General features: G+C 34.3%; 71 protein-coding genes and 1 CRISPR repeat array. Of the genes, 68 read left to right on the plus strand and 3 right to left on the minus strand.

Features of this window, described 5'->3' with window-relative positions:
• Positions 1-170 precede the first annotated feature (170 nt).
• The 27 genes from UGRO018_RS04335 (at position 171) to UGRO018_RS04465 (ending at position 29,083) form a co-directional block, all read left to right on the plus strand.
• Positions 171-1,022 (plus strand): tyrosine-type recombinase/integrase, encoded by an 852-nt coding sequence (locus UGRO018_RS04335; RefSeq protein ID WP_257303697.1) that lies wholly within the window; start codon positions 171-173, stop codon positions 1,020-1,022.
• Positions 1,023-1,103: 81 nt separating this feature from the next.
• Entirely contained in the window at positions 1,104-1,658 is a 555-nt protein-coding gene (locus tag UGRO018_RS04340) for an LPXTG cell wall anchor domain-containing protein (RefSeq protein ID WP_416325232.1), read from the plus strand.
• A 21-nt stretch (positions 1,659-1,679) separates the two neighbouring features.
• Complete coding sequence (locus UGRO018_RS04345) at positions 1,680-2,405, plus strand: hypothetical protein (RefSeq protein WP_416325233.1); 726 nt, start codon at positions 1,680-1,682, stop codon at positions 2,403-2,405.
• 13 nt (positions 2,406-2,418) lie between these two features.
• A complete protein-coding gene (locus UGRO018_RS04350; RefSeq protein WP_416325234.1) occupies positions 2,419-5,388 on the plus strand; it encodes a hypothetical protein in 2,970 nt (989 codons plus the stop codon).
• A gap of 88 nt (positions 5,389-5,476) precedes the next feature.
• Positions 5,477-6,022: a hypothetical protein gene (locus UGRO018_RS04355; protein WP_416325235.1), complete on the plus strand. Its 546-nt coding sequence runs from the start codon at positions 5,477-5,479 to the stop codon at positions 6,020-6,022.
• A 333-nt stretch (positions 6,023-6,355) separates the two neighbouring features.
• The gene (locus UGRO018_RS04360; protein WP_416325236.1) at positions 6,356-7,171 is read left to right on the plus strand and encodes a hypothetical protein; all 816 of its coding nucleotides are present in this window, start codon (positions 6,356-6,358) and stop codon (positions 7,169-7,171) included.
• Between the two features lie 48 nt (positions 7,172-7,219).
• Entirely contained in the window at positions 7,220-8,104 is an 885-nt protein-coding gene (locus UGRO018_RS04365; RefSeq protein ID WP_416325237.1) for an EAL domain-containing protein, read from the plus strand.
• A 4-nt stretch (positions 8,105-8,108) separates the two neighbouring features.
• Positions 8,109-8,360 (plus strand): hypothetical protein, encoded by a 252-nt coding sequence (locus UGRO018_RS04370; RefSeq protein ID WP_416325238.1) that lies wholly within the window; start codon positions 8,109-8,111, stop codon positions 8,358-8,360.
• 192 nt (positions 8,361-8,552) lie between these two features.
• Positions 8,553-9,209, plus strand: coding sequence for a helicase associated domain-containing protein (locus UGRO018_RS04375; protein ID WP_416325239.1), 657 nt, complete (start codon positions 8,553-8,555; stop codon positions 9,207-9,209).
• 28 nt (positions 9,210-9,237) lie between these two features.
• Positions 9,238-9,645 (plus strand): hypothetical protein, encoded by a 408-nt coding sequence (locus tag UGRO018_RS04380; protein WP_416325240.1) that lies wholly within the window; start codon positions 9,238-9,240, stop codon positions 9,643-9,645.
• Positions 9,646-9,763: 118 nt separating this feature from the next.
• Positions 9,764-10,195 carry a hypothetical protein gene (locus UGRO018_RS04385; RefSeq protein ID WP_416325241.1) on the plus strand — a complete coding sequence of 144 codons (432 nt, stop codon included), beginning with the start codon at positions 9,764-9,766 and terminating at the stop codon, positions 10,193-10,195.
• A 149-nt stretch (positions 10,196-10,344) separates the two neighbouring features.
• Positions 10,345-10,698, plus strand: a complete 354-nt coding sequence (locus UGRO018_RS04390; RefSeq protein ID WP_416325242.1) for a hypothetical protein — start codon at positions 10,345-10,347, stop codon at positions 10,696-10,698.
• Complete coding sequence (locus UGRO018_RS04395; protein ID WP_416325243.1) at positions 10,688-11,119, plus strand: RNA polymerase sigma factor; 432 nt, start codon at positions 10,688-10,690, stop codon at positions 11,117-11,119. Before UGRO018_RS04390 ends, UGRO018_RS04395 begins: the two co-directional genes overlap by 11 nt.
• A 200-nt stretch (positions 11,120-11,319) precedes the next feature.
• Positions 11,320-12,582 carry an EAL domain-containing protein gene (locus UGRO018_RS04400; protein WP_416325297.1) on the plus strand — a complete coding sequence of 421 codons (1,263 nt, stop codon included), beginning with the start codon at positions 11,320-11,322 and terminating at the stop codon, positions 12,580-12,582.
• A gap of 281 nt (positions 12,583-12,863) precedes the next feature.
• Positions 12,864-14,429 carry a tetratricopeptide repeat-containing diguanylate cyclase gene (locus UGRO018_RS04405; RefSeq protein ID WP_416325244.1) on the plus strand — a complete coding sequence of 522 codons (1,566 nt, stop codon included), beginning with the start codon at positions 12,864-12,866 and terminating at the stop codon, positions 14,427-14,429.
• Between the two features lie 322 nt (positions 14,430-14,751).
• On the plus strand, positions 14,752-16,692 hold the full coding sequence (locus UGRO018_RS04410) for an HD-GYP domain-containing protein (protein WP_416325245.1): 1,941 nt from the start codon (positions 14,752-14,754) through the stop codon (positions 16,690-16,692).
• 660 nt (positions 16,693-17,352) lie between these two features.
• Complete coding sequence (locus UGRO018_RS04415; protein WP_416325298.1) at positions 17,353-17,523, plus strand: sigma factor-like helix-turn-helix DNA-binding protein; 171 nt, start codon at positions 17,353-17,355, stop codon at positions 17,521-17,523.
• Between the two features lie 46 nt (positions 17,524-17,569).
• On the plus strand, positions 17,570-17,896 hold the full coding sequence (locus tag UGRO018_RS04420) for a recombinase family protein (protein ID WP_416325246.1): 327 nt from the start codon (positions 17,570-17,572) through the stop codon (positions 17,894-17,896).
• A 93-nt stretch (positions 17,897-17,989) separates the two neighbouring features.
• On the plus strand, positions 17,990-18,478 hold the full coding sequence (locus UGRO018_RS04425; protein WP_416325247.1) for a sigma-70 RNA polymerase sigma factor region 4 domain-containing protein: 489 nt from the start codon (positions 17,990-17,992) through the stop codon (positions 18,476-18,478).
• A 431-nt stretch (positions 18,479-18,909) separates the two neighbouring features.
• On the plus strand, positions 18,910-19,617 hold the full coding sequence (locus UGRO018_RS04430) for a hypothetical protein (RefSeq protein WP_416325248.1): 708 nt from the start codon (positions 18,910-18,912) through the stop codon (positions 19,615-19,617).
• Between the two features lie 127 nt (positions 19,618-19,744).
• Entirely contained in the window at positions 19,745-19,996 is a 252-nt protein-coding gene (locus UGRO018_RS04435; RefSeq protein ID WP_416325249.1) for a DNA-binding protein, read from the plus strand.
• Positions 19,997-20,001: 5 nt separating this feature from the next.
• Entirely contained in the window at positions 20,002-21,159 is a 1,158-nt protein-coding gene (locus tag UGRO018_RS04440; protein WP_416325250.1) for a tyrosine-type recombinase/integrase, read from the plus strand.
• A gap of 3 nt (positions 21,160-21,162) precedes the next feature.
• Positions 21,163-22,341, plus strand: coding sequence for a tyrosine-type recombinase/integrase (locus UGRO018_RS04445; RefSeq protein WP_416325251.1), 1,179 nt, complete (start codon positions 21,163-21,165; stop codon positions 22,339-22,341).
• Positions 22,342-22,489: 148 nt separating this feature from the next.
• Positions 22,490-23,062, plus strand: a complete 573-nt coding sequence (locus UGRO018_RS04450; RefSeq protein ID WP_416325299.1) for a restriction endonuclease subunit S — start codon at positions 22,490-22,492, stop codon at positions 23,060-23,062.
• A gap of 1 nt (position 23,063) precedes the next feature.
• Positions 23,064-26,129 (plus strand): type I restriction endonuclease subunit R, encoded by a 3,066-nt coding sequence (locus UGRO018_RS04455; RefSeq protein ID WP_416325252.1) that lies wholly within the window; start codon positions 23,064-23,066, stop codon positions 26,127-26,129.
• Between the two features lie 33 nt (positions 26,130-26,162).
• Positions 26,163-27,437 (plus strand): restriction endonuclease subunit S, encoded by a 1,275-nt coding sequence (locus UGRO018_RS04460; protein ID WP_416325253.1) that lies wholly within the window; start codon positions 26,163-26,165, stop codon positions 27,435-27,437.
• 14 nt (positions 27,438-27,451) lie between these two features.
• Complete coding sequence (locus tag UGRO018_RS04465) at positions 27,452-29,083, plus strand: type I restriction-modification system subunit M (protein ID WP_416325254.1); 1,632 nt, start codon at positions 27,452-27,454, stop codon at positions 29,081-29,083.
• A 777-nt stretch (positions 29,084-29,860) separates the two neighbouring features.
• Here UGRO018_RS04465 and UGRO018_RS04470 read toward each other — a convergent pair.
• The gene (locus UGRO018_RS04470) at positions 29,861-30,058 is read right to left on the minus strand and encodes a YlcI/YnfO family protein (RefSeq protein WP_416325255.1); all 198 of its coding nucleotides are present in this window, start codon (positions 30,056-30,058) and stop codon (positions 29,861-29,863) included.
• 284 nt (positions 30,059-30,342) lie between these two features.
• On the opposite strand from UGRO018_RS04470, the gene UGRO018_RS04475 reads away from it, so the two are divergent.
• From UGRO018_RS04475 to glgA, 33 genes are all read left to right on the plus strand, one after another.
• The gene (locus UGRO018_RS04475; protein WP_416325256.1) at positions 30,343-31,872 is read left to right on the plus strand and encodes an RNA-binding domain-containing protein; all 1,530 of its coding nucleotides are present in this window, start codon (positions 30,343-30,345) and stop codon (positions 31,870-31,872) included.
• Between the two features lie 1,350 nt (positions 31,873-33,222).
• On the plus strand, positions 33,223-35,589 hold the full coding sequence (cas3, locus tag UGRO018_RS04480) for a CRISPR-associated helicase Cas3' (RefSeq protein ID WP_416325257.1): 2,367 nt from the start codon (positions 33,223-33,225) through the stop codon (positions 35,587-35,589).
• A 14-nt stretch (positions 35,590-35,603) separates the two neighbouring features.
• The gene (cas5c, locus tag UGRO018_RS04485) at positions 35,604-36,335 is read left to right on the plus strand and encodes a type I-C CRISPR-associated protein Cas5c (protein WP_416325258.1); all 732 of its coding nucleotides are present in this window, start codon (positions 35,604-35,606) and stop codon (positions 36,333-36,335) included.
• The gene (cas8c, locus tag UGRO018_RS04490) at positions 36,319-38,178 is read left to right on the plus strand and encodes a type I-C CRISPR-associated protein Cas8c/Csd1 (RefSeq protein WP_416325259.1); all 1,860 of its coding nucleotides are present in this window, start codon (positions 36,319-36,321) and stop codon (positions 38,176-38,178) included. The genes cas5c and cas8c overlap by 17 nt, the downstream gene beginning before the upstream one ends.
• Positions 38,171-39,034, plus strand: coding sequence for a type I-C CRISPR-associated protein Cas7/Csd2 (gene cas7c / locus UGRO018_RS04495; RefSeq protein WP_416325260.1), 864 nt, complete (start codon positions 38,171-38,173; stop codon positions 39,032-39,034). The genes cas8c and cas7c overlap by 8 nt, the downstream gene beginning before the upstream one ends.
• 16 nt (positions 39,035-39,050) lie before the next feature.
• Positions 39,051-39,683 (plus strand): CRISPR-associated protein Cas4, encoded by a 633-nt coding sequence (gene cas4, locus UGRO018_RS04500; RefSeq protein WP_416325261.1) that lies wholly within the window; start codon positions 39,051-39,053, stop codon positions 39,681-39,683.
• A gap of 4 nt (positions 39,684-39,687) precedes the next feature.
• Positions 39,688-40,719, plus strand: coding sequence for a type I-C CRISPR-associated endonuclease Cas1c (gene cas1c, locus UGRO018_RS04505; protein WP_416325262.1), 1,032 nt, complete (start codon positions 39,688-39,690; stop codon positions 40,717-40,719).
• A 12-nt stretch (positions 40,720-40,731) separates the two neighbouring features.
• Entirely contained in the window at positions 40,732-41,022 is a 291-nt protein-coding gene (gene cas2 / locus UGRO018_RS04510; RefSeq protein ID WP_416325263.1) for a CRISPR-associated endonuclease Cas2, read from the plus strand.
• Positions 41,023-41,180: 158 nt separating this feature from the next.
• Positions 41,181-41,802: a CRISPR direct-repeat array (repeat unit 31 nt; unit sequence GTCTTGTCCGTAAGGACAAGTGGATCTAAAT).
• A 134-nt stretch (positions 41,803-41,936) separates the two neighbouring features.
• The gene (gene rpsF, locus UGRO018_RS04515) at positions 41,937-42,230 is read left to right on the plus strand and encodes a 30S ribosomal protein S6 (protein WP_416325264.1); all 294 of its coding nucleotides are present in this window, start codon (positions 41,937-41,939) and stop codon (positions 42,228-42,230) included.
• A 23-nt stretch (positions 42,231-42,253) separates the two neighbouring features.
• On the plus strand, positions 42,254-42,730 hold the full coding sequence (gene ssb / locus UGRO018_RS04520) for a single-stranded DNA-binding protein (protein WP_416325265.1): 477 nt from the start codon (positions 42,254-42,256) through the stop codon (positions 42,728-42,730).
• Between the two features lie 20 nt (positions 42,731-42,750).
• A complete protein-coding gene (gene rpsR, locus UGRO018_RS04525; RefSeq protein WP_117454280.1) occupies positions 42,751-42,981 on the plus strand; it encodes a 30S ribosomal protein S18 in 231 nt (76 codons plus the stop codon).
• Positions 42,982-43,041: 60 nt separating this feature from the next.
• The gene (locus UGRO018_RS04530; protein ID WP_416325266.1) at positions 43,042-43,965 is read left to right on the plus strand and encodes a DUF2232 domain-containing protein; all 924 of its coding nucleotides are present in this window, start codon (positions 43,042-43,044) and stop codon (positions 43,963-43,965) included.
• Complete coding sequence (locus UGRO018_RS04535; protein WP_416325267.1) at positions 43,943-45,934, plus strand: GGDEF domain-containing protein; 1,992 nt, start codon at positions 43,943-43,945, stop codon at positions 45,932-45,934. The genes UGRO018_RS04530 and UGRO018_RS04535 overlap by 23 nt, the downstream gene beginning before the upstream one ends.
• Positions 45,912-46,358: a 50S ribosomal protein L9 gene (gene rplI / locus UGRO018_RS04540; protein WP_416325268.1), complete on the plus strand. Its 447-nt coding sequence runs from the start codon at positions 45,912-45,914 to the stop codon at positions 46,356-46,358. The genes UGRO018_RS04535 and rplI overlap by 23 nt, the downstream gene beginning before the upstream one ends.
• An 8-nt stretch (positions 46,359-46,366) precedes the next feature.
• The gene (gene dnaB, locus UGRO018_RS04545) at positions 46,367-47,707 is read left to right on the plus strand and encodes a replicative DNA helicase (protein ID WP_416325269.1); all 1,341 of its coding nucleotides are present in this window, start codon (positions 46,367-46,369) and stop codon (positions 47,705-47,707) included.
• A 14-nt stretch (positions 47,708-47,721) separates the two neighbouring features.
• Positions 47,722-48,477, plus strand: coding sequence for an MBL fold metallo-hydrolase (locus UGRO018_RS04550; RefSeq protein ID WP_416325270.1), 756 nt, complete (start codon positions 47,722-47,724; stop codon positions 48,475-48,477).
• Positions 48,474-49,562, plus strand: a complete 1,089-nt coding sequence (locus tag UGRO018_RS04555) for a S1C family serine protease (RefSeq protein ID WP_416325271.1) — start codon at positions 48,474-48,476, stop codon at positions 49,560-49,562. Before UGRO018_RS04550 ends, UGRO018_RS04555 begins: the two co-directional genes overlap by 4 nt.
• Before the next feature lie 246 nt (positions 49,563-49,808).
• Positions 49,809-51,716: an acyl-CoA dehydrogenase family protein gene (locus tag UGRO018_RS17935; RefSeq protein WP_463667551.1), complete on the plus strand. Its 1,908-nt coding sequence runs from the start codon at positions 49,809-49,811 to the stop codon at positions 51,714-51,716.
• 12 nt (positions 51,717-51,728) lie between these two features.
• Complete coding sequence (locus tag UGRO018_RS04570) at positions 51,729-52,931, plus strand: FprA family A-type flavoprotein (protein ID WP_416325272.1); 1,203 nt, start codon at positions 51,729-51,731, stop codon at positions 52,929-52,931.
• 548 nt (positions 52,932-53,479) lie between these two features.
• Positions 53,480-61,348: a hypothetical protein gene (locus tag UGRO018_RS04575; RefSeq protein ID WP_416325273.1), complete on the plus strand. Its 7,869-nt coding sequence runs from the start codon at positions 53,480-53,482 to the stop codon at positions 61,346-61,348.
• Between the two features lie 139 nt (positions 61,349-61,487).
• Positions 61,488-62,411, plus strand: a complete 924-nt coding sequence (locus UGRO018_RS04580; protein ID WP_416325274.1) for a hypothetical protein — start codon at positions 61,488-61,490, stop codon at positions 62,409-62,411.
• Between the two features lie 202 nt (positions 62,412-62,613).
• Positions 62,614-64,035: a hypothetical protein gene (locus UGRO018_RS04585; RefSeq protein WP_416325275.1), complete on the plus strand. Its 1,422-nt coding sequence runs from the start codon at positions 62,614-62,616 to the stop codon at positions 64,033-64,035.
• Positions 64,036-64,097: 62 nt separating this feature from the next.
• Positions 64,098-64,607 (plus strand): HD domain-containing protein, encoded by a 510-nt coding sequence (locus UGRO018_RS04590; protein WP_416325276.1) that lies wholly within the window; start codon positions 64,098-64,100, stop codon positions 64,605-64,607.
• A gap of 76 nt (positions 64,608-64,683) precedes the next feature.
• The gene (gene rlmH, locus UGRO018_RS04595; protein WP_416325277.1) at positions 64,684-65,160 is read left to right on the plus strand and encodes a 23S rRNA (pseudouridine(1915)-N(3))-methyltransferase RlmH; all 477 of its coding nucleotides are present in this window, start codon (positions 64,684-64,686) and stop codon (positions 65,158-65,160) included.
• A 12-nt stretch (positions 65,161-65,172) separates the two neighbouring features.
• A complete protein-coding gene (locus UGRO018_RS04600; protein ID WP_416325278.1) occupies positions 65,173-66,162 on the plus strand; it encodes a DUF4003 family protein in 990 nt (329 codons plus the stop codon).
• Between the two features lie 123 nt (positions 66,163-66,285).
• Entirely contained in the window at positions 66,286-66,654 is a 369-nt protein-coding gene (locus UGRO018_RS04605; RefSeq protein WP_416325279.1) for an ArsR/SmtB family transcription factor, read from the plus strand.
• Between the two features lie 17 nt (positions 66,655-66,671).
• Positions 66,672-67,361, plus strand: coding sequence for a nitroreductase family protein (locus UGRO018_RS04610; RefSeq protein WP_416325280.1), 690 nt, complete (start codon positions 66,672-66,674; stop codon positions 67,359-67,361).
• A gap of 492 nt (positions 67,362-67,853) precedes the next feature.
• The gene (locus UGRO018_RS04615) at positions 67,854-68,849 is read left to right on the plus strand and encodes an ABC transporter substrate-binding protein (protein ID WP_416325281.1); all 996 of its coding nucleotides are present in this window, start codon (positions 67,854-67,856) and stop codon (positions 68,847-68,849) included.
• A 23-nt stretch (positions 68,850-68,872) separates the two neighbouring features.
• Positions 68,873-69,739 carry an ABC transporter permease gene (locus tag UGRO018_RS04620; protein ID WP_416325282.1) on the plus strand — a complete coding sequence of 289 codons (867 nt, stop codon included), beginning with the start codon at positions 68,873-68,875 and terminating at the stop codon, positions 69,737-69,739.
• Positions 69,732-70,487 carry an ABC transporter ATP-binding protein gene (locus UGRO018_RS04625; protein WP_416325283.1) on the plus strand — a complete coding sequence of 252 codons (756 nt, stop codon included), beginning with the start codon at positions 69,732-69,734 and terminating at the stop codon, positions 70,485-70,487. Before UGRO018_RS04620 ends, UGRO018_RS04625 begins: the two co-directional genes overlap by 8 nt.
• Before the next feature lie 282 nt (positions 70,488-70,769).
• Positions 70,770-71,906, plus strand: a complete 1,137-nt coding sequence (locus UGRO018_RS04630; RefSeq protein ID WP_416325284.1) for a glucose-1-phosphate adenylyltransferase — start codon at positions 70,770-70,772, stop codon at positions 71,904-71,906.
• A gap of 2 nt (positions 71,907-71,908) precedes the next feature.
• Positions 71,909-73,018, plus strand: coding sequence for a glucose-1-phosphate adenylyltransferase subunit GlgD (glgD, locus tag UGRO018_RS04635; protein WP_416325285.1), 1,110 nt, complete (start codon positions 71,909-71,911; stop codon positions 73,016-73,018).
• Entirely contained in the window at positions 73,018-74,457 is a 1,440-nt protein-coding gene (gene glgA / locus UGRO018_RS04640) for a glycogen synthase GlgA (RefSeq protein WP_416325286.1), read from the plus strand. Before glgD ends, glgA begins: the two co-directional genes overlap by 1 nt.
• Before the next feature lie 421 nt (positions 74,458-74,878).
• On the opposite strand, the gene UGRO018_RS04645 is transcribed toward glgA, so the two are convergent.
• Positions 74,879-75,163, minus strand: coding sequence for a hypothetical protein (locus UGRO018_RS04645; protein WP_416325287.1), 285 nt, complete (start codon positions 75,161-75,163; stop codon positions 74,879-74,881).
• Between the two features lie 68 nt (positions 75,164-75,231).
• Entirely contained in the window at positions 75,232-75,885 is a 654-nt protein-coding gene (locus UGRO018_RS04650) for a TetR/AcrR family transcriptional regulator (RefSeq protein WP_416325288.1), read from the minus strand.
• A gap of 129 nt (positions 75,886-76,014) precedes the next feature.
• Here UGRO018_RS04650 and UGRO018_RS04655 point away from each other — a divergent pair, with 129 nt between their 5' ends.
• From UGRO018_RS04655 to UGRO018_RS04690, 8 genes are all read left to right on the plus strand, one after another.
• Entirely contained in the window at positions 76,015-77,004 is a 990-nt protein-coding gene (locus UGRO018_RS04655) for a DUF952 domain-containing protein (RefSeq protein ID WP_416325289.1), read from the plus strand.
• Between the two features lie 107 nt (positions 77,005-77,111).
• Complete coding sequence (locus UGRO018_RS04660) at positions 77,112-78,509, plus strand: MATE family efflux transporter (protein WP_416325290.1); 1,398 nt, start codon at positions 77,112-77,114, stop codon at positions 78,507-78,509.
• A 157-nt stretch (positions 78,510-78,666) separates the two neighbouring features.
• The gene (locus tag UGRO018_RS04665) at positions 78,667-80,178 is read left to right on the plus strand and encodes an IMP dehydrogenase (RefSeq protein ID WP_416325291.1); all 1,512 of its coding nucleotides are present in this window, start codon (positions 78,667-78,669) and stop codon (positions 80,176-80,178) included.
• A gap of 203 nt (positions 80,179-80,381) precedes the next feature.
• Positions 80,382-81,113 carry a LytR/AlgR family response regulator transcription factor gene (locus UGRO018_RS04670; protein ID WP_416325292.1) on the plus strand — a complete coding sequence of 244 codons (732 nt, stop codon included), beginning with the start codon at positions 80,382-80,384 and terminating at the stop codon, positions 81,111-81,113.
• Complete coding sequence (locus UGRO018_RS04675) at positions 81,110-82,486, plus strand: sensor histidine kinase (protein WP_416325293.1); 1,377 nt, start codon at positions 81,110-81,112, stop codon at positions 82,484-82,486. The genes UGRO018_RS04670 and UGRO018_RS04675 overlap by 4 nt, the downstream gene beginning before the upstream one ends.
• Before the next feature lie 4 nt (positions 82,487-82,490).
• Positions 82,491-83,018 carry a tRNA (uracil-5-)-methyltransferase gene (locus UGRO018_RS04680; RefSeq protein WP_416325294.1) on the plus strand — a complete coding sequence of 176 codons (528 nt, stop codon included), beginning with the start codon at positions 82,491-82,493 and terminating at the stop codon, positions 83,016-83,018.
• Between the two features lie 3 nt (positions 83,019-83,021).
• Positions 83,022-89,048 (plus strand): hypothetical protein, encoded by a 6,027-nt coding sequence (locus UGRO018_RS04685; protein WP_416325295.1) that lies wholly within the window; start codon positions 83,022-83,024, stop codon positions 89,046-89,048.
• A 13-nt stretch (positions 89,049-89,061) separates the two neighbouring features.
• Positions 89,062-89,337, plus strand: a 276-nt coding sequence (locus tag UGRO018_RS04690; protein WP_416325296.1) for a hypothetical protein, incomplete at its 3' end; no start/stop codon positions are given.

Genomic DNA, 89,337 nt, shown 5'->3' on the forward strand with positions numbered 1-89,337 from the left:
TACTGAATGTCTCTTTATTTTGCATTTATATCATCTGTAGTCAGGAGGTCAAATGTGTTATAATATACTATAAATAAGTTTGTACTCTTTTATGAGGCAATTGCCATAAATTACCTGTATAAAAATGTATTGAATATGATATTCTTATTTAATGATATGGAGGTTATATAATGAATAGTAGATTATTGTCAGAAAAATTGGTTGCTAGTTTTAAAAATTATTTAAATCAGGAAGAAAAAAGCATGGCAACTATAAATAAATATATATGTGATGTGAAAAAATTTTATCTATATGCAGGCTATCAAGAAATATCAAAAAGTCTTGTAATATCATACAAAAAGGAACTACAGAAAAAGTATAAGACTAGCAGCGTCAATAGTATGCTTGTAGCTTTGAATCGCTTTTTTGAATTTTTAGATTGGCCAGATTTAAAAGTAAAAGAGCTGCGAATTCAGAAACGTGTATTTTCAAAAGAAGAAGAGGAACTGACTCAAGAAGAATATGAAAGACTGTTGGAAGCAGCAAAGTCAAAAAACAACGAAAAACTTGTTAGATTAATGCAGACGATCTGCTCAACAGGAATTAGAGTAAGTGAACACAAATATGTGACAGTTGAATCATTAAAATTAGGATATCTAAGTATATCAAATAAGGGAAAAACAAGAGAGATCTATTTTCCAAATGAATTAAAAAAACTTTTAGTTTCTTATTGCAAACGTAATGGAATTAAAACAGGCAGTATATTCATAACAAAAAATGGAAATCCTCTAGATAGAAGTAATATATGGAAAATGATGAAGACATTATGCATTGATGCAAAAGTAGATAGTAAAAAAGTTTATCCACATAATTTACGTCATTTATTTGCGATAACTTATTATTCTTTGGAAAAGGATATCGTACATCTTGCAGATATTCTTGGACATTCAAGTATAGAAACAACAAGGTCATACATAAAAACTAATAGTAAGGAATGCCAAAAGATATTCAATCAAATGAATCTAGTAAAACTAAATATGTAAAAAGCAGATACAACATAATTGCAATTATGTTGTCAATTTCTCTGCCTTTTTAGAAAATTTTTATGAAAGGAGCAAATACGGATGAAAATACGAAGAGCATGTAGAATGTTGAACATAATGCTGGGGATATTTATCTTTTTATCATGTCTTGGATTTAGTTTTATAAATTCTTGCTACGCTAAGGAAAGTGAGGAGAGTGATCTAGGGACAACCGTTACGTATGTGAAAACGGAAAATGAAAAGAATCTTCTTTATGTATCCATTATAGGAAAAGGAAGCATAAATGATGGTAATGCTGTTTTGAGAAAGCAAATCAATAAATATGAACTAGAGTATGGTGCAATAAAAACATTTCGTATTTTGCCTGATAAAGGAAATGTATTGCAAAAAGTAACTTTAGATGGAACGGATATTACAGATAAAGTAGTAGATAAAATGTTAAGAATAAAAGTACAAGATTATGATCAACATCTTAAAGTATATTTTATTAATGATAACGATAACAGTAATGATAACTCCAAGAGTGTACAGACCGGAGATAAAACAAAACTTGGTCTTGGATTTTTAGGCCTAGGTGCTTCTATTCTTATATTATATATATTAAAAAAGAAAAAGGATGATAAAGATACTCAATAAAGCAGAAAGGAGAATGGAAGTATGAAAAAAGAAAATAATAATGGATTAAGAAAATTAATATCTGTTAAAGAAATAAAGGAAATGTATCCAGAAAATAATTATAAAGTAATAGGTGAATATATACGAAAAAAGCCATTAAAAGAGAATGAAGGCTTTAATGTGGAATTAAGTAATGGATCTATTCTTACTGTGAAGAATACAGGAGAGTATAAGCGTTCGAGATATAAAGTGAAAGCTTATATCAATGTTGCTGCTGATGAATATATAGCAGTCTTAGAACGAAGCTGGAAAGTTCCTATTCTAACGATGATAATGCTGATAGTCATTACATTAGCTGGCTATGCTATGTGGAAAATGGGACAAGGCCCAGATATTGACCCCTCAATCAAAGATTATGTTTCTGATTTGAAGCGTCCTGAAAATCTTGATGAAACACAAATTCTAGTGCCTGGTTTAACTACATTAGTTATGGAGGCTGATACAGATACTCTTTCTAATACAACATTATTTAATCCGAAGGATAATCCATGTTATTTCCGCTTTACGATTGTTGATGATAGTGATGTTGAATTATATAAGAGCAGGTTAGTACCACCGGGGAAGGGCATATCTAATGCTAAACTTAATAAAGTCATTAAAGAAGGCACATATGATGTTACTATCAAAATCAACACTTATGATTTAAATAATTATGAGGCTGAATTTAATGGAGCAGAGATCGATAGTAAGCTAAAAGCATTGAAGTAAGGAGGTGAGAATGATGGCTAGATACATTTACAAAAGAAAGAATTTTATAGTATATACCTTGATAATATCATTACTCGTTGGAATCTTAATGATGCTGCCATATGGTAATTTAAGAGCTGAAGATAATAAAAATCATTTAATTCCATTATATGAGATAGTATATTCAGATGATAAATCAAAGGCAAATATTCAATTCGATATGATGAGTGTAGACACAGAAAAATATGAAATAATAAGATTAAGTAGTTCGAATGAGGAATTGATTCTATATGATGTGAATGAAGGCATAGAAAATAATAACTATGAAGTCGAACATAACGGTATATATGACTTTAAAATATCTTATTTAGAGAAAAGTGCTCCCAGTGATGAGGCATCTACAATAGATACTCCTGTTGATTCAGTTAAATCTGAACCAATGGTATTAGAAGAAGGTGTTGAAGTTAATGAAGATGAGAATATAAAAAGTGCTTCTAATAATGATGCTGTGTCTAATGAGCAAAATGAAATAAATTCTGAAACACTTGAACAAGAAATATCTTTTCAGGTAGAAGTATCTGATATTAACATTTCAAATAGCCTTGAAGATAGTACTGAATCTGAAAGCTCAATAGATAATGATTCAATAAAAGAAGGAAAAATTGCTCCTAAAGAAACACAGATATTTGCTGATCTAAACTCTTCTATAAATTTAGCAGATGCATTCTATATTTATGGTAAAGAAAGCTATAACGGAACTGATAGCATAAAAGTAACAGGTAATTCAGCTACTCTAACAACTAGTGCTATTAAGGGAAATATACCAATGCAGACATCTTGCTTGACATCTAAAAAAGCAATCTCATTTAATAAGAGCTTTTCACTTGAAGTAGATTATTCTCAGCCAACTGCACCAGACGGGGTATCAATCTCATTTCATAATGTAGAGAGATATGATGGAAGTACACAATTTGGTGGGTTCCTTGGAGTGTATGGTGCACCGGGGTCAACTTCATGGGGCACTGGGTTAAGTAAGGGATTAGTTTTAGAACTGGATGGATATGGTAATACTGAAAATTTACCATTAGCTGATAAGGGTTACGGTAATTATTATAGTGGGGCGCATATGGCAGTAAATAAAGTTTTGAATGGTTCAGCATCGGAGTTATCAAGCGGAGTAACAACATTCAAAACATCTGACTTATTTGATGGAAATGCTGGAACCTTAAATGTTAATTGGAATATTGATACATTAACGATATCGATTTCATATAAAGGAAAATCATCTAAATATCAATTTACAGATATAGAGGAATTAAAAAACATATTAGGTTCAGATAATTTACATGTTTATTATAGTATCTGCGCTGCAATAAACTATGGGGATGCATCTGCAGGTATCGGTAATACAACCCTTTCCTATAGATCATTTAATTATACGAACATAGATCCTGAACTATTAGATACTTCGTATTCCATCATAACTGATGGAAATGAGACTGCATTAGGAAAACCTAATGATACAGGTATATATGCAAAAAGCGGTGATACAATTTTAGTAAAGCACAAATTAAAGAATAATAGGTTAGCTGGTGAGATAAATGATGTTCTAATTTTAAAGCATGCTTTAAGTAGTGATGGAACATCTCAGTTGGTAGAAGGCAGTGTTAAGCAATATACCGATCCCACAAATAAAAAAAGTCTATCAGATGATATTGTAGGAAATGGAATAGAAGTTACATATCCAGCTAATAGTGCAGAATTCTATATTGAATATCAACTCAAAATACCAGATTATCTAGATGCTGCTACTGTAGTTCAATTAAAAACTGAGCAATGGCTTGGAGAAATTGGTATGGAGCAGAAAGATTATAGTCAATCTTTAAATGTAATATCAAGAGGTACACTATTATCGAACGATAAGATTATTGATAATCAGCATTATTTGCTTAATAGTACGAAAACAACATTGACTGATGAAGAGGTGAATACATTATTATTTGAAAACTTAAAACTAAAAAGACAGGATAAACCATATGCAGAATTTAGTCAATTAGCACCACTAGTATATTCACAATTTATAACTCAGGCTACAGCTACAGCGACTGGATTACAAACAAGTTTATCAATTTTTGGTGAAACATATAATGGTGTAACAGGAGAAGCAACTGTTCCTACTAGCATAGATCCTAGTAGCCTAGGTATGTATTATTCAATTATGAAGATATATGATACAAGATTTGATGCTGGTTATTCAACTAGAAATGCTAATGGAGAGAATACTACATTAAGACGTATCTGGATAGGAGATAATTTTGCTAATAATAATGATTTATATGCAATAAGTAAGAATGTTGAAATAGACGAAGTTACACTTTCTAAAATGAACGATGAAGAGCTGAAGGAAAAACTTCTTAATTATATTATGATATTTAGTGAGAAGGCAACAATAGATAGCCATAGTAATTTAAATGGAGATTTGAAAGCCCATAAGGAGACGATTACTACTTCGAATATTGAAATTTTAAATTTTATGACAACTAGTCAGGCAAAAGATGATGCATATAAAGCAAAAATTAAGGTAACTGCAAATGGTAGAGAAATAGAAGTACCTGTTGATATAACAGTTATTCAATCAGAACCTGCAGCTTATATTTCAATACCAAAAGCAATAGAACTTAAAAATGACGAAGGAATAGATAATAGTTTTATTGGAAGACAAATGCAGGTTAAATTAATTGATTCACAAAAAACTACAAGTAAACAGTTTCTTATAAAGGCGGAAACAGGGTATAAACTTAATACATTATCTCATTCTGATACATATACTGTAGATTTGTACAATACGTCTAAAAATAAATTGACATCAGCAAATGGTATTGCAGAAGTAGGTACATTAAACTCAATACAGAATGATTTAACATTTTGGCTTAATGCTAAAAAAGAAACAAACGCAAAAGGAAACTATAGTGGAATTATGAAATTTTATATCGAAATTAATTGATATAAAGCTATATTCAAAGATTAAGATCTTTGTATATATAGATGAATTATCCCATTTCATTTAAATAAAAAAATCAGGAGGAAAAATTATGAAAACAAAGAAATTTCTTTTAACAGGAGCAGTAGCATTCGTTGCAGCTGCCGCATTTGGAATGCCAGTAAGTGCAGCTGAAAATGCTCCAGCACCAGACTCAACAACAGTAACATATACAAACAATAGTTCAATTGATGGTGATTCAGGAGTATGGGGTGTTGTTGTACCAACAGCTTATTCTTTTACAGATGCTAATCTAACTTCAACAGGTGTTGTTGAACTTATTGGGATCAATGGCTATACATTGGATGAGTTAAATGACTCACTAGCAGTACAGGTTAAAGCGAAGTCTGAGCACAGTTATGACGTTGTGGATGGTGCTAATACTATAGCATATAGTGTCAAATATGGTACAAACACGGTAGATAAGACTACTGCTGTTGATGCTGATTCATTTACTACGGACGCTGTCACTGAATTAACAAAAGCAGCACCAAAAACTAGTACTACAGCCACATTATCCCAAAAAGGTACAGTAAAGGGAAACTATACAGATAAGATTACATATAAAGTAAGTCATACAGGTGATGAATTAAAGTAATAAATTTCAGTAGTGAAACTAAATAATGGGATAATCGAGCAGTATGCTGTTTGAAACGTTAAGGAGCTGGTATACATATCAGTTCCTTATTTTATTGCAGAATAGAACATGTGATAATGTCTATCAAATATATCAAGCAATATTAGTAATATTATTAAGGCCATATATCTTGAAAAGTAAAGTATTTAATACTTCCAGAGAAATGGCAGATAGAGAAACAAACTATACTTATAGTATCTTTGAACTTTTCTAAGAAAACAAAAATTATGAATTACATAATTTATATGTTCTCATAAAAGTCTATTAATCTTTTAGAATGGGATGTGATGTTTTATGCGTTCTCGAATCGAAGATATGGTGAACCAACAATATGGACGATTAACAGTGATAGGGATTGATGAAAATAGGAAGTGTATTTGCAAATGTGATTGTGGAACAATCAAGCATATTTATCCCAGCAATATAAAGGAAGGAAAAACACAAAGCTGCGGATGTTTAGGTATGCAAAATTTATTAAAAAGGAAACATAATCTAAATGGCCAGCGTTTTGGAAAACTGACTGTTCTAGAAGAGACAGAAAAACGAAAAGAAGGCTGTGTTGTATGGAAATGTCAATGTGATTGTGGAAATATTTATTTTGTTAATTCTAGATCGTTGATAAGAGGAGATATAAAAAGCTGTGGTTGTTTGCTCAATGACAAATCAAACATACAAGGGCAGCGCTTTGGAAAACTAGTCGCTATAAGATCCTTTAGAAAAAAGGGAAGACGAAAGTGGTTATGTCAATGCGATTGCGGTAACAAAATTATTGTTGATGGGGCAAATTTAAAAAATGGGCACACGAAAAGCTGTGGCTGTCTGAAGACAAGAGAGCAATTGAAAATAGTAGAAGGTACAAATATCAGTTTGATCTCATCTTCAAAGCTAAATAAAAACAATAAAAGTGGTGTTAAAGGTGTATCCTTCAATAAAAAGACAGGAAAATGGGTGGCTCGTCTTACATTTAAAAAACACATCTATTGTCTCGGTGAGTTTAAAAGAATTGAAGATGCAATAAAGGCAAGGAGAGAAAAAGAAAAAATCTATAGGGAGTTTATAGATTCATATAATAAGCAAAAAATGATAGAGGAAAAGAATAAGCTCTTTTAAAAAATTGTTGCTTGTATTTAGATTTACCTGAAAAGGGAGGTGTGCTTTATGGTTATAAAAGACAAAGAAATAACAAAATGTATTCAACAAAGAGACCCTCCTTATTTAGCAGGTGATGTCTATAATGATAAAATTGATTTTAAGGTGCTGAGTCTTGAAACTAGAACAACATTGCTTAAAAGAGAAATCCGTGAAGGAAGTTATCAAATATTTTTACAGCCTAAATTTGATTTTAAGAATCATGTGCACAGTGCGGAGGCACTGATTAGATACTATGACGGAAAAGGTCATTTATATACACCAGAGTTCATCCCCTTTTTAGAGAAATATAATCTTATACATATCATTGATTTTTATGTATTTGAGGAAGTGTGTAAAGTATTAGAAAAATGGCAGAAGGAACATCAGGAGATAGTTACAGTATCGTTAAATTTTTCGAGAAAAACATTAATGCTGGCTAATTTAGTTTCGCAAATGAATGCAATATGTAATAGATATCATGTAAACAGAGAATGGATAGAAATAGAAATAACCGAAACTCAAAATGCAGCTAATATTGATATAGAAGAAAAGGTGATAGAGTTTATACATGATTCAGGATATAGACTATCATTAGACGACTTCGGTGTCGACTATAGCAATCTTCTTTATCTTGTAAAATATCCTTTTCAAATATTGAAGTTAGATAAGAGTCTTATAGATGAAATTGAGTGTAACTGGAAAAATCGTGTGCTTTTGGAAAATGTAATTTTGACCTGTCATAGACTGGATATTCAAGTGGTAGCAGAAGGAGTTGAAAATAAAAAACAGCTTATATTTCTGAAAAAAATAAATTGCGATTTTATACAGGGGTTTATTATAGATAGACCGATATCTATTGCAGAATTTGAAAAAAAGTATCTTAAGTATGATTCGGTAAAAATAAAAAGGTAAGATTTTGAAAACATTATATATAAAGAACGAGAATGATCTTTTGAATGCGTTTGATGATACAAATGAAGAAAGAACTGAAAATGGGGATACTTTAGTGATAATGAATAATATGGAGATAAGTGAAATTATCACCGTTGATGTTCCTGTAAATCTTAAAATCAGGAGTGCTAGAGGCGTATTAGATAAGGCTATTCGAATGAAAACAAAAGCAGTCAGACAAGAGTATAATTCACAAATTAAATTGATAAAGTGGTAGCAACATCTGATATAGGGAATGCTGACAATAAAACCTATATCAGAAAATGAGCATGACATGTTAGTGGAGCACCTTAATGACATCAACAGAAGAAAACACGATCTCCTGTCATGCTTTCTAGTTATTATAAAATTATAGTTAATATAAATAAAAATGTGATATAAAATATTTCAATTTAAAAGAGGAAAAAGAATGAATAAAAGAATATATCTTTCTCTGCACTGGGACGATTGGTATGAACTAGCTGTGCAGTATAGAAAGAAATATGGAGATCTATTGATTCCATCAAAGTACTGCACTGTAAGCGGGTATAAATTAGGTAGATGGATTGAGAGACAGAGAAACTTATATCATAAGCATTCTCACATCATGACCGATGAGAGAAAAGATCTGCTTGATGCCATTGATATGGTATGGAGAATAGAAGATAGATTTACATGGGATTTTTGGATACAGGAATGTAAAAACTACTATATAGAACATGGAGATTTACAAGTACCAGTTTCCTATGAAAACTGTGAAGGTGTCCGTTTAGGAAATTGGATCACTATTCAAAGGAAAAAAAATCGTATGAATCTATTGATCCAAGATCAGATTAAAGAACTGGAGCTTTATCACATGAGATGGGAAGTAGCACAAAGAAGAACCTGGAGCGATTGGTACCATATAGCCAACAGCTACTATAAGCAGTATGGGAATTTAAACGTAAAAACTGACTATATTGATAAAGATGGAAATAGACTTGGAATGTGGATCAGTATTCAGAGAGAAAAATATAGACATATAAGGAAGCCTTATCTAAAAGAAAATGAAATTGAATTGCTAAATGAACTGAATATTAAGTGGTAAAAGGATTGAGTTTGGAGAGTGAAGAAGAATGGTTGTCATGGGAACTTTTGTTATTGATAGTGAAACGCTGTACGTGTTAAAATCACCAGAAAAGATTAAAGCATGTATGAAAAATAAATACGTACTTAATATTAGTAATGATTTAATGAAGGAGATAATGCAAATTATAATAAAAAAGCATAAGTTTTTGGATAATGGAATTCTTATATCAGACAATATGATCCATTTAACTTCTAGAGAAACATTATATGAACTATTTCTTGTATGCAATAGACTTACAAAAGAACAATTACTTGCATTTTTAACGGAACTTCATGATTGTGGAAAAGAAGCTGTTCACAAGATATTTGATATCTGGAGAGCCTCGAAGCGATTTGGAGAGCTGTGTGATTATGCGGTTAGAAAGAGAGAGGCTATGATTATATATATAGATTAAAGAGGCAATACAGAATAGGAAAATAGTCGTAATTTTTATGTCATTAGACTAATGTATAATGTCTATATTTAATGAAAAGAGATAAGAGACATTGGTTGTTTAATAGGAGAATGTAAACATGAATTCTAAAATTAGAATTGATATGGAATCTCTATCAGATCTGGGAAACGATTTAACAGAAATAAGGTATGCTTTAAGGTATTATAAAGAGAAATGTGCAATTCTTTCATTTGATGGAACAGAGTTACAGCCGGTATTTCTTCTGCAATACCTTGAGTATATAATTTCAATACAAAAAGAAAAATTAAAGAAGAATCAGCGGCAGGGAATTAATCTTGCTTTACAGAGAAAGTATGAAGGTAATGGTTCCTATGGCAGGCCTAAAGTCGTTTTACCAGATGGCTTTAATGAACATATCAGAGATTGCTTTGAAAATCACTATCCACTAAGTGATTATTATAATGAAGTTGATATGAAAAAATCAACATTTTATAAATATGCGAGAAGAGAGCAGGAAAGGATGAAAGCAGAAAAAAAAGAGAAAAAATAATCTAGCTAATGTTTATTGTGAAGATATGCAAGATAATAAAGGCGAATATCTTCTCGGATGCTCAACTTGATAGACTGCAGGTTGGGCTTTCTTTTTATTCAGTCTAAAGGAATTAAAAACATATCATAACAGAGCAGGAAGAATCAAGTTTGGCGTGGCAGTCCAGCCTCGCATTGCAGGTAGAAGCAGATGATGCTTGTACTGCTATGCGGTTGGGAGAAAGAATGGGAAACCACGTATGGGGCATTTCCAGTAATTTTTATACTGCACGAAATGCGACGGGAACTGTTTTATATAGCAAAGCAAGAGATTCAAGAAATAAACAAATCTTATATTATAAGTTAAAAATAAATACCAACCGTAAAGCCAAATACAAACCTATTTTCATTAGGTATTGTGTTGGCTTTTTTCGTATTGGTATAGAGAAATATGGTGCCCGTGCACCACCTCTCCATGATTTTTTTCAAACAGAAATCATGGAGGGAAAAGACAATGTTAAATGATTTTAGAAATAAAGATTTTCGGATTATAAAAAAAGAGGACAAGACAATATACTATATACGCCTTAACGGTAAATGGCTGCAAATTACAAAGGAAGTGTATTCCATTTACAAGAACAGCTATCAAAAGATGTATCGCGAATATCAAAGAGATAAGGATGCAGTAGAGTTCACTGAATACGTTGAAAGCAAAAATGTAAAAGAAGCAAATCCGCTGAATTCTATCGTGTTAAACGAAATGAAGGACAGGCTAGAAAAAGCTATACATCTCCTTTCTGATGATGAGATCATAATCATCCAAGCATATTTCTATGATGAACAATCAGAACGTCAGATTGCTGAAAAACTTAGTATCAGTAAAACAGCGCTGCATTACAAAAAAACAAAGATATTAACCAAATTAAAAAAATTTATAGGCCAGTAAAAAAGAAAATGAATTAGCATAAAGTATAAGGATATCTATCTCTAAAAATTATATTTATCTCTTAAAAGGTATTTTATCTTGATTATGTCAAACAATCAAGATAAAATAGTGACGAAACTAAAGAGGGAAAGATTTAAAATAATGATACGGGAATAAGAGAAAGGGGAAGGATAATAATGCAAATACCGACAAGTAAAGCAATGAATCATACAGATGCATGGCTAAAAGAAGTATATGAGCAGGTAATCTGCCATGATAATTCTCCTTATGTATATATAGAAATGAATATCAAGCAATTCCGCTATCTAAATGCGAAATTTGGAATTTTATTTGGTGATCAGGTATTGCAGAAAATTCTGCTTTTACTAATTGATATACTTGAAGAAGGATATGTATCACATCGCTATGCCGATACCTTTGATATGTTAGTGCCATATGATTTTAAAAAGAACGATATACGATTATTAATGAGTCGTATAGTTGACTCTCTTTTTGAGATTGATATACCAGAAATTTATCAAAATATTTATACATCTTTTGGTGTTTATTTCTTACATGACTTTCCAGAATATGAGATGTTGAAAACTTATACTGCGATTGCAAGAAAAGGAGAAAAAACATTACCTAAACGGACATTCAGCTATGAGGTTCTCAATAAGCCCAATATAGATTTATTATCCTCTTATGTAAAAAATCATGAATTGGAAAGTACCTTGACTAATGCTCGCTTCAACAAAGAATATCAAATCTATATACAGCCTAAAGTTGATTTGCATACACATAAAATAAGTGGAGGAGAAGTATTAACGCGTTGGATTCATGAAAATTCTATTGCCCCCTTATCGTCATTTATGCCTGTTTTAAAAGAAAATGGCGAAATGTATATGATTGACCTTGGACATTTTGAAATAATGTGCAAGCTCTTGAAAGAACGAGATATACATCATAAGAAGGTTGTTCCAATTAGTTTTAATGTGACTAATCGCTCTATGTTTCATGAAAATTTCATTGAAGATTATACTCGAATATATCAAACATATACACCTAGAAAGTCTTTGATAGAATTTGAGTTTATGGAGGATATTCATTATGAGCATGGTGGTGAAGTCTTGAGTATCATTCAGTACTTAAATCAAATGGGGTTTGCTTGTTCTTTAGATGATTTTGGTAATGGAATAGCTTCTTTCAATGTGCTGTTGAGCGGAAATATAGATATCATAAAAATGGATCGTCTGTTTTTTATGGGAGAATTGGATGAACAGAAGAAACATATAATTTGTGATATCATTGATATAGCAAAGATTAAAAAAATTAAAGTGTTGGCAGAGGGTATAGAAACAAAAGAATATGTAGACTTTTTAGAGGAACAGGGATGTGATTATATACAGGGATTCTATTTTTATAGACCAATGCCATTAGAGAAATTTATTGAGTTATTGGATAAAGATCCTATAGTCTATTGATATTTGATATTCATATAGGGACAATATAATAATGAAAGAAGTTAGTATAGATCTGCACCCTGTAAAGTAAACAGGATGCAGATCATCATTCATAGGGAAATCACTTCTTCTTTTCGTTATTTATGTTTGTACTCTAAAACAAGTAAGAACCATATATGGAGAAGAACTCTTTTTCAGAACTACTTGTATGATAAAAATAGTTAGTTCATTGAGGAAATTATTACGTGAAATATATGTACAATTCATTTATAATAATTACATAGATAGTGGGTGAAAATAATATGGATAAATATCATGAAGGATGGAGCATTGAAAAAATACAAAATGATATTATGAAGGTACGTCTTATAGATTTAAAAAGAGAATATGAATTATGTATGATTTTGTCAGAGAAGGCAAAATTAACGAATGATTTGTATGCTTTGGCTTTTTCATATACATTTATCAGTGATTATTATCTTGCATCAAAGAAAAATAAAGAATGTATAAGATATTTGGAACGTGCGAGAATTTTATGCGAATCTAAACACTATATTGACTTACTTGCTAGAATTTATAATTTCTATGGGATGTATTATAATTCAAACTATGAAGAGATAAAGGCCTTGAAATTTTATCTTAAATGTCTGGATGCCTCTGAAGAATGTCATAATGAAATGATGATGTGCAATGCCTATAATAACATTGCTACATGTTTTGAATTGAAACGTAATTATTCAGAAGCAACATATTATTATGAAAAATGCTATCAATTATTAAATGGTATGGATCAGGATACCGGATATTCAAAAGCTGTTGTTCTATCCAATCTATGCAATTGCGAATATAGATTAAAACATCAAGCCTCATTACAGAAGCATCTTGCATGTTTTGAACAAATACCAGAAAGTGAATTTATTGAGGCAATGCATCTACTCCATCTTTTTTGCAGATTGATGGAGCTTCGTTTTCATGAAGGAATATCTCTGAATGAAATTATGGATGAGATTTTGATTGAACAGGAAAAAGTAGAGAATCGATTGGTAGTCTATCAGATTTTAAAAAACATCTGTTCAATTATGCTTGAAATAGATGAGCAGAACTATTCATTTAAATTATTAAATATTCTAATTGATATTGAGGATGAAGATGATATCAAATCTAGAAGAGAGCTGCAGAAGCTGATTGTCAGTTATTATGAAAAATTTGGTACAAAAGAAGAGCTATTTAAAGCATATCAGGAATTTTATAATATCATTCTTACAATCGAGGATACTGATTTGGAAGATGATAGCAGTGGACTTACTGCTACTATGGAACTGTATCAGACAAAAGAAGAACAGGTATCATTAAAACGGGAGAATGAACAACTTGAGAGATTGATGAATACAGATGACCTCACCAATGTGTCCAATCGCCGTCGTTTTAATGAAGACATTGCTGATGTTCGTCTGCAGAAGAAAAAATCTATTGCAGTGGCTATGCTGGATGTTGATTATTTCAAAGAATATAATGATATTTATGGTCATCTTATGGGGGATCAGGTATTAATAGATATAGGTAAATGTATGAATACATATCAAAAAGAAGGCGCTGTGCAGTTTTATCGCTATGGCGGTGATGAATTTTCTATCATTTTTATTAATCAATCAGAACAAGCAATAAGTGATATTATGGATTCATTATCGGCTGATATCAAACGCAAAAAAATACCACATAAAGGCTCAAAAACAAATCAGTTTTTAACATTATCTTATGGGTATGCAATCAGTAGACAAAAGAATATAAATGTTAGACAGTTACTTAAACAAGCTGATGAAAAATTGTATGATGTTAAGAAACTACGTGTCAATCAATATATGAAATAAGAATTTGAAACAGAGAGTTCATGTCTAATGATAAAATCTATATGAAAAAGACATAAAATCAATCTTGAAACGCAGATGATTTTATATCTTATGACGTTTAATACATAAAGCAATATATGAATAATAAATATCAATCGAAATGAAGCATCGGATATAAATAATGATATAAGATTTGCTCCTTATACACAAGCCTCGCCATCTTTATTATATATATGCTGGTTATTTTTAGTATATTAATTACAATAGACTTTATAACTTGATTTTTAGGTAGAACAACGCTAGAATATATCTATAGTTAAAGTAGGGAAGATGAGGAACATACATGGCAGAACTGAAACATGGCTTTACAACTAGAGAGGAATGGCAGTCTTTTTTCAATACCTATTTTGAAAGAATTGATGAGATTAATGATCTTGTTTTCGCCATTACAAAAGGGGCATCTGATTTTGAATACTGGCTGGAGTCCTATAAAAAACAGTCCGTTGTTATCCATGAACTGTATACCAGAAACAGCCTGTATCTGGATCGGCATATCTCTTATTTTCTGGAACATGAAAATGTCTGGGAAAAAGAAACAGCAGAGCCACTGCTTTCCTATATGTTTCGTTACTGCACACGTTTTCAGGATGTAGAAGCTGCCTACAAGGTAACACAGTCATTATATGCCTATAATAAGAAACAAGGCAACGAAATCGAGCAGATGAAATGTCTTCTGGTGCTGGTTACCTGTTATGGTTCACTGGATCTTGTGCATTATCGAGAGAAGACACTTTTGCTATGTGATAAAGGAATACGACTTTATGAAAAACACTATAGTCAGCTGACACAGGAAGAAAAAAGCATGGGACTCAGTCTGTATGATTTTGAAAGTATCGCCATGTATGAATTTATGGACCCATGTATGGATATCACACAGACGTTTGATGAGGTGCTGTATCCTGCATTTGAACGCAGAATGAAGGCAATTGATACCTTTCTGAAAGAAGCAGATCAGGAAGAAGAATGCAATGCGATACTTCCTTATATGCGAAAGTGCTGGATCAATACGTTTTCATCTGTAATAGCTAAACTGCATAAGGGATATCTGGCTCATGACAGAATAAAAAAGCTATACCATATCGCTTTTCAGCAGTATGAAGAAGAAAAAAACATTGCAACAACGGCAGGAAATGTAATCAATGAGGCGATTGTGATGATGTGCGATTATCATCTTTATAAGATTGATGATGAGATGATGTATCAGTATCTGGAAGAAAAAATCAATAGTATCCCTAATAAAGCCGTTTCATCACCAGAAGAATTTGATGAGGAAACACTGAATGCGTTATGCCTGTTTTCTCGCATGGTCGATGTACTCGATGTGAATCATAAGAAAAAGACGCATATGTCCAAAGAACTGCTGAAGCGTATATCTGGATTCTGTTCGCTGCGACAGAAATATACATATTTTGAACATTCTATTGATCTGAATATATACTGCTATGTGATTCGACTTCTCAAGTATTGTGAAAATGAAAAAGAAACATTCCTGCAACTTCTCAATTTTACGGTATTGCGTCAGATGCAGACGGCGATTCATACCATCATGGTAAGCCGCCTTGCCTCTGTGATGATATCAGCCATGGTCGATCAGATACCTGAGCATCTGGCAGAATCACTCTCATGTGACATCAGTACCATCCGAAAGCATCGCCGTGATGTGATCGGATTTGTGGAAAAAGCTGCTCTGCTGCATGATGTCGGGAAGATTCTTTGTTCAACTGTCATTAATATGCAATATAGAAAGCTGATTGATATTGAATTTGAAACAATCAAGTTTCATCCTGTGACCAGTAAAGAGATACTCAGTTCCATTCCCAAACTGACGTGTTACTGTGATATTGCAGAAGGTCATCATAAAAGTTATGACGGTACCTTCGGATATCCGGATACCTGTGATAATGTCCATTCTCCACAGAAGATACTGATCGATATGATTACAATCTGTGATGCTATGGATGCCGCTACGGATACATATGGACGCAATTATACCGTACCAAAAGAACTGGATAAAGTAATGCAGGAATTCATAAAGGAAAAAGGTACACGTTATTCTCCACTCATAGTTGATCTGCTCGTGTCGGATGATAATCTATTGAACACCTTGAAGGATATTCTTGAAAAAGGCAGAAAAGAAACCTATCATTTTGTATATGATCTGTTGTATCACAGAAATGTGTCCGTTACAGGTGACGAATATGATTTTAAGACAGAGATGACATGATTGTATGAATAAAGTTATTGAAAGTATGCATACCAAGAGGTGTACAGTAGGTACTGTTTATCTTCCTGATTTGGAATCTGCGATAGAAAAAATATACTTTATACGCTACACTTATATATTCATACAAAAGCCCCATTTTATGGGTCTTTTTGCTATTTACATGAGTGTATGAGTAATGTGGTGGTTCTAGTTAGGTAGCACTTAGGTAACAAATCTGCGCAGAGGATGGCGTAACTGTTAGTTAGAAATAAATACCAATCCCATAAAGCCAAATACAAACCTATTTTCATTAGGTATTGTATTGGCTTTTTTAGTATTGGTATAGAGAAATATGGTGCATGTGCACTACCTCTCCATGATTTTTTTAAACAGAAATCATGGAGGGAAAAGATAATGTTAAATGATTTTAGAAATAAAGATTTCCGGATAGTAAAAAAGAGGGCAAAACAATATATTATATACGCCTTAACGGTAAATGGCTGCAAATTAAAAAGGAAGTGTATTCCATTTACAAGAACAGCTATCAAAAAATGTACCGTGACGCTTTAAAAGGTAAAGATGTTATTGAATTTACAGAATATGTTGAAAACCAGTATATGAAAGACATTAATCCTTTGGATGACTTATATCTGCATGAGGTGAAGTATTCTACATAAGGCAATAAAATGGTTATCACTAGAAGAGCAAATGATTATATATTCACATTTCTTTGATGAACTTTCAGAAAGACAAATCGCTGAAAAACTTAGTATCAGTAAAACGGCTTTTCATTATAGAAAACAAAAAATATTGATCAAATTGAAGAAAATATTAGACCAGTATGGGATTTAGCGTTCATCCCTTTATGAAGAGAAATCTTCATGAAGGAGGATGTGTTATGGAAAATCAAAGCAAAGCGTGGATCCATTGCAGGGTATCGAAAGAATCACTTCGATATCTCTTAAGGTATCAGGAAGAAAGATTGAAAGCCTATTGTGATGGTGAGAATTACAAGATTGCCGGTATAAGCAAGGAGGTAGGATTTGGTAAAAATCCAGCTGAGTATTATCTTATAAAGATTGCAACAATGGTTAGAAGAAAAGAAATTGATTTTGTTGTTATCTATGATTGGACAAGGTTACTGATTTTTAAAGATTTGTATATGGAATTTAAATTATTTTGTGAAATGCATGGCGTCGAAATTATAGAAATACAAGAACCTTAATAGCATACAAGTGATTGGCGTTCAAATTTCTTACTATGCCAGAGCACCGCCACTTTCATGATTTTGAAAAAATTCATGGAGGTGGACAAAAAAATGAATGATTATACAAAAAGAGACTTTTATCATTTTTATGATCAAGAGAATAATCAACGAAGATTCTACTTAAAGGTGAGAGGCTCATACATCGAAGTTGAGAAAGCTGTTTATTACACCTGCTATAACTCTTATAGGAAGCAGCTGCGTGATGAGAAAAAGGATCATGACTATCACATCGTCAGTTATGATAAACCATTGCCTGATGGAAATAGCCTGTTGGAATGTCATGGCGAGGATCATGACATGATAGAGGAAATCTATAAAAAAGATACGATGAAGGCAATTATGAATTTATTAGAATCGCTCGATGAAGAGGATAAAAAACTTATCATCGATATTCTCATCAATGATAGAAAAGAAAGAGAATTAGCAAAGGAATATCAGATTTCACAGCAAATGGTCAGCAAGAGAAAAGGCAAGATCCTCAAAAACTTAAAAGAATTATTGAAAGATGGTTGTGAAAAGATCAAATCATTGTTGTTTTAGAAGTGTAAGGAGATAATCCTTCAAGTTCTTTGACAACATAATAATCAGATATAGATACATTCCTCTATTGTTGAGCATTTTAACCGTTACGCCATGATATGAAGCGAGTAGTAATGGAGCGAGAATAACGAGTTATAAAAGCAGATGGCTTCTGTTTTGCGAGGATGCAATAGATATTCAAAGATACTTTATCTCAGACTCAGCCGAGCGTGAACATACCGTCGCAGCTGTGAGAGGTATCCCCTCCATTGAAAGGGGGAACGTGAAATTCGTATGTGCCAGCCAAGGCAATCTATATCTGTATACGGGACAAAAGGTGTTTTTGAGCTGATGACATAGAGGTTCTTGCTGATAGATCGTGGCATCGGATGAATTTCTGATGCCATCATTGTATCAGCAAAAGACTGAATACAGAAAAGGAGAGAAATATAATGAAGAAAGCAGTAATTACAATGGATAACCTTTCAGAATTGGATTCAAAAATGAAAAGGGAATTAGAAAACATAGCAGAGAATCATGGGGCAAGTGTAGCCGGAGTATTGGTTTTTCCTAAAGGAACTGTGATGGAGCACCCAGAGATTATTGTGGATGCAGTAAAAAACAAAGTACATGCTGATATGATCATTGCAACCAGTCCAGAATTCGTGATAAATGAATTGGTAGGAAATAAGGAGTTCAGTAAGCTTGCCGATCAGGAGAACATTGAAGTTATACAAGCAGATTTTGATTTAGAGTTAAAAGAACTCATGAAGCAGATGCCATCAGAAATAAAAAAGGAATTAAGAGATCTGGTAGATTTATCTAAACAGTTTAAAGACCTCGTAAAAGAGCAAAGCGACAATGTGTTATTTATAACAAAATCAGAAGATTCACCAAAAGTCAAAATGTGCATTGATGAATTAAGTGAACAGGGGATCAGCAAGTTTAATCAGGTTGTTATTTCCCGTTATGATGAATGTTTAAATGATCCCATAAAAAATATCATAGAAAATGAGAATATTGATCGTATCTATGTGTGTGATAATTATGATTCACCAAAATTTGATCAGCTTATGGATGAATTAGAGAATGATGGGTTGGAAATAGTTGTTGATAATGAAGTGAAAATGTCTATGTATCATATGTCAATGCTCTCCTAATCAGGGGAGTATTTATAGATTGATGAGAATAAGACTTATTGTGCTAGATAACAAAGGCGATATGTGATAGTGTGTGTCGTGATAAAAAACAAGATCATAAATATGGCGATTTATAGGAGGGATGATAATGCAATATAAAATGATCACGCAGGAGCAGTTAGCTAAATTATTAAACTGTTCCTTATGTCATGTAACATTTTTGAGAGAACTGGGAATTATACCGGCAATCAAGACTGGAAGAAACTATATGTTTTCTCCAAAAGCCCTTAATACCTTTTATGAAGATTATGAAGGCTTAGATGTGAGTAATCGTGTGCAGGCAATGTACAGTAAAGACATAGTAGCTTCAAGAAGGCGAAGTAAAAAAGGAGGTGCATAAGGTTTATGGCTATCTCTAAAATCGCAAGCAAGAAATATGGATTTACATATCAGGTTGATATTAAATATAAAGATCAGTTTGGCTTAACGAAAAGATATCTAAAAAGTGGATTTAAGACACCTGAAGAAGCGAAGAAACATGAAAGATTTATTGAAGATGAAATGGCTGCCAAGGCAATTGCAAATCTGAATTGCAATAAAACATTCAATGATATTTTTTATGAGTATATGGAAGTAGAGGGTGAAAATAAATATGCACCAGCAACAAAAATTTATTATTTTCAAACACATAAAGGTTATATAAAAAACAACATAGGAAGTGAACTCATCAAATCCCTTAAATATGTTAATCTGCAAAAGTTCTTTAATGAGCTTGCAGAAACAAATAATCATCCTACTTTGAAAAATATTAAGAAGACACTTGCTGTAACATTTAAATATGCCATAAGAGCAGGGTATATAAGAGAAAATCCAATTCCTTATATACAATTACCAAAATATAACGTTCCAGAAAGAGTCAAAGTAGAAACAGTAAGTGATGAGGATCTCAATAAAATTTTGAATGCTCTGATAAAAATAAATAAGCATAATCCTGGTCCAAAGACTTCGGAATTTACATTTCAGGCTCAGGCGATGGCACTGATTATAGGAAGATATACAGGTCTTAGAATCAGTGAAACTTTTGGCTTAATGAAAAAAGATTTTGATTTAGAGAACCATACAATGACAGTGCAAAGAAGGCTGGAGTATGCAGGTGGTGTAAAATCAAAAATGTATCTAACAGATAGAATGAAAACAGCACATAGTAAGGCAACGGTGGAAATCAGCAGAAAACTGAGCAATTATTTAAAAAAATGGTTTGAAATAAACCCGTATGATATGGTCATCTGTGACGCAAATGGAAGTCTCATGAGGCCAGAAACACTAAATGTCAGATTGAGACAGATTACAAAAGAATTGAATATTCACTTTCATTATCATATGCTGAGACATACTTATGCTACTGAACTGATGATGGCAGGAGTCAATCCAATTGTGGTGAAAGATCTACTCAGACATAGTGAAGTGAATACTACTTGGAGTATATACACTCATCCCCAAAATGATGATCAGCGTGATGTTCTTGATAGCATTTATGGTGATATGCAGCAAAAAGCGGGGTAGAGTATGGCTATTAGAAAGTTACCAAGTAAAAAATATGGATTTACATATCAAGTAGATGTTAAATATAAAGATCCCTATGGCATTACACAGCGACATGTCAAAAGTGGTTTCAGAAGTAAGCGGGAGGCAAGGCATCATGAGGCTTCCGTTCTTGAAAGAGCAAGTTCAGGTGTTATTCTTCCAAAAGCAATGGGTAAGACTTTAAATGATGTTTTTGAGGAGTACATGGAAGTTGAAGGAAAACTGAAATATGCACCAGCAACTAAGGCATATTATAACGATACGTATAGAGAGTATGTAAAAGACGATTTCGGAAAGATGCCAATAGACTCGATTAATTATGTGAATATGCAAAAGAACATCAATGTTCTAGCGAAACGATATAATTATCCAACCTTAAAAAATATAAAGAAAGTTTATGCAATAGCATTCAAATATGCAATAAGGGTAGGATATGTTGGAGATAATCCAGTACCCGATATACTCTTGCCTAATAAACCGTTAGCGAAGGCAGAGGTACAAACTATTTCTGATGAAGATTTTAAACGCCTTGTAGAAGGTGTGATCAAATCTACTGATTCAAATAATTACAAAGCGAGGAATGCTGTGTTTAGTTACAGAGCCTATGGAATGGCATTGATCATTGGTAGATATGCAGGATTAAGAGCAAGTGAAGTGTTGGGGCTGAAGAAAACAGACTTTGATTTAGAAAATAAGCAGCTGACAGTACAGCGAAGAGTAGAGTATGCAAGAAAACATAGCAAGGATATATACTTAACGGATGTATTGAAAACACAAAGTAGTAAAGGCAGGGTGGAGATAAGTGGCATACTTTGTGACTATCTAAAAGAATGGTTTGCGTATAATCCATATGATCTAGTCATATGTGATTATAAAGGAGATCTGGTATATCCGTTCAGTATGTATGACCGTTTTCGAAAAGTAGCGAATGAACTGGACATCGACTTCCACTTTCATATGCTGCGCCATACGTATGCTACTGAACTTATGAGAGCAGGGGCTAATCCGATAGTTGTTAGAGATTTATTAAGACATAGTCGAGTTAATACAACTTGGAATGTTTACACACATCCAAAAAGAGAAGATCAACGAAATGCCCTTGATGAGCTTTATTCTGAAGACAAAATAGATGAAGAAGAGTTCAGCTTAATGCTGAAATAAAAATAACCATAATTTGATTTTTTGAAATATAATAATATTTCAAAAAAACATTTGACTTGTTCGGCAGGGAATGATAAAGTTATAATGTAAAGAAATATTGCTATATTTCATTTAATTGGAAGAAGAGGAGGTTACTTTATTGAAAAAGGTGAAAATGAGTGATTGTGTATTGTTTATCCCAGGAATTAATCCTACACGTGCAGAAAAGCAATTTTTAGGCGATAAAATAGAATATTACGATCAAGCTGCATTTGAGAATGACTATACACACAAAAGCGATTTTTTAGATGATGAAACAAGGGAAATTATAACTTCTAGTTTAGCTTTAAAACAGGGAGATGTAATTATCAGCAATTCTATGAGCCTGGCAACAATGGTTGGAAAAAATAATGCAGGTAAAATTCCTTCACTTAATTTCATAAAAGTAGAGTTTCCTAACAATCATATAGATCGTTACTATTTTATTTACTTATTCAACGCTTACAAAGATGTTAAAAGGCAAAAAGAGCGTGAGTTACAGGGAAGCAGCACAATATTACGAATACCAGTCAAAGCATTAAACGAATTGATTATTCCAATAATACCTTTAGAGGAACAGAAAAAAATTGGGATAATATATAGGGAAACATTAGTATTACAAAGTAAATTAAACAAATATGCTAATACGCTAGTACAGTTTGCTGATGCAATACTCGATGAGAATCTAAGGGAGAAAAGATGATATGAGTGATTATAAAAGTAAATCAGAATCAGCATTTGAAAGAGAAGTTATCGATTACCTAACAACAATAGGCGGGGTAAAGCAGTGGGAATATAAAAAGGATATAAAAACGACAGACCAATTATGGAATAATTTCAAAAATATCCTTGAACAAAATAATCAAACTCGTTTGGATTATCCATTATCTATTACAGAGTTTAATCAGGTAAGAAAAATTATCACAAGTATTGAAGATCCGTATCGCGCTGGTCAATTTTTATATGGAGTAAACGGAGTTTCTGAAATAGAAATAGATCTAGACAATGGAAAACATGTCTTTCTTACCGTTTTTGATCAAGCACAGGTAGGTGGTGGGAATACAGTGTATCAAGTAGTAAATCAAATCGAGCGTCCTAAAGTGATTGATGGTAAACCAAATCGCCGGTTTGATGTTACACTACTTATTAATGGATTACCCATTATTCAGATAGAATTAAAAAAAGCATTACATAGTACGAGCGAGTCATTGAATCAAATGGAACAATATATTGCAGAAAAACAATATAGCGGGATTTTTTCGACGTTGCAGATTTTGATTGCTATGACACCATATGATGTTCGTTATATGGCTAATACTAAATTAGAGAATTTTAATCGTGCATTTGCATTTAATTGGCAAAATGAAGATAATGCGCATCCTGTTCGTTCATGGAAGACATTTGCTGATAATGTTCTTTCTATTCCAATGGCTCATGATTTGGCTACTCGCTATATGGTTCTTGATGGTACAAAGAATAAGGAATGTATAAAAGTAATGCGTCCTTATCAAGTATATGCAACAAAACGAGTTCTTGAAAAAGTTCGAAAACATGATTTTAGTTATGATAATGGCAAATTAGGATATATTTGGCATACAACAGGGTCTGGCAAGACTATTACTAGTTTTAAAACAGCTTGGCTAGCAAGTCGGTTATCCAATGTGGATAAGGTAATATTCTTAGTGGATCGAATAGCTTTAACTGACCAAACTGCAGATGCATATAAAGCATATGATCCTGTTGCAGGGTTTGAGGAGAAATTGGGTGTTGTGAGTGATACAGCCAATATATCCGATCTTCATAACAAACTGACAAAGAAAAGCGATAAAAACATTATTGTGACTAGTATACAGAAAATGTCACGTTATGTAGAACGTGATAGTTTTAAACCATTAAGTCAGAATATACTCTTTATAGTGGATGAAGCACATAGGTCAACAGGTGATGGAACTGAAGATAAAGGTATGCTTGAAAGCATAAGGAATGCTATTTCAAATTCAGCATGGATAGGATATACAGGGACACCAAGATTTCCTGAAACTCGTGAAATCTTTGGAGATATCCTTCATGCTTATACTATCAAGGAGGCTATTGCGGATAAAAATGTTTTGGGATTTAATGTAGAATTCAAAGAAACTATAGCAGCGCCTCAAGTAACCACAGAAGAGGAAATTGATGATAATATACGTGGCAGTGTGTATGACTATAGCCCTGATCATGTAAAATTAGTAGTTAAGGATATTTTTGATAATTGGAAAAAACGTTCTAATAATCGAAAGTATAATGGACTTTTAACAGTACATGTAGGAGGAAACAGGCCTTCTACACCAAGAGCAATGGAATACTTTGATGAGTTTACTGCAATTAATTCTAATAAACCAAAAGAGGATCAATTAAAAGTGGCAGTTAGTTTTTCGGCAGATACATCAAATGGGAAGCATCAATTACTAACGAATCAAAATTTATTAAGGGCTATTGATACATATAATGGTTTGTTTGGTACTGTTTTTGACATGAAATCGGTTAAACAATATACAGAGGATTTGATTCGGCGTCTTAATAAAACTGCAGATGATGGTAACTATTTGGATTTGGTTATCGTAGTAGATCAGCTTTTAACAGGTTTTGATGCACCTGAACTAAACACTCTATATATTGATCGAACACTAAAAGGTGGTAATTTAATTCAAGCGTATTCACGTACAAATCGTATACATAACTATATTGAAAAACCTTGGGGGAATATTGTTAATTATCGTTGGCCAAAACAGAATGAATATGAGATGAATAAAGCTTTTGCAATATATTCAAACCGAGCTTCAGCTGATGAGCAATTGTCTCTTGAAGATTTGAAAGAAGATAATGAAAAATCAGGAATTATTTCCAAATCTTTTAGTAAAGTTCAAAAAGAAATTCAAGAAGTTGTTAGAAAAATAGCAGAACTCACAGATGATTTTGCTCAAGTTCCACCAAGTGAAAAGGCACAAGATGAAGTTTTTGAAAACCTTAGAGAGTATAATCGATTATTAAGTCAGTTAAAACAATATACCTGTGATGATAATGGTCAACAGATATCAGCTTATGATGATCCGGAAGAATTCTACAAACTGATTGGAATTACAGAAGAACAAGAGGTTATATTGACAACGGTTATAGCTGGTGAATTAAAAGAACGTCGGGCTAAAAAAGAAGATATTGATATATCGCAGGTTAATCTTTCTATGGTGCACATTCATGAAGTAACGATCAATTATGATTATCTAGTAGACTTGATTGCTAAAATGGCAGATGAAGTCCATGAGGATAATATGATACAAGCTAAGAGTACGCGTGAAGAAATTAACCTTGAAATTGCTAAATCTGATAACGAAAAAGAGAAATCTAAAATACGCAATTTTGTATCTAAGATATACTCGAAAGAATTCACTTTTGATGATTATCCAGCGCCAAGAAATGTCGAAAAAATGAATCAGGCTATGGATCGTGCAAGAAAGGATACTGTTAGACAAATGATTACTACCTTTATACGTACATGGGGCCTTGATAACAGCATAAAACCAAAAGAGTTAGAGAAATTAATTGTTAAGCACAGATATGGGCAAGAAGATTTGGATAAGCAAGGAGAGCTTACAGCCATTATGAATGGTGCTCGAGATGATTATAAAGAAGTTGCTAACGAATATGTTGCATCACTCTCATGGGTGAAATATCGTATTGAGCTACGAAAAGCATTTTACGAGATGGCTGATCAGATTAGAAATGGGGATTAACATGGGAATAAATTTAATTATAGGAGAGTTTGTATGGCTGATAAGATGAAAAGAGAACCATGTATTCGTTTTAATGGGTTTACTGAAGTATGGATGCATAGAAAGTTAGGTGATACTTTTATGCATATTCAAAATAATACCCTATCGAGAGCAGCACTTAGTTATAAACATGGTGCAGCGCTTAATATTCATTATGGCGATGTATTAATAAAATATGGAGAGGTTTTAGATGTGAAGAAAGAAATTCTTCCATCAATTATCGATGAATCTTTCATATCTAAATACAAGACATCATTTTTGAAAAATGGAGATGTGATAGTAGCAGACACTGCTGAAGATGAAACAGTTGGAAAGTGTACAGAAGTAGCAGAAATAACTAACGAGATAGTTATTTCAGGATTACATACAATTCCATATCGACCATTATTTCACTTTGCCTCTGGATATCTTGGATTCTACATGAATTCCTATGCATATCATAGTCAACTTTTGCCACTTATGCAAGGAATAAAAGTAACATCTATTTCAAAGAATGCAATGACTAAGACGATGATATCTTATCCTAGATCAGAATTAGAACAAAAACAGATAGCCACATTATTTAATAATTTTAATAACCTAATTAGTCTTTGTAAGAATAAGCATAATGAATTATTAAATGTAAAAAAATACTTCCTTAATAAGATGTTTCCTAATATTGGTAATAATTTACCTGAAATACATTTTTGTGATTTTGCTGAACCTTGGGAGCAGCGTAAGTTGGGGGAATTGTGCTTAGAAATAGGAGATGGATTACACTCTGCACCTATATATGATGAAAATGGAAGTTATTATTTTATTAATGGAAACAATCTTGTAAATGGTAAAATTATTATAAATGAAGCAGAAACACTTAAAGTTTCAAACGAGACATTTAAAAAAAATAATAGTCAATTAGATGGCACTACAATTTTGCTTTCAATAAATGGAACTATAGGAAATCTTGCGTATTATCAAGGAGAAAATGTAATGCTTGGCAAGAGTGCTGCATATTTAAAAGTCAAGAATATAGAAAAAAAGTACTTATATACAGTATTACAGACACCAATGATTTTACGAGAATTTGATTTATTTTTAACAGGTACAACTATAAAGAACTTGGGACTTGCAGCCATTAAAAATACGACAGTTTATATACCAATTAAAGAAGAACAAATGAAAATAGGAACATACTTTAACCACCTTGACCACCTTATCACCCTTCATCAGCAGAAGTTAAAAATATTAAATGAAATGAAAAAATCTTTGATTTATCAAATGTACATATAAGAGGAGGAGTTTATATGAGTAATGCAAAAGATATTACAGCACAGTTATGGGATATGGCAAATAAATTACGAGGTACTATGGATGCAAGCGAGTATAAAAATTATATTTTGCCATTTATGTTTTATCGATATTTATCTGAAAACCAAGATAAATATTTGAAAGAAAATCATCTTGAAGAATTCTATCAAGTGATGAATGAAGAAGAAAAGGAAGAATATCTTGAAGAGTTTTCAAAAGGTATAGGATATGCAATAGATCCGTCATTTACATGGGAAAAATTAGTAAGTAAAATTGAAACACATAAGATTAAAGCTAGTGATTTTCAGGATATGTTTGATTCGTTTAATATAAATGCAAAGCGTAATCCAATAGCAGCTCCGGACTTTGCAAATGTGTTTTCGGATGTCAATCTTGGTGATACTCGTTTAGGTACTACTACTAATGAACGTGCTAAGGCTTTGAATGATATAGTATTAATGATAAATAATTTTAATTTTAAAGATGATTTGGGTCATGATATTTTAGGTAATGTATATGAGATCCTGATTGGTCAATTTGCAGCTAATGCTGGAAAAAAAGGAGGAGAATTCTATACCCCTCATGAAGTTAGCCAGATTTTAGCAAGAATTGTAACTATGAATGCAAATGAGTCTGGGGAGCAGTTTAGAGTTTATGACCCTACAATGGGTTCAGGATCATTACTATTAACAGTGCAGAAAGAATTACCATATGGTGATAAACCGGGCAGTGTAGATTTTTATGGACAAGAATTAAATACGACAACCTATAATTTAGCACGTATGAATCTAATGATGCATGGTGTTAATTATCGTAATATGGAATTAAAACGTGCAAATACACTTGATGCTGATTGGCCCTTTTCTGAAAAGGATGGTATTCAGACACCTTTGAAATTTGATGCTGTAGTTGCGAATCCTCCTTACTCACAAAATTGGGATATAAAAACCATAGATCGTGAAAAAGACATAAGGTTTAAAGGTTATGGAGTGGCTCCTGCCTCAAAAGCTGATTATGCATTTGTTTTACATGGTCTTTATCATTTAGATAAATCTGGAACAATGGCTATAGTATTACCTCATGGAGTTTTGTTCCGAGGAGGGGCTGAAGGGAAAATTCGTAAAAATATTATTGAAGAAAACTTATTAGATGCAGTAATTGGACTGCCAGCAAACCTTTTTTATGGCACAAGTATACCTACTTGTATACTAGTTTTGAAAGGCCGTGAGGCGCGTGGCGACAAAAAGGATATTCTATTTATTGATGCATCCAACGATTTCAAGAAAGGTAGAAACCAGAATACTCTAACAAAAGATCATATTGATGACATTATTAAGGCTTACATGGAACGTATCAATAAAGACAAATATGCTTATGTTGCAACATTAGATGAAATAAAAGAGAATGACTATAATTTGAATATTCCACGTTACATAGATACGTACGAGGAAGAGGAAATAAAGCCACTATCAGAAATAGCAAAAGATTTGCAAAAAGTAAATGATGAAATTGCTGAATCAACAAATGTTTTATTTAATATGTTAAGCAAGCTGGAAGGAACAACAGACGAAACTAAAAAGGAATTAAATGAATTTATTAGAATTTTAAGTGAAGGTAAGGAAGAATAATCAGTTAGATGTTGTATAGGTAATGTTATAGGATAATCAATAAGTGTTGCTCCTTTATTAAAACAAGATATTTTGAATAGGGATAAAGTAACACTTATTGTTTTTATTAAATTCTTATGAGTCAATACGTTTGCATATAGGTAAAGATAACCAGTAATCAAAGCTATTCAAAAGAAGTAGGTTTGTTGTAGAAAGTTAATCAAAGCTTTTTGAACTAGAAAAATCCAACAAATAAAGAAATATTAGGTATTTAAGGACTATATGGATTTTGCCACATATGAACTATATTCTGAAGATGAAATAGCTGAAGAAGAGTTCAGCTTAATGCTTAGGTGAAAATTGAATTAATTGTGAAAATAAGATTTTTTAACGATTGAAACACTTATGCAGAAAGTATTAAGATTCCCTTATCAAAAGACAAAAATAGCATATAACTGCATACAGATGTTTTAACGAATACATGGAGGTAATCAAAAGACGTAGCTATGTCGTGAAAATAGAGGAATGAATAAGATAAGTTATTTGAAAGTTGCAAAAATCTTAATAAACAAAGGCTTTTTGAAGGTTTCAAGCAAAGTCAAGGTATCGCACCTCACATGAAGAACAAATAGATAGGAAACCATAGAAATACGTTATAAATAAAGGCTTTTTTGTAAAGGAATAAGAACTGAAAATCAGTTTTTACACCCAAATATTGAAAAGACAGAAGCCAAAGCATGAAAGAAGAAAATGGAAGTTATCGTTTTCTTCTTTTTTTGTTTAATAAAAGAACAATGCCTATACATTGTCCTCATTTGAATTATCTCCATTTGTCTCTAAATTCTCTAATGCATACTCACAAGCCTGTATAACAAATCTTGAAAAAGTAACATCTTGGTTTTCTATTGCCTTTTCAATATCATCAATCAATGATATTGGAAATCTTATAGTTTTATTTTCTGTTTCTTTTTTATTGGGTTTTAGTTGAAATGCCATATACAATGCCTCCTGTACTTGTATATAGTATTGCAATTAAATTTAAAAGTAAGCATTGCATATTATATTGCTGATTATTACGCTACGATATGAATCCAAAGAGCAGACGTCAATAAAGAAAAAACATCTTTATAAACAAGATATGGAGTCTTCTTTTCTCAACGTCATTTAAGATTTAAAATATTTATCATAAGAGTTTTTTAACTATTTTTAAATCGTTAATTATGATATAATTACATACGAAATTAATAACGAAATAACAAAAAATGAAAGGAGAGGATTAGGTGGAGCTAAATAATTTACAAACATTTGTTCATAGTTTGATAGAGAGTAATCGTGCTGAATGTGATTTTATAGAATACAAGAAATCTTACCAGCAAGAGGATAAGATTTTGAAAACGATTTGTGCTTATGCGAATAATTTTATGAATCGAGATTATGGTTACTTGTTTATTGGCATTGAAGAACAAGATGAAGGAAGTAATGGAATAAAAGCGATTCCTCTTAGACCTATTACAGGTTTGAAAGAAGGGCAATTAGAAGTTGCAGAAAATCATATTAAATCTTTATTTAAATATATACAACCAACGCCAACATGTCATTTTATCTGTGATCAAGTGGATGGGAAGTGGTATTTAGTTGTTGTCGTAGAACCTAGCTATCGTCTAACAGAAGTAACTGAAAAAGGAGCACACGCAACGAAACTTCCTAAAGGTGGGCGTTATATTCGTGTTAACAGAGATACAATATTACCTAATACTAGACAGGAATATGAATTATTAAGAAAATTTGCAGGTTACTCATTCTGCGATGATTTTCACGCAACTGCAACACTAGATGATTTAAACTACGAATATATGAAAGAATATCTTGTGAAAACAAATGCAGCACAGGATCTAAGAAAACTACCTAAAGAAGAAATGGCTAAAATGCTAAAACTCGTTGGTGAAGAAGAATCCAATAAAGATAAGATTAAAAATTTTGCATTGTTAATGTTTGCCGATAGACCGGAAGATTATATTCCAGGTGCTCATGTTGAAATTATCACTGAAAGCAGAGATGGAACTTCTAGAATGAGTGCAGAAAAGTTTGAAGGTCCTATTTGGATTCAAGCACAACAAGTTAGAAACTATTTCAAAGATAGAATTGAACATTCCTATACAATTAGAGAGAGTGGAAATATTTATCATCGCATTGTAAAGAACTGGCCGGATATCGCTTGGAATGAGTTTTCAACAAATATGATATTACATAAGAACTATGATAATCCTAATTATGGTGGAATCTACGTTTATGCAGATCATATTTCTTTTGCGAATCATAATCGTCCGTTACCTCCTGTTTCTATTCAAGATTTAAATGAAAAAAATGTCTTTGATATTCGTGCTTATTTAAATCCGCAAATTAAAGATATGTTTTATAAATTACATTTAATTGAATCCTATGGTTCAGGTATTCGTCGTGCAAAAACAGCCTTGAAAGAAAATGGGAATGAAGAACCAATATTTTTACCAGATAATGAAATAGATGATTATACACAAGTAATTATGTATATCAATAAAGAATACAAAAAATATGAGGATCAAGATAATAAACCAATCCAATTGGAAACAATCAAGTTGCCTAAAAATCAACAAATAGTTTATGATACGATTTTAAATAATCCAGGTTTAAGAATTCCTGCATTAAGTGAAATATGTGGATTAAAAGCCAAGAGCGTTGATAATGCAGTTGTTAAGTTAAAGAAACAAGATTTGATAAAATATGAAGGATCAAGTAAAGATGGTGGTTACTACTTGAAAAGTAGGGACTAAAGTAGGGACTAAAGTAGGGAGTAAAATGGTTAATTGATTGTGTATGCACTACTTTGTAAGATACTTAATTATTGAAGAATCTATAAATGGCGATGATCATATGAGTATGAAAGCGAAATAATAAAAAATGCCTAAAAATTTCTTGAATAATATGGAAAAGGTTTTGATAGAGTAGTAATCATTGTTTTAAATTTTATAATTTTCTGAGATTGTCGCTACACTGTGGAAACTAACTCAAAGTGTTTTTCTTGATCGTATTATCGATATTAATTTAAGTTAAGGATAAAGCTGTAAGAGATTTGTATGCCCATGAAACAGCGAACGAAGAGCTATGATTGAGGTACAAAAAAACAATGTTTTTTTAAAATATATGTGAATCCCTATCCAATGATCCTAAGCTGAAGTAAAGCCTCTAACAACAGCATATTCATCTATGTTTTTTGTAATCATCTTTTTGTCATCTTTGAAGATGTCTAATGTAATGAGCAATTTAAATAAGAAAATCTTTTGTTTAACGATGGTTAAAGCACCATTCAAATTCACTGAAATATAGTGGTAACATTCGCTTACTGATACCATAATAAATGCCTAATACCATATTGTTAAAGTTGATATGATTTTATTGAGAAACCATAACTTATGTGTATCCTCTTCAGAATTATTTTTTCTTTGCAATTACATTATTCTTCAGCACATTATAGTACAATAAACGTTCATCATGATGACAATGAGCACAGTGATAGCAGTTCTTTGTACCCATATAATAATAGTGGGTATTACCGTATCTCTCACAAACATAGCCTTCTAGCCATTACATCAAAAAGAAGAACTCTCTACATTTAATGATATCCATATAATACTGGGCGATAAATTCAGCATTAGACATATATTTACCACGACGCTTAATAGAAAATTTCTTATGATTCTTTTCGTGTTTCCTTGTAAGCACCTTCCTTATACATGAAGTATATCAGGTATTGTTACATCATTTATATTTATGTAAAAATTTAAGTTATCTTATATTAGGTTTGTCTCACGGGATTCACATTATTTGATACTTAATCAAGTAAAGATGAAAAAGCACGTAACTCGTATAAAAGAGAGAAAATTGAAATGTTGTAATTAATTAGTAAAAAACCACAGAATTTTCACTATGGCTTTTCAGAGACAATAAAATCATTTTATGATTTTAGATCCACGATACTTGAGTATCGACTAATTTAATTTATATGATATTAATGAATATGTCAATATTAACATATTATTCAATTAGCTTTTCTCATAAAATGAATTTATACATTGCTTTGCTAAATGAAAGATAGTACAATGTAATTAGGAGGCTAACTTATTATGGAAGAATACATAGCGCATAAAATAAAAAGTGAACAAGGTACCATCAGAACACAAACGATCAAGGAGCACAGTGAACATACGAAAAATTTAAGTGGTATATATGGAAAAACATTAAATGTTACCAATATATGCCAATTAATTGCTGCTTTACATGATGTAGGAAAATACCGAAGTGTTTTTCAAGATTATATAAAGTCGGATGATGAGAATAATAAACAAAAAGGAAAAATTAATCACGCTTCAGTTGGTGCTCATTATGTAATGAAATATCAAGAGGATGAAAATAATATGTTTTCTCGACTCACCAAAGAGATTGTAGCTGAATGCATTATTTCTCATCATGGACTAAAAGATTTCATTACTCCATTAGGGAAGAACGAATTTAATAGGTTAAGTATTGAGGATCATGAGCAGTACAATGAGGCTTATGATCATATAAAAGAACTTCTTGACTATGAGGAATTTAGTGATTTATACCAAAAGGCGAAATCGGAAACTGAAAATATGTTTAACATCATTAATGATAAAGTAAAAACAAGTAAAGAATGTTATTTCGACATGAGCGCATTTACAAGATATATATTATCTATTTTGATAAATGCAGATAGAGAAGATACAAGATCATTTATGTTAAATTTACCGTTACCTAAACCAAACAATATAGACACGAATAATGTATGGGATAAAGCGATAGATCATTTGGAAGCACTACTTTCCACTTTTCCTACGACTGATGAGCTAAGTCAAGAGAAAACAAAAATTTCTGAAGAGTGCAAAGCATTTTCTATGAATAAGTCAGGAATTTATCGCCTGTCGTGCCCAACAGGTTCAGGGAAAACATTGGCATCCTTACGATATGCGCTATATCATGCAAAGAAATATAAGAAAAAGCATATTTTCTATATTGCACCTTATAAATCGATCCTTACGCAAAACAGTGCTGTTATGAAATCCGTGTTTGAAGAAGGTGATGTCTTAGTGCATCATTCTGATATCGTTCCAGAAGATAAAGAAAGATATGTATATTTGAATAGTAATTGGTCAACACCGGTGATCATGACAACAGCTATTCAATTCTACCAAACATTGTTTTCTCACAAAACAACAAGCATACGGCGCTATCATCAATTAAGTAATGCTGTTATCATTATCGATGAGGCACAAACTATTCCGTTGGAAATTGTAAGTATGTTTAATTATATGATGAATTTTCTTTCAGAAATTTGTCATAGTACGGTATTGCTTTGTACGGCGACACAACCTCTATTCGATAAAACAAAACGCCCTTTACGTTTGAGTGAACCAAACGATGTTGTGGAAATTACACCAACTAGAATCGAAGCATTTAAACGTGTACATATCATAAACAAATGTAGATTAGAAGGTTATACACAAGAGGAATATGCCGAATTGATCATGGATTGTTGGAAAAAACATAGATGTGTTTTAGCTATTGTTAATACCAAATCCGAGGCTGTTGGCTTATATCAACGTTGTATTCAAATTGCAGAAGAGCAAAAGTTAAAAATCGATATGTATCATTTATCAACTAGTATGTGTCCTAAAAATTGTGATGATAAGTTGTCAGAGATCATGAAAAAGGCCAAAGAAGATACAAGTATGATTTGCATTTCTACAAATTTATGTGAGGCAGGAGTAGATATTTCATTTCCATGTGTCGTTCGCTCCTTGACCGGATTAGACAGTATCTTGCAAGCAGCAGGTAGATCTAATCGTAATAAAAAAGTGCCATATGGTTATGTATATATTGTGAACTCTAAATCTGAATATATAGGAAAATTACCTAGTGTAAAAGAGGGAAAACGTACAATGACCGATATGTTACATACGATGCAAGGCGAGTTTGTAGATGATTTACTATTACCTGAGAAAATAGCTGAATATTATGAACACTATTATTTTGATACTGAAGTAAATATGGATTATGAAATAAAAAAATTAGGTAATACGCAAATTGAATTGTGGGCCGAAAATAAGAAAGGAAGAACTGAAGCCGGAAAGAAAAAAGAATATATGCCAATTCTAACTAGTGCATTAAAATCTGCAGGCGAAAATTTTGATATTATGCCTTCAACTATTGGTGTTCTTGTGCCATATAAAGATAGAGGTAAGGAATTGATAGCGATATTTGGCAATGACAGTGTATCCAACGCTGAAAAATATAAATTATTAAAAGAAGCACAATTGTATATGATCCAGGTTTACGAATATGCTTATCAAAAACTGGTAGATGCTGGAATGATTACTGTTCTAGAATTTGGAGATATGTTGGTGCTAAAGGAGGGTTATAGCGATGATATGGGACTGAATGTTGATCAAAAGCTTGCAAATCTGTTTTTATGAAAGAAGGTGAATGAATGGTGAAAGCAAATCAGATTGAGTTTAAAGTTTATGGAAAGTATGCTTTATTTTCTGAACCTGCCAGTAGAGCAGGAGGAGAAAAATCAAGCTATATGATTCCAACATACGAAGCATTAAAAGGAGTATGTAAAAGTATTTATTTCAAACCTACGATAGTATGGTATGTTGATGAAGTAAGGATTATGAAACCTATTCAAACAATTTCAAAAGGTATCCGCCCCATAGATATGTCGGGTGGAAATACATTATCTTACTATACTTATCTATATGATGTAGAATATCAGGTGAAAGCGCATTTTGAATGGAATTTACATCATGAAGAACTCGCTCATGATAGAAATGAGAACAAGCATTATTTTATCGCTAAAAGATCTGTAGAAAAGGGTGGAAGAAGGAGCGCTTTTCTCGGATCAAGCGAATGTCAAGGTTATGTTGAACCATGTATCTTTGGTGAAGGAAAAGGATTTTACGATGAAATAGGCGAAATGCAATTCGGAACTATGGAACATGGATTCATTTATCCTGATGAGTATGTTCGGGATGAAGAAAAAGGTAAAATAGTTGCAACATTCTGGAGACCTTTGATGAAAAAAGGTGTTATTTCCTTTATTCGTCCAGAAGATTGCAGTATTCATCAAATAATCGGTACAGGAAGTATCAAAATATTTGATGAAAATCATTTTACTGTTTCAGAAATAGGAGGTGATGATATTGTCATGGACAAATAAATTATTAGAAACTTATGATGCTTGTTCAAGTTTAGTTGGCGAGTACAAGAACGGTAATATATTGTTACCCATAGGTCATCTCATTCAAAGAGCACAGATAGAACTAACAATTGATGAGGAAGGTAGCTTTATCAATGCGGTCATCCTTGAACAAGAGGCAGCAGACACAGTATTGCCCGTAAGTGAAGATTCCGCAAGCAGAGGAAATGGAATATCACCACATCCCCTGCATGATAAATTGTTATATATAGCAAAAGACTATAGTAAATATGTGGATCCTTTAAGGTCAAAACATCATGATGCATATATGGAACAACTTTATCAATGGGTTACATCACCTTATACCAATGCAACTATACAAGCAATTTATGCTTATCTATTAAAAGGGACAGTCATCGCAGATTTGATTCGCTGTCGTATTTTAGAGGAGCAAGATGGCTTTTTGAGTAATAAAGTAAAATTCCAAAAAGCGATTCCTCAAAGTGAAGCATTTGTGAGATTTAGAATGTATAGTCCAAAGCTTAGGAAAGCACCATGGGAAGACAAAGAACTGTTTCAAAGCTTTATCGATTACTATCAAAGTTTACATAAGGATGAAATAGGGTTGTGTTGTATTACCGGAAAACAAATGTATTGTACAGATAAACATCCTAGCAAATTGCGTTATAGTAGCGATAATGCAAAAATAATTTCAACCAATGATGCAAGTGGTTTCACGTTTCGTGGTAGAATTGCCAATAAAGAGAATGTTATATCTATAGGGTATGAAACGAGTCAGAAAATACATAATGCGCTTCGTTGGCTTATTCAAGAGCAAGGATATTTGAAAAATGGATTCGCTGTTGTAATCTGGAATGTAGAAAATAAGCCTGTATATAATAATATCTTTGGTAGATCAGATGATGATGAAGATGATGAAGTAGATTTAAATGGACTTTATGCGAAAGATGTTATACAAATGATAGAAGGATATGAAAGGCAATTAGATGCACGAGATGATGTAATGATCATGATGTTAGATTCAGCTACTAAAGGACGTTTGTCTATCGTTGGCTATCAAGAGTTAAAAGCATCTCAGTATTATGAGAATCTAAAGAACTGGTATGAAAATTGTCGATGGATACAATATCGTGAAACACGGTCTTTTACAACCCCAACAGTAAATGAAATTATTACTTCAGTGTATGGAGTTTATAGAGATGGAAAAATGGTTGTCGATGAAAAATTAGAAAAGCAAAAGAAAAATGATATTCTGCCATGTATCTTATTTGGAAAGGATATTCCTAAAGAATTAATAAGGGATGCATATCATCAAGCATTACATCTAACCACTATAGATTTAGCACAATACAAAAAATGCGCCGGAATTTTATGCGCACTTATGCGAAAAGAAAGTGCAGAAGAAAGAAAAAAACAAGGAAAAGGAGCAATTTGGTCAATGGATATAATTGAAAATAAAGAAAACGGTTTAGAATCAACAGCATACTTGATTGGTCAACTTATGGCAGTTTTTTTCGAAATGGAGGAGTATGCATTAAATGAAGTACATGAAAAAAGGCCAACAAATGCAATGAAATATATTGCAGAATGCAGAAAATCACCATGGAAAATTTTATCAATAATGAATGATAGAGTGAGACCATATGTTATTAAATTATCGAAAGATAAAAAAACAAAAGAAAAAATGGAACTATTTGAACTTGATAAGAAAAAGATTATTAAAGAGCTTTCAAAACGAGAAGAATTAAAAAATTTAAAAAATCTAGAGTTTGATTTTGATATGGGATTTGAATGCCAAAGCCTGTATTATGATGAAAAAAAGGAGGAACAAAAAAATGACTAGTTTAACAAACAAAATTGATTTCGCTGTATTGGTGACTGTAAAAAAAGCAAATCCTAATGGAGATCCTAACAACGGAAATAGACCAAGGGAAGATTTTGAAGGATATGGAGAAATATCAGATGTGTGTATCAAACGTAAAATCAGAAATCGTTTACAGGATATGGGAGAAAAAATCTTTGTACAGTCAGATGAGCGCTGCGATGATGGGTTCCAAAGCTTGAATGATCGTTTTAAAGGATATGATTTACTTCAACGAGCTGTTAAAAATAAAGATGGTGATGCTGTTTATCGTTTGGCTTGTGAAAAATGGATTGATGTAAGAGGTTTTGGACAAGTTATGGCGTTTAAGGCTGGTGGTGATAGTTCTAGTGTATCTAAAGGAATTCGTGGTCCTATTTCAATTCATCCTGCATATAGTGTTTCTACAATTAATTCAGAAAGTATGCAAATTACAAAAAGTGTGAATAGTGAAACAAAAGATAAAAAATCTTCTGATACCATGGGTCAAAAACATCGTGTTGAATTTGGACTGTATGTAATCAAAGGCAGCATTAACTGTCAACTTGCTGAGAAAACAGGATTTAGTAATGAAGATGCTGAAAAAGTAAAGCAAGCGTTGATTACATTATTTGAAAATGATGCTTCTTCTGCTAGACCAGAAGGCTCTATGGAAGTTCGTAAGGTATACTGGTGGAAACATAATTGTAAAAGTGGTCAATACTCTACAGCGAAGGTACATAGGTCTTTACATGTTACAGAAAAAGAAGGCGTAACTACACCAAAATCTTTTGATGATTACGTTATCACGATTGACGAGCTTGAAGGATTACCTGTAGAAGTTTATGAAGGACTATGAGGAAGACGAATTTTTAATGCTATCAGGAATTCAGCATTTTGCATTTTGTCGAAGGCAATGGGCATTGATCCATATCGAACAATTATGGGATGAAAATTATCGTACAGTTGATGGAGATATATTTCATGAAATTGCTCATAAAGATGATTACACAGAAAAACGTAAGAAAATAATCATTACGAGAGGTTTGCGAATTTTTTCAAGAAGTCTTGGGTTAAGCGGTACCTGCGATGTAGTGGAAATGCATGAGGATAAGAATGGCATTAAATTAAAAAACTACGAAGGAACCTATTTACCTTATCCTATTGAATATAAGAGAGGGAAACCTAAAGAAGATGCAATCGATGAATTACAACTTTGTGCACAGGCAATGTGTCTTGAAGAAATGTTGCTATGTGAAATTCAAGAAGGTGCACTATTTTATGGAGAACCTTATCATAGGACAAAAGTTAAGTTCACTAACGAGTTGCGGGAAATGGTTAGAGCTTATGCAAAGGAAATGCATGAGCTCTACAAAAAAGGAAACACTCCAAAAGTAAAGACGTCGAAAAAATGTAAATCATGTTCTTTAGAACAACTTTGCCTTCCAAAATTAAATCAGCAACCATCTGTGGAAGACTATTTTAATAAATATTTGAAGATGGAGTAGAAAAATGAAGAAACTTTTAAATACACTATATGTGACAACTCCGGAATCATATCTGAGTCTTGATGGAGAAAATGTAGTAGTAAAACGTAAGGAAATGGATGATACAAGAGTACCTTTGCATAATCTGGAAGGTATAGTTGGATTTGGATATACAGGAGCTAGTCCGGCATTGATGGGAAAATGTGCTGAGAACAATATTTCTTTGACTTTTGTAACAAAACATGGTCGTTTTCTTGCTAGGGTTATTGGCGAGAGTAGAGGAAATGTACTGTTGAGGAAAGAGCAATACCGCATATCTGATAATGAGAGTAGCAGTTTGTACTATGCTAGAAATATGATTGCGGCAAAATTATTAAATTCCAGACAGGTAATTGAACGCATCTGTAGGGATTATGAATTACGAATAGATACCGAGCAATTAAAAAATGCTTCTAAAAATATCAAAGAACTAGCGATCTTATCAAAAGAAGCATCCTCTATGGAACTATTAAGAGGTTATGAAGGAAAAGCGGCTGTATATTATTTCTCAGTGTTTGATGATATGATTCTTCAGCAAAAAGATGATTTCTATTTTCATGATAGAAATAAGCGTCCACCTTTAGATAATGTAAATGCTTTATTATCCTTTGTCTATACATTATTAGCGAAGGATGTTACTTCAGCACTTGAAAGTGTGGGTCTTGATGCGTATGTTGGCTTTTTACATTGTGATACACCAGGACGAGCTTCTTTAGCTATGGATATGATGGAAGAATTAAGAGCGGTAATGGCAGATAGGTTTGTTTTAACTCTGATTAATAAAAAAATCGTGACAGTAGATGGATTTGTAAAGATGGAGAATGGTGCTGTGTATATGAATGATGATACAAGAAAGACGATTTTATCATATTGGCAAAGGAAGAAACAAGAAACTTTGAAACATCCTTTTCTAGATGAGAAGATAGAGTGGGGATTAATTCCTTATGTACAGGCACTATTATTGGCTAGAACGATTCGTGGAGATTTAAAAGAATATCCACCTTTCTTAACCAAGTAATGGAGGATATATATGCTAGTTTTAATAACCTATGACGTAAATACGGAAACTAAAGCTGGGAAAGCCCGTCTAAGAAAAGTTGCAAAGGAATGTGTGAACTATGGTCATAGGGTTCAGAATTCTGTTTTTGAGTGCGTTCTTGACCAAGCACAATGTAGGAAGGTTAAACATATTCTAGAACAAATTATTGACAAAGAGCATGATAGTTTAAGGCTTTATTATTTAGGTAATCATTATGAGAATAAAGTTGATCATATAGGGATAAAGCCAAGTTTTAAAGTTGAAGATGTATTGATTTTGTAGTAGTGCGAATGTGATGCTTACATAAATCTCTTAAGAGATTCGCACTTTTTATTAATGGTTTTATATTGATTTGTAACAAAATGAAAGTTAATGATTTATAAAAGAGATGAAAAAGTGAAAACACGGTTACATTATCTATGATATCATTAACTTTTGCTGTCTTGTCCGTAAGGACAAGTGGATCTAAATGCACGTTAGTATGCTATTTCTACATTGCGAATGAGGGGTCTTGTCCGTAAGGACAAGTGGATCTAAATAATGGTTTTCCCATCAGATGATTTAAGAATGCACAAGTCTTGTCCGTAAGGACAAGTGGATCTAAATCTCTAATGCTTTGTTTAATGCCACGTAACACACAGTCTTGTCCGTAAGGACAAGTGGATCTAAATCATCCATTAGCAAAATATGCCACATCAGCAGTAGGTCTTGTCCGTAAGGACAAGTGGATCTAAATTGCTATGACATCGATATTTTGGTATGTTGCTATGTCTTGTCCGTAAGGACAAGTGGATCTAAATGTTTAAATAGATCGTATCCATAGTACCACCGCATGTCTTGTCCGTAAGGACAAGTGGATCTAAATATGGCATTGAATCCAGCAGATACAGCCTTTGTGAGTCTTGTCCGTAAGGACAAGTGGATCTAAATAAGTCGGCCAACAGAAACGAAGTCAAGCGAAACATGTCTTGTCCGTAAGGACAAGTGGATCTAAATTTTAAATCTAGTGCTTTGGCCGCCTGTTCTGGTGAGTCTTGTCCGTAAGGACAACTGGATCTAAACAGACAAAATTTAAAAAGTCAAAAAATTTCTTTACTTTGCCTATTTGCAATGATAAAATATATAAACGGGTAGAAATCTCTACTCCCCGCTCTATTCACGAAAATAGGGCCAAAGACCATGAGGAGGTGTACAGAATGAAAAAATACGAAATCATGTACATTGTGAACGCATCTTTGGAAGAAGCTGCACGTAAAGAAGTTATGGACGGCTTGCACAAGATCATTACAGACCACGAAGGAACAATCGATAAGATTGACGACTGGGGTGTAAAAGAGTTCGCATATGAAATCAACAAAATGAACAAAGGTTACTATGTTGTGATTAATGTTACAGCTAACAATGAAGGAATTAAAGAATTCGATCGTTTAGCTCGTATTAACCACAGCGTTGTTCGTTACATGATCATTAAAACAGAAGGCGAAGAATAATCGCATAAAGGAGAGATGAGACTATGATTAATAGAGTAGTATTGGTCGGCCGTCTTACAAAAGACCCAGTCTTACGTAAAACAGGTTCAGGAGCATCTGTAGTATCCTTTACCGTTGCATGTGACCGTCGTGTGAAAACTGAAGGGCAGCCAACAGCTGATTTTATCAATACAGTAGCATGGAATAAAACTGCTGACATTGTAGCGCAATATACACACAAAGGTAGTCTAGTTGGTGTTGAAGGTAGAATTCAGACACGTAGCTATGATGACCAAAGTGGAAAACGCATATATGTAACAGAGGTCGTAGCGGATAGTGTTCAGTTCCTTGAAAGCAAAAGTGCATCTGCAAATAATGCTTCTATGGGATATACACCTGATTACAACAACAATAATCAAGGATATGAACCAGATACAAATACGAATTCACAGTCATCTTATTCCAGCGATTTTGAATCTAGTGATACATTGGATATCGCCAGTGATGATTTACCATTCTAATTAGAAAGGAGATAACTACTATGGCATTTAAAAAACAGCGTATGGGACGTAAAAAAGTTTGTTATTTTACAAAAAACCATATCGAAACTATCGATTACAAAGACGTTGAATTATTAAAACGTTTTATCAGCGCAAACGGAAAAATCATTCCTAGACGTGTAACAGGTACACGTGCTAAATATCAGAGAATGCTGGCAACTGCAATCAAGCGTGCACGCCAGATGGCATTATTGCCTTACGTAAGCGAATAAAAAAGTATCCCCTGTCTGTGCAATCAGATGGGGGTTTTTGTCATTTTTTAGGAGGATGTCATGAAAAACGATACTAAAAAAATAACAGAAGGAGCAATGATGGTTGCAATCGTAGGATTATTATTGTTTATCAACCGTCAACTTGCAGGCATGATTGAATATATGATGTATTGGATATTAACCTTTCCGATACTAATTTATACAGCAAAATACGGTGTAAAAAATGCAATGGTTCCAAGTGTTTGCATGCTTTTGCTAAGTTTGATCCTTAGTGTTCCTACTACCGTATTTTATATGTTTAGTTGCATTGTGACAGGTGTTGTTTATGGCGGTGGCATAAGAAAAGAATGGAAAAACGGATCTCTGCTTTTTTGGACTTTCCTCTTTACACTTTTTTCCTATCTCATTACCTTTGTATTATTCGCATCCATATTCGGTTTTGATCCACAAGAAGATATGGAAATAGCGCAGATGTTATTATCTATATTTCATATGGAAACCAATATCAATATCACAAAAATTGTTTCTGTTATTAGTATTTTATCTACGCTTCTCATGAGTATTCTTCAGACAATGTGTATTCATATGATAGGAAATATGCTATTGTCACGCTTAAAGATTCAGGTTCATGCGATGAACCCTATACTGCAATTAAAAGTGCCAAAGGTCACAGCTTTTATAATAATTATCATTTGGGTGCTATTTTATATGCAAAATGTGATAAAATTAAACCAAGAACTTTCTAGTGTCCTTTTTGCCTGTTATTTGATAGCTATGATTCTTGCTATAGGATATGGAGCATTAACATGGATGTGCTGGTTTATGATGAAAAGGAAAAAGGCACTGGTGTTTCTTGTAGTGATTGCGATGTTTATCCCTTATTTGAATTTTGTGATAGCATGTACAGGTGTTGGGGATATGATATTCGATTTCAAGAACAGAATGAGCGAGGTGTTATACCATGGATCGATTAGAAAATTTTAAAATACAGATTGTTATCGTAGTGCTCCTTCAGATCCTGGCCTTACTGGCACTTTATTATGTAGGATTTGATAATATCAATATGATACCGATGGTGGTTTTGCTAGTGCTGAATATTATGATCATTATCTGGATCATGACAAAATATCAGGGTGATAAAGAACAAAGAGATATTGATATTTCCAGAATATTGGGTCATGATGCCAAAGATGCGCTTTTATTTGGTGAAGTTGGGATCATCACATATGATGAACAATACAATGCTACATGGATGAATGATTTTTTAGAAGGAAGAAAAATTGATGTTGTAAATAAGAAACTAACTAGTTGGATACCAGAGATTTCTGACTTATTCACTGGCGATGTGGATGTAATTACAGCTAAAAATCAAGAATATGTTTATGAGATCACAAGAAAAGAAAATGCGCAGGTGCTATATGTTAGAGATATTACAGATTATGCGATACTGAAGAGCCGTTTTGAACAAGATGGTGTTGTTGCAGGACTTTTACAGTTGGATAACTATATGGAAATTCAACAATATGTTGATGAAGGGAAAATGGCACAAATTAATACACAGCTAAGACAGCCATGTGTAGAATGGGCTGGCAAATATGGAATGTTTATCCGACGCTTGCGAAGTGATCGATTCCTAGTGATATTGAATGAACGTATTTTTGCTGAAGTAGTAAAAGATCGTTTCTCCATTTTGAACACGATTCGAAAAAATGCTGAGGAAATAGATGTTTCCATTACATTAAGTATGTCTTTCGCACGAGGCACAGATGATTATCAGTTATTAGATACGATGGTCAACGATTTGTTGGAACTGGCGCAAAGCCGTGGTGGAGATCAAGCAGCAGTAAAAAAATATGGGGAAAGTGTTAAGTATTTTGGGGGAAATAGTGAAGCAAGTGAAAAACGAAGCAAAGTGCGTGTACGTGTCATGGCCCAGGCAATCAAAGAAGCAATTATGGAAAGTAATCGTGTATTTATTGTTGGACATGCGAATATGGACTTTGATTGTATAGGTAGTGCGCTATGTATGTCACGAATAGCCAGTGCTTATGGTAAAGAATGTTATGTTGTCAGTGAAAGTGGTGGTATGGAACCACAACTAAAGGAAGCATTTCAATCAATGCGAGAAGAACTTGAAAGTCGTCATCGATTTATCAGTGACCAAGAAGCAGCAAAATTATTGGAAAGTGATGATTTATTAATTGCGGTCGATCACCATAATCCAAAACAATCAGGAGCCCCTTTGAGTATTTCTACAGGGAAGCGTATCATTGTTATTGACCATCATAGAAGAAGTGAAGATTTCATAGGAAATCCGTTACTCGTATATGTGGAAACAAGTGCAAGTTCGGTAAGTGAATTAGCAGCAGAGCTTCTTCCATATCAAACCAATAAGGTAAATATATCTGAGACAGAGGCAACCATTATGTACGATGGTATCTTAGTTGATACCAATCGTTTCCGTATGCGAACGGGAAGTCGTACCTTTGAAGCAGTTGCTTATCTGAAAAAGTTAGGTGCTGATACGATGAAAGCAGAGAATATGTTGAAAGAAGATTATGATGATTTTGAAGCAAAAACAGCCATTATGAATTGGTCTGAAAAATACCAAGGTAATATGATTATTGCGGCTGTTGACGATAATACCATAGAAGATCGTACATTGATGTCACAAGCGGCGGATTCGTTGTTAAATATCAAAGGTATTGAAGCAAGTTTTGTCATTGCGAATATCGCAGATAATAAAGTGGCAGTATCTGCACGAAGTAAAGGAAGTATCAATGTACAAGTAATCATGGAGAAAATGCATGGTGGAGGACACTTTAGTGCTGCAGCATTACAAAGAGAAGATACAAGCGTTCATGCAGTAAATGAAGAACTGCGTGAAATGATCGATGTATATTTAGAAGAGAATAAGGAGGATCATACAAATGAAAGTGATATTGTTAAGTGATGTAAAAAAAGTAGGTAAAAAAGGTGATGTTGTTGAGGTAAGTGATGGTTATGGAAGAAATTTTCTTCTAAATAAAAAACTTGCGGTTTTAGCAACCAAGAAAAGCATGGAAATACTAGATGAACAGCATTTACAACAAGATTTAGAAGAGAAACAGAAAGAAGCAGATGCTAACGCTTTAAAAGAGCAGTTAAGCAAGATTGTCTTAGAATTTCATGTAAAAACAGGTGAAGGAGGTCGTGTATTTGGTAGTGTATCTACAAAGCAAATTGTGGAAGCGTTACGTGAAAAACACCAAATAAAGATTGATAAGCGCAAGGTTATTGATAATACGACCATATCTTCTTTAGGCTATACTGATGTGAAGGTTGATTTATATAAGAATAAAGTCATTGGTGTGATTCGTGTTCATGTCAATGGATAGGAGGACCTATGAGTAGAGAACTGCCACATAGCAATGAAGCAGAACAATCCATACTTGGTGCCATGATGGTATATCCTAATGTCGCAGGCGTTGTCTACGATCAAGGCCTTGGGGCAGAAGATTTCTATCTGGATATTCATCAAAGGATATTTTCTGCGATGTTAGATATCATTGATCAAGGAAAACCAGTTGATGTAACGACCTTGATTACAAGATTACAGGATACCGACCAATTAAATCTGGTAGGTGGTGCGGATTATATCATAAAGTTAAGTGATACGGCAATTTCCAGTACCAATAGCGTATACTATATCGAATTGATAAAGAGTCGTGCACATTTGCGCAGATTGATTGAAACAGCACAGGTGATTGCAGAAGAAGGCTTTGATACAAGTGAAGAATTAGATGTCGTGATGGATAAGGCGGAACGTGATATTTTGAATGTGACGAGAAGCCGTAGAGCAACTGATTTTAAAAGTAGTCGAGATGTGTTAAGCGGAGTTATGCAGGAATTGATCAAACTTCGATCATCTGATAACAGAGTCACAGGTATCAAAACAGGCTATGACGATCTTGATCATTTGACGAATGGATTTCAACGTGGGGACTTAATTATTTTAGCAGCAAGACCGGCCATGGGAAAAACAGCATTTGCCTTAAATTTAGCATTAAATGCATCCTTTTATAATCCAGGTGCGATTGCAGTATTTTCACTTGAGATGCCCGCAGAAGCATTAATGAAACGTATTTTGAGTGCAAAAAGTGCAGTTGAATCCAGCAAGTTGAGAAGTGGAAATATCGTAGATGATGAATTTAATAAATTAAACGAAGCAGCAAATGAGTTGATGGCATGTAAATTATTTATTGATGATTCTAGTAGTATCAAGATATCAGAAATTTTTTCAAAGTGTCGTAAACTAAAAAGTGAGCATGGATTAGATATGGTTGTCATTGACTACCTTCAGTTGATTAGTGGTAGTGGTAGGGGCAGTGGAGATAATCGTCAACAAGAAATCAGTGAGATTTCTCGATCTTTAAAAGGACTTGCCAGAGAAATGGAATGTCCTGTGATATCCCTATCGCAGTTATCTCGTAGTGTAGAAACCAGACCGGATAAACATCCTATGTTATCAGATCTTCGTGAATCAGGTGCCATCGAGCAGGATGCGGATATCGTAATGTTTCTTTATCGTGAGGAATATTATAACAAAGATAAAGAAGAAGCAGGAAAAAATATTACAGAACCTACTGATGTGGAGATCGCAAAGCATCGTAATGGAGCTACTGCTAGAATACAATTGGCATTCCAAAAGAATATTTCTGCATTCTTCAATATAGCGAAAGTTTAGAAAGTTGGTAGTATATGAAATTTGCATTATTAGCAAGTGGATCCAAAGGAAACTGTTGTCTCATCAAACATAATGATACGAAAATTGTGATTGATTGTGGTACAACAAAACGTTATCTAAAGGGCTGTTTTGATAGTCTACAATATGATCCCACAGAATCAGATGCCATTCTGATTACACATACTCATACAGATCATGTATCACAAATGAAAATGTTTCAGGATATCCATACCTATGCGACGCAAGATATTCCAACTGATCATTTGCATGGAATCAAACCTTTTGAAACTATCGATATCAAAGATTTTCATATCACGGTATTGCCTATGAGCCATGATTGTGAAGGTACCGTAGGTTATGTGATCGAATGTGAAAATGAAAAAATGGTTTATGTGACGGATACTGGGTATATTAAAGAAGAAGTCAAAAGTTATATCAAAGACGCAGATTATTATGTGTTTGAAAGTAATCATGATATTGAAATGTTGATGCAGACAAATAGACCGGTTTATGTGAAGCAACGTATCATCAATGATTATGGTCACTTATGTAATGATGATAGTGCAACTATTTTATGTGATGTTATGTCTGAGAAAACAAAAGAAATTATTTTAGCGCATATATCTCAAGAAGGGAATACTCGTGAGCTTGCTTTGCAAACGTTGGTTTCTCATTTAGATAAGAAGAACATCAGGCATGATCAGATGAGGTTATATCCTGCGGATCAGTTTTCTATTTATGTTGGTGGAAAGGGTGCGAAACAGAAATGAAAAAAACATTGTCCTTTTTTGTAGTTATGTTGATTGGGTGGAATCTTGTCATAAGCATACAACTATATCGAGTATCTAATGAAAAGGATACCTCTATTCCAACTACGACGGATCAAGGTAATGTATCACAAGCACGTGTAGAAATTTCGAGTAATGTGAGTGATCTTGTTGAAAAAAGTGAAAATAAAGTTGTTACAGTAACAGCTACTCTACGTAATCGTACGATTAGCAGTGGTAGTGGCGCCATCTATCGAGTAGATGGAAAAGATGTTTATATCATTACCAATAATCATGTTGTCGCAGATGGAGATGGAGCAATCGTAACTTTCGCAAGTGGGGAAGAAGTTACTGCGGAGATCAAAGGACTGGATGAGGTTATGGATCTTGCGTTATTAAAAGTCAGTGTTGATTTTGATGCTCAGGCATTTACCATGGGTGATAGCTCTTTAGTGAAAAAAGGGGAATATGTTATCGCAATGGGAAGCCCACTTGGTATTGAATATCAAGGAAGTGTATCCGGTGGTTTGATTTCCGGTGTCGATCGCCATATGGAAGTAGATACAGATAATAATGGGGTTGCGGATTTTGATGTAAATGTATTACAGACAGATGCGGCAATTAATCCCGGTAATAGTGGAGGCCCATTAATTAATATGGCAGGTGAATTGATTGGTATCAATTCTATGAAAATCAGTGCTGAAGATGTAGAAGGATTTGGATTTGCTCTTCCTATCAATGAAGTGCTTCCGGTAATTTCACAACTAGAAAAGGATGGAAAGGTTACAAGACCGATTCTTGGAATTTCCGTACAAGAAATCAATCAATTGAATTCATTTGAACGAAGTTATTTTGATATCAATACTGATGTAAAGGCTGGACTTTATATTATGAAGGTTAATGCAAAATCTCCTGCTAGCAAGGCCGGAATCAAAAATGGTGATGTTTTAGTGAAATTTGATGGTAAGGAATGTACTGATTTCAAAACCTTTCGAACGATTCTATATACTAAAAAAATCGGCGATAAGGTAACATTAACCATAAATCGTGATGGTGAAGAGAAAAATATAGAAGTAACATTAGAATAGGTGTATCAGATGAATCTGTCTTATGACAGATTCTTTTTTTAAAGCTTATAATAATCATTCTAAGAAATATTTTTAAATTAATGAGCATATGATTTGTAAAAGCGCTTACAACTGTGTTAGCCTTAAGATACAAAGATAACGGTGAGAACTGTCATATGGACAACAGGAGGCGATAATCAAAAAAGTTGTAAAAACAGTAACGGTCATCGACATAGGATAATAGAAGGATAAGGAGGGTTATTGAAGATGAACTATACAACAAGCAGTCAACAAGAAGAATTACGTGCTAAAGTTAGAGAATTTGCGGAAACAGAAGTAAAACCAATTGCATTTATGCTAGATAAAGAAAATGAATTTCCAAGTGAAGCAATCAAGAAACTTGGAGAAATGGGATTGATGGGTATACCATATCCAAAAGAATATGGTGGTGCTGGTCTAGATGTAGGAAGTTATGCCATTGCTGTTGAAGAATTAAGTCGTGTGGATGGAGGTACTGGTGTAATCTTGTCAGCACATGTATCTTTAGGAAGCTATCCAATCTATGCATTTGGAACGGAAGAGCAAAAACAAAAATATCTTGTACCTTTAGCAAAAGGGGAAAAGATCGGGGCATTTGGTTTAACAGAACCAAATGCAGGAAGTGATGCAGGCGGAACGGAAACAACGGCTGTTTTACAAGGCGATCACTATGTGTTAAATGGAAATAAGATTTTTATCACGAATGCTCCGAAAGCGGATATTTATGTGATTTTTGCAGTAACCACTCCCAATATCGGCACAAAAGGAATCAGTGCCTTTATTGTGGAAAAGGGTTGGGAAGGATTTACCTTTGGTGATCACTACGACAAAATGGGGATTCGTTCCTCCTCTACTGCTGAATTGATCTTCAATGATGTGAAAGTACCAAAAGAAAATCTTTTAGGTAAAGAAGGACAAGGTTTTAAGATTGCAATGTCAACACTGGATGGTGGAAGAATCGGAATTGCATCACAAGCATTAGGTATTGCACAAGGTGCATTTGAACATGCTGTGGAATATGCGAAAGAACGTGAACAATTCGGAAAGCCAATTGCGCAACAACAAATCATATCATTTAAAATTGCAGATATGGCAACAAAATTAAGATGTGCTAGATTCTTGGTCTACAGTAGTGCAGAATTAAAGGAAAACCATGAGCCATATGGCATGGAATCAGCTATGGCAAAACAATATGCTTCTGATGTATGTCTGGAAATCGTCAATGATGCATTACAGATTTTCGGTGGTAGTGGATATTTGAAGGGAATGGAAGTAGAACGTGCTTATAGAGATGCGAAAATTTGTACCATTTATGAGGGAACTAATGAAATACAGCGTGTTGTCATTGCTTCTCATATCCTTGGCAAGCCTAAGAAAAAGGATCGTGTTGCTACAAAAGCAGCAGCAACCGGGATTACTGGTATGCGTAAAAAAATGATATTTCAAGAAGGTACTGCACAGGAAAGAGTTGATCGTCTTGTAGAAGCTCTTAAAAATGATGGTTATGATTTCAGTGTAGGAATACCAATGGATACACCGATTACACAGGCAGAACGAGTTGTAAGTGCAGGAAAAGGCATCGGTTCAAAGGCAAATATGAAACTGATCGAAGAACTCGCAAAACAGGTAGGTGCAGCAATTGGTTCCAGTCGTCCGGTTGCGGAAACTTTAAAATATGTACCGATCGATCGTTATGTAGGAATGTCCGGTCAAAAATTTGCCGGGAATTTGTATATCGCTTGCGGAATTTCTGGAGCTAGTCAGCACTTAAAGGGTATTAAAGATGCTACAACGATTGTCGCAATTAATACAAATAAGAATGCACCGATCTTTAAGAATGCAGATTATGGCATTGTTGGTGATGTTAATGAAATATTACCTTTATTGTCTGCAGCACTTGATAATGGGAAACCAAAGAAGCCAGCTCCACCAATGGTTAAAATGAAGAAACCATTTATCAAAAAAGAAGCATTGCCTTATAAATTACACGTTTGCAATGGTTGCGGTTATGAATATGATGCGATGTTAGGTGATCTAGATGCAGATGTTGCGCCTGGTACACCATTTGAACAACTGCCAGAAGATTGGATTTGTCCTGAATGTGGAGAATCCAAAGCGCAGTTCATAGAGGAATAGGAGGAAGAAATCATGGAATGTGTTAGAAAAGTATGTGAAGACCTGTATTGGGTAGGTGGAAATGATCACCGTTTGGCATTATTTGAGAATATTCATCCGATTCCAAGAGGTGTTTCCTATAACTCCTATTTGCTTTTAGATGAAAAAACGGTGTTGTTTGATACCGTGGATTGGTCTATTGGACGTCAATTTTTGGAAAATGTAGCTGCTGTATTGCAAGGTCGTGATTTAGATTATCTAATCATCAATCATATGGAACCGGATCATGCTGCTAGTATAGAAGAGGTGTTATTGCGTTATCCAAATGTAACTGTCATTTCTACGGAAAAAGGATTTTTATTGATGCGTCAATTCGGATTTGATGTAGATGGCAAAACCGAAGAAGTCAAAGAAGGAGATATCAAAACCTTTGGTGCTCATACCATTACGTTTGTGGAAGCACCTATGGTCCATTGGCCTGAAGCTATGGTAAGCTTTGATATCACAAATGGAGTATTGTTCTCAGCAGATGCATTTGGTTCCTTTGGTGCATTGGATGGTAAATTGTTTAATGACGAAGTGAACTTTGACAGAGATTGGATCGATGATGCTCGCCGTTATTATACAAATATTGTTGGAAAATATGGACCTCATGTGCAAGCATTATTGAAAAAGGCAGCTACGATCGATATCAAAATGATCTGTCCGTTGCATGGACCAATATGGCGTAATGATATTGGTTATCTGTTAGATAAATATCAGCATTGGAGTACCTATGAGCCTGAGGTGAACGGTGTAATGATCGCTTATGCATCTATGTATGGAAATACTGAAAATGCAGCAAACGTATTAGCAAGCAAACTTGTGGAAAAAGGTATTAGAGATGTTGTTCTATATGATGTATCCAATACCCATGTATCTCAGTTGATTTCCGAAGCATTTAAATATAGTCATTTGGTATTAGCAAGTGTAACTTATAATCTGGGAATTTATCCGGTAATGCATAACTTTTTGATGGATATGAAGGCATTGCATTTACAGAATAGAGTTGTCGGAATTATTGAAAATGGATCATGGGCACCAAAATCTGGTAGTCTTATGAAAGAATGTTTAGATGATATGAAACAGATGAGTATCTTAAATGAAGAATTGTCTTTTGTATCAAGCATGAACGATGCAAATCGAAATGAGATGGATGCATTGGTTGATGGCATCGTGGATTCATTAAAATCATAGTAGGAAGGGTAGAGAAATCTATCCTTTTTTCTATTTTACAGAGATAGAAGGCTTAGACAAAGAAATATGAAAAAATAACTTTTCTCTGATATATTGGCTACTTTTGTGATGGTTATGTGATATAGAACAAAACGTTTTTTGTACGTGTGATGGCTATGAAATGAAAAAAATAGAAAGATAAGAAACTTTTCGGAAAACGCTTGCAGAAAAAAAGACAAAGTGATATATTGGTACAGACCACATGGTATAGACCACTATACTAGGTATTCATCTTCTTTACGATAAGACAAAAAGAAGAACAACAGATGATAAACAAGTAAAAACTATGCTAAAAAACCATGTTAAAAAAGGGTGATATTCTTGCTGTTTAGTAGCCTACCTAATGGTGAAATAGGTGTAATTTTTTTAACTTTATGAGGTTTGTTTATTTGTTTTATATGTAAAGGCGAATGAACGAAAGCGTGAATATGACACGAAAGAAAGATGAAGAAGAAAGGTAGTTTATGATTTTAGAGATCCATTATCTGAATCATGACTAGGTGTGATGTATGAAAAAAAAGAGAAATTATGGACAAAAATCAATCGTATCAACAATGTCTATTTTGATGGCAATGGGTATGGTAAGCCCGACAGCAGCAATTCATGCAGCAAGTGATTTTGGTATTAGTACCACAGATTATCAAATTTTATTGAATGACGGGAAAGGTTTTCGCTCATGGAATGTGAATGTCAATGGAGATGGAAAATACAGTGGAACGATTTCCTTGACAACATCCGATTATGAACTTACAGGAGCCCTTCAATTGGAATTCAAAACGCTAGAAGATGTGGAAGGTTTTACTTTGATCAATGAGAATAGCGATGCACATATCGCAATAGCAAAATTAAATGTTGAAGGTAAAACAGCTGAAGAAATTTCAGATTATTTGAATACAAAACTATATCTTTATGGGGACAGTATCGATACTGATACCGTGTATGATCTTGTGAAGTTACAAGCAGTTCTTAGTGAAAACACCTATACAGAACCACAAAAGGAAGAACCAAGTGAAGCTATTGCAGAACAAACAATGATTCAGCCAACAAGCATGATGAGTTATGCGGCTTCCAGTATTGTTCAACCTAAGATTAAAACAACTCTAAATGAAATCCTTTTAAGCAATCTACAGGATAATCAATGTTATGCTATTTTATACCATACAGTGGATAACCCTAACAAACCAACTGAAATAAAATGGTATACGAAAAGCGAGATAGAAGCAAATAATCCTTTTGTGGGATTAAAATCGGATTCGTTATATTACGTTAAAACAAAACTGATCGGAGCTCCTGATAATGACAGTGAAGATACTTATACTTATACTCAGGTCTTAATCGAAGGACAGATTCTCAGTAATGATCTTCCAGTTACCGTAACATTGAAGTCTTGGAATAAAGAGGATGCTGTGTATGAATTTATAACTGATGAAAATGGATTTTTTCAATGTGCTGTTGATACGGATACAACATACATGATAGAAGCAAGAAGTGCCAATGGGTATGAATATCATGAAGCAAATCATTACGATAATTACAAAGGTGGAGTTTTCGATCTTACAAAATATGTGACAAACTATAAAGATGCAAAGGATTTTGTGGATAGCCATTATACAGTAAATGGTAACATCATAACAGAAGTAAATAATGAAACCTTAGGCTTTATTCTTGACGCTTATGATTATCGATTATCAAGTGATGAAAAACAAGAAATCGATCAGATATTGAAAGCAGCCGGGTCTAAGTTAACCTATGAAGAATTATACAAAGAGGCAACATCTAAAGTTGATGCAGAAAGAGATGCATTTTTAGCAAAATATGTAGGAAAAGAAGAAGATTCAGATACTACGTTAGGTAAAAAATACAATATCGGACGTAGATATCAAATAATCTTAGATGATGCGGAAAAAGATTGGGAAGGATTGCATTATAAAGTAAAAGAAGAAATAGACTCACTATTAAATATGATGCAAATATCTAATGTAAGAAGTTATTCTGAATTAATGGTCGCTGCACATTATTATGAAGAGGCTTCTGATAACTTCATTAAAACTTATTTTAGTGATGAAAACGGAGCATTCTCAAACGTAACTGGAGATAATGTTGATACCATCCTTTCCGCAAAGAAAACTGCAGAAAGCAAAAACGCTTTCAAGGATTACGGTTCTTCAAATTCTTATCAATTATTAGCTGCGATAAATGTCAATTTAAATGGAAAAACAAATACAACTTATGATGCGTTATATGAAGAAGCAAACGGTATAAAGGTTGTGGTTGATGATTTTATAGCTAATTATTTAACAGAAGATAGAAATCTGGTAACATCTGTTACTCAGAAAAACATAGAAGGAATCGTGAAAGGTGAAGCAGCTTGGTTGAAGTTATCATCCAAACAACAAAATTATTTGAACAAAAAGTTGAAAACTGCTGGTAATATCACCTATGAATCATTATTAGATGAAGCAAAGAATATTGATAAACAAGCTGATTTATTTTTAGATACTTATATGAAAGAAAATGGAGCATTCATCAAAGATATAGACAGATTCAATTATAAGAAAGTTGCATCTGCCGAAGAAGACTGGGAAAATGCTTCTGATGTATTAAAGGAAGCTATTGAAAGTCGTTATGATTATATTGATGATGTGATCAAAACAGCAGTAAAATATCAAGGCTATTTTGAAGAATTTATCAATCCATATTTGGTGGATGATCAAAATGCTTTATTTAAAACGGTGAATGGAGATAACTATCAACAGATATTAAATGCACATAAAGTTTGGAATAACTATAGTTATTATGAAAAAGATGAAATCAATGAGATCATGGCAAAAGAAAGTGGCGTATCATATTATGAACTTTATGATAAAGCAATAAGTTATCAAAACGATTTGAAAAAGGAACAGGAATTTATCAAACAATATCTAACTTATGAAGATAAGCTTGTAACGTTTGTAGATGAACATACCATTTTGAATCTGAAAGAGGGAGAAGAAGAGTGGGAAAAGCTTTCTAAGGAAAGCCAAGATGATATCGACCAACAATTAGATGTTGCCAAAAAAGGAACAACATTCAAGGGGTTGATTAAGGAAGCAGATCAGATCATAGGTGTTTTAGAAGATTTCGCTAATAAATATCTTATGAAAAATAATTCTTGGATCGAAACGATACGCTTTGATAATTATGAGAAAGTAATTGAAAGTAAGACTACATGGGATACATTTGATGCGACAACAAAAGCAGTCTTAGATTTATTTCAAAAGAAATCTTATGAAAAGTTGTATCAATCTGCAGTAAATTATCAAACAAAAATTCAGAAGTTTGTAGAGGAATATCTTACAGATGAGAATGGAATTATCAAAGAAGTAACACAAAAGAACTATATTTCCATAATAAATGGAAAAACTGCTTATAATGAGTTGAATACTGATGAAAGAGCTGCTGTTAATGCAAAATTAAAAACTGTAAGTTATGATGCATTATATAAGACAGCATGTTCATGGGAAAAAGTTTATGGTTTTATCAAAAAGTATATTTCAGATGATGAAGGAAATTATTTTATTGCTGTGACTGCCGGAAATTATAAGCAGATTCTTTCAGGGAATGAATATCCTTTTGAATGGAAATCCTTAACCGAAACGCAAAGAAACCAAATCGATGAATTGACTCAATACACAGCGTTATTCACAGTGGCTCAAGAAATGAAAGATAACGTAAAAGTGTTTATCGATGGTCATGGTGGAAATAAGAAATTAAAGAAAGCAAATAAAGATACGTATATCTATATTCTTGAAGGGGAGCCTGCATGGAATGCTTTATCTGATGAATGCAAAAAGGCTGTAAATCAAGAGCTTCCTACTGCTTATCAAGTATTATTATCACAAGCCCATGAATTAAAAGATGGTTCTGCGGCATTTGTAAAGAATTATATTACCGGAGCAGATGGCGTTGTTTATAAGAATGTAACAAAAGCAAATCAGACTCAAATAATCAGTGGTTATACAACTTGGGAAAAAATGAGCAGCGACCAGCAAGATATCATTGATGAATTATTGATACAAGCCGGAAGTAAGCCATATGAACAACTTATTGAAGATACAAAGGATCTTGCTCAACGTGTAAATAACTTTATAAAGAAATATGCAATGGATGATGCTGGGAACTATATCAAAGAACCTACAGCAGATAATTATGAGCATATTACTTCATCCTTAGTAGCTTGGAATGGGTTAGGTAAAGAAGGTCAAAGTACTGTTGATGAAATCCTTACTGAGAAAAATGACTTATCTTTTACAAAGTTATTATCTGATGCTCATGCATTTGAACAACATGTGCAAGATTTCATGAACGAACATCATAAAAATGCGGATAAAGCAATCACGAAAGACAATTATAAAACAGTTTTATCTGCAAAAGATGCATGGTCAGCCCTATCTTCAGAAGAACAGAAAGCCGTAAATAAGAGTTTGAATGCAAAAGGTGGTAAAAACTTTGATATCCTTTTACAAGAAGCAACTTCATTGATGGATACCGCAAAAATATTCACTGATACCTTTGTATTTGAAACAGCAACTGTTAAAAACTATGCAATCATCAACTTAGGGTATCAAAATTTCTCTAAGATGGATGAATTACAGCAGTATGTTATCACTAATGAAGTAAAAGAGATTATACAAAAAGATTATGCAAATCTAGTTTCTGATGCTCAGCAGATAGAGAAGAAAATCAATACATTTATTCGTGAGTTTGCGGCAGATCAAGATAATGCAGTTTATGCAGCAGTAACAGCTGATAACTGTAAATCAATACTGTTAGGTAAACAGCAATGGGAACAAATCGGAAGCGATTATCAAGAAGCCATTGATGCTGTCATCATGACAAAAGCAGATACTACCTTTACCAACTTATTATCTTCAGCAGAAGCATTACAAGAAAAGGCAGATACTTTCTTTGAACAATATTTGAAGATGGATGGCGAAGAAATCAAATCAATTGATCAAACGACCTTTAAACACATTCTATCAGGGCAAGATGCATGGGAAAACTTAGATAAAGAAGTACAAAAAGTTGTTAACAAGCGCATTGCTACTACATCTTATGAAGCGATGTTATATCAAGCTCTGAACTTAAAAGAAAGTACGGAAGAGTTTGTAAAGAACTATTTGAGTGATGATCAAGGACATTATCAAAGTGCTGAATTTGCAAACTATAAGACGATCTTATCTGGTAGCGAACAATGGGATGCCTTTGATGAAGCACAAAAGATCGTCGTAAATGATTTGATCAAAGATACAAAGAAAACTTATCAGAATTTCAAAGAAGAAGCGACTTCTATTGAAAAAGCAATAAATGAATTTGTACCAGCATATGTTACAGATGAAACAGGCACACCATATACCACAATTACAGCAGATAATTTCGCTAAGATTTTATCAGGAACAAAAGATTGGTCTGCACTTAGCGATGTCCAACGATTGGCAGTAAATGAGCTATTGATGAGCTATGAAAACGGAGTATCTTTTGAAACATTAAAGGAAGCCGCAACCATTTTAAAAGAACATGCAACTCAATTTGTGACACCATATCAAGCAATAGAAAAAGTAAACAAAGACAACTATGAACTGATTTTGGATGGAGAAATTGCATGGAATAAGCTTACAAAAGATGAGAAAACAGTCGCAAATAGTATGATGAAGAAGTCCTTTGAGACATTGCTTCAGGATGCATCAGAACTGAAGGATACCACAGAAAAATTTGTAAAGGATCATATCACAGATCAGGAAACAAATGAGATATTCAAGGATGCAACATTGAAAAACAGTATGCAGATTCTTAGCGGAAAACAAAGCTGGACAGCTATGAATGATGATCAAAAAGATATCATTAATCACATACTAAATGGAAATGAAAGTTTGGATTATGATACGTTATGTGAACATGCAGAGGTATTTGGTAAACAAATTCAAGCATTTATAAATGATTATGTCACAGATGAAAATGGCGTAGTAAGCAAAGTGACAGCAGCAAATTATCAAATGCTGTTACAAGGCAATTCTCAATGGACTAGCTTTGATAAAGACATGCAAGATGTCATTGATGCTGTCATCATGACAAAAGCAGATACTACCTTTACCAACTTATTATCTTCAGCAGAAGCATTACAAGAAAAGGCAGATACTTTCTTTGAACAATATTTGAAGATGGATGGCAAAGAAATTAAATCAATTGATCAAACGACCTTTAAACACATTCTATCAGGGCAAGATGCATGGGAAAACTTAGATAAAGAAGTACAAAAAGTTGTTAACAAGCGCATTGCTACTACATCTTATGAAGCGATGTTATATCAAGCTTTGAACTTAAAAGAAAGTACGGAAGAGTTTGTAAAGAACTATTTGAGTGATGATCAAGGACATTATCAAAGTGCTGAATTTGCAAACTATAAGACGATCTTATCCGGTAGCGAACAATGGGATGCCTTTGATCAAGCACAAAAGATCATCGTAAATGATTTGATCAAAGATACAAAGAAAACTTATCAGAATTTCAAAGAAGAAGCGACTTCTATTGAAAAAGCAATAAATGAATTTGTACCAGCATATGTTACAGATGAAACAGGCACACCATATACCACAATTACAGCAGATAATTTCGCTAAGATTTTATCAGGAACAAAAGATTGGTCTGCACTTAGCGATGTCCAACGATTGGCAGTAAATGAGCTATTGATGAGCTATGAAAACGGAGTATCTTTTGAAACATTAAAGGAAGCCGCAATCATTTTAAAAGAACATGCAACTCAATTTGTGAAACCATATCAAGCAATAGAAAAAGTAAACAAAGACAACTATGAACTGATTTTGGATGGAGAAACTGCATGGAATAAGCTTACAAAAGATGAAAAAACAGTCGCAAACAGCATGATGAAGAAGTCCTTTGATACGTTGCTTCAGGATGCATCAGAACTGAAGGATACCACAGAAAAATTTGTAAAGGATCATATCACAGATCAGGAAACAAATGAGATATTCAAGGATGCAACATTGAAAAACAGTATGCAGATTCTTAGTGGAAAACAAAGCTGGGCAGCTATGAATGATGATCAAAAAGATATCATTAATCACATACTAAATGGAAATGAAAGTTTGGATTATGATACGTTATGTGAACATGCAGAGGTATTTGGTAAACAAATTCAAGCATTTATAAATGATTATGTCACAGATGAAAATGGCGTAGTAAGCAAAGTGACTGCAGCAAATTATCAAATGCTGTTACAAGGTAATTCTCAATGGACTAGCTTTGATAAAGATGTGCAAGATGCCATTGATGCTGCTGTGAAATTGCAGTCAAAAACTACCTATACAGATTTATTATCAGATGCAAACCAATTCTTTGGTAAAGTAAGTACCTTTATCCATGAAAATATGCAAATCAATGAAGTTTATATGAAAGCCGCTGATAAGGATAATTATCAGATGATTCTTGATGCAGAAGTGATTTGGAATAATCTAGATGATGAAGTTCAACTTGCTATCAATTCTAAAACTACTGTGGAAAATGATGGTATCGTTTATGAAACATTATTGAATCAGACAAAAGCCGCAATGGAATTTTTAAATAATTATTTAAAAGATGAAAGAGGTAACACTTATTCTGAGGTTATTGGTTCAAATTTCATGAAGATACTTGATGGTGAAACATCATGGAATCAAATGCTCCCAGGTCAGCAAGAGATGATTAATGCTAATTTAACAGAACATAAAGGTTATGAAGTTTTATTAAAGGATGCAAAAGACTTAGAAGCAACTGCTATGAAATTCGTAAACGCTTATACATCTGATGGTCATGGTGTATGGTATAAAGAGGCTTCAATAGAAAATTATGAACAAATCCTTTCCGGTATTGATAACTGGAATCAGCATGAACAGAATGATAGGGATGCAGTAAATGAACTTTTGAATAAACATGATTGCGCTACTTATGAGATTTTATACAATCAAGCAAAGGCTATCAAGGCTGAATTAGAACAGCCAATTGAGCCAACAGATCCAGTAGAACCAGAAGTACCAGTGAAACCAACAGATCCAGTAGAACCAGAAGTACCAGTCGAACCAGAAGTACCAGTGGAACCAACGGATCCAGTAGAACCTACAGTACCTGAAACACCGGTAGATGATAAAGATAATGTTACGGTTAGACATGAAACAACAATAACACATGGCTCTGTACAAGATAACAAGGGAACTGTTATACAATCAACGACCAAGGAAGTAAAAACAGGGGATAGCACAAATACAAAATCTATAGTTGGATTAGGTATTATCTCTTTACTTGCTATGGGAATTGCTTGTATGAGAAAAAGAAAAATAAATAAATAATCAGAAAGAAAGCTATGAAACTCTTAGCTTTCTTTTTTTCTCGTCATTTTCTAGTTGCACAGTGAAAGTCATGAATATATAATAAAGGCATACAATGTGATGTAAAAGTGACAACTGAATTCAGAAAGCAGTGAACGATATGGAATCAAGAGAATCCTTTAACAAGTTATTAAAAGATGTAACCAATCAAATGACGAACTCTGTGAGTTTTGTGAATAGCTATATGAAAGATAAACATGGCCAAGCATTTGAGAAAGCCACGGCAAAAAATTATATACAGATTTTAACTGGAGAAACTCTATGGCATAACTTTTCTTTTCAATATAAAGATATGATACATGGATTGGCTATTACACAGAACTGTAAGGACTACGATCTATTGTTGAAAGAAGCATATAAAATGAAAGAGAAAGTGGAATGTTTTTTAAAACAATTTGTTTATGATGAAATACAAGAAGTATATTTAGTAACTTCAAGAAACTATGATAAGATCATAGAAGGTGTATATACATGGAATGAATTTTCTTCAGAAGAAAGAACAGCAATTCATACCATGTTGATTTATCGTCAAGGGGAATCTTTTCCTTTACTATATGAGAGGGCCTTACATGTGAAAAAGGAAGTGGATACATTCATTCATCAGTATCTTTTGGACATAAAGGGAGAACAATTTATAAAAGTAGACTGTGATAATTATAAAGCCATTCTTTCTGCAGAACCAATTTGGCTGAAAAAGAATTCTTTGATACAAGAGGCCATTGATAGAAAACTGAAACAGCCTACTTATGAACAATTGCTGAATGGATCCAAAATGCTGTTAGAATCTACAAAACAGTTTATTCAAGCCTATATAATGGATGAAGAACATGAATTATATGAAACTGTGACAAATGCAAATTATCATCAGATTTTACAAGGGAGAACGATATGGAAACGTATGACTGCAAATCAAAGGGATATCATCAATCAATTTTTGCTCATGAAGGAAAGGAAAATATATGAAGATATGTTGGATGATGCTAAAGTATTAGAATATGAAATGTCATCAAGGATATCTGTATAAGATCAATGAAAGAAACTGTAATTATACGGTTTTTTTGTGATTAAAATATGATAAACAAAAGATGAAAAAAAAGTTATGAGATGAATATGAAATAAGAAATGTAATTTAAATACAAGAATAGAAGAAAACGCTTGCATTCACTTTTTATTACAAATATAATGGTATAGACCACTTAAAAAGAAAGAGAAAGCAAGGTGACGATATGGGTAAGAAACGTCCATTCAGTAAATTGACAACAGCCACAAATTCTTTAAATCAGCAGGTAGATTTTGTACGAGCCTATGCCAAAGATTCGCATGGGCATCCCTACCATGAAGTCCATGCGGATAATTTTATGCAAATACTTGCAGGCAAGGAGCAATGGAATCAAATCACTGATGATCAAAAGCTGATCATTAATGGTATTTTATTGGCAGGTGAAGGAAAAAGTTACGATGAGCTACTTTCATCAGCGCTAGTACTAAAAATGAAAACAGATGATTTTATCCAAACTTATTTGATTGATTTTGAATCGTATTCCACCTTTGAAGTAGATGCACAGCATTATGAACAGATTTTATCTGGAAAAAGAGAATGGTCTATTTTGCCAATGGATTTAAAAAAAATTATCAATGCTGTACTTATCTCCTATTGTGGAAAAGGTTTTGAGGAGCTTTCGAAGGATGCAGAGGATTTGAAAAATGCGATTGAGCAATTTCTTCAGACCTATGTTTGTGATAAAAATGGTGTAGTATATGATATGGTGGATTCACAAAACTATCGTAACATTCTTGCTGCACAACAGGATTGGCAAGGCTTATCACCAAAAGTGAAAGATGGTATCAATCAGGTATGGGAACAACTTGATTTTGATCAATTATTGAATATGGCACTGATGCTTGATCGAACAAGCAAATCCTTTGTGAAAGTGTATCTTTCCGAAAAGGATGGAACCTTGTATCAAGAGGTTACCATTCATAATTATGAGCAATTACTATCCGGATGGAACTATTGGAAGAAATTATCTAAGGACCAAAGAATCTTAATAGATGAAATCTTACAAGCGGAAGATGTTAAGATCTATGAAGATCAAATCATGGACGCAAGGGAATTTGAGCGTATGTTTAAAGCATTTGTTCAATGCTATGTTGGAAATGCTACGGGTGAGATATGGACTGAGGTTACTACAGAAAATTATGCTCAGATATTAGCAGGAGAACAAGCTTGGGAAGAGATGAATCCAGAAGAACAAGAAGCTGTCAATAGAATATTGATGCGTCATTGTGGACGTGATTTTGATGTGTTTTTAAATCAAGCGAAAGCGTTTCAGAAAAACGTGATGGATTTTCTACAATCGTATTCCCAAAAACAAACGATGAAACAAAAAGAAATGAATACGCCTCTTGAAGAAACGATACCAACACAAGAGGAGGTAAAATCTATGGAAAAAGCGATGCAGAAACAGATAGAGCAAGCAAAAATTTTACATAAAACTACCATTACTCATGGAGGAATCGGTGCTGATCAGTCAATCTCTTATAAGAATGGAAAAAGTGATGGTAAAGTGATGAAAGGACCGGTTGCAGTATGTGGAATGTTATCCATTGCGGCAATTGCTTTATTAGGGAAAAAGAAGAAAAAATAGAAAAATTAAGCACATATCTTTTCAAGTGAATGATACTGTGATATAACATACACGGTGAGAACATGAGAAAAGAAGAACTTCAATTTCTAAATGACATATTGAATGAATTGATAGAGAATACTTCTCTATCGGATATGAATGCCTATATACAACATGGTGATATATCTACACTTACTCATAGCATTCTTGTGGCATATTACAGTTATGCGATAGATCGTAAATTACATTTGCATAGTGATGCCAAAAGCTTAATTACCGGTGCATTATTGCATGATTATTTTCTATATGACTGGCATGAAAAACAGTCATGGCATAAATGGCATGGGTTTCGTCATGCAAGATTTGCTTATGAAAATGCAAAACGAGATATGAGTTTAAATAAAACAGAAACAGAAATCATCAGAAAGCATATGTGGCCACTTACCATCATCCCGCCAACTTGTAGAGAAGCATGGTTGGTAAATGTGGTGGATACCTTTTCCAGTATGATCGAGGTATTGATTGCATATCGCATTTTTCGGATGTTGAAGAAACCATGGGTATTAAGACCGATGCAATTATTGAATTTTTGAAAGAGCGTCTGCTCTTTTTCTTTTCATTCTGCTATCTTTTGTGTAAAATATAGACAATAACAGAAAAGGTGAAGATATGATTAAAATAGTTGCAGTAGGTAAATTAAAGGAAAAAGCATTGCGAATGCAAATTGAAGAATATGAAAAACGTTTACGTCCTTTTACAAAATTGGAAATCATTGAAGTTGCAGATGAAGTAGCACCACAGACCAACAGTGATGCAGAAAATGAAATGGTTAAGGATAAAGAAGGCGAAAAGTTACTACAAAAAATCAAGGATGGAGAATACGTGATATTGCTTGATCTATGGGGTGAGATGATTGACAGTGTTACCTTTGCGAACAAGTTAGAAGCCATTCAGACTTATCAAAGTTCAACCATCACCTTTGTAATTGCAGGAAGCCTTGGCCCAGGGAAAGCAGTTGTTAAGCGAGCAAATTATCGCTGGAAGCTAAGTGATCTGACTTTTACCCATCAAATGACCAGAGTGCTAGTTTTGGAACAAATTTATCGAGGCTATATGATCAATCATCATAATCCTTATCATAAATAAGGGAGGACATATATGAGATCAGAACTACAACAACGTGTTGCATTGTTTGTGCAAAACAGAGATAGAATAAAGAGTGAATACCATTGGGAAAGTGCCTATATGTATCCATTATGTGCAAACATCTGGACATCAAGAGATAGACTTGCGGATCTTGATAAAATGAAAGAAGCACTGGCACTTCTAAAAGAAAAAACGGGAGTTTTCTCTAATTTCAGAGGTACAGCAAAGATGATGATCGTTACCATGCTTTCTATGTCAGACAGTATGGAATTATCTATGAATCAGTTATTAACGCTATATGAAGAACTAAGATCAACGTTCGGTAGAAGTGAGTTTATGGTCATTATCGCAGATATCATGGCAGAGCTTTTAGAACCTGAACAATATGATGAAATGATTCAACGCACCAGAATACTATATGATGCGATGAAAAAGGAACATCCTTTTCTTACATCTAAGGAAGATGCAACCTTTGCGGCTTTACTTGCGATGAGCAATCGAGAAAACAACGAATTACTTGAGGATATGGAGCAAAGTTATCGTATATTAAAAAATGTGTTTTCTTCTGGTAATGCGATACAAGCGCTAAGCCATATTCTTGCCTTATCAGATGCGGAAGTATCTTTAAAATGTCAACGTGTGGTACAGCTTTATGATCGACTAAAGGCAAATGGACATACATATGGGAAAAATTATGAATTAGCAACTTTAGGTGTATTTGCATTACTTGATGGGGATATTGAAATTCTTGTGAAGGAAATTGGTGAAGTAGATGATGTGTTGAAAAATGTGAAAGGTTTTGGCTTTTTTGGTATAGGCGCAAAGCAAAGACTTATGTATGCCGCAATGCTAGTAAGTATGGATTATACTGCTACTATTGTGACATTCCAAACGGCCGCAATGAATGGGGTTTTATCTATTATCTTAGCTCAACAAGCCGCAATGTGTGCATCTATTGCAGCAGCCAGTGCGGCATCATCTGCATCTAATTCATCATCATAACTCTATGATAAGCGCTGTGATCTTGCGCTTTTTTCTTTTGTCTTGATTTTCTTTCTCAATCGGTCAAACTTTAAAATATCGTGTATAATGATTGATATTCATGACAAAGATTGGAGGAAAATTATGAGCGAAGTAATTGAAAGAATGAATGTATTATCAAAGGAATTTGCGAATTGTCGAACAACCTTTGTAGCAATGGGAGATGAAAATAGACAATTGATCATCATAGCGCTTTTACAACATTACGAAGGTCTTAGAGTGATGGAACTTACAAAGCTTACCAATCTTTCTAGACCCGCTGTTTCTCATCATCTAAAGGTGTTGAGAGAAGTAGGTATCATAGATATGTACAAGGTAGGAACGAAGAATTTTTATCATATCAATGGTATTGCAGATGCATGGATCGAATTGATAAATTTATTACATCATATGGAAATGATAGTATCAACACTGAATACCTCGAGGATAAATTGTATACAGAAGGAAGAATAGAAAGGAGAACACATTCTATGATGAATGGCATAAATGATAAGGATTTATTAGAAGCTATGGTGATGCGACATTCTGTGAGAAGTTATCGAACAGATAAAGTTGATGATCAATGGTTACAACATATACAACAGCATATTGATGTCTGTAATCAAAAAAGTGGTTTGCATATTCAATTATGTAGTAATGAGTCTAATGCCATAAGGGGACTGTTAGCACATTATGGACATTTTCAAAATGCGAATAATTATATTGCTTTGATCGGCAAAAAACATAAGCAATTGGAAGAGTTGTGTGGATATTATGGAGAACTGCTTTGTCTACAGATGACAATGATGGGTCTTTCTACCTGTTGGATTGCTTCTACGTATCGCAAAGGGAAAACAACATGTCATATAGATAAAGACGAAAAACTCGTTTGTATCATCGCTTTTGGTTATGGCACTAACAATGGAATGCCACATAAAACTAAAGCGTTAGAGGAGTTATGTAAGGTGGATGAACCAATGCCATCATGGTTTCAAAAGGGAATGGAATGTGTGCAATTGGCTCCTACCGCTTTGAATCAACAAAAATTTTTATTTATGTTAAGTGGAAATGCAGTGGAAGCAAAAGCTTTCAAGGGACCTTATTCAAAAATAGATCTCGGCATTGCGAAATTGCATTTTGAACTTGGCGCAGGCAATCAAGGGTGGAAATGGAAATCTTAAGCATTTGGTTAGCTGTTTTTTGAAATATGTTTCAGAAATTATTTTAATAAATTTTCATAAAGTGTTGACAAGAGAAAGAAAACGGTGTAAATTAAAAGAAACCAAAGACAGAGAGATAACACAGTTGTGCGCTGATAGAGAGTCATGGATGGTGGAATCATGATAGTAATGCAGGCTGGCAAATGGACTCTGGAGGGCAAAGGGAAAAGCATCATGGCTGAGTATCTAAGACGTTTGCCGACGTTACAGGGCTAGAAATGTGAAGGCATTTTGAATGAGAGGGTGTTTTATAAAAAGAAAAACACCAAATCAGGTGGTACCGCAGATGAAGATATACAGCATCTGTCCTGAAGTCGATTGACTTTTGGACGGGTGCTTTTTTTATATAAGGGAGGTGATCATTGTGTTATACACAGGAGAATGGCGATGGCTTCGGCCAAATAACAATCAATATCAACAACACAATGAAATAGAAAAAAGGAGAAATAGAAAATGAAAAAATTAATGAAAACGGCGATGGCATGCATGATGTGTGCAAGTGTAATGGCAGGATGTGGAAGCGATTCTAAAGAAAGTAAAGAAAAAGAGATGCCTTTGGTCTCAGTAGCACAGATCGTTGAGCATACCAGCTTAAATGAAATCAGAGATTCTTTTAAAGAAGAAATGGAAACACTGGGATATAAAGAAGGAGAAAATATCCGTTATGATTTTAAAGATGCGGGAAATGATGCTACTACAGCAAACTCTATCATGTCCGTTTTTGCCGGAAATAAATCCGATGTGATCGTTGCTATTGCAACACCGACAGCTACGGTTGCGGCAAACTACAGTAAAGATATTCCAATTGTATTCTCAGCAGTGTCAGATCCCATTGGTGCTAATCTATTAACGGATATGAACAAACCGGATAAAAACATTACCGGTACAAGTGATGAGGTTCAAGTAGATAAGATCATTGAATTGGCTCAAAAAATTGATCCTGAAATGAAAAAACTTGGCTTCCTTTATAATCCAGGAGAAGCTAATTCAGTAACAAACCTGGAAAAAGCCAAAAAATATTGTAAAGAACATGGACTAGAGTTAATTGAAAAAAGTGGTACCAATGTATCAGAATTACAAACTGCGATTTCTGTTTTATGTGATGAAGCTGATGCAATCTTTGCGCCAAATGATAATACTGTAGCAAGCAGTATGGCACCGCTTGTGGAAACAGCGAATAAGAAAAAGATTCCAGTATATACAGGGGCGGATTCTATGGTAAAAGACGGTGGATTTGCGACTGTTGGTATTAGTTATACGGATTTGGGACATGAAACAGCAAAGATGGTGGATCAAATTCTAAAGGGTGAAAAAGTAGAAAACATTCCAGTTAAGGTATTTAATACGGATTTAAGTACGTATGTAAATAAAAAAACAATGGAAGCTTTGGGAATCGAATTACCTGATGAAGTAAAAAATGATAAAAAATTTATTTTGATTGAAGAATAGAAGATAGAAAGGATTGAGCAGTTATGAGTATAGATATCATCATGGATGCTGTGATTCTGGGAATGATTTTTGCCATTATGTCCTTTGGTGTATTCATTTCTTTCAGAGTCTTAAACATACCGGATCTGACAATTGATGGAAGTTTTACAACTGGTTGTGCAGCCAGTGTGGTGTTTTGTGTCGCAGGTCATCCATGGATCGGTTTGATGATGGCTTTTGTGTGTGGAGGTCTTGCCGGAGTTGTAACAGGATTCCTTCAAACCAAAGGTAAGATTCAACCCTTATTGGCAGGTATCTTAACCATGACTGCTCTTTATTCTATCAACTTAAAGATCATGTCTGGAAAACCGATCATCTCAACTTTTGGGTTAACGACCATATATACAGCTTTTGAAGGTTTTGGACCTTATTATAAAGGAATATTGATTTTGTTGATCTTGGTTATTCTAGTGGTCTTATTATATGCATTTTTGAAAACTCAGCTTGGTATGAGTCTTCGTGCAACCGGTGATAATGAAGCTATGGTACGTGCATCTTCTATCAATTCTGATAGTATGAAGGTCATGGGAATTGCTTTGGCAAATGCTATCGTGGCGCTTGGTGGAGGCATTTTTGCACAATATCAGAATTTCTCAGATGTTACCTCAGGAATCGGTATGATGGTGGTAGGATTAGCCAGTATCATTGTTGGAGAAGCGTTCTTTCGAAAGAAAACGTTGTTGTTTCACTTTCTTGCTGTGATCATTGGTGCAATTGTCTATCGTTTTATTCTGACCATTGCCTTAAAGCTTGGTATCGCCAGTACCGATATGAAATTGGTAAGTGCAATTCTTGTTGCATTGGCTATTTCTTTGCCTCAATTGATGAAAAGGAGGAAGTATCATGCTTGATCTAACACATTTAAGTTTGACGTTTTATCCCGGTACCATCAATGAAAAAGTAGCTTTGGATGATGTATCATTTCATATAGAAAAAGGGGATTTTATTAGCGTATTAGGCACCAATGGTGCAGGTAAAAGTACACTGCTAAATGCAATCAGTGGTTCACTGGATTGTGATAGTGGAAAGATCGTTTTGGATGGAGAGGATATCACAAGATATCCTGAATATAAAAGAGCTAAGAAAATCGGTAGATTATTTCAAGATCCTTTAAAAGGGACTGCACCGAATATGACAATAGAAGAAAATTTAGGTTTGGCATATAGTCGTGGGAAACGAACAACGTTAAGTAGAGCTATCAAGAAAGGGGATCGTGCGTTTTTTATCGAAAAGCTGAAAGAGCTTGGCTTGGGTCTGGAAGATCGCATTACGACCAATGTCGGTTTATTGTCAGGCGGACAGCGTCAAGCGCTTACGCTTTTAATGGCAACGATCGTAACACCAAAACTGCTATTATTAGATGAACATACGGCAGCCCTTGACCCTAAAACAGCAAAACAAGTCATGGATATCACAGATAAAATCGTCAAAGAACATCAAATCACGACATTGATGATTACACACAATATGCGTCAGGCCTTGGAGTATGGAAACAAGACGATCATTCTGAATGAAGGGAAGATTGTAAAAGTTTTAGAGGGTGAAGAGCGTAAGAATACAACCATAGAAAATCTGTTGGAAATGTATGATTTTGTATGATTTTGTACTTTTACAGTATTTACCAAAAGGAAAAGACAAGGAATATCTCAGATTTTATGATAATATACTGAACATGCGGGAAATATTTTCAACTAATTTTTCATAAAAAAAGATGAAATTTTAGCTTGACTTTTCTGCGTGTTTTTGCTTAAATGACACAAAATAGCCTAAAATTTGAAAACGCATACAAAAAGTTGAATAATATATAAAAAAGGCTGGAAATTTGTGTCAAAAGTTATTATACTAGTAATATAGATAAAAATTCCTAAGGGGGGATTTACTGTGAGACAAAACAACATGTTGGCCATGATTTTGGCCGGAGGTCGAGGGACTCGTCTATATGCCTTGACCAAAAAAATTGCAAAACCTGCAGTGTACTATGGAGGGAAATATCGAATTATCGATTTTCCACTAAGCAATTGTGCTAACTCCAATATCAACGTTGTCGGTGTTCTAACGCAATATGAATCTGTATTGCTGAACTCTTATGCAGCAGCTGGACAGCGTTGGGGTTTAGATGCAAAAGACAGTGGAGTATACGTATTGCCTCCTCGTGAAAAAGATGGAGCCGCATTCGATGTTTACCGTGGTACCGCAGATGCAATTTCACAAAATATCGATTTCATTGACAGTCACAATCCAGAATATGTATTGATTCTGTCAGGAGATCATATCTACAAAATGGATTATGCTAAGATGCTTTCTCATCACAAAGCTTGTGATGCAGACGCAACGATTGCCGTTCTACCTGTGCCGATGAAAGAGGCAAGCCGTTTCGGAATTATGAATACGGATGAAACCGGACGCATTGTTGAGTTTGAAGAGAAACCAGAGCATCCTAAGAGTAATCTAGCTTCTATGGGTATCTACATCTTTAACTGGAAACAGCTAAGAAAAATGCTTGTTGCAGATATGGATGACCCTGAAAGTAACCATGACTTTGGTAAAGATATCATCCCAGCTATGTTGGATGGTGGTAAACGTTTGTTTGCTTACAAATTCAAAGGTTATTGGAAGGATGTAGGAACCGTGGATTCCTTATGGGAAGCAAATATGGATTTGTTAGGAAAGAACAATGAACTTGATTTGAACGATCCTAACTGGAAAATCTATACAGAAGATGTTGCAACGATTCCTCACTATATTGGTCCGGATGCAAAGGTTGATAATGCTTATATCAATCAGGGCTGTATGATCAATGGTGAAGTCAACAATTCAGTGCTGTTTACCAATGTTGAAGTAGCAAAAGGCGCAGTCATTAATGACTCTGTTTTGATGCCTGATGTAGAGATTGGTGAAGGTGCAGTGATCAACCGTGCCATCATTGCTGAAGGTGTAAAGGTAGATGCCGGAGCTGTTGTAGGAGATCCTAACAGTGAACACATTGAATTGATCAGCAAGAGAGTGAGGGGTGAATAGTTATGTGCAACGCATTTGGAATTGTAAACTATGAAGGACCTGACGTATTTGTCAAAGGTATGCAGGATTATCGCCCATTATCAGCGTTTAGCTTTTTGGGAAGATATCGTTTGGTGGATTTTCCATTAAGCAATATGAGCAACAGTGGTGTCAATCATATCAAGGTGTTTGTAAAATCAAATCCTAGAAGTCTGATTGAGCATTTAGGTACAGGACGTCATTATAACATCAACTCAAAGCGTGGAAAGCTTCATATCCTTCCTGCATTGAGTGGTAATGAACTATATGGCAATGATATCAATTCTTTTATGAACAATATGATGGCTATAGAAGATGTCAATTATCCATATGTTATTATTGCGCCACCACACATGATTTATCGTCAGGATTTCAGTGATTTGCTGGATAACCATGTTGAAAGCGGTGCGGATATCACGATTCTTTATCAGAATATTGATAACGCAAAGGAATCCTTCATCAATTGTGATGTATTAAATTTAAATCGACAAAAAGGTGTTCTTTCTATTGAAAAGAACCGAGGTAATTATAAATCAAGAACAGTTTCTTTGGAAACTTATGTGTTAAGTAAAGACTTGTTTATGGACCTTGTAAAGAAGGCAGCAAATGTCAGCTCCTTATATTGGTTCAGAGATATCGTAAACGATGAATGTAGTGAATTAGATATTCGTGGTGTTGCACATCGTGGCTTTGTAGCATGTATCAACGATTTCCGTAGCTATTTCAACGCAAACATGGATCTATTGGACTATGATAAGGCAATGGAGCTGTTTCGACCAGACTGGCCAATTTATACACGTACCAATGATTCCTGTCCTACCCAGTATTACAGTGATGTAGAGGTAAAACAGAGCATGGTATCCAACGGCTGTTTGATTGAAGGTGATGTAAGTAACTCCGTTATCGGACGTGGCTGTGTCATCAAAAAAGGTGCTGTTGTTAAGAACAGTGTCATTCTACCTGGTGCTATCGTCGGTGAGGATGTCCGTGTAGAAAATGTTGTAATTGATAAACAGGCTCGCATTATGCGCAAGAAAGAAATTCTTGCACAGATTGACAAGCCAATGTACGTGAAAAGGAATGATAAAATATAATGGCAAGAATATTAATGGTAGCATCCGAAGGCCTTCCTTTTATCAAGAGTGGAGGTCTGGCAGATGTAATTGGTTCTTTACCACAGGCTTTGTCCAACAAAGGTCATGAGGTGCGTGTCGTTCTTCCATTATACCGTAAGATCGCTGAGAAATATCACAACGACTTTCAGTTAGAAGCACAATATAGCGTATCCATTGCTTATCATGAGGTTCCAGTAAATATCTGGAGTACGATGGTAAAGGATGTTAAATTCTATTTTGTAGAACACAAGGGCTATTTTGAAAGAGATAACCTATATGGCTATATGGATGATGGTGAACGTTTTGCCTATTTCCAGAAAGCTGTTATTGAAATGTTGAATCAACTGAACTACTTCCCGGAAATCATGCATAGTCATGACTGGCACACAGGAATGATTCCTGCTATGTGTAAGGAAGGTCATAGTTTTGATGAACGTTATCGTAACATTCGCCATGTATATACGATTCATAATCTTGCTTATCAAGGTAACTTCGGTGCAGAAATGCTAGATAGTTGTCTAGGCTTAGATTATCGTATTTATGACAATGGTAATGTTCGTTATGATGGTGGTATCAGCTTTATGAAATCCGGTATTTTATATGCAGATAAAGTAACTACTGTATCACCAACGTATTCTCAGGAAATCTTAACTCCACAATACGGAGAACATTTGGAAATGGTTTTGAATATCCGTAAATATGATTTATGGGGTATTACAAACGGAATTGATATCGAATCATGGAATCCAAAAACAGATCCACAGATTCCTTATCACTTCAACAAAGTAAATGTAAAAAAAGCGAAAGCATTGAATAAAGAAGCATTACAAAAAGAGTTAGGTCTTACAGTAGATCCAGATGTCATGTTAGTCGGCGTTGTTTCTCGATTAACATGGCAGAAGGGATTCTATTTGATGATGGAAAAGCTTTCTGAAATTTGTGCTATGCCTATTCAGCTTGCGGTTTTAGGAAATGGAGAAGCAAGCATAGAAGAAAAAATGGGACAATTGGAAAATGGTAATCGTGGAAAGATTGCATTCTATAATGGATATAATGATGCTTTGGCACATCGTATCTATGCTGCATGTGATTTATTCTTAATGCCATCCTTGTTTGAACCATGTGGTATTTCACAGTTGATCAGTATGCGTTACGGCACTTTACCTCTTGTTCGTGAAACCGGAGGATTAAAGGATACTGTAACACCTTACAATGAATTTGATAAAACTGGAAATGGATTCAGCTTTACCAACTACAATTCAGATGAATTGATTCAGGTAATGTACAATGCCGCAAACGTTTATTATGATCGTCCAGAGGATTGGAAGACATTGGTGCGCAATGCAATGGATACCGATGTTAGCTGGGATCATAGTGCTGACACATATTGTCAGTTATACGCACAATTACATCCATAACAACAAAAAGACAGGGAAACCTGTCTTTTCTCATAAAAAAGGAGTTCTCAAGGGTATGTGGATATACAATTGCATTATTAAAGGATTCAATAAATTGTTGGATAACATTAAAAAATCCAAAATGAGAAGAATTTTAAAAACTTCGTATTGATGAATCAATCTAGTCTTGTCAAAATAGTATATTAGGAAGAATTAGATGTATCATCTTATGAATTACTAATAATTAGCAATCGAATGAGAATATGGTTTTAAAGATAATATCATATGATTACTCTGTACTTATTATAGGTGCAGTATTAGCTTGGTTTGTGCTTGATATTAATGGGAATCATTTGGCTTTATGTTTCTTTATGGATATTCATACCAGTACGAAGATTTTTAAAAACCGATGTTTTAAAATTAATAAGGTGACACATCTTAATTAGCACTTTTTCTTTTTCACATAACGATAAATCTCATTGGATGTGATAGATATTGTACCGGCTGTGATACTACCTAATGCATATAAGGGATAACCACATAAGACTTGAATGCCGCCTGTTAAAATCAATCCACAGGCAAAAATGCGATTGACTTGTAGACCTTTCTTCATTGCATTACCATTAGGATCTGTCAAGCGTTGATTTATCTCCATCAGTTTTTCAGTACGCTTGATTTGTTTCTTTTGTAGTTCGATTGCCTTTTCAAATGCTTTTTTTGAGTTCATAGTAAATTCCTTTCTTACAGACTTTTAGTCTGTATTGCTGTATAAAATAATCTGCATATGCAGATATTTTATCCTTCTTTTTTCGCAAGATTTTCATAACTGGAAATCAGAATATCCATCAAACGATCATCAAGTATATCTAATCCCATCTTCTCCAATAGTTTTTTTAGATAGGAAAGCCTACGTTTTACTTGATCCTTTGGAAGATCATAAAGAGCAGGATTGACCCAGTAATTGCTTAATAACAGAAATACCTCAGCTGCTAAATCAGGATCATCGCTTTGAATAGAACCATCTTTGATTCCTTCTTGTATCAAGTTTGCTAAGATAGGGGCATCTACTCGAATACAGTTTTGAATACCACTCACAACGAAATGAGCATTACCAAGCTGCGATTTCATTGTTTGATCATAACGATGCATTTGAGTATCTGTAGCCAAATAGTATAAAACTTTTTTTAGCTTTTCTTTGGCGTTTTCTGCTTCTATCGATTGAATCATTTCATGAAGGTATCGATAGGTTAGCTCTCCGTGTCGCTTAATAACAGCGATTAAAATTTCTTCCTTAGAAGCAAAATGGTGGTAAAGGCCGCCTTTTGATAAATGTAATGCATCCAAAATATCCTGAATACTTGTTTGTTCATAGCCCTTTTCCAGAAATAAAGAAGAAGCAGTTGTGATAATATTGTCTAATGTTTTCTCTGGATGTTGATATCTAGCCATTTGCTCTCTCCTCTTTTGATAAAGACCTTTGGTCTGTATATACTTTAACACTTGTGTCAAATCTTGTCAACAGCTTGAGTAAACAGTGAAAACATGACATAATGTAGACATTATGAAATGAGGGATGATATGGAATTGATACATTGTTGTCTGAAAAGTGAATATGAACAACAGATACAAACTGGATATTATGGGAAAGATCTGGTTAAAAAAGAGGGTTTTATACATTTTTCCACATGGAATAGCTTTCGTTATATTGCTTCATCCTTTTTCCAAGATGAAAGAGAATATATATTTCTAGTGGTAGATAGTGATAAATGTAAGCATGTATTACGTTTTGAACCTGATGAAAGAGGTCATCTTTATCCCCATATTTATGCACCTTTACGTTGTGAGGATATCAAAGAATGTGTACCTTTTCTACATGATAAAAAAACGTGGCAACAACCCAAAAACAGAATTCATATCATGATGAACACAAGCATGATCGATGAAGCATGGTGCCGTCCTGTATTGAAAAAATACCTGCATAAAGATGATGTTGTTTGTGTTTTGGCCTTTAGTTTTTTTGATGATACCAAAAATATAGATGATTGGAATCGACAATATAAGCCGGGTCAAGGGATCTGGTACAAAAGCAATACCGATGTCTTTTTTCCATATGGATTAAAAAGGGAACAAATCGTTTGGGTCAATTACTTTCAAGATGACAAAATCGATATGGAGAATAAGATCATGAATAGCTCTGTGGTATTATTGACAGGTGGTGCACCTGATCTCATGATGAAACGAATCAAAGAATATAAGTTGACTGCCTTATTAAAACATTATCAAGGAGTCATGATGGGATACAGTGCAGGAGCTATGGTTCAATTAGATCAATATCATATTACACCGGATGATGATTATCCATCATTTGTTTATGAACAAGGGTTAGGCTGTGTGCGTGGTTTTGCGATAGAACCGCATTATCACAAAACAAGAGTACAGCTAGAAAGCATAGAACGTGTCAAAACAGAAAAAAAGAAAGATGTGTATGCCTTGTATGAAAATGGTGGTATGATCATTGATGGTGAGCGTATTGAGCTGTTTGGTAATGTAGATGTATTTGAGAAATGATGACATTCTTTACAAAGTTATGAAAATTATGTACAAACATGGAATCTGGCTTGACTTGGTGTGAACCTCATGGTGTACAATAAACGCATGTAGAAAGAGGGGATTTCATGTTTGGTTTTCAAGTTGATTTGACGAAAGATAAGATTTTTAAGGCATTGCTGGTATTTGCAATACCTATTTTTATTGCGAATGTATTTCAACAATTGTATAACACGATGGATACGATGATCGTAGGGAATTTTCTGGGAGATGTATCTTTGGCAGCCATTGGTGCAGCATCTGCTATTTATGAGCTGTTGATCGGCTTTGCATTAGGTGTCGGTAATGGGCTTAGCATCGTAACGGCACGCTGTTATGGAGCACAAGATGAGGATGCGTTGAAACGATCTGTTGCCGGATCAATTGTCATTGGGATAGGATTGACCATTGCGATCATGTTGCTATCTGTTTTCTGTTTATATCCACTTTTAGAATTATTAAATACACCTGCAGATATCATTGAAGAGTCCTATTCTTATATTATGATGATTACATCTTTTGTTGGTGTTATGTTTGCATATAATCTTTGTGCGGGGTTATTAAGAGCAATCGGGAATAGTGTGATGCCATTGGTGTTTTTAATTGTGTCCAGTGCCATCAATATCGTATTGGATATCGTGTTTATAACGCAGTTTTCCATGGGTATCCAAGGAGCTGCGGTAGCCACGGTCATTGCACAGGCGATCAGTGCTTTGTTCTGTTTAATATATATTTATAAGAAAAGTCCATTATTGATTCCTACAAGAAAACATTTTGCGGTTGGTAAGGATATGTATAAAGAATTGATCGGACAAGGATTTTCTATGGGGCTTATGATGGCAATTGTATCGGCAGGAACTGTTATCCTACAAACGGCCATTAATAAGTTCGGCTATTTGATCATTGCAGGTCATACAACAGCAAGAAAGATCAATTCCTTCTGTATGATGCCTGCCTCAACGTTCTCTATGGCACTTTCTACCTTTGTATCGCAAAACAAAGGAGCCAACCAACAAGAGCGTATCCGTCAAGGTGTGAAAACCGCCAATTTGATCAGCATAGCTTGGGGCGTGATCGCAGTATTGTTGATGTTAATAGCCGCACGTCCTTTGAGTGCGTTGATATCAGGTTCTAATGAAGCTGTCGTATTAGATAACAGTGCGCTTTATCTTATCATAAATGCACCATTTTATGCAGTATTGGGGATTTTATTGAATCTAAGAAATTCTTTACAAGGTCTTGGTCGAAAAGTAATACCTTTGGTATCCAGTGTCATTGAATTCTGTGGTAAGATCGTATTCGTCATCCTGTTTATTCCGTTGTTAGATTATTTCGGAGTCATTATTTGTGAACCGGTGATTTGGTGCTTGATGTGTGTACAGTTATGGTTTGCTTTTTATCGTGATCCTTATATGCGCTCGATACCGGAATCAAAATCTACAGTATCAGTTCAAGAACAAATTTTATGTGAAGATAAGTCTGTGTGAAACGGGCTTATTTTTCTCATATAGAAAGGAATTCGGTTTTTTTTATTTTAATTTATGAAAAAGTTTTCAAAGTTGCTTGACTTCATCTTGGATAATCTTTATAATGATATCAATTTAGAGAAAGTTTACAAAATAGGAAAGAAAAGGAGACGATGACATGGCTTATTACTTTAACGAACCTTCCCGTACATTCAGCGAATACTTATTGGTACCAGGATACTCTAGTGCACAATGTACTCCAGCAAATGTATCTTTAAAAACACCTCTTGTGAAATACAAGAAAGGTGAAGAACCAGCAATTTCATTAAATATCCCTATGGTATCAGCAATTATGCAATCTGTATCAGGAGAAAAAATGGCTTGCGCTTTGGCTAGAGAAGGAGGTATTTCCTTTATCTATGGTTCTCAGAGTATAGAAGATGAAGCAGCAATGGTTGCTCGTGTAAAAGCAACAAAGGCAGGCTTTGTATATAGTGATTCTAATATCCGTCCGGATGCTACTTTGGCAGATGTTTTGGCATTAAAGGAAGAAACAGGACATGCGACAATGGCAGTTACCGATGATGGTACTGCAAAAGGTAAACTTGTGGGTATTGTCACAAGTCGTGATTATCGAGTTTCTCGTATGGAACCTACGACTAAGGTATGCGAATTTATGACACCATTTGAGAAATTGATCGTAGGTAAAGAAGGCTGTTCTTTATCAGAAGCAAACAATTTGATTTGGGATCATAAGTTGAATCAATTACCTATCATTGATGATGAAGGTCATTTGAAAGCATTTGTATTCCGTAAAGATTATGATTCTCATAAAGAACATCCTAATGAATTATTGGATGATCAGAAACGTTATATCGTAGGAGCCGGTATCAATACCAGAGATTATGAAACACGTATTCCTGCACTTGTAGAAGCCGGAGCTGACGTATTATGTATTGACTCTAGTGAAGGTTTCAGTGAGTGGCAAGCATTGACTTTGAAATGGGTTCGTGAAAAATATGGGGATAGCGTAAAAATCGGTGCCGGTAATGTCGTGGATGCAGAAGGTTTCCGTTTCTTAGCAGAAGCTGGTGCGGACTTCATCAAAATCGGTATCGGTGGAGGTAGTATCTGTATTACCCGTGAACAAAAAGGTATTGGTCGTGGTCAGGCAACAGCAACCATTGAAGTTGCGAAAGCTCGTGATGAATACTTTAAAGAAACAGGTATCTATGTTCCTATCTGTAGTGATGGAGGTATCGTTCATGATTACCATATCACATTGGCACTTGCTATGGGCGCAGACTTCGTTATGTTAGGTCGTTACTTCTCAAGATTTGAAGAATCACCAACAAAGAAAGTAACCATTAACGGTTCTTATATGAAAGAGTATTGGGGCGAAGGTAGTGCTCGTGCACGTAACTGGCAACGTTATGATATGGGAGGAAGCAAAAAACTTTCTTTCGTTGAAGGTGTTGACTCTTATGTACCATATGCCGGTGCATTAAAGGATAATGTTGATTTGACATTAAGCAAGGTAAAACATACGATGTGTAACTGTGGTGCTTTAACGATCCCGGAATTACAACAAAATGCGAAAATTACATTGGTATCTTCTACAAGTATCGTAGAAGGTGGCGCACATGATGTAGTCGTAAAAGATAATACCTTAGACGCAAAAGTAAAATAATCAAAAAAACAGGAAGATGAATAAGTTTTCCTGTTTTTCTTATATTTGAATCATTTTTGAATTTATACTTATTATTTATGTTCTTAACTTCATGAACAACGTGAATCGTAGGTTTTTCACCGTGAACGGTAAGGACGTCACATAGAATAAAAAAAAGCGACATGATATAATGAAGCTAGAGTTTTAAAGAGGGGAGAGGTATCATGCGAATCGCAATTTGTGATAATGATGCAAATGAGCTTGAGCGGTTTATCCAAATATTAAATCAATGGAATCCTACTTATCAAGCAGAGTGTTATCTAGACGGTGATTCTTTGCTATTGGAAGCTGGCAATGGTCCTGTTTTCAATATGGTATTTCTTGATATTTATATGCCGAAAAAAGATGGTATGGAAGTCGCTAAAGAATTAAAAAAGATATCTCCTGAAACCGAAATCGTATTTGTGACAACAAGTAGAGAATTTGCAATTGAAGCTTTTTCTCTTCATGCTATGCATTATTTGGTAAAACCAATTACGATAGAAGGTATTCAGGAAGCCTTTTCCAGGCTCCCTGAAGAAAATGAAGTATTAAAAACTATCACTATTAAAATCGGTCGTGAACAACAACTTTTATATCTACATGAAATCATGGTCATTGAAAGCGCAGATCATAAAACGATCATCACTTTGAAGAATGGAACAGAGCTTATTACCTATACCAACCTCAAAGAATTACAAGATCAACTGGATGAGAATTTTCTACAGCTAAGACGTGGATTGGTTGTCCATATGGAATATATCGATACCATGCAAAACGATCGTTGTCTTCTTCGTAATAAGGAAATAGTGTTACTTAGTCGAAAAGAACGTGCATCTATTCGTTCTACTTATGATGATTATGTTTTTCAATGTTTAAGTAAAAAAAGTGCTTTTGAAAGGGGGAGACGATCATGAGCTTTTATCTCAGACAAAGTATTGGATTCTTTCTTCAAATCTTTCCATGTGTCTTACTTTGCTTTGTGCCATTTCACAGAAAATGTTTTCGTTGGTCTTATCAAACCATGCGGATTGCTTTTATCGTATTCGCAATCATAAGTTCTATTGTATTTCCTTTTTGTGTGAAAGATTCTTTGTTTGGTTTATTGGAAAATATGTCAGGAAGAGGAAATATTTATATGCTTTTGGTTGTTTCTTTCATGTGTACGCTTTACTTTTATCTTGTGAAAGAAGCTTCTGTGAAGAAAATCTTGGTCATTAATTTAACATTATTTTATGCTACCACGCAATATATGGTTGTTAATCTATTTTATCCGTTATTTCCAATTGAATTTGTACAAGCAGAAGTATATGCAACACCTATTTTTTGGCTATTTGTGATAACAACATTATTGTTTTTTCCAATTGGTTATTATTTTATGAATCATATCGTTAGAGAATATTTGCAAGAAATGAACCCTAATAAAATGACCAAAGAGTTTCGCAACGTTCAGATCATAACTGTATTATATCTTTGTATGATGCTTTTTTATGCGACAATGTCCAAGTTCTATGTGGAAAACTATTGGTGGCTATTAGGACCTCCCTTTTTGTTTGTCGCAGCAGTCTTGACTGTCTTTTATTGGAATTTACTTCATGAATCCTTATTTCGACAACGTGAGGATATGAATCAACGACAACTTCAGATTCAACAGTTACAATATAAAAAAATCATTGGAGATATCGATACTACACGGCGTTTACATCATGATATGCGTCATCAATTACGAAGATTATATGAATTATTGAAACAAGGTCAATACAAAGAAATGGAACATTATCTTGAAACATTGGAACAAATCGTTCATCAACAGGAAAGCGAACGCTTTTGTAAGGATTCAACCTTAAATAGTTTATTACAGTATTATATCGGATGGGCAAGAGAAGAAGATATTGATTGTAGTGTAGATGCTTATTGCGATGAATTAGTTATGGATTCAGTAGATTTGACTAGTTTAATAGGAAATGTTTTGGAAAATGCCATCCATGCATGTCAAAAAATAGAGAAAAACAGATGGATCCATATTCAAATCGGAATGATCAACGCATCACTTGCTATACAAGTGGATAATAGCTGTGATAGCATTCATTTTTCAAGGAAAAAATATCAACCTGAACAATTTTTGTCGTTTGATGCATTTCAAAGCAGTGATCATGTCGGAAATGGGTTGAAAAGCATGGATATCACCGCTAAAAAGTATGGTGGAAGTGCATTGTTTTGTTATGACGAGGTAAAGCGAACTTTTACAACACGAATCAGATTGAATCTGAATAGAGAGTTAGGAGAATAAGGTTATGAGTGAGAAGAAACAACAGGGCATTATATTATCCAAAGGAAAGCTAATCGCATGTATTTTGGTGGCTTTCTTATTGGTAGGTAGTGGTGTTACCTTGGGTATGAATTGGCAAACATGGTTTGGTGAAGAAACCGTTCAACCGGATTTAGATGAAGGCGCAGTGGATTGGCAAGGTACACAAACCAATAAAAAACCTGAAACAGAAGATGGGCAAAAAGGTATTGCTTTACCGGGATATAAATCTATCTCTTTGAAAGCAAATCAAAAGGAACAAAGTGTCAACTTATACAATCCTGAGGTTAATGATTGTTACTTTGTGATGAGCCTGATATTGCCAGATGGTACACAGATTTGGCAATCCAAAATGGTAGCTCCGGGGAAAGGGTTATATCAAATTACTTTGAATCAGGAGATTGCGGCCGGAACATATGAAAACAGTATTTTAAAATATGATTGTTATAAACAAAATGATGAACTTACCAAATTGAATGGTGGAGAAGTCAGAATAAGTCTAGAGGTGAAATAATTTATGAAAGGGAAAAAATGGATACATAGAGGGTTCTCTTGTCTATTATCACTGGCAATGATTACTATGACATTGACCTTGACACAAAAGGAAGGCATAGAAATAAAAGCAGCATCGAATACCAAAGTCTACAATTCAGGAAGTTATACCTTAAAGGATGTTACGATTACCGGAAATAGTGGAGAGTCTGCAGTGAAAATCAATGGAAATGTAACATTAACTATTGAAGGAACTGTTACCTTAAGAGGTGGAAATGCAGGCTATGGTATTGGCGCAGGTGCCGGTATCGAGGTTCCTGAAGGGTCTACATTAACCTTGAAAGGAACAGGTAATTTAATCGTTTATGGTGGTAATGCATCAAACGGGCAAGATGGGTTAAGACCAGATGCAAAAAAATACATAGATAAAGAGAAGAAAATCGTTTATTACCCCGAATTTCAAAAGTATGGCCAAGGCGGTGGTGGAGCCGGTGCTGGTATTGGATCTAAAGGTTCTGATAATGCGAACACAGTTTTATCAACAGGAACCATTCAGATTGCGGATAAAAATTTAATGATCAATGCAACAGGAGGCCATGGTGGGACTTTAGGAGGAAAAGGTGGAGATGGTGGAGAACATTTCTGTATAGATGAAAAACAAACAGATGTGGGAACATTTTTATCGAGAAACCAAACCGTAATCATGCAAGGCGGTTATGGTGGCGGCGGTGGCGGCGGTGCCGGATATCCTGCTGCTGGTATTGGATCAGGAGGCGCTGCCGGAAGTAATGGTGGAAGCGGAGGAAGCGGAGGCGTTGACTATTGTCAAACCTCATTGGTATATGCGTTTATTGCGTATGTAGGAACAACAGGGTGGTGGACTGCTGGTGGCGGCGGTGGAGGCGCTGGAGGCAAAGGCTTTGTGAATGGCGGCGGTGGCGGTGGCGGTGCCACTGCAGTAGGTAGTTATAATCCGGAATTTGGAGGGTTTCTACATCCGCAACCAACTTATGGAGGTAAAGGCGGTGCATCAAACGATTTTGGAAAAGTAGCAGAACCTGCTTCTAAAACATATGACGGGCATACAGGAACGTCAGGTCAAGGTGGATCACCAAGAGGTACCGGAGGACCTGGTGGTACTGGAGAAGATGAATGGGAAAAAACTCGTTCTGGAGATAATTCTGGACAAGACGGTAAGAAAAATAATACAGGTTCCATTATTTTAAGTGCAGGTTCGCTCACTTCTACATCAGGAGGCGGAAATGCTCAGGATATTGGTATTGGCGATGGAAACGGAGAAGCTTCTAGTAGCTTTACGATTTTGGGAGGTTCTTTAGATCCTAATAGTAAAAAATTCACCATAAAAGGAAATAATGTGTATCCTATCACTGTAAGACCATCCATGTATGTCCAAGGTTCCAATGTTAAAACTAATGTAAAAGTAAATGGTAATGATGGAGGGATCACACGTTTCTTTCCATCCACAACAGATGGAAGTTTAACTTTATGGTTACCTAACGGAACCTATGAGGTTCAAGTAGCAAATGCAAATGGTATCTATGATAATGTTTATCATTTTACAGTTAATGGAAGTGCTTTAACACCACAGCCAGATGAGCGAGATACAGTGATTGATCTTAGTAATGGAAGTATTACTTTTAGTGATTCCAGTTATACGCAAGGTGGTAATATTGGAGCATATTCTAAAGGAGCAATCGTACATAACAGTGGTGGAACGAACAATACGATAACATATACAGGCAGTAGTCAACATACATTGACTTTGGAAAACACCAATATCAGTCAGTTAAATCTTGGCAATGCGCAAGTAAAAGTAGTTGCGATGGGAACTGAATCAACGATTTCAAAAGTAGACATTACCGGATATACTTCAAATATAACATTTGAAGGTGATGAGGAAAGCATACTTAACATAGATACAATCCAAAGTAATGGTGAAAAAGTATCTTTAGATAACTATCCTTATGAATTTATTTCTGAGCTTGTGGTATCTGCAGCCAAAGATGAAGCTACCGCAAAAAAACAATTAACCAATCTAGGTTACACTGTATATGATTTGAATATAAATCAAGGAGGATCACGGTATGTTTATATGGGATACAAGAAAACAAAAGATCCCAAAGAAGCAATTAGGGATATAAAAATATATAATTACAATAAAAAAAGTCCATACGATGGTTCGCCTCTATCTCCTAATACGACAATAACATTTGATGGAAAAGAATATAAAAATATGACTGGAGCTATTGAATTTTGGAATTTAGGATATCCATTATCTGAACCTCCGGTTGCCGATATCAATTATAAAAATGGTAGAGATCATTTATTTATTTATACCAGTAAAGATCCTAGCTTAGGAGATCCTATTTATGGATTGGCTCATATGACTTATCCTTATAATAATCCAGAGGAAGGACCTTATCCTGTTTACTATGATAATTTTTCAGCAAATGCAAATTCTCATTGGGTTTTAGGTAAAAAAGACAATGAACAAACTTGGGAAAGTAAGGCATATAGTACCAACCATGGAAATAAAAATGAAATATATATCCTTATCGGTTATATTACAGCGAACGTAAATACAACTGAAGTTGCACCATATTATAAAATCAGTGATGGTAATGCGAATATTACAAATAACAATGTTTATAAGCTTCCTTCTGATGCGGAAAAAGCAAAGAAACATGCCGGAAGTATTACAATGAACAGCAAGGGTAAAGTTGTCATTGGGAAAATAAGTGCACCTGGTCAAGTTGAGAAAATAACGAATGGAAGAACGATGAATCCTGATACATTTTATGGAACACCATCTATCATAGTAAATCAAGGCTATATGGTTTTACAAAATTATTTAGATGGTACGAAATTGAAAGATACCACAAAAGGAACCGGAACAGTCAATATGGGATTGGATCCTATGAAAATGAGTCCGGTAAATCAATTCCCGCCGGCTTATCAAATGAGTTATACGCAAGTAGATTATCGTATGGGCAACAATAAACTTGGCGATGTAACAGTAAATGGTGGAACCTTACAAATAGGAAATGATGGAAATGGAGCGATGAGCATTCCATCAGCATTTACAAGTGGAAGTTATACCAAACCGGTTACAACAGTAAAAGCCGGTGGTAATTTATTATCTAAAGAAACTAGTAGTCTTGCATCAGGTAGAATCAAGGTTGAGATTACGGGATTACCTAAAAATAATCGTTTATCTTTGATTGAGCGAAGTGATCAAAGCGGTTATTTAGGAGATTATACCAACTTTGATGCAACGACAAACGAAAATGGTAATTTTATTACCTATGTTACAAATGAAGATAATGGGAAATATTTGAAGTTTGCGGATGAAGCAGGGAATGCTTATCAATATAAAATTACAGTATCAAATGGAAGTGCCAGTGCATCCAAAGTAAGTTTACCTGCGCTTTCCACAATGACAAGTGCAGATAAGCCAATCAAAGTATATTCTAAGTATATCGTACATGGTGGGGATTTATATGCACATAGTGAAAGTCAGGCAGTGACCTTAAATTGTAATGCAACAGATATCGAATTAGTGGATCGTGCAAATTTGATTTTGAATACAACGGCACAAAGAACCATTTCCAGTATTACAGGAAATGGTAATCTGACATTACAAGGCAACGGTATCAATTTAACCGGAGAACTTAGTGTACCGATGACAACGATCAAATCCGGTTGTGTGAAGTTTATGGATAATCAAGTGAGAAGTATCGTAAAGATACTTGGTGGTAGTGTGGAAACAAATTCACCTCTAAAAGATGCACAAGACGCAAGTGGTGCTGTTTATCGAGCAAAGATAGCAGATAGGAGTGCAACCATTAAAGTTGATGGAAAAGATTATGCAGTTTATTTAGGAACTGCTTCAATCACTACCATGAATTTATATTTACCGGAGAAAACAGAAATCGTACAAGTAGGTAATAACATCTATTATCTGAAGCTGGAAGGAAATGAATTTAAAGTTACCAAACAGTTAACGGGTGATGGTGTGATCAATCTTTCTAAGGGCGATGCGGAAATCTTAAATGATGAGCAGTATGTTGTTAATGGACAGATTTATAAGAAGAGTACAAGTACACCATATAAAGTACAAGGTACTTCTCATCATAGTTTAACAATATCCGGTGGAACTTCTGAGATAACATTGGATAATGTGAATATCAGTAGTACAACAGGAAGTCCGATTGATATCAAAGCAGGAACAAATGTGGAATTGAAGCTAAGTGGTAATAATACGTTACAAGCAACCAATAAATATCCGGCGATTCATGTACCGGAAACGGCTTCGTTAACCATCAGTGGAACGGGCAAATTAAATGCTACCGGTGGTTCTTATGCAGCCGCAATCGGTGGAGGATGGAAAGAAAACAATGGGATGATTACCATATCAGGAGGAACACTGGACTTAACAGGTGGTCTAAATGAGGCTGTAGGTGCTGGTAGTGATGGTACTTCTAAAGCAGGAAGTATTATCATCATCGGAGGTTCTGTAAATGCAGTGAATACATCTGGTGGAAATGCCTTTGGTACAACACCGAAAAATGCAAATGGGGATGATTTGACACGATTGATCATGACAGTGACAAGTGCAAGTAGTGTCAGTGTGGATGGTATTGACTACCATATTAATACGTTACATGATGATGGAAATTTGTATCTTTATGTTGTTTCTGGTAAGCATAGTGTGAAAGCTTCCGGAAGTACCTATCAAGTAATACCATTGAATATCGAATCGGTAGAAAATGGAAGTTTGAATTTATCATTGATAGATAAAGATGGAAATCAAACACCACTTGCGAATGGAGAAATGGTCATAGAGGGTTCAAAGGTCGCTTTAGATGTAGAACCAATCAAAGGTTATGGCATTAAGGATGGTCCGACAAGTGGAACCTATACCGTAAAAGAGGATAACGGAAAATTGATCCTTTATCCGCAGACTGGAGTCAATAAAGACATGGATCTAAGCGATTGGACAACGTTATTGGAAACCTCTCAAGATGGCAAGAATTCACAGATTCTCGGATTAGAGAAAGATATTGAAACTGAAGGATCATCTTATGAAGAATTGTCATTGGGTGTTTCTCAGAGTGGTACTTCTGTTGTGACGTTTATCGCAAAGGGAAAAGGTGTAAAGGCTGAAATCGTTGTAAATGGCGAAGTCAAAAAGACCATAACATTGAGTGATGAAAATCAAACGATGATCTATGAATGGGCATCAAATGAAGATACGGTATCTGTTCGTTTGATCGGTAATGGAACAGTGGTCATTTCTTCTATCTTTATGAGTAAAACGATAGGCGTAGAGGAATTGAAGGCAGAATTCCAACAAACGGTAACATTATCCTTGATACAGCCTGGAACCTATATGGATGAAGATGGTGTAGAACAAAAGGCGGGATATATACGAGTAGAAGATAAAGATGGCAAAGAAATCGTTGATCGAAATCCAAGCGAACAAGGTATTCAGTTGTTTAGTGGGGAAAACGTTAAGGTTCGTTATATGAACTATAATCAAGGAAATGTGTTTGATGGGTTTACTGTGACAAAAGGTACAAATATAACAAATAGTACAGAGAATCCAATGGAATTAACTATCGATCAGGATATGAGCATTGAATCAAAATTCCATCAAATACCATCTTATACCATTGTGATACCGGAAACGATTGCACTAGATGATGAAGGTAAAACGGGCAGCATTACAGCGAGTGAATTGCGTAATATGGGAACTACAGATACGGTAAAGGTTATCGTGAAAAACGGAATCACAGATCATAAGCTTACACTAACAAGAGATGGCGCAACGAATACTTTACTTGTGCCAGTGAATGATGGTACAGGAAATGCGGTTGAAAATGGTTCTGAAATCGTGAAATTTACCGGAAACAATACAACGCCAACTTCTGGAGGTATGTTCCAACTTGGTAAACCACAGGGAGAACGTAAAGCAGGAAGTTATAGTGGTAATCTGGTCTTTGAAATCATCTATCAGAAAGGAAATTGAGGAGGATAAGAAAATGAAGAAGAAAACAATTTTTATGGTTATGATGCTTGTAGCTGCAATGAGTAATCCGGTAATGGCAGCGGATACGGAAAATACAGAAGATCGTACAGAAGTAACCTATGATGTAGACTCAGTGTATACGGTAGTGATACCGGAATCTGCACAGTTAGGAAGTGATATGAATATCACTTCTACTTCCATGAATATAGATGTGAATGAGGCAGTCAATGTGTATATCAAGGAGGGTGTAGAGAATGGTGTGATGACGTTGAAAAGAGACTTTAACGAA

It is taken from the genome of Hoskinsella mucinilytica (genome assembly GCF_045223415.1).
GTDB lineage: Bacteria > Bacillota_I > Bacilli_A > Erysipelotrichales > Erysipelotrichaceae > Hoskinsella > Hoskinsella mucinilytica.

Coding starts and splice junctions, on each gene's coding strand:
- UGRO018_RS04335 (WP_257303697.1), top strand. CDS start 171: ATGAATAGTAGATTATTGTCAGAAAAATTGGTTGCTAGTTTTAAAAAT.
- UGRO018_RS04340 (WP_416325232.1), top strand. CDS start 1,104: ATGAAAATACGAAGAGCATGTAGAATGTTGAACATAATGCTGGGGATA.
- UGRO018_RS04345 (WP_416325233.1), top strand. CDS start 1,680: ATGAAAAAAGAAAATAATAATGGATTAAGAAAATTAATATCTGTTAAA.
- UGRO018_RS04350 (WP_416325234.1), top strand. CDS start 2,419: ATGGCTAGATACATTTACAAAAGAAAGAATTTTATAGTATATACCTTG.
- UGRO018_RS04355 (WP_416325235.1), top strand. CDS start 5,477: ATGAAAACAAAGAAATTTCTTTTAACAGGAGCAGTAGCATTCGTTGCA.
- UGRO018_RS04360 (WP_416325236.1), top strand. CDS start 6,356: ATGCGTTCTCGAATCGAAGATATGGTGAACCAACAATATGGACGATTA.
- UGRO018_RS04365 (WP_416325237.1), top strand. CDS start 7,220: ATGGTTATAAAAGACAAAGAAATAACAAAATGTATTCAACAAAGAGAC.
- UGRO018_RS04375 (WP_416325239.1), top strand. CDS start 8,553: ATGAATAAAAGAATATATCTTTCTCTGCACTGGGACGATTGGTATGAA.
- UGRO018_RS04380 (WP_416325240.1), top strand. CDS start 9,238: ATGGTTGTCATGGGAACTTTTGTTATTGATAGTGAAACGCTGTACGTG.
- UGRO018_RS04385 (WP_416325241.1), top strand. CDS start 9,764: ATGAATTCTAAAATTAGAATTGATATGGAATCTCTATCAGATCTGGGA.
- UGRO018_RS04395 (WP_416325243.1), top strand. CDS start 10,688: ATGTTAAATGATTTTAGAAATAAAGATTTTCGGATTATAAAAAAAGAG.
- UGRO018_RS04400 (WP_416325297.1), top strand. CDS start 11,320: ATGAATCATACAGATGCATGGCTAAAAGAAGTATATGAGCAGGTAATC.
- UGRO018_RS04405 (WP_416325244.1), top strand. CDS start 12,864: ATGGATAAATATCATGAAGGATGGAGCATTGAAAAAATACAAAATGAT.
- UGRO018_RS04410 (WP_416325245.1), top strand. CDS start 14,752: ATGGCAGAACTGAAACATGGCTTTACAACTAGAGAGGAATGGCAGTCT.
- UGRO018_RS04420 (WP_416325246.1), top strand. CDS start 17,570: ATGGAAAATCAAAGCAAAGCGTGGATCCATTGCAGGGTATCGAAAGAA.
- UGRO018_RS04425 (WP_416325247.1), top strand. CDS start 17,990: ATGAATGATTATACAAAAAGAGACTTTTATCATTTTTATGATCAAGAG.
- UGRO018_RS04430 (WP_416325248.1), top strand. CDS start 18,910: ATGAAGAAAGCAGTAATTACAATGGATAACCTTTCAGAATTGGATTCA.
- UGRO018_RS04435 (WP_416325249.1), top strand. CDS start 19,745: ATGCAATATAAAATGATCACGCAGGAGCAGTTAGCTAAATTATTAAAC.
- UGRO018_RS04440 (WP_416325250.1), top strand. CDS start 20,002: ATGGCTATCTCTAAAATCGCAAGCAAGAAATATGGATTTACATATCAG.
- UGRO018_RS04445 (WP_416325251.1), top strand. CDS start 21,163: ATGGCTATTAGAAAGTTACCAAGTAAAAAATATGGATTTACATATCAA.
- UGRO018_RS04455 (WP_416325252.1), top strand. CDS start 23,064: ATGAGTGATTATAAAAGTAAATCAGAATCAGCATTTGAAAGAGAAGTT.
- UGRO018_RS04460 (WP_416325253.1), top strand. CDS start 26,163: ATGGCTGATAAGATGAAAAGAGAACCATGTATTCGTTTTAATGGGTTT.
- UGRO018_RS04465 (WP_416325254.1), top strand. CDS start 27,452: ATGAGTAATGCAAAAGATATTACAGCACAGTTATGGGATATGGCAAAT.
- UGRO018_RS04470 (WP_416325255.1), bottom strand. CDS start 30,058: ATGGCATTTCAACTAAAACCCAATAAAAAAGAAACAGAAAATAAAACT.
- cas3 (WP_416325257.1), top strand. CDS start 33,223: ATGGAAGAATACATAGCGCATAAAATAAAAAGTGAACAAGGTACCATC.
- cas5c (WP_416325258.1), top strand. CDS start 35,604: ATGGTGAAAGCAAATCAGATTGAGTTTAAAGTTTATGGAAAGTATGCT.
- cas7c (WP_416325260.1), top strand. CDS start 38,171: ATGACTAGTTTAACAAACAAAATTGATTTCGCTGTATTGGTGACTGTA.
- cas4 (WP_416325261.1), top strand. CDS start 39,051: ATGCTATCAGGAATTCAGCATTTTGCATTTTGTCGAAGGCAATGGGCA.
- cas1c (WP_416325262.1), top strand. CDS start 39,688: ATGAAGAAACTTTTAAATACACTATATGTGACAACTCCGGAATCATAT.
- cas2 (WP_416325263.1), top strand. CDS start 40,732: ATGCTAGTTTTAATAACCTATGACGTAAATACGGAAACTAAAGCTGGG.
- rpsF (WP_416325264.1), top strand. CDS start 41,937: ATGAAAAAATACGAAATCATGTACATTGTGAACGCATCTTTGGAAGAA.
- ssb (WP_416325265.1), top strand. CDS start 42,254: ATGATTAATAGAGTAGTATTGGTCGGCCGTCTTACAAAAGACCCAGTC.
- rpsR (WP_117454280.1), top strand. CDS start 42,751: ATGGCATTTAAAAAACAGCGTATGGGACGTAAAAAAGTTTGTTATTTT.
- UGRO018_RS04530 (WP_416325266.1), top strand. CDS start 43,042: ATGAAAAACGATACTAAAAAAATAACAGAAGGAGCAATGATGGTTGCA.
- UGRO018_RS04535 (WP_416325267.1), top strand. CDS start 43,943: ATGGATCGATTAGAAAATTTTAAAATACAGATTGTTATCGTAGTGCTC.
- rplI (WP_416325268.1), top strand. CDS start 45,912: ATGAAAGTGATATTGTTAAGTGATGTAAAAAAAGTAGGTAAAAAAGGT.
- dnaB (WP_416325269.1), top strand. CDS start 46,367: ATGAGTAGAGAACTGCCACATAGCAATGAAGCAGAACAATCCATACTT.
- UGRO018_RS04550 (WP_416325270.1), top strand. CDS start 47,722: ATGAAATTTGCATTATTAGCAAGTGGATCCAAAGGAAACTGTTGTCTC.
- UGRO018_RS04555 (WP_416325271.1), top strand. CDS start 48,474: ATGAAAAAAACATTGTCCTTTTTTGTAGTTATGTTGATTGGGTGGAAT.
- UGRO018_RS17935 (WP_463667551.1), top strand. CDS start 49,809: ATGAACTATACAACAAGCAGTCAACAAGAAGAATTACGTGCTAAAGTT.
- UGRO018_RS04570 (WP_416325272.1), top strand. CDS start 51,729: ATGGAATGTGTTAGAAAAGTATGTGAAGACCTGTATTGGGTAGGTGGA.
- UGRO018_RS04575 (WP_416325273.1), top strand. CDS start 53,480: ATGAAAAAAAAGAGAAATTATGGACAAAAATCAATCGTATCAACAATG.
- UGRO018_RS04580 (WP_416325274.1), top strand. CDS start 61,488: ATGGAATCAAGAGAATCCTTTAACAAGTTATTAAAAGATGTAACCAAT.
- UGRO018_RS04585 (WP_416325275.1), top strand. CDS start 62,614: ATGGGTAAGAAACGTCCATTCAGTAAATTGACAACAGCCACAAATTCT.
- UGRO018_RS04590 (WP_416325276.1), top strand. CDS start 64,098: ATGAGAAAAGAAGAACTTCAATTTCTAAATGACATATTGAATGAATTG.
- rlmH (WP_416325277.1), top strand. CDS start 64,684: ATGATTAAAATAGTTGCAGTAGGTAAATTAAAGGAAAAAGCATTGCGA.
- UGRO018_RS04600 (WP_416325278.1), top strand. CDS start 65,173: ATGAGATCAGAACTACAACAACGTGTTGCATTGTTTGTGCAAAACAGA.
- UGRO018_RS04605 (WP_416325279.1), top strand. CDS start 66,286: ATGAGCGAAGTAATTGAAAGAATGAATGTATTATCAAAGGAATTTGCG.
- UGRO018_RS04610 (WP_416325280.1), top strand. CDS start 66,672: ATGATGAATGGCATAAATGATAAGGATTTATTAGAAGCTATGGTGATG.
- UGRO018_RS04615 (WP_416325281.1), top strand. CDS start 67,854: ATGAAAAAATTAATGAAAACGGCGATGGCATGCATGATGTGTGCAAGT.
- UGRO018_RS04620 (WP_416325282.1), top strand. CDS start 68,873: ATGAGTATAGATATCATCATGGATGCTGTGATTCTGGGAATGATTTTT.
- UGRO018_RS04625 (WP_416325283.1), top strand. CDS start 69,732: ATGCTTGATCTAACACATTTAAGTTTGACGTTTTATCCCGGTACCATC.
- glgD (WP_416325285.1), top strand. CDS start 71,909: ATGTGCAACGCATTTGGAATTGTAAACTATGAAGGACCTGACGTATTT.
- glgA (WP_416325286.1), top strand. CDS start 73,018: ATGGCAAGAATATTAATGGTAGCATCCGAAGGCCTTCCTTTTATCAAG.
- UGRO018_RS04645 (WP_416325287.1), bottom strand. CDS start 75,163: ATGAACTCAAAAAAAGCATTTGAAAAGGCAATCGAACTACAAAAGAAA.
- UGRO018_RS04650 (WP_416325288.1), bottom strand. CDS start 75,885: ATGGCTAGATATCAACATCCAGAGAAAACATTAGACAATATTATCACA.
- UGRO018_RS04655 (WP_416325289.1), top strand. CDS start 76,015: ATGGAATTGATACATTGTTGTCTGAAAAGTGAATATGAACAACAGATA.
- UGRO018_RS04660 (WP_416325290.1), top strand. CDS start 77,112: ATGTTTGGTTTTCAAGTTGATTTGACGAAAGATAAGATTTTTAAGGCA.
- UGRO018_RS04665 (WP_416325291.1), top strand. CDS start 78,667: ATGGCTTATTACTTTAACGAACCTTCCCGTACATTCAGCGAATACTTA.
- UGRO018_RS04670 (WP_416325292.1), top strand. CDS start 80,382: ATGCGAATCGCAATTTGTGATAATGATGCAAATGAGCTTGAGCGGTTT.
- UGRO018_RS04675 (WP_416325293.1), top strand. CDS start 81,110: ATGAGCTTTTATCTCAGACAAAGTATTGGATTCTTTCTTCAAATCTTT.
- UGRO018_RS04680 (WP_416325294.1), top strand. CDS start 82,491: ATGAGTGAGAAGAAACAACAGGGCATTATATTATCCAAAGGAAAGCTA.
- UGRO018_RS04685 (WP_416325295.1), top strand. CDS start 83,022: ATGAAAGGGAAAAAATGGATACATAGAGGGTTCTCTTGTCTATTATCA.